A 112,381-nucleotide genomic window follows, 5' to 3' on the forward strand; every position below is an offset into this window, starting at 1 on the left:
GCGCAGCTGCGCCAGGCGTGGCTCAACAATGCCCGCGCCGGCATCGTCGCGCCGGTCGCAGGTTTCGTCGCGCGCCGCTCGGTGCAGGTCGGCCAGCGCGTGCAGCCGGGCAATGCCCTGATGGCCGTGGTGCCCGCCGAGCAGATGTGGGTGGAAGCCAACTTCAAGGAAACCCAGCTGCGCCACATGCGCCTGGGCCAGGAAGTGGAGCTGCGCTCGGACCTGTACGGCGGCGAGGTGAAATACAAGGGCCGCATCGCCAGCCTGGGCCTTGGCACCGGTTCGGCGTTCTCGCTGCTGCCGGCGCAGAACGCCAGCGGCAACTGGATCAAGATCGTGCAGCGCGTGCCGGTGCGCATCGCCATCGATGCCAAGCAGCTGGCCGAACACCCGCTGCGCATCGGCCTGTCGATGAAGGCCGAGGTGAGCCTGCGCGACCAGAAGGGCGAAGTGCTGCCGGCCAAGGCGGCCGAAGGCACCGTGTTCGACACCGATGTCTACGCCGCGCAGCTGCATGACGCCGACGAGGCGATCGCGCGGATCATCCACGACAACCTGCCGCGCCCGGCCAAGGCCGGCTGAGGTAGCCCCGCATGTCCGCTCAAGCTCCGGCCACGCCGCAGCCGGCCGCCGGTTTCGCGCCCCCCAGCGTGGCGCTGTGCACCGTCGGCCTGGCGATGGCCTCGTTCATGCAGGTGCTCGACACCACCATCGCCAACGTCTCGCTGCCGACCATCGCCGGCAACCTCGGCGCCAGTTCGCAGCAGGCGACCTGGGTGATAACCTCGTTCGCGGTCAGCACGGCCATCGCGCTGCCGCTGACCGGTTGGCTCAGCCGCCGCTTCGGCGAGCGCAGATTGTTCGTGTGGGCGACACTGGCCTTCGTCGTCACCTCGCTGCTGTGCGGCCTGGCGCAGAGCATGGGCATGCTGGTGCTGTCGCGCGCGCTGCAGGGCTTCGTCGCCGGCCCGATGTACCCGATCACCCAGTCGCTGCTGGTATCGATCTACCCGCGCGAGAAACGCGGGCAGGCGCTGGCGCTGCTGGCCATGATCACCGTGGTCGCGCCGATCTGCGGCCCCATCCTCGGCGGCTGGATCACCGACAACTACAGCTGGGAATGGATCTTCCTGATCAACGTGCCGCTGGGCATCTTCGCCGCGTCGGTGGTCGGCAGCCAGCTCAAGGGCCGGCCCGAGCAGATCGAAAGGCCGAAGATGGATTACGTCGGCCTGATCACGCTGGTGATCGGCGTCGGCGCGCTGCAGTTGGTGCTCGACCTCGGCAACGACGAGGACTGGTTCTCGTCGACGAAGATCGTGGTGCTGTCGTGCGTGGCGGTGGTGGCGCTGGCTGTGTTCCTGATCTGGGAACTGACCGACAAGGATCCCATCGTCGACCTGCGCCTGTTCCGCCACCGCAACTTCCGCGCCGGAACACTTGCGATGGTGGTGGCCTATGCGGCCTTCTTCAGCGTGGCGCTGATGATGCCGCTGTGGCTGCAGCGCGACATGGGCTACACCGCGATCTGGGCAGGCCTGGCCACCGCGCCGATCGGCGTGCTGCCGGTGATCCTTGCGCCGTTCGTCGGCAAATACGCGGCGCGCTACGACATGCGCATGCTGGCCTCCATCGCCTTCGTGTTCCTGTCCTTGACCAGCTTCCTGCGCTCGGGTTTCAACCTGCAGGTGGATTTCCAGCACGTGGCCGGCGTGCAGCTGATCATGGGCGTAGGCGTGGCGCTGTTCTTCATGCCGGTGCTGCAGATCCTGCTGTCGGACCTGGACGGGCGGGAGATCGCCGCCGGCTCCGGCCTGGCGACCTTCCTGCGCACGCTGGGCGGCAGCTTCGCCGCCTCGCTGACCACCTGGCTGTGGGCGCACCGCACCCAGCAGCACCACGCGCAGCTGACCGAACACATCTCGGCCTATACGCCGGGCATGCAGGAACAGGTGATGGCGATGGGGCACGGCGACCTGCAGCACGGGGCGGCGTTGTTGAACAACATGATCGACCACCAGGCCTCGCAGATGGGTTTCAACGACATCTTCTACCTGCTGGGCTGGACCTTCCTGGCGATCATCGCCTTCCTGTGGCTGGCCAAGCCGCCATTCGGAGCCGGCGCCGGCAGCGCGGCCAGCGCAGGCGGCCACTGAGGCACCAAGATCCCCGCCTGCAAGGCGGGGATCTTCGTATGCGCGGAGCGGATGGGGATGGATGGGCGGCCTGATCCGGCTGCTTTCTTGCGGACGACCCGGGACGATGCCCGGCGCAATGGCGACGGCAATGGAAGAATCGTCTGGGACCGTCTTGCCTTTACACGGAGAGAGCCGTGGCCGGCGCTGCTGCGCCTTCCGGAGTCGCTTGCCGATGGCTGGCGGGGGATTCGATCCCGGCCCGGGAGACGGGCATGAAAAAACCCGCTTTCGCGGGTTTGATCTGTTTGAGTCGTGGTGCCCAGGAGAGGACTCGAACCTCCACGGTTTTACCCGCTAGTACCTGAAACTAGTGCGTCTACCAATTCCGCCACCTGGGCGACTCAGGAGAGGAATTGTGCAGGCATGGACGCGGCATGTCAACGTTTCGTACAGGCGATCAGGCGCATGATGCGATCGATGGTCTTGAAGGGGAGGGCCGCGATGCATCGCCTGCGCATGCGGCGGGGGTGCGCCCGTGCATCGCCTTGTTGATGGCTTGCGGGAACTCCGCCGGGCCCTGGAACGCGGGCATGAAAAAACCCGCTTTCGCGGGTTTGATCTGCTTGAGTCATGGTGCCCAGGAGAGGACTCGAACCTCCACGGTTTTACCCGCTAGTACCTGAAACTAGTGCGTCTACCAATTCCGCCACCTGGGCGACTCAGGAGCGGAATTATGCAGGGCGTTTCCGGGAGCGTCAACAACAAAATGCATGCGTGGCGCTCATGACGTGATGGCGCCTCGGGATTGCGCATCCGGCGTTGCCGCCTGCGGCGCATCCCGCTGCCCGGCGATCTGGGTGAGAGCACCGCGTGCTGGATGGCAGGCAATAAAAAACCCGCTTGCGCGGGTTTTTTCGTTCCGAATCATGGTGCCCAGGAGAGGACTCGAACCTCCACGGTTTTACCCGCTAGTACCTGAAACTAGTGCGTCTACCAATTCCGCCACCTGGGCGATTCGGGCCGGCAATTCTGGTGGCGGCCCCGGCGTTTGTCAACGATTTTCCCGGCGCTGGTGGCAGGGAGGCGTACGCGCTGCATGCACGCCGCAGCGGGTACCATGGGGCTCGATGAAAAACAAAAAGACCACCGGAGCCGGCAAGGCTCCCAAGTCCGCCCCCGGCGCAAAGCCGGGCAAGCCCCGCAAGTCCGCCAAGCTGCCGCCCTGGATGCCGGACAGCCTGGCCACTCCCGCCAAGGGCGGCAGGGGCAAACCCAACAAGGACGGCGCGCCACCGAAGAGTTTCGTGCGCGGCCGCTCCCGGCCGGCGCCCGCCGCGGCCTATGACGATCCCTATGCCGCGCGCGAGGCCGAGCGCTATGCGCAGCCCATCGCCAGCCGCGAGGCGATCCTGCAGCTGCTCGACCGCTGCGAGGGGCCGCAGAACGCGGAGGAGATCGGCGCCCGGCTCGGCCTGGTCGAACCCGAGCGCGCCGACGCGCTGGCCAAGCGCCTGGGCGCGATGGTCCGCGACGGCCAGCTGGTGCAGAACCGCCGTGGCGGTTTCGCCCCGGTGCTGGTCACCAACCTGATCCCCGGCGTGGTCATCGCCAACCCGGAAGGCTTCGGCTTCCTGCGCCCCGACGAGGGCGGCGACGACCTGTTCCTGCCGCCATACGAGATGCGCAAGGTCATGCACGGCGACCGCGCGCTGGCCAACGTCACCGGCATCGACCGCCGCGGCCGCCGCGAGGGCAGCATCGCGCGCGTGCTGGAGCGCGGGGTCAACCGCCTGATCGGCCATTTCAGCGTCGAGATGGGCATCAACTACGTCGTGCCCGACGACAAGCGCATCCAGCGCAGCATCCAGATCCCGGCCGACGCCACCGGCGGCGCGAAGGACGGCCAGCTGGTGGTGTGCCAACTGACCCAGGCGCCGGATTCGCGGCGCCCGCCGATCGGCAAGGTCATCGCCGTGCTCGGCGACCGCCTGACCCCGTCGCTGGTGGTGGAAACCGCCATCCACGGCCACGACCTGCCGCATGAGTTCCCGCCGGAAGTGCTGGACGAGGCGACCGCGATCCCGATGACGGTGGAGCCGGCGATGATCGGTACGCGCGTGGACCTGCGCGCATTGCCGCTGGTTACGATCGACGGCGAGGACGCCAAGGATTTCGACGATGCGGTGTTCTGCGAGCCCAACCGCGACGGCTTCCGGCTGGTGGTCGCCATCGCCGACGTCTCGCACTACGTGCGCCCGGGCACGCCGCTGGACGACGAGGCGCAGAAGCGCGCCACTTCGGTGTACTTCCCCGGCTATGTGGTGCCGATGCTGCCGGAGACGCTGTCCAACGGCATCTGCTCGCTGCGGCCGAAGGAAGACCGCATGTGCTTCGCCTGCGACATGCAGGTGGACCGCAAGGGCGAGGTGACGCAGTCGCGCTTCTACGAGGCGGTGATGAGTTCGCATGCGCGCCTGACCTATACGCAGGTATGGAACGCGGTGGGCGAGGACGATGCCGACGCCAAGGCCTTCATCGGCCCGCTGCTGCCGCAGATCCAGAGCCTGCACCAGCTGTACCGCATCCTGGCCAAGGCGCGCGAACGCCGTGGCGCCATCGAGTTCGAGTCCTCGGAAGTGCGCTTCGTGCTGGACAACCGCGGTGAGGTCACCCAGGCCGGCATGCTGGTGCGCAACGACGCGCACAAGCTGATCGAGGAATGCATGATCGCCGCCAACGTGGAGGCGGCGCGTTACCTGCTGGCCACGCATATCCCGGCGCCGTTCCGCGTGCACGAGCGGCCGCCGGAATCCAAGTTCGCCGATCTGCTTGAATTCCTCAAGGAGTTCAAGCTGAGCCTGCCGGCCTGGAGCAAGGTACAGCCGGGCGATTACACGAAGCTGCTGAAGAAGGTGCGCGAGCGCCCGGACGCGGCGCTGCTGGAATCGGTGCTGCTGCGCAGCCAGTCGCTGGCGGTGTATTCGCCGGACAACAACGGCCACTTCGGCCTGGCGCTGGAGGCCTACGCGCACTTCACCTCGCCGATCCGCCGGTACCCGGACCTGCTGGTGCACCGTGCCATCAAGTACGCGCTGACCGGCGGCCCGCGCGAGAAGTACACCTATACGCCGCGCGAGATGGCGGCGCTGGCGCTGCAGTGCTCCGAGCGCGAACGCCGCGCCGACGAGGCCGAGCGCGAGGTGGACGAGCGTTTCCGGGCGGCGTGGATGGAGAAACACGTCGGCGGCCAGTTCGACGGCGTGATCAGCGGCGTGACCAGCTTCGGCCTGTTCGTCGAGCTGGACGAGTCCAAGGTCAACGGACTGGTGCACGTCACCCAGCTGCCGCACGACTATTACCAGTTCGATCCGATGCGCAAGACGCTGACCGGCGACCGCCGCGGCAACCAGTTCCGGCTCGGCGACCGGGTGCGCATCCTGGTGCTCAAGGCCAGCATGGAGGAGCGCAAGATCGACTTCCGCCTGGTCGAGCGGCTCGACGGCGAAGGTGGCGCGGTGGACGAGGACCTGCCGCCATTGCCGCCGCGCGGCAAGCCGGCCAAGCGCGCCAAGCAGAAGTACTGAAGTGAAGAACGGCCGGTGCCTCGCACCGGCCGTTCCCGTTAGGCCCCGGCCCGGGCAGGGCGGTCAGAAGAACAGCCCGTAGACGGTCTGCTCCACGCGCCCGGTGGCCAGGTTCACCAGCAGTGCGTCGTGGCCGTAACGCACCCATTCGTAGCCGACCGGCGGCGTTTCCAGGTCGAACAGCCAGTAATCGGCCAGCCGGTACTCCGGCGCGAAGAACGCCGCCGGCAGCAGGTCGCCGAAGTACCAGGTGCGTTCCACCCAGCCACGCGGCGGCAGGTAGGGGCCGATGACATAGCGGCGGTGGGCGCGGAAATTGTGGTTGAAGTGGCCCGGGTCGATCCGTTCCGGACGGCGGTCCCAGCCCGCGGGCGGGCTGATCGGGTGGTAGGCGCGGGGGCCGTGGAAGGCTTCGGGCGCATGCGCGCGCCCGGCCACCGGCGGGTGCCCGCCGCGCTCGTGTTCGTGTTCCTGGGCGGCGACGGCCGTGGCGGCGGACAGCGTGCCGGCCAGCAGCAGTACGGCCCAGGCCTTTGTCGTGGAGTTCCTGTTGCCGGTCATGATCGTGCTCCTGTTCTGTCGGGGGAGCCGGGCGGCGGTGTCCGTGGACAGGGGCGCCCCAGCGGTTCCGATGATGGGAGCGGTCTTGTTAGGCCCGCCGCAGGGGCGGATTAACGATCGTTAATCCGCGGCCGGCACGGTGAGTCCGTTCAGCCGGTACCGGTGCCGGCGGGGCCGATGCACTACCATTACGCGCCCAACTCCCCCTCGCGCGGTCGCAATGAGCAAGCAGAACCAATGGATCGTCGGCGTCAACGCCGTGGCTTCGTCGATCGAGAAGGACCCGGACAACGTCCGCGAGGTGCTGATCGAGGCCGGCAGCAAGAACGCGCGCCTGGTCGAGATCGAGGAGAACGCGCGGCGCAAGGGCATCGACGTGCGCCGCGTGGGCGCGCAGGCGCTGGGCGGCGTGGCCGGGCAGGTGCGCCACCAGGGCGTGGTCGCGCGCTATGCCGCCGCGAAGCTGTGGGGCGAGAACGAGCTGGAGGGGCTGGTCGAGGCCGCCGGAGGCAAGGCGCTGCTGCTGGTGCTGGACGAGGTGCAGGACCCGCACAACCTTGGCGCCTGCCTGCGCAGCGCCGCCGCCGCCGGCGTCACCGCGGTGGTGATCCCCAAGGACAAGAGCGCGCCGGTCAACGCTACCGTGCGCAAGACCAGCGCCGGCGCGGCCGACCGCATCCCGGTGGTGGCGGTGACCAACCTGGCGCGTTGCCTGAAAGACCTGCAGAAGCAGGGCGTGTGGCTGTACGGGCTGGCCGGCGAGGCGGAGCAGACCATCCACCAGCTGGACCTGCGCGGCAACGTCGCGCTGGTGATGGGCGGCGAGTCCGACGGCCTGCGCCGCCTGACCCGCGAGACCTGCGACGGGCTGGTGCGCATCCCGATGCCGGGCGACGTGGAAAGCCTCAACGTGTCGGTGGCCACCGGCGTGGCGCTGTTCGAGGCGGTGCGGCAGCGGCTGGGGTAAGGCGGGGCGCAACCGATACCGGAAAGAAAAGACGCCGGGCGATGCCCGGCGTCCGCGTTTTCAGGTGTGCTCGACCGTACTGGTCTCGTCGCGCTTCTCGCGCGGCGGCAGCGGCGCGTCGCCATGCACCAGGAACCAGACGTTCTCGGCGATGTTGGTGGCGTGGTCGCCGATGCGCTCCAGGTTCTTGGCCATGAACAGCAGGTGCGTGCACGGGGTGATGTTGCGCGGGTCTTCCATCATGTAGGTGAGCAGCTCGCGGAACAGCGCGGTGTACTGCGCGTCCAGCCGGGCGTCGTCCTGGCGCAGCGCCAGCGCGGCGTCGGTGTCGTTGTCGCGGTAGGCCTCCAGCGCGCGCCGCACCTGCTGCGCGGCGAGCCGGCCGAGGGCGCGCAGGCCCTGGATCTGCGGCATCGGCGGCACCGTGGCCAGGGCGATGGAACGCTTGGCGACGTTGGCGGCGTAATCGCCGATGCGCTCGATGTCGGCCGGGATGCGCAGCCCGGCGAGGATCTCGCGCAGGTCGCGCGCCATCGGGCCGCGCAGCGCCAGGCGCATCACGTCGTGGCTGATCTGCTGTTCCAGCGCGTCGATGGCCTCGTCGTTGGCGATGATGCGGCGCGCGGCGCTCTCGTCGCGGCGCTCGATCACGTCCAGTGCGGCCTCGAGCTGGGCGACGGACATCTCGCCCATGCGCACGATCTCGGCCACCAGGCGGTGCTGTTCTTCGTCGTAGCTTTTCACGATGTGGTCGTTGGGATGGGTGTTCATGGGCGTCTCTGGGCTATGACGGAAGCGGGAGTGCGGAAGGCCGCTTGTTCGAGGGATGGGGCCGTATCGGCAATGGGTTCATTGCGGCCGTGGCGCCGGCATCGTCCGATCGCGGGCGGAACGCACGCTGCGGAGCAGCCGATGGGACATCGGCCAGGCGCGACCCATCACCCGAAGCGGCCGGTGATGTAATCCTCGGTCTGCTGCCTGGACGGGTTGGAGAAGATCACGTCGGTGCGGTCGTGTTCGATCAGGTCGCCCAGGTACATGAAGGCGGTGTAGTCGGACACGCGCGCGGCCTGCTGCATGTTGTGGGTGACGATGGCGATGGTGTAGTCGTTCTTCAGCTCCTCGACCAGCTGCTCGATGCGGCTGGTGGAGATCGGGTCCAGCGCCGAGGTCGGCTCGTCCAGCAGCAGCACGTCGGGCTTGAGCGCCACCGCGCGGGCGATGCACAGGCGCTGCTGCTGGCCGCCGGACAGGCCCAGCGCGCTCTGGCCCAGCTTGTCCTTCACCTCGTCCCACAGCGCGCCCTGGCGCAACGCCTGTTCGACACGGTCGGCCATGTCGGCCTTGGACAGCTTCTCGTGGTGGCGGATGCCGTAGGCGACGTTCTCGAAGATGGTCATCGGGAACGGCACCGGCTTCTGGAACACCATGCCGACCTTGGAACGCAGCCGGTTCATCGGGTACTTCGGCGAGAGGATGTTCTCGCCGTCCAGCAGCACTTCGCCGCGTGCTTCCAGCTTCGGGTACAGCGCATAGATGCGGTTGAAGATGCGCAGCAGGGTCGACTTGCCGCAGCCGGAGGGGCCGATCAGCGCGGTGACGCGCTTTTCGGGGATCTCCAGGTTGATGTTCTTCAGCGCGTGGAACTGGCCGTAGTAGAAATCCAGGCCGCGTGCGGCGAGCTTGACCGGTGCCGGCGTCTGCAGGTCCTGGTGCGCGGTGGGCACGGCGATGCGCTGCATCGGCACGGCGTTGGTGAGGTCGTTCATGGGCAGGTCCATGGAAGGAAGTCGGTCGTCGGGTTCAGTCGTTCGAGATGCGGTTGCGCAGCAGCAGGCCGCGCGCGGAGAGGCTGACCAGCAGCACGAACAGGGTCAGCACCAGGGCGCCGGCCCAGGCCAGCACCTGCCACGATTCGTAGGGGCTGCCGGCGAACTGGTTCATCACCACCGGCACCGAGGCCATCGGCTGGAACACGTTGCTGTTCCAGTACTGGTTGCCGAAGGCGGTGAACAGCAGCGGCGCGGTCTCGCCGGAGATGCGGGCCAGCGCCAGCAGGATGCCGGTGACGATGCCGGCCATGGCGCTGCGGTACAGCACCTGCACGATCACCTTCCACTGCGGCACGCCCAGCGCCAGCGCCGCTTCGCGCATCTGCACCGGCACCAGCCGCAGCATCTCGTCGGTGGTGCGGATCACCACCGGCAGCACGATGAAGGCCAGCGACAGGGCGCCAGCGAACGCGGAGAAGTTGCCGCCGGTCTGCATCACGTACAGGGTGTAGACGAACAGGCCCAGCACGATCGACGGCGCCGACAGCAGGATGTCGTTGACGAAGCGCACCACCGTGCCGGCCTTGCGCGCGTTGCCGTACTCGGCCAGCCAGGTGCCGGCGGCCACGCCCAGCGGCGTGCCGATGGCGATGGCCAGGGCGCACATCACCGCACTGCCGAAGAAGGCGTTGAGCAGGCCGCCTTCCTGCATCGGCGGCGGCGTCATCTTGGTGAAAAGGTCCAGGTTGATGCCCGGCAGGCCCTTGGACAGCAGGGTCCACAGGATCCAGCCCAGGAACAGCAGGCCGAACGCGGCGGTGGCGCAGGCCATCAGCAGCGCCGCGCCGTTGACGAGGCGGCGACGCAGGTACAACGAATCGGCGGCGGACATCAGTTGCCCTCCTTGCGGGACAGGCGCAGCAGCATCAGGCGGGCAATGGCGAGCACCACAAAGGTGACGATGAACAGCACGAAGCCGAGCAGCAGCAGGGCCGAGCGGTAGGTTTCGGTGGCCTCGCCGAAGTCGTTGGCGATCAGCGCGGCGATGGTGGTGCCCGGCTCCAGCAGCGACGGCGTCAGGCGCACGCTGTTGCCGATCACGAAGGCCACCGCCATGGTTTCGCCGAGCGCGCGGCCGAGGCCGAGGAACACGCCGCCGATCACCGCCGAGCGGGTGTAGGGCAGGACGATGTCCCAGCTCACTTCCCACTTGGTCGAACCCAGCGCATAGGCCGATTCCTTCAGGCGGGTCGGCACGGTGAGGAACACCTCGCGCATCACCGAGGAGATGAAGGGAATCACCATGATCGCCAGCACGAAACCGGCGGTGAGCATGCCGATGCCCAGCGGCGGGCCCTGGAACAGCGGGCCGATCAGCGGCAGTTCGCCCAGATAGTCGTTGAGGAACGGGGTGACGTATTCGGTCATCACCGGCACGAGCACGAACAGGCCCCACATGCCGTAGATGATCGAGGGAATGCCGGCCAGCAGTTCGATGGCGGTGCCGACCGGGCCGCGCAGCCAGCGCGGGGCGACCTCGGTCAGGAAGAAGGCGATGCCGAAGCTGACCGGCACGGCGATCACCATCGCGATGAGGGCGGTGACGATGGTGCCGTAGATCGGCGCCAGCGCGCCGAACCGGTTCTCGACCGGATTCCAGTCGGCGGTGTAGAAGAAGCTCAGTCCCTGCTCCTGCAGGGCGTGGCGGCCGCCCCACAGCATCGACAGTGCGGCGCAGGCCAGTGCGGTGAGCACCAGTACGACGGTGACGATCAGGAACCCGCGGAACAGGCGGTCGTTGCGGGCGTCGCGCTGGTCGCGCGAGGCGGGCGGTGCGAGGGACGATGCGGTGGCATTCATGGCAGCGGCATGGCCTGTGGGGGAGGGCGGCGGGAGGCGGTGCGGAGCGCCGCGCCCGGCGGGCGCGGCGTCCTCTCACGGGGTCCCGGTCACTTGAACTCGCTGGCCCAGTAGCCTTCGATCTGTGTCACCAGCTCGGCCGGCAGCGGCACGTAGTGCAGGTCGTTGGCCTGCTGCTGGCCGTTCTCGAACGCCCACTTGAAGAAGGCCAGCGTGTCCTGGTTGCGCTTGGCGTCCTTGGGCTGCTTGTGCATCAACATGAAATTGGTGGCGGTGATCGGCCACGCCTGCTCGCCCGGGGCATTGGTGATGACCAGGTTGAAGTCCTTGGCATTGGTCCAGTCAGCACTGGCGGCCGCGGCGGCGAAGGTCTCGGCGGTGGGCTGCACCCAGTTGCCGGCGGCGTTCTGCATCGACGCGTACGGCATGTTGTTCTGCAGCGCGTAGGCCAGTTCGACGTAGCCGAGCGAACCCTTGATCTGCTGCACGTAGGAGGCGACGCCCTCGTTGCCCTTGCCGCCGACGCCGTCGGGCCACTGCACCGAGGTGCCTTCGCCGACCTTGTCCTTCCATTCGCCGCTGACCTTGGACAGGTAGTTGGAGAAGTTGAAGGTCGTGCCCGAGCCGTCGGAACGGTGCACCAGGGTGATCTTGGTGGCGGGCAGGGCCACGCCCGGATTGGCGGCGGCGATGGCCTTGTCGTTCCAGGTCTTGATCCTGCCCAGGAAGATGTCGGCGAGCAGTGCGCCGCTCAGGCGCAGCTGACCGGGCTGGATGCCTTCCAGGTTCACTACCGGCACCACGCCGCCGATGGCCGACGGGAACTGGCCCAGGCCGGCCTGGGCCAGTTCCTCGGAGGAAAGCGGCTTGTCGGAGGAACCGAAATCGACCGTGCCGGCCTTGATCTGGGCGATGCCGCCGCCCGAGCCGATCGACTGGTAGTTGATCTTGGCGCCGGTGGCGGCGTTGTAGTCGGCCGACCACTTGGAGACCAGCGGGAAAATGAACGAAGCGCCGGCACCGGAGATCTCGGCGGCGACCTTGTCCCCCGCGGCCGGTGCCGAAGCGGGGGCGGCCTCCGGGCTGGAAGCGGCGGAATCGCTCTTGCCGCCGCAGGCCGACAGGCCCAGCGCGATGGCCAGGGAAAGGACGGCAAGGCCGGTCGTGTGCAGTTTCATGCAGGGCTCCATGGCGGGAGAAGTGCCGGTATCGCCGGCGGATGCGGCTATGAAATGATGTTTTTGTTACAGCCTGATTACACGGGGTGACGGGGGCGGAACGAGGGCGCTGCGGTGGCCCGCACAAGGGGTGCGAAGAGCGGGTGACGCCCCGGTTTTCCGCGGCGCCGGGCGCTGCAGGGAAGGGGGGCTTGTCCGGTAATGCGCCAGCGGGGCGTTGCCCCGCTCGACAAGGCGGCGGTGTTCTGTAGCGCCGGGCAGCGCCCGGCGGGGCCCGGCCGGTAATGCGCCAGCAGGGCGTTGCCCCGTTCCGCGGGAAATTCTCCGCACGGAGGATCGCCGCCGGGGGCGATGGCAAAAAAAAAGGCGCGGATCACTTGATCCGCGCCCGAGGCGACGAGGGAGAGGGACCCGCCGGCTCTTTGCTTGATTACTTCAGGTTCTGCTGGTTCCAGTAGGTCTCGATCTGGCGGACCAGGGTGTCCGGCAGCGGCACGTAGTCCAGTTCCTTGGCCTGGTTCTTGCCGCTGCTGTAGACCCAGCGGAAGAAATCGGTGGTGTTCTTCAGGCTGCCTGCCTTGGAACGCTTGCGCACCAGGATGAAGTTGGTGGCGGTGATCGGCCAGGCATTGGCGCCCGGGGCGTTGGTGATCACCAGGTTGAAGTCGCGCGAATTGGCCCAGTCGGCGCTGGCGGCAGCGGCGGCGAAGGTCTCGTCGCCCGGCTGCACGAAGCGGCCGGCGGCGTTCTTCATCTGCGCATAGGCCAGGCGGTTCTGCAGCGCATAGGCCAGCTCGACATAGCCGACGCCGCCGCGGATCTGCTTGACGTACGCGGCCACGCCTTCGTTGCCCTTGCCGCCGATGCCCACCGGCCACTGGACGGTGGTGCCTTCGCCGACCTGGCTCTTCCAGTCGGCGCTGACCTTGGACAGGTAGTTGGTGTAGTTGAAGCTGGTGCCCGAGCCGTCCGAGCGGTGCACGACGGTGATCTTCAGGTCGGGCAGGGCCAGGCCGGAATTCAGCGCGACGATGGCCGGATCGTTCCACTTGCTGATCTTGCCCAGGAAGATGTTGGCCAGGGTCGGGCCGTCAAGCTTCAGCGCGCCCGGCTGCAGGCCCGGCACGTTGGCCACCGGCACCACGCCGCCGATCACCGACGGGAACTGCGCCAGGCCCGAGGACGCCAGGTCTTCGGACTTGAGCGGCGCATCGGACGAACCGAAATCGACGGTGCCGGCCTTGATCTGGGCGATGCCGCCGCCCGAACCGATGGACTGGTAGTTGACCTTGTTGCCGGTGGCGGTGGCGTAGTCGGCCGACCACTTGGACATCACCGGGAAGACGAACGACGCACCTGCGCCCGTGATATCGGCGGCCTGCGCGGCCAGGGCGAACGAGGCAATGGCGGCGCCGGTGAGCAGGCGGAGTTTGAAGGAAGACATCGCGGAGTGGCTCCTGAGGGTAATGGTGACCGGCGTTGGCCGGCAGACCGCTATTGCAGGGGCTGACCATGAATCTTTTGCGACTTTGCGATGACGGTTCGATGACAGTCGCGTCTTTGCATCGCTGTCGCCGCAACGTCATCGCGCTGTCGCATTGCTGTCATCTGGTTAACGGAATCTTCGCAAAACGCTTGCCCGGCGGTCGTGCTGGACGGGCGTCCACCTGAAGCCCTTCCACATCCCTTGGAGAGATCCCCGATGCGTTCCCATTCGCTCGCCCTGGCAGTCGCCGCCAGCCTTGGCCTGGCCTCGGCGCCGGCCTTCGCCGCCGGTCCCGCCGTGACTCCCGCGCAGATCGAACAGCTGCAGGCGCAGATCGCCGCCCTGCAGGCGCAGGTACAGCAGTTGCAGACCCAATCCGAATCGCTGCAGGCGCAGTCCGACGCGCAGTCTGAAGTGAACGTCACCCAGGCGCAGGCGCTGGAAGGCGCGCAGAAGACGCAGACCAATGTCGACAAGCTGGCCAAGCTGGTCAACGACAACAAGATCGGCGGCCGCATGTTCTTCGACGTCAGCAGCATCGACCAGAAGACCAACGGCAAGAAGACCGACGCCACCGGCACCGGCTTCGACGTCAAGCGCTTCTACCTGACGGTGGACCACAAGTTCAGCGACATCTGGTCGGCCAACCTGACCACCGACTTCCAGTACAGCTCGGCCATCGGCAACACCGAACTGTTCGTCAAGAACGCCTATGTGCAGGGCACCTTCGATCCGGCCTTCGTGCTGAAGGTCGGTGCGGCGGGCATGCCGTGGACCGGCTATGTCGAGAAGTACTACGGCATGCGCTATGTCGAGAACACCCTGACTGACCGCCTGAAGTACGCCAACTCGGCCGACTGGGGCGTGCACGCCAGCGGCGACCTGGGCCAGGGCTTCAACTATGCCGTGTCCGTGGTCAACGGCGCCGGCTACAAGAACCCGAGCCGCAGCAAGGGCGTGGACGTGGAAGGCCGCCTGGCGTGGGAAATCACCCCGGAATTCGCGGTCGCCCTGGGCGGTTACAGCGGCTACCTCGGCCAGGACAAGCAGACCAACAGCGCGGAGAAGCGTTACAGCCGCGGTGACGTGATGGTCGCCTACGCCGGCCCGATGTTCCGCGTCGGTGGCGAATATTTCACCGCCAAGAACCTGAGCCTGGTCCAGCAGACCGTCGCCTCGCCGCTCAGCGACAAGGCCACGGGCTGGTCGCTGTGGAGCAGCGTGCGCCTGGCGCAGACCGCCAATGGCGATGTCAGCGTGTTCGGCCGCTACGACAACACCGACACCAGCAAGACGCTCAATCCGTTCCGCGAGGACAAATACTGGAACGTCGGCATCGAGTACCCGGTGTTGAAGAGCTTCAAGCTGGCTGCGGTGTACAAGGACACCGACGCCACCGTCGGCTCCCTGGCCAGCCCTTCGCAGACCAAGACCAAGGAACTGGGCATCTGGGGCGACCTGAAGTTCTAAGGTCCCGCTCCCCGGTGTGATGCATGCGACGGCGGGCTTCGGCCCGCCGTCTTCGTTCCACCATCCGCCTTTGGCGGGAGTGGCTTCCGCCACGATGGGGGGCGTTGCGTGGATGTCTCCACAACAGCCCGCACCTGCATGCGCGGGGATTCAAAAGGGGAAACCCCTTCGCGGCTGAGCCGCTCCTGCAGGAGGCCGGGCGTGTGGTGATGGAGAGGTCGCGGAGCACGCATTGCGGGCAGCCCGGCCTGCGCACCGGCCAACGGCAGCGGATCGGCGCCATTGCATCCAAGCCGCGTCCGCGTCAGGCGACGGTCTTGTCCCTGTAATGGCACAGGTCGCGGATCACGCATTGCGGGCAGTCGGGCTTGCGCGCCTTGCATACGTAACGTCCGTGCAGGATCAACCAGTGATGCGCATCCTGCAGGAACTCGGCCGGGATCACCTTCAGCAGTCCGTCCTCCACCGCGCGCACGTCCTTGCCGGGCGCCAGACCGGTGCGGTTGGAGACGCGGAAGATATGCGTGTCCACGGCCATGGTCGGCTCGCCGAAAGCGGTGTTGAGCACCACGTTGGCGGTCTTGCGGCCGACGCCGGGCAGGGCTTCGAGCGCGGCGCGGTCGGCCGGCACCTCGCCGCCATGTTTTTCGACCAGGATCGCGCAGGCGGCGATCACGTTCTTCGCCTTGGCGTTGAACAGGCCGATGGTGGAGATGTAGGGCTTCAGCCCTTCCTCGCCCAGGGCGAGGATGGCCTGCGCGGTGTTGGCCACCGGGAACAGCCTGCGCGTGGCCTTGTTCACGCCCACGTCGGTGGCTTGCGCCGACAGCGTCACCGCCACCAGCAGCTCGAACGGCGTGCTGTATTCCAGCTCGGTGGTGGGGTGCGGATTCAGTTCGCGCAGGCGCGTGAACATCTCGCGCACTTCCTCGCCGGTCATGCGCCTGGAGCGGGGGGCGGGGCGGGGTGCGGGTGAAGAGCGTGTTTTCTTCGCCTTCTTCGCCGGCTCACCCCCTGCTTTCGTTTTTGCTTCTGCCCTGGCCGCCACTCGTTTCTCGTTCCTGTTCACGCGTTCCCCGCCTTCGCCCGCGCCCGCGCCAGGATCGCCGCGGCGGCCGGGGGCAGGGCGGGCTTGCGGTCGGGAGCCGGCGGCGGCGCGCGCCGCGCTTCGCGCTCGGCGGCGCGGCGGGCCAGGCGCACGGTGCGGGCACGATGGCGTTCGCGCGCTGCCCAGGCGCCGCGCAGGCGCTCCTGCGCCTGCGCCAGCAGTTGCGGCAGGCCCGGTTGCCGGGGGTCCAGCGTCGCGTCGCCGGGCTGCGGCACATAGTCCATCAGGCCGGCGTCCAGCGCGGCATCCAGATCGTCGTCCAGTACGTACTGCAGCAACTGGCGCGGAGAAACGCGGGGAGCGGGCATCGCGGCGTCGGTCAGCAGTTGCGGAATTCCGGCTTGCGGCGTTCGAGGAAGGCGCTGGTGCCTTCGCGCATGTCCTGGGTGGAGAACATCAGCCCGAACTGCGCGCTTTCATATTCCAGGCCTTCCTCGATGGCGCATTCGCCGCCGACATTGACCGCGTCGAGGATGCCGCGCAGCGCCAGCGGCGCGGCGCCGGCCAGCTGGGCGGCGATCCTGCCGGTTTCCGCCTCCAGCTCGGCGGCCGCGACCACCCGGTTGACGATGCCCAGCTGCTGGGCGCGCGCGGCGTCGACCGGCGCGCCGAGCAGGCACAGTTCCAGGGTGGCGGCGCGGCCGGCCAGGCGCAGCAGGCGCTGGGTGCCGCCGAAGCCGGGAATCAGGCCGAGGTTGATCTCCGGCTGGCCGATCCTGGCGGTGTCGGCGGCGATGCGCAGGTGGCAGGCCATGGCCAGCTCCAGGCCGCCGCCCAGGGCGAAACCGTTGACCATGGCGATCACCGGCTTGGGCAGGCGCTCGATGCGGCGCATCAGGCGCTGGCCGAGCAGGGAGAAATCGCGTCCCTGCACCGGACTGAGGCCATTCATCTCGGCGATGTCGGCCCCGGCCACGAAGGCCTTTGCGCCAGCGCCGGTAAGGACCACCACCCGCACTTCCTCGGCCTGGGCGGCCGCGGCGAAGGCGGCGTCCAGCGCTTCCAGGGTCTGGCGGTTGAGCGCATTGAGCTTCTCCGGGCGCTGCACGGTGATGGTGCGGACGCCATCGCGGGTGCTGATCGAAACCGGTGCGTCGGACATGCTGACTCCAGGGAAAAGTTAAAGAAAAGTAATCGGGGAACTCCGGCCACGACCGTTGGTCAGAAGCCCCTGTCGTCAGTGGCGGTCCGCCGTTGTGGCGGCTATCCTAACCCGTCGCCTCTAGCGGCATGGTTGCCCTGAGACATCATTTCCTGGAGAACTGTTTGATGAAGTTGCGTTCTATCGCGGTCGCCGTGGCCGCTCTGGCCCTCACCGGCACTGCAATCGCCCAGGACATCTCGTCCGAGAAGGGCAAGCTGAGCTACTACTTCGGATACGACTACGGCAACAACCTGGCGGAACTGACCGCCCGCGGCGAGCAGCTGGACATCGCGTCGGTGGTCAAGGGCCTGCAGGACGCCTATGCGAAGAAGCAGCCCGCGATCACCGGTGAGCAGCTCAAGCCTGCCGTCGAGGCATTCCAGCGCCGCGAGCAGGGTCGTGCGGAAGCCGCCAAGGCCGAGTACGAGAAGGCCGCTGCCGAGAACAAGACCCGCAGCGACCAGTTCATGGCCGCCAACAAGGCCAAGCCCGGTGTGCAGACCCTGCCCAGCGGCGTCCAGTACCGCGTGATCGAGACCGGCAATGGCGCCAAGCCGACCCAGGCCAGCACGGTGCAGCTGCAGGTCGCAGGCCCGTTCGGCTATGGCCAGCGTCCTGAGAATGTGCAGGCGCACGATGTGCCGGCGCTGAAGCTCAGCGACGTGGAGATGCAGGCCATGCGCGAGGTGTTGCTGCAGATGCCGGCCGGCTCCAAGTGGGAAATCACGCTGTCGCCGGACAAGGCCTTTGGTGCGGATCCGCGCACCGGCTTCCCGCCGAACGTGGCGGTGCAGTACGAGGTCAAGCTGGTCAGCGTCAAGTAATCGCTGTCCAGTACGGGAAGGACGAGTGCGCTGGCGACCCGTTCGCCAGCGCGGTTCTCGTAGAGGCTTCCCATAGGTACCGCATTCTTCCCGCGCCTGTGTCGATGCAGGCCGGCATGGCGGCAGCCCGGATGATCCGCGCATGGCATTCTTCGGGCCGCCCTGCCCAAGTTCGCGCTAGGCTTGCCTGATGTCGCAACCGATGGATGCCGTACGTCGTGCCATATCCAGTCCCTGCATCGGAATCTGCTCGCTGGACGGCGGCCGTTGCCGGGGCTGCCTGCGCACGGGCGAGGAGATTGCCGGCTGGGTGCGTATGAGCGAGCCGCAGCGCCAGCACCTGATGCGGGACGTGCTGCCCGCGCGCGCGTTGGAAGCCGGTTCGCTGGCTGCCGCGCTGCCCGGGCATGAGCGCCTGCTGCGTGCGTTGAACCCGCTGGCCTCCGCGCCGACCGACAAGGGCTGGAACTACAGCGAACTGGCCGACCTGCTGCCGTCCGGTGCACCGGCCGAGGCGGCGGTGCTCGCCGGGCTGGTGCCGCGCCCGCAAGGCGTGCAGGTGTTGTTGACCCGCCGCACCGAGACGCTGCGCAACCATGGCGGCCAGGTCGGCTTTCCCGGCGGGCGCATCGAGCCGGGCGACCGCAACCCGGTGGCCGCGGCCCTGCGCGAGAGCAGCGAGGAGATCGCGCTGCCCCATGAACGGGTGCAGGCGCTGGGCTATCTGGATCCGTTCGTCACCATTTCCAGTTTCCGGGTCACGCCGGTGGTGGCGGTGATCGACCCGGCATTCGTGCCGGTGCCGCAGCCATCGGAAGTGGCCGAAGTGTTCGAAGTGCCGCTGGATTTCCTGATGGATCCGGACAACCTGCGCCAGATCGAGATCGATCACCGCGGCCGCGTCCGCCACGTACTCGAATACACCTGGCCGGGCCAGCGCATCTGGGGCGCGACCGCGGCCATCCTCTACAACCTGCGTCGCCGCCTGGAGCAGACCCCATGAATGCCATCGACCCGCCGTGGACCACGCTGGTGGACGCGGTCTCGCTTGCCGCCGTGCTTGCTTCCACATCGCCGCGCCTGGTCGATGCGCGCGCCACCGCCAGCACCGCCACGCGGCTGGTGGACGCGCGCTTCTCGCTGGCCGATCCTCAGTCCGGCGCCGCGGGATACGCGGCCGGGCATCTGCCGGATGCGGTATACGCAGACCTCAACCGCGATCTTTCCGACCTGTCGCGGCAGGGCCATGGCCGGCATCCGCTGCCGGACAGCGAGGCTTTCGCCGCCACGCTGGGGCGCTGGGGCATCGGCGCGGATACGCAGGTGGTGGTCTATGACGCCGGCGACGGCAGCATGGCGGCGGCGCGGCTGTGGTGGCTGCTGCGGCTGATCGGCCACCGCAGGGTCGCGGTGCTCGATGGCGGGCTGGCGGCATGGCAGGCCGCCGGGCAGCCGGTGGTGGCCGATGAGACGCGGGTGCCGGCGCTGCCGCCGTATCCGGGGCATTTCGACCTGGCCCAGGTTGCCGCTGCCGACGAGATCGCCGCGCGCCTGGCGCAGGCGCCGGGCTGGCTGATCGACGCGCGTGCTGGCGAACGTTACCGCGGCGAGGTCGAGCCGCTGGACCGTGTTGCCGGCCATGTGCCCGGCGCGCTCAACCGCCCGTTCGCGCTGAACCTGCGCGATGGCCGTTTCCGCCCGGCGGCGGAACTGCGCGCCGAACTGGAACCGCTGCTGGGCGCGCATGCGCCGGGCGAGGCGGTGATGATGTGCGGCTCCGGCGTCACCGCCTGCCACCTGCTGCTGGCCTTCGAGATCGCCGGCCTGCCGGGGGCGCGGGTGTTCGCCGATTCGTGGAGCGGCTGGTCGTCCGATCCGGAGCGCCCGGTAGCGCGTTCGTAAACGCAGCTGCGGGAACGGTTGCGGGAGCGATGCAGGCCGCGACCGGGTTTACCATTGAATCCCCGTATATCGAGGAGTGGGCTGTCGCGGAGGGAGCCGCACGAAAGCCCGGCCGCGACTGACGTCGCTCCTGCGATTATTCCGAAAGCCGCTGCAGCGGGATTGCCGCCAGCACCTCGTCCCACGGGAACCGCGGGCCCGGGTCGCGCTTGCGCGGCACCTTCAACGCTGGATCGTCGCTGGCCGGCACCTGCTCGGTATCCAGGTCCTCGTGGCCGGCGATCCAGCGCAGTGCAGGCAGCCGCTGCGGCAGCCAGCGCAGCAGCGCGACCAGGGCCTGGATCTGGGCCTGCGCATATAGCTCGTCCATTGCCTGGTGGCGGGAATCCAGCCAGTGCGGATAGCGGCCGGTGTTGATCAGTTCGATGCCGAGCGCGCGCGGGTTGATGCCGCGCACGTGGTGCGCGCTGCGCTCGGGCGCGACGTACTGGTGGATGCTGCCGTCGCGGTCGATGTAGTAATGGCCGCTGTTGCCGGTGCCGCTGTCGTAGAGCACGCGTTCGCCATATTCGCGCGCCATCGCCAGGTCCGGCAGTTCGGTGCAGTGGATCACCACCAGGTCGATCGCTTCTGGTTCGCGCAGTGGCAGCAGCGGCTCGTAGGGCAGCGGTTCGAGATGGACGGCGGGCATGGCGTGCATCGGCGGATGCTAGCATTGCCGCCCCGTTCCGCTTCGTCTTCCGGTGTTCCATGAGCCGCGGCCACTGCATTCTTTCCCACGGTTTCGAGAGCGGTCCCGACGCGACCAAGGTCACCGCGCTGGCCGAAGTGGCGCAGCGCCTGGGCTGGACCCACGAGCGCCCGGACTACACCGACCTGGATGCCCGCCGCGAGGTCAGCGAAGTGGGCGATGTGCCCGAACGCCTGCAGCGCCTGATCCGCCTGGCCGGCGCGGCCGCCGCGCGCGGCCCGGTGGTGCTGGCCGGTTCCAGCCTGGGCGCCTACATCTCGGCCATCGCCTCGCTGCATGTGCCGGTGCGGGGGCTGTTCCTGATGGTGCCGCCGACGAAGATGGGGCCGATGCCGGCGCTGGACGCGGCGCCGGTGCCGACCAGCGTGGTCCATGCCTGGCGCGACGAACTGATTCCGCCGGCCGCGGTCATCGCCTGGGCGCAGGCGCGCGCCGCGCGCCTGCTGCTGGTCGACGACGGCCATCGCCTGGAGAACCACGTCCAGGCCTCTACCCGGGAGTTCGAGGCCCTGCTGCAGGCCCTGTAGAGCGGGGCACCGCCCCGCTGGGGCATTCACGGCCAAACCCGCCGGGCGTTGCCCGGCGCTACAGAACCCACGCCGCCGTGTAGAGCGGGGCAACGCCCCGCTGGAGCCTTCCCGGGCAAACCCCGCCGGGCGTTGCCCGGCGCTACGGAACCCACGCCGCCGCGTAGAGCGGGGCAACGCCCCGCTGGAGCCTTCCCGGCCAAACCCCGCCGGGCGTTGCCCGGCGCTACGGAACCCACGCCGCCGCGTAAAGCGGGGCAACGCCCCGCTGGAGCCTTCCCGGCCAAACCCCGCCGGTCATTGCACGGTGCTACGGAATCCACGTCGCCCTGTAGAGCGGGGCAGCGCCCCGCTGGAGCCTTCCCGGCCAAACCCCGCTGGAGCTTCACCGGCAAGCCCGCCGGGCACGGCAGGGCCGGCCACGTACAATACGCGGCCCGGCACCGCGCCCGTCTCCTGTGATCGCTACCCCGTGAAATTCTTCGTTTCCTGCGCCAAGGGCCTGGAGTACCTCCTGGCCGACGAACTGCTGGCGCTGGGCCTGCCCAGGGCCACCGCCACCATCGCCGGGGTCAATGCCGAAGGAGAGCTGTGCGACGCGCAGCGCGTGGTGCTGTGGTCGCGCCTGGCCAGCCGGGTGCTGTGGCCGCTGACCGAATTCGACTGCCCCGACGAGACCGCGCTGTACCACGGCGTGCTGGCGATGCCGTGGGAAGAGCATCTCGATGCCGAACTGACGCTGGCGGTCGACGCGCATGTCTCCGGTACCGCCATCACTCACGCGCGCTTCGCCGCGCAGCGGATCAAGGACGCGGTGGTGGACCGCCTGCGCGGAGAGGGGTTGGAGCGGCCGTCGGTGAACGTCGAGTTGCCGGACGTGCGCATCAACCTGTCGCTGCGCAAGGGCAGGGCCACGATCTCCATCGACCTGGGCGGCGGTTCGCTGCACAAGCGTGGCTGGCGGCTGGCGCAGAACGATGCGCCGCTGAAGGAAAATCTCGCCGCCGCGGTGCTGCTGCGCGCCGGCTGGCCGAAGATCCACGCCGAAGGCGGCGGCCTGCTCGACCCGATGTGCGGAGGCGGCACCTTGCTGATCGAAGGCGCGCTGATGGCGGCCGACGTCGCCCCCGGCCTGCAGCGCCACGGCAGCCTTCCGCCGAGCCGCTGGCGTGGCTTCGACCAGGCGCAGTGGCGCGAACTGACGGCCGAGGCGCGCGAGCGCGAGCGCATTGGCCGCGCCGCGCTGAAGCAGGTCATCCACGGCAGCGACCTCGACCCGCAGGCGATCCGCGCGGCCAAGCAGAATGCCGAGGAAGCCGGTGTCGGCGAGGCGATCTGGTTCGGCGTGCGCGACGTGGCCGACGTGCAGGTGCCGCCGCAGGAAACCGGTTGCGTGGTCTGCAATCCGCCCTACGACGAGCGCCTGGCCGCCGACGCGGCGCTGTACCGCCGGCTCGGCGACGCGCTCAAGCAGGCGGTGCCGCAGTGGCGCGCCAGCCTGCTGTGCGGCAACGCCGAACTGGCTTTCGCCACCGGCCTGCGCGCACGCAGGACCTACCAGCTGTTCAATGGCGCCATCGAGTGCACGCTGATCGTCTGCGACCCCATCGCGGTGGCCGGTCGCGCCGACGATGGCCAGCCGCGCGAGCTCAGCGAAGGCGCGCAGATGGTGGCCAACCGCCTGCGCAAGAACCTGAAGAAGTTCAAGAGCTGGCGCGCGCGGGAGAACGTGAGCTGCTTCCGCGCCTACGACGCCGACCTGCCGGAATACGCGGCGGCCATCGATGTCTACCCGGAAGACGGCGGCAAGCGCCGCACCTTCCTGCACGTGCAGGAATACGCCGCGCCCGCCGCCATTCCCGATGCCGACGTGCGTCGCCGCCGCAACGAACTGCTGGCCGCCGCGCGCGAGGTGTTCCAGGTGCCGGCCGAGCAGGTGGCGCTGAAGTCGCGCGAGCGCGGCAAAGGCGGCAGCAAGTACGGTCGCTTCGAGCAGCGCGGCGAGTTCGTCCTGGTGCGCGAGAACGAGGCGCTGCTGCGGGTGAACCTGTTCGACTACCTGGACACCGGCCTGTTCCTGGACCACCGCCCGCTGCGCCGGCACATGGCCGAACAGGCGCGCGGCAAGCGTTTCCTCAACCTGTTCTGCTACACCGGCGTGGCCAGCGTGGAAGCGGCGGTGGCCGGCGCGGCGTCGACCACCAGCGTCGATCTGTCCGGCACCTACCTGCAGTGGTGCGCCGACAACCTGGCCCTGAACGGCATGGGCGGCAGCCGCCACCAGCTGGTGCAGGCCGACGCGATCCAATGGCTGGAGGCCGAGCGCGGGCAGTTCGACGTGATCTTCTGCGACCCGCCGACCTTCTCAAACTCCGCGCGCGCCGAGGACTTCGACGTGCAGCGCGAACAGCTGCGCCTGCTGCGCGCGGCGGTGGCACGGCTGGCGCCGGGCGGCGTGCTGTATTTCTCCAACAACTTCCGCCGCTTCAAGCTGGAAGAGAACGCCATTGCCGAATTCGCGCGCTGCCGCGAGATCAGCGCCAAGACCATCGGCCCGGATTTCGAACGCAACGCGCGCATCCACCGCGCGTGGGAGCTGCAGCGGCTGCCATAAGCGCTGCCTGCCCCATCCGTAGGAGCGGCTTCAGCCGCGATGGGGCTTTCCCAGCAATCCCTGCCTGTAATTTGGCAAAAAAGGGAAGGCCCCTTTCGCGGCTGAAGCCGCTCCTACGGTGCCGAAGCCGTTGGGCCGGGGATGAGTTGCGCGATCTTGCGTCGCGCGCAGCCTCTGCCGGTAGTGCCGGCCGAGGGCCGCGGAGTGCCCAAGATCTCCAGGATTGCCTGGCCGGCATTACAAGGAGCGTTGGCTGTGGCCGACGTCCCGTCCCTGGCCATGCGCGGAAGCCGGCTCCAGCACGATGCAGTCCACCGGGCAAGGCGGGATGCACAGTTCGCAGCCGGTGCACAGGTCGGCCAGCACGGTGTGCATGTACTTCGCGCCGCCGACGATGGCGTCCACCGGACAGGCCTGGATGCACTTGGTGCAGCCGATGCAGTCGGCCTCGACGATGACCGCCACCTGCGCCGGCTTGTGTTCGCCGCGGCTGCGATCGAAGGGCTGCGCCGGCACGCCGAGGATGCGCGCCAGGGTGCGCGCGCCGGCATCGCCGCCGGGCGGGCAATGGTCGATGCCGGCTTCGCCGCGCGCCATCGCCTCGGCATACGGGCGGCAGCCGTCGTAGCCGCACTGCCCGCACTGGGTCTGCGGCAGCACCCGGTCCAGGCGTTCGATCAGGTCGTCCGGTGTGTCCTGCATGCGTGGCGTGGGCTGCGCGTGGCTCAGGAGACCGGCTTGCCGCGATACCAGCGCTCGTGCGCCAGGGCCAGCATCGGCTTGTCCTCGCTGCTGTCGCCGTAGGCGTGGATGCGCTGGAACCGGTCCAGGTCGAACTGCCTGCGGATGTGCTCGACCTTGCGCGGACCGCAGTCGCCGCCGGCATAGCGGCCGGTGAGGCGGCCGTCCTGTGCCTCCAGCCGGTTGCAGATCAGCTGCAGGCCCAATCCGTCGCACCACGCCTGCAGGTAGAGGTCGATGGAGGCGCTCACCACCACCACCGTATGCCCTTGTTCGCGATGCCAGTCGATCTGTTCCAGCATTTCAGGACGGATGATCCAGGGCAGGTGTTCAAGGGCGAAGTCGGCGGCCATCTGCGCGATCTCGCCGGCGTGGCGGCCGCTGAACACCTGGGCGGTGACGCGGGCGCGGATGCGCCTGGCGGAAATCAGTTTCAGGCGGTAGGCCAGCAGCCACGGGCCGACGCGCCACCATGCCTGCGCGCGCTGTTCGGGCGTGGCCACGCGCCGCAGGAAGTGCCCATAGGAATCACCGCGGGTGATGGTGTGGTCGAAGTCGAACAGGGCCAGCTGCATCGGCGTCATTGGTCATGGGTGATTCGAAAAGAGGTCGGTTCGCCGTGAGCCTGCTGTCGCGAATGCCCCATCACCAATCGCGGTTTCAGCGGACCGGCATGCCCGGCTGCGCGCCGGCGTCGGCGTCGAGCAGTGCCAGCGCGCCGCCATCGAAGCCGGCCGACAGGATCATGCCCTCGCTGAGGCCGAAACGCATCTTGCGCGGGGCCAGGTTGGCGATGAACACCACGTTGCGGCCGACCAGTGCTTCCGGCTCGGCATAGCTGCCGCGGATGCCGGAGAAGATCTGGCGCTGGCCGAGGTCGCCGGCATCGAGCAGGAAGCGCAGCAGCTTGTCCGAGCCATCGACGAAGCCGCATTCGATCACCTTGCCGATGCGCAGGTCGAGCCTGGCGAAGTCGTCGATGCCGATGTACGCGGACGCTTCACCTTCAGCCTTGGGCTCGGCCTTCACTTCGACCTTGGCGGGCTTCTCGGCCTTGGCCGGCTTGGCCTCGGCGGGCGGGGCGGCGAGGGTGTCCTTGGAGGCGTCGGTCATTGCGTCGATCATCTTCGGGTCGATACGGGTGAACAGCGCCACGTAGGCGGCGATGGTGTGGGCGGTCAGCGGCTTGGCGATGTCGCCCCAGCCATGCATCGGCGCATTGAGGAAGCCCTCTGCCTGCAGTGCGGTGGCCGGCAACACCGGCTTGAGCGCGGCGACCAGCACGCGGAACAGGTTCAGGCCCTGCGTGCACACCGCCTGCAATTCGGCGTCGGCGCCCTCTTGCTTGGCGATGACCCAGGGCTTGGTGTCGTCGATGTACTTGTTGGCTTCGTCGGCCAGCGCCATGGTCAGGCGGATCGCGGCGGCCGGGTCGTTGCGCTCGTAGGCCTCGCGCACCGGTGCCAGTGCGGCGACGAAGCGGTCGTACTGGGCCGGGTCGGGCAGGGCATCGGCGAGCTTGCCGTCGAAGCGCTTGGCGATGAAACCGGCGCAGCGGCTGGCCAGGTTGACGAACTTGCCGACCAGGTCGGCATTCACGCGGGCGGTGAAGTCGCTCAGGTTCAAATCCAGGTCATCCACGCCACCGGAGGACTTGGCGGCGAAGTAATAGCGCAGCGCTTCCGGGGCCAGGCCCACGTCCAGGTAGGTGCGGGCCATCACGAAGGTGCCGCGCGACTTGCTCATCTTGGCGCCGTCCACGGTCAGGTAGCCGTTGACGTGCAGCCTGGTCGGGGTGCGCAGGCCGCTGCCCTTCAGCACCGCCGGCCAGAACAGGCCGTGGAAGTTGACGATGTCCTTGCCGATGAAGTGGTGCAGCTCGGTGTTGCTGTCGGCGGCGAGCACGGCATCGAAGTCGTCGCCGGTCCTGGCGCACAGGTTCCTGAAGCTGGACAGGTAGCCGATGGGGGCGTCCAGCCACACGTAGAAGTACTTGCCAGGTGCACCCGGGATCTCGAAGCCGAAATACGGCGCATCGCGGGAGATGTCCCAGGCGCGCAGGCCGCCTTCGGCGTCCAGCCACTCGGCCAGCTTGGCCTTCACGCCTGGCAGGGCGACGTCACCGGCCAGCCACTGCCGCAGGAAGTCCTGGAAGCGGCCCACCTCGAAGAAGTAGTGCTCGGAGTCGCGGATTTCGGGCGTGGCGCCGGACACCACCGACTTCGGGTCGATCAGGTCGGTCGGGCCATAGGTGGCACCGCAGACCTCGCAGTTGTCGCCGTACTGGTCCGGCGACTTGCACTTCGGGCAGGTGCCCTTGATGTAGCGGTCGGGCAGGAACATGCCCTTGGCCGGGTCATAGAACTGGGCCACCGAGCGGCGGCTGATGTGGCCGGCGGCGTCCAGCCTGTTGTACAGCGCCTCGGTCAGCTCGCGGTTGGCGGCCGAGTTGGTCGAATCGTAATGGTCGAAATCCACGCCGAAGGCAGCGAAATCGCGCTCATGGCTGGCCTGGATGTTGGCGATGAAGGTTTCCGGGCTGACGCCGGCCTTCTCGGCGGCGAGCATGATCGGCGTGCCGTGGGTATCGTCGGCGCAGACGTACCAGACCTTGCCGCCCATCAACCGGCGCGCGCGTACCCAGATGTCGGCCTGGATGTAGCCCACCAGGTGGCCGAGGTGGAGCGGGCCGTTGGCATAGGGCAGGGCATTGGTGACGAGCGCGGTACGGGTCATGGCCGTTGGAGGGAACGTGGGGACCGCCGATTATGGCATGCCGTCCCGCGGCGGCCGGGAAAGCGGCCGCCGGATGCGCGAAACCCGGCCTTGGCCGGGTTTCGCGGGGTCGGCAGGCGGCGGGTGCGCCTTACATGCGTTCCCAGGTCTGCGACTTGCAGATGAACATGATGCAGCCGGAGACCTGCAGCTTGGCGCCGCCTTCGATCAGCTCCATCTTCGACTTGTAGACCTTGCCCTCGTCGGGCTTGAGGATGTTGCCGCCGCTCCACTTGTTGGCGCCGTCGGCGCGCATGTCACGGATGATCTCCATGCCGGTGATCGGCTTGTCCTTGCGGTCGTCGCTGCACTTGTCGCAGGTCGGGTTGGGACGGCTGGGGTTGAGCAGTTCGACGATGCGGCCGTGCAGGCTGCCGTTGCTGGCGCGGCTGATCTCGACGATGGACTTGGCGCGGTGGGTATCCGGGTCGATCTGGCGCCAGCGGCCTTCGGCGCTGGTGTTGTCGGCCTGCGCGGCGGTGATGCCGGCCATGGCCAGCGGCAGGGCCAGCAACAGGGTCTTGAAGGTCTTGCGCATGTGTCCCCTCCCAGGGCAGGTGTCGTGGTCCGGAGTTACCGGTTGCTGGCGAATGTATACCCATTCGCTGCGGTACGGAATCCGCACCGCAGCACTCCGGGTCAGGGTCGGGTCAGGGGTCTCATTGCAGCGTGATCCGCTTGCGGTTGTCGGCCGAGACGCGGTCGATCAGCTTGTTGTAGGGATCGAAGCCGGCCTCGTCGGGGCGCGCGTCGACGGTCACGGTGAGCTGCGGGGCCGCCTCGGTGATGTGATGGCGCTGCAGGTACAGCACCTTCTCGTCGCGCTCCTTGCCCGAGGCGCCCTTGGCGAACACGCCGACCTCGATCCAGTCGTCCAGCGTCCCGGGCGTTTCCTTGCCGATCCCGTCCGCATAGCGCTTGTCGGCGTGCAGCTTCAGGGTCACGTCGTAGCGGCCGTCGGCGCGCCGCGTGGCGGTGGCATCGACCACGCGGTTGTCGTAGAAGCTGATCTTCTCGAACAGGTCGGTGATCAGCCCCTGCTGCTCCGGTCCGGCCTCGGCGCGGATGAAGTCCAGCAGTTCGGCCGAGGTGGTGTACGGCGGCTGCTGGAAGGCCTTGGCCTGGATGAAGCGCGCGAGCGCGCGGTTCAGGGCCTGCTCGCCCATCTCCTCGCGCAGGCGGTAGAACACCATCGAGCCCTTGCGGTAGTGGATGTACTGCTGGTTCTCCACGCGGTACAGCGGCAGCTCCTGCACGTCCTCGCCGCCGCGGCCGGACAGGTAGCGGTCCAGCTCGGTCTTGAGGAACTGGCGCATGTGGGCGCGGCCGTACTCCTTCTCCATCACCATCAGCGCCGAGTACTGCGACAGCGATTCGGACAGCACCGTCGCGCCCTGCACGTTGGCGCCGATGACCTGGTGCGCCCACCACTGGTGCGCGATCTCGTGCGCGGTGACGTAGAACACGTAGTCGATGTCGTCGGGCCGGCGCAGGTCGGCGATGAAGCCGATCGATTCGGAGTAGGGGATGGTGTTGGCGAAGCTCTGCGCGAACGACTGGTACCCGGGGAACTCCAGGATGCGCACCTGCCTGTGCTGGTACGGGCTGAAGTTGGCTTCGTAGTAGGCCAGCGATTTCTGCACGCCCTCGATCATCCGGTCCACGTTGTAGGGATGCTTGGGGTCGTAATAGATCTCGATCGGGATGTCCTTGTACGCGCCCTTCTTCACCGCCCAGCGCGCCGACAGGTAGGCGTAGAAGTTCAGCATCGGCCGGTCCATGGCGTAGTCGAAGCAGCGGCGCCCGTCGCGCTCGTATTCCTTCTGCAGGTAGCCCGGTGCCAGTGCGATCTGGTCCGGCGCGGTGCAGATGGTGCTGCGGAACGCCAGCCAGTCGGCATCGTTGGAGATGTAGGTATTGGCGCGCGCGGCCTCGTCCTCCAGCCTGGGCATGCGCGTGGGCTCGCCCAGGCCGCGCTTGCGGCGCTCGTTGCGGTCCTCGATCTCGGCGCCGGCGTTGTAGCCGAAACCGGGCAGGACGCCGCTGTTGAAGAACGTACCGTTGTCGACGATGCGGGACTGCGCGCGGCCGGCGGGAATGCCGTCGGGGTGGATGTCGACGGTGAAGCGGATGTCGCGCTCCTCGCCCGGCTGCATCGGCGTGTCCAGCGTGTAGATGCGGTAGCCGACGTCGGCGTCGTTCTTGTCCAGCCTGGCCGCGCCCAGGTCCAGCGCGGTCAGGGTCTTGTCGTCGGCGATGGCGATGTGCAGCTGCGGGATCGCCACGGCATGCGTGTTGCGGATGCGGTAGCGGCCATCGATGCGCACCGACTGCGTCTCTGGATGCAGGTCGATGCGGTTGTCCACGGCGACGATGCGCGGCTGCGGCAGGTCCTTGAACCTGCGGTAGGTCTTCTCGTAGTAGGCGAGCTGGTCCAGCCTGGCGTCGGGCGAGAGGTACTCGTTGCGGATGTTGGTGTTCCAGTACAGCCAGCCGCCGCAGGCGGCGAAGGCGAGCGTGGCCGTGCCCAGCGCCACGCCCAGCCCGCCGCGCAGGCGCTGGCGGGCAAGGCGCAGCCGGGTGCGCAGGCCGCCATCCACGCCGCGCACCCACAGTGCCGCGCACAGCAGCAACAGGACGAGCAGGCACAACGCCCAGTAGCCCTGGAAGGCGAGTTGCGCGGTCAGGAAGTGGCCGTAGCCGTTCATGTCCGAATACGGGGCATTGGGCGCGCTGGCGTAGTTGTAGATGTCCTGGGCGTAGTCGAGCAGGCCCAGCACCGACTGCCCGATCAGCACCAGGATCAGCAGCGCATAGCCGAGGAACTTGTTGTTGCTCAGCACCTGCAGCACCAGCGCCATGCCGCCCATCAGCACGAACACGGTGGAGTTCAGCAGCAGGGTCTTGGCGTACAGCAGCGGTTCGATGTGGGTGTAGCCCTTGGACAGTTGCAGCAGGATCGAGGCCACGCCGCCGATGGCCTGGAAACCCAGCACCACGGCGATCAGCGCCAGGAATTTGCCCAGCAGCGGCACCCAGTTCGGCACCGGCGTGGCGTCGGTGATGCCGGCGATGCGCGCGGTACGTTCCTTCCACACCAGCTCGCCGGCGTAGAACAGCACGATCAGCACCAGCAGCCAGCTGTAGCTGCCCTGCAGGGCCTCCAGCATCTGCGAGGTGACCGGCCAGGTCGGCGTGCCGTACAGGCTCTGGCGGAACAGCGCCGAGGGGATGAAATTGGCCAGGCCCAACAGCAACAGCACGATGAAGGGGATGCTGCGGAAGATGCCGAGAGTGTCGAAACGCACCTGCCGCGCCAGCTGGCGCAGGCTGCTGGCGGCGCCAAAGTCCGGGGTCACGCGCGGTGCGGCGACGGCCGCGCGCGTACTGGAGGCCGCTGCCGGCTGCCTGCCGCGCTGGCGCCGGCTGGCGCGGCCGGCGCCGGCGCGCTCGGTGCGGAACAGGGCGAAGGTGGCGGCGAACAGCGCGGCGCTGACCGCCAGCCACAGCACGCGGTTCTGCAGCAGGAAGCCGGACAGCGCCGGCAGGCCGGTGTTGCGCTCCTCGGCCGACCAGTAGCGGGTGGCATGGCCGATCGCGCGGATGCCGAGCGGGTCGAGCAGGGCGGAGACCTGCTGGTTGTCGATGTCGGCCAGGATCGCCCGGCTGACGCCATACAGGACGAAGAAGACGATGACGCCGATGTACACCCACAGGATGTTGCGGGTGGTGGCGGCCAGCAGCGACAGCAGCGCGGTGGTGAACAGCACGTTGGGCACCACCATCACCGCGAACGCCCACAGGTAGGGACGCAGCGAGACGGGGCCCAGGCGCGCCGCATCGATCCACGGCATGAACTGGGCGATGAACAGGCCGCAGGCGATGATCACGTACATCACCAGGCAGGCCAGCAGCGCCGCGCCGAGGCGGCCGAGCAGATAGTCGCGGCGCTTGATCGGGCTGGAGAACACCAGTTCGGCGGTGCCCAGTTCGAAGTCGCGCAGCAGGGCGTTGCTGACGAACAGGGTGGTCACCAGCAGGCCCAGCAGGCTGAAGACCGTCATCAGCGCGGTGATGACCGACGGGGCATTGCGGTGCACGTTGCCGATGCCGCCGCCGATCTGGACGGCGTCGCTGGACGCCGCGGCGAAGGCCATCAGCGCCAGGAACAGGGCCAGCAGCCACAACAGCGGGGAACGCAGCTGCTCGCGCAGCTCGAAGCGCAGGAAGTTCAGTGTCATCGGCCGTCTCCGTCAGGCGGCCTGCGCCTGCAGGCGCAGGCGCTGGAAGTAGACGTCCTCGAGCCCGGGCTCGACCGGGGCGAAGCCTTCGTCCGGCTGGCTGGCGCTGAACACATGGATCACCGGATGGCCGCCGACCAGGCGCGTGGACAGCACGGTGAAGCGCGATTCGTACTCGGCCAGCGCGGCCTTGGCGACCTGTTTGCGCCAGACCTGGGCCTGCAGCGCGCCGATCGCATCGGCCGGCCTGCCGGTCAGCAGCACCTGGCCCTTGTTCATGATGGCCATGTTCGGGCACAGGTCGGTGACGTCCTCGACGATGTGCGTGGACAGGATCACCGCCACGTTCTCGCCGATCTCGGCCAGAAGGTTGAGGAAGCGGTTGCGCTCCTCCGGATCCAGGCCGGCGGTGGGCTCGTCGACGATTACCAGCTGCGGGTTGCCGAGCAGGGCCTGGGCGATGCCGAAGCGCTGGCGCATGCCGCCCGAATAGGTGCCGAGCTTGCGCTTGCGCGCATCCCACAGGTTGACCTGCTGCAGCAGGCCCTCGACCACTTCCTTGCGCTGCCGGCGCGCGGTCAGGCCCTTGAGCACGGCGAAATGATCGAGCAGGTCCAGCGCGCTGACCTTCGGGTAGACGCCGAAATCCTGCGGCAGGTAGCCGAGCCGCCGGCGCAGCGCGTCCTTGTCGCGGAGCACGTCGATGCTGGCGCCGTCGGCGGTGGTCAGCGTGGCGCTGCCGGTGTCCGCTTCCTGCAGGGTCGCCAGGGTGCGCATCAGCGAGGACTTGCCGGCGCCGTTGGGGCCGAGCAGGCCGAACATGCCGCGCGGGATGTCCAGATCGACATTCTTCAGTGCGTGCACGCCATTGGCGTAGGTTTTGGATAGACCGCGGATCTGCAGCATGGACGGACACCTCCCTGGACGATGTGGACATCATTCCGGCGGCGGCCGTGGTCGGGCAATGCGCCGGAAGTCATTGGGACCAGGGACGTGGCGGCGACGGGAATGTGACCGGGGGAGATTCAGCCGGTTTCGTACAGTTCCAGCGGCAGGTCGTCCGGATCGGCGAAGAAGGTGAAACGGCGGCCGGTGTATTCGTCCACGCGCACCGGCTCGCAGGCCACGCCTTCGGCCTGCAGGTGGGCGACGGCCGCGTCCAGCGCGGCGACGCGGAACGCCAGATGGCGCAGGCCGCGCGCTTCCGGGCGGCTGGGCCGCGGCGGCGGCGCCGGGAAGGAGAACAGTTCCAGCTGGCCGCCGTCGGGCAGGCGCAGGTCCAGCTTCCAGGACCGGCGCCCGGCGCGGTAGTGCTCGGCGACCACCTCCAGCCCGAGGATGCGGGTGTAGAAGTCGCGCGAGCGCGCGTAGTCCGAAGCGATCAGCGCGACGTGGTGGATGCCGTGCAGCAGCTTCATCGTTTCGTTTCCTGCCAGCGCCGGGCGATCTCCAGCGCCAGCGGATAGGGCTCCGGATCGTTGCGGTTGGTCAGCACGATCACCGTCAGCTTCTGCTTCGGATAGCGCAGGATCACGTTGCGGAAGCCGATGCTCTCGCCGCTGTGCCACAGCGCGTCGCCGTTGATGCGCCAGCCGAAGCCGTAGTACGGCACGTCCGGTTCCGGCGTCTTGGTGGCCGGGCTGAAGGCCAGGCGCAGCGAGGCGCGGCGCAGCAGGCGTTCGTCGTACAGCGCCGCGTCCCACCGGGCGAGGTCATCGAGGGAGGAATAGATGCCGCCGTCGCCGAGCACGGCGCTGGTGGTGCTCTGGTCGGTGCGCTGCCAATGGCCGTCGATCCCGCTGTAGCCATAGGCGCGGGAGGCCACCTCGTCCACGCCGTCCTGGTGGGCGACGGTGGCATCCATGCCCAGCGGCAGGAAGATGCGCTGGCGCAGGAAGCTGGCGAAATCGCTGCCCGAGGCCTTGCCGACGACCAGCGCCAGCAGCGCATAGCCGCTGTTGCTGTAGCGGTAGTCGCTGCCCGGCGCGAAGTAGGTGCGGTTCTCCTTCTCCAGCAGGTGCAGCACGTCGATGTCGTGCACCTGCCGCGTGTCGGCCGGGTCCATGAGGTCTTCGTAATCGAGCAGGCCGCTGGTGTGGCTGAGCAGGTGGCGCAGGGTCATCGCGTCGGCCACCGCCGGCAGGCTGGGCAGCCATTTCTTCAGCGGGTCGTCGATGGACAGCTTGCCGTCCTCGGCCAGCAGCAGGACGGCGGCGGCGGTGAACTGCTTGCTCACCGAGGCCAGACGGAAATTGGTCGCCGGCGAGACCGGTGTGCCGTCCTCGACCACCGCCAGCCCATAGCCGCGCCGGAATACCGGCTGGCCGTCCTTGAGCACCAGCACCGCGGCGCCGGGCACGCGGCCGTCGTAGCGCTGCATCAGGCCGTCGATGCCGGCGTCGGGAAGCGGGGCGGGCGCCGCAGCGGCGGCCACCGTGGAGAACGCGGACAGGCACAGCGGGGCGAGTCGGGACATCCACGGCGACATGGCGGCTCCTTGGGCGGGGTCAGTTTTTCTTGCCGGCGATCCAGCGGTCGATCTTGGCTTCCAGAATATCCAACGGCATCGAGCCGTCCTTCAAGACTTCGTTGTGGAACTCGCGCGGGTCGAAGCCTTCGCCCAGCGCGGCCTGTGCCTTCTCGCGCAGGCGCCGGATCTTGATCTCGCCCACGCGGTAGGCCAGGGTCTGCCCGGGCAGGGCCATGAAGCGCTCTACCTCCGCGGCGGCGTCGGCGGCGCTGAGGTCGGCGTTCTTCACCATGTAGTCGATCGCCTGCTGGCGGCTCCAGCCGGCCGCATGCAGGCCGGTGTCGGCGACCAGGCGCACGGTGCGCAGCAGGGTGGTCTGCAGGTAGCCGAGGCGGTCGTAGGGATCGCGGTAGATGCCCATTTCATCGCCCAGCGATTCGGCGTACAGGCCCCAGCCCTCGACGAAGGCGACGTCGCCGCCGAGCCGGCGGAAACGCGGCAGGGTGGACAGCTCCTGCTGCAGGCCCAGCTGCAGGTGGTGGCCCGGGATGCCTTCGTGCAGGTACTGCAGCGGCACCGCCCAGCGCTTGCGCGAGGGCAGGTCGCGGGTATTGACCTGCAGCACGCCGGGCTGGCTGCCATCGGCCGGGGACGGCGGCTGGTAACTGGCGGCGCTGGCGGTCAACGCGTGTTCGGCCGGGACCGGCCGGATGTCCAGCGCCGCCTTGGGGCGGGTGTCGAACAGGGCCGGCAGCGCGGCGTCCACCTGCTGGCCGACCTCGCGGTAGCGCGCCAGCAGCGCGGCCTCGTCGCGGAAGGTGAACTGGCGGTCGTTGCGCATGGCGGCGAAGGTCTTCTGCGCCGACCCGCGGATCTTGGCCTCCTTCATCACGGTGGCGATGCGCTCCTGCAGGTCCTTGACCTCCTGCTCGCCGAGTTCGTGGATTTCCGCCGGCGTGCGCGAGGAACTGGTCAGGTTGGCGATGGTGTGCGCGTACCAGGCCTGGCCGTTGGGCAGGGCGCCGAGGCCGTCGGTGACGCGCGCGGCGGGCAGGTACTGGGTGGCGATGAAGCCGCGCAGCGCGCGGTAGGCCGGCAGCAGCCGGTACTCGATCATGCGCTTGTATTCGGCGGCCAGCCGTTCCCGGTCTTCGGCGGAGAAGTCTTCCGGCATGTTGCGGACCGGCGCCCAGAAGATGCTCTCTTCGGCGCTGGGCTTGATCACCGCATCCAGCTGCGGCAGCACCTTTTCCATCAGCGCGCGCGGCTGCACGACGCCGGCGGCCATGCCTTCGCGCATGTTGGCGATGGCCTGGTCGAACAGCGCCGGCACGGCCAGCGAGCGGCGCGACCAGTTCTCGTAGTCCTTCACCGTGCGGAACGGCTGCGCGCCGGCGCCGGAGCCGAGCACCGCGATGATGCTGGCCAGGTTGTTGTAGGGGTTGATCGGCAGCATCCACGACGGCTGCTGCTCGGCGGCCAGCGAGATGTGCGCATCGCGCACGAAGATCTCGTAACTGAGCAGGTCCTGGCCCTGCAGCCCGTCCTTGCCCACCGCCTCGGCCTTGCCGAGCCATTCGACCATGAAGTCGTGCGCCTGCTGGCGCGAGGCCGGCGACAGGAAGTTGGGCAACTGGTCGTTGAAGCGCGGGTCGCCCTGGAAGGTGGCCTGCAGCGGGTTCAGCCGCATCGAGGCGTCCCAGTATTCATCGTAGATCCGGTTCAGGCGGCTGGCGTTGTCCTGGATGATGGGCAGCGGCGCGCGGGCCGGTCTTGCCGCCGGTCGCGCCACCGCCTTGCCGCTGCGCGCCTTGGGTTTGGCGCTGCGGGACTGCGTCGCGGTCGGGCGCTGGCTCTTCTTCTTCGCTGCATCGGCGGGCGCGGCGGCGGAGAAGATCAGGAGGGAGGCTACGGCAAGCGCGAGAAAGCGAAGCGGGCTGGAGGACATCGGTGATTCCGGAAACGCACAAGCCCGGGAGCTTGCCCGATATCGCCGGATACGGCCAGACAGCGCGGCGCGGCGGAACGGCACCGTACAGCCATGGTCGATGCCACGGCCGTGGATGAAGCGCTACGCCGCCGCCGGTTTCAGCGTTCCCCGGCGCGGGTGAACGGAACGCTCTCGGGGGCGACCGCGCCGCCGGAGATGATGAAGCTCATGGCCTGGTCCACCGTCCAGTCGGTGGGCGTGAGCAGTTCCACCGGGACGATTTCCAGATAGCCCGACGTCGGGTTGGGCGTGGTCGGCACATACACCGCTGCCAGCTCGCGGTTGGTGCCGTGTTCGCGGATGACCCGCGTCACCAGGCCTACCGACTTCATGTCGCGGTGCGGGAAGTCGATCAGCACCACGCGCTGGGTGCTGCCCGGCTGGGTCTGCAGGATATCCAGCAGCTTCTTGGCGCTGTCGTAGATGACGCTGGCCAGCGGGATGCGGCGGATCACCGCGCCGAACCAGCGCAGCAGGCGCTGGCCGATCACGCGGCGGCTGAGCGCGCCGACCAGCAGGATCACCAGCAGCGTGGCGAGCAGGGCGAACACGTCCTGCATCCATTCCACCCGCACCCAGCCCAGGTAATGGGGGAAGGAGGCGGCGATGCGCTCGGACAGCGGCACCACCAGCGGACTGCTGATGCCGGACAGGAGCACGAACACGAACTTGATCACCACCCAGGTCAGCCAGATCGGCAACAGGGTCAGCAATCCGGTCAGGAACAGGCGCTGCAGGGAGGGACGGTGGGGCGTGGGGGAAGCTTCGGGCGACATGTGCGGATTGTAGCGTCGCCGGCTGTTGCGGAGCATGGCGATTGCGTGCCGCTGTGTTGCCGTATATGTAACAGTTCCGGTCCGCGCGCCCGTTGGCGGATGGCGGCGCGATTCCAAGGGAGAGGACGATGGGCAAGGCATTGCAGCGGGCGCTTGGTGGACTGGCCGGAGGGGGGCTGCTGGTCGCGGTGGTTCTGCTGGCCTCCTGGCTGTGGCCATTGTCGGCGGCGCAGGAACGCAGGTTGGCTGCGCTGGAAGCGCCGCGTGCCCTGCCGGGCAGCAACGCCTACGTCACCCTGGCCTCGCTGGGGGTGGAAGGCCCGCTGGCGCAGCGGCAGGCGCGGGTGGACGAACACACCCGCCAGTTCGAGACGTGGTACGCCGACCGATACGTCCCCGGCTTCATCCGCGGCGACGCCGAAGACAAGGCGGGCACGCCGCCGCGGTTGCCGGGCGAAGATACGCCATCGCCTGCCGTGGATACGGTGCTGTGCGGCTTCGGGGGGGCGGCCGGCTGCCTGGACGCGGTGCGGAGTCAGCCACAGGCCGTCGCCGCCGCACTGGCGCCGCATGCCACGTTGCTGGCGCACATGGACGAGCTGGCGCTCCATGGGCATTACCACTCGCCATTGACGCAGGCGGCGGCGACGCCGTGGCCGGATATGCGCCAACTGACGGTGCCGTTGAGCGCGCACGCGCTGGCCCACGTGCAGGGTGACAGCGCGCGTGCCCTGGCCGGCCTGTGCCGCGATGCCGGGAGCGGGCGCATGCTGATGGCGCAGGGCGACAACCTGCTCACGACGATGACGGGAAGCGCGATGCTGGCGGCCAACGCGAAGATGTTCGCCGCGGTGCTGGCCGAACTGCCGCTGGACGCACCGTTGCCCGCAAGCTGCGGCAAGGCTTTCCTGCCGTTGTCTGCGGACGAGGCCAGCGTGTGCAACGGCATGCGCGGCGAGTTCGCCATGCAGCGCGGGCTTGCGGCGCTGATGGACCAGAAGATCGAGCACGGCCAGCGCTACACCCGGCTGTTCTACAGCAGCGGGAAGACCCTCGCCCGGCAGGCCGAGACACTGGGGCAGTCCTGTCTTCCGGAAACCCGGCAGGCCATCGCCGAGGATCGCAAGCTGCCGGTTCCGTCCGTGGCGGCATCGGCGTGGTGGCAGCCGCAATGCCTGACCAATGCCATCGGCTGCATCGTCGGCGACATCGCCAGACCCGCCTACCAGGGATACGCGCATCGTCAGCAGGACATGGCCGCGCAGCTGCGATTGCTGCAGGCCGCGTTGTGGCTGCGCGGACAGGCGGTGCAGGGGACGGCTGCGCCCCTGGCGGAGCGCCTGGGCAACCTGCCTGCCGGACTGCGCAGCGCGCACCGCCCCATTACCCTCTCCGCCGACGGCATGGCGTTGGAGACGCCGGCCTATGGCAAGGATAGGCAGATGCTGCGGATACCGTTGCCGCAGGCCGTATCCGGCCAATGACACCCGACCGCCGCAGGAGCGGCTTCGGTCGCGATCGAGCGGTATCGGTAAATTCCCCGGTCGCGACTGGAGTCGTTTCTATGCGGCAGGCTGGCGCGCTTCCGGCTTGAGCCGCACGTAGACCTGCTTGCGCACGCGCGCGACCACCTCGCCCTGCGCGTCGAGGATGTCGTTGGCGAACCAGCGCAGGTATTTGCCGCCATCGGCGGTGGCCGCGCGTACCTCGTCGAGCGTGGCCTCCTCGAGCCGGAACTCGGTGGCGACCGTGCCCTTGCCGGGTTTGACGAACTCGATTTCGCCGGCCTTGTCCCATACGTAGTAATCGCGGCCGAGGTTCTGCAGCAGGCACAGCATCCAGAACGGATCGGTCATCGCGAACAGGCTGCCGCCGAAATGGGTGCCCACGTAGTTGACGTTCCACGGGCGCTGGCGCAGTTCGACGCGCACGTGGCGGTAGTCGGCGCGGATGTCGGTGACATGGATGCCGGTGAACAGGAACGGCGGCCAGAGGTTGATGCCCAGGCGGAACGTGCTGGCTTTCATGGCGTGGCGGTGTGCAAGGGGGAGTCGAGTCTAGCATTCGCCCCCGTATGGAATGGCGCGCAGCGCCTCAGCCGGCCGGCGCCACCTGGTAGCCGTCCCGGCCGGCGGCCTTGGCCTGGTAGAGCGCGGCGTCGGTGGCACGGAACAACTGCGACGGCAGGCTGTCGGCGTCGGGCACCACGGTCCCCAGGCCGGCGGTGACGCTGATCCTGGCCTGGCGTCCCTTGCCCACGGCGATGCCGGCCTGGCGGACGCGGACCAGGAGGGCTTCGATCAGCTGGATCGCGCCTTCGCTGCTGGTATCGGGCAGCACCAGCGCGAACTCGTCGCCGCCGAAGCGCGCGGCCAGGTCGCGTGGCCGCCGCGCCAGTTCGCCGATCATGCGCGCGGTCTGCTGCAGCACGAGGTCGCCGACATGGTGGCCGAAGGTGTCGTTGTAGTGCTTGAAGTTGTCCAGATCGATCAGGACCAGGCTCAACGGCCGCCCGCTGCGCCGTGCCGCTTCGTATTCCAGGCGCAGCGCTTCCTCGAAGCGCATGCGGTTGGCCAGGCCGGTCAGCGGATCGCGGTTGGCCTGGCGACGCCAGTAGCGCATCTGCCACAGCCCCCATGCCAGCAGCATCAGCATGACGCCGGCGACGGCCGCCACCGGCGCGAACCACAGGTCGAATCCGCGCAGCAGGACCAGGCTGAGCAGCAGGGGGAGCGCCAGCGCCGCCGCCGTGACCCGCAATGGCGACAGCCGTCGCTGGGTCATGCCCAGCGGGCACAACGCCACCAGCGCGATGACCATTCCCGATTGGACGCGCGGAGGCAAGGGCAGGATCACGCGTCCGCCCAGCAGCATGGAGGCGACGTTGGCCTGGTACTCGGTGCCGCTCATCCAGCTCTCGCGCGAGGTCGGCGTGAGCAGGCGCGGGGCGATGCCGCTGGCGGTCATGCCGACGATCACCCGCCGGTCGCGCAGCAGTCCCGGTGGCAGGCGGCCCTCAAGCACGTCGATGTAGGACACCTGCGGGAAAGTGCCCGGCCGCCCGGCATAGCGCAGCCGCACGTAGTTGTCGCGCCGCCACTGGTAGGGCGAGGCGGTTTCCGGGGCCGGATCGCCGAGTCCCGGGACCGGGCCGTCCTTGCCGCTCAGCGCCAGGCCCAGCGCCGGCCAGTAGGCCGAGCCCACGCCCGCCTTCAGGTACAGGCCGCGGGCCACGCCGTCGCCATCGACTTCGATGTCGGTGTGGGCCAGCGTCCTGGCCGCCGAGGCCAGGACCGGCACCGGCAGCAGTTCCTCGGGCACCGCCGCGTCGCTGGCCGATGCCGCCAGCACCGGCAGCACCACATTGCCGCTGCGTTTGATCGCGGCGGCCAGCTCCTCGTCCTGGGTGGCGTCCTTGCGGTCGGGCTCGGGAAACATCAGGTCCAGCGCGACGCGGCGGGCGCCGGCCTCGTGCAGGCGGTCCAGCAGGCGCGCATGCGTGCCGCGCGGCCATGGCCACTGCCCGAGCTGCTGCAGGCTGCGCTCGTCGATGGCGACGATGGCCAGGCTGTCATCCGGGGTGTAGTCCCAGCCACCCACCAGCTGGTCGTAGACATGTTCGTCCTGCTGCCAGAACAGGTGCGCCTGGCTGGCCCATCCGGCCAGGCCCCCGAGCACGCCGGCCAGCAGCAGCCGCTGGGGCCAGGGCAGCAGGATTGCCCTCATAGCGCCAACAGCAGCAGCGCGCCGGCCCCGGCGCCATAGCAGAGCTTGCAGGGCAGCCGGATCTGCTGGGCGGTGGAGAACGGCCCCGCATAGCCGTCGTCGTCGATGTACTGCACGCGCACATGCAGGGTGCCGCCGCGCCAGGGCTGCTTCATCGTGATCTCGGGCGCTGCGGTTTCGCGGTCGAGCAGCGGCATGCTGAAATCGCCGCGGCGGTCCATCTGCACGCGATAGCGCTGGCCTTCGGCGCCGGCCTGCCAGCGCAGCGTCAGCTGGCCTTTGCCCGCCTGCGCCGGCTGCAGGCCGGGATCGGACGGGGCGTCGCTGATCCGCAGCGGCAGGGCCTGCCCATAACGACCGCCCTGGCCCAGCGCGTCAACCGACGCGACCCGCCAGTAATAGTCGCCGGGCGCGAGCGCGACGGGCGAGCGCAGGCGCGTGGCATCGGTCCGGCTTTCGGCCAGCGGTTGCCGGAAGTCGGGCTCGCGCGCGATCTGCAGCAGGCTGCCGGCGGCGCCGGCCACCTGCGCCCACGCGAACCGCGGATGCGCCTGGTTGAGGGTCTGGGCGTGCAGCGGGGCGGTGGTCAGCGGCGGCGGCAGGCCGTCGGGAACCCGGAAGTCGCGGGCGCTGTCATGGCCCTCGACACCGTCGGCATCGACCGCGCGCACCAGCAGGCGCAGTTGCCCGGGCGGCAGGTCGTCGATGCGGATGCTGGAATCGGGCGTGTCGCGCGCGAACAGCAGGACGTCGGGCGCATCGGCGCGTACCACCTCGATGCGGTAGCCACGCGCCTGCGGCAGGGCCTGCCAGGCGGCCAGCAGCGGCAGCGGCTCGAGCCGCAGGCGCGCCGTGTCGATCTCCGGCGCGGCGAGCAGCGGCTGGGCCGGTGCGGGCGCCCGTGCGGCGGACGCGCTCAGGCTGGCCTGGCCGGGATCGACCATCTGCCGGCCATGGCGGTTGCCCACCTGCACCCGGCCTTCGACCACCTCGGTGGCGCCCGGGTCGCCGCCATCCTGCGCCGCGCTGACGCGGAACACGGTACCGCGCACGCTGCTGGTGGCGGTGGGCGCGGTGATCATGTAGCGCGACGCCGGACCCTGCGCCGGGGTCACCCGGTTGCTGCTGCGGCCGCGCTGCAGGCGCAGGCGGGTATCCACCATGCCAGTGGCGCCATAGCTGCTGAGCTGGTCCAGGCGCAGTTCCGAGTTCTCGCGCAGCAGCAGGCGCGAGTCGTCGGCGAAGGCCAGGGTGATGCTGGCATCGGCGCTGGTGCGGATATGGCTGCCGATGGGCAACTGCATGCCTTCGCGGGCGGCGGTGGCGGCACGGTCGCCGCCGCCGATCTCGACCTCGCCGCGCACGGCCACGACGCGCGCTGGGGCCGGTTCCACCCTCAGCCAGGCGATGGGGAAACGCAGCACCTGGCCCGGCGGCAGGCGGTAGGGATTGGAAACCGCGTTGTGGCCCTGGAGTTCTTCCCAGGACACGGTCGGCTTCAGATAGCGTGTCCCCAGGTCCCACAGGGTGTCACCCGGGCGCACGCGATAGGTCCAGTCCTGTGCGCTGGCCGCCGCCGAGCACGACAACGGCAGTGTCGCCAGTGCGATCTGCAGCAGAAGGGTCAGGCGCAGCGCACGCGGGTTGGACAGCATCATGGGCATCTCGGTCCTTGCAGGCGCGGGAGCCGGATGCCCGGATACTGTGCGCCCGGCACCCTCCATCCCCAGATGGCGCGGCGGAAACCGCCACGCGGTCATCACTATGATGAACGGTGCATTATCGGGCAGGCAGTGTTTCGCCTGCCTGAACGCGCAACGACACTCAGAACAGCAGCGACGACATGCGGCGGCGGTAACGGCCGACGAGGTCTTCGTCCTCGACGACCCGGAACGCGTCGATCAGCGCCTTGCGCGGCAGCCCTTCGCTGTAGTTGCGGTCGATCCGGAGCATTTCCAGGAACTGCTCCAGCGCCGCCTCGTCCTGGCCGCCCAGCAGGCTGTGGATGCCGAGCAGGTGGCGGGCCTGCAGGTCGTTGCCATCGGCCTGCACGCGCGCGGCCAGCGCATCGGCCGACGGCGCTCCGGCCAGCGCGGCGTGGAAGTCCAGCCTCGCGCGGGCGCGGATGGCGCGGTCGTCGGTGGCGAGGTTGGCGGGCAGGGCGTCGAGCAGCTGGCTGGCCTCTTGTACGTCGCCGGTCTTGATCAGGGCCAGCGCCAGGTCCAGCTTCAGCTCGGCCTTGTCCGGCTCGGTGGCGATGGCTTCGCGCAACGCGGCGACCTGCGACAGCGGATCCAGCGGCGCGGCCTCGGTTTCGATCTCGACGGGCGCTTCGGCCGGGGTGACGCCGTGCTGGGCCAGGAATTCGCGCAGCTGTCCTTCCGGCAGCGCGCCGGGGAAGCCGTCGACGATCTGCCCGCCCTTGACCAGGAATACCGTGGGCACCGAGCGGATCTGGAACGCCGCGGCGATCTGCTGTTCCTTGTCCACGTCGACCTTGGCCAGTTCGAAGGCGCCGTGGTATTCGCCGGCCAGCTTCTCCAGGATCGGCCCCAGCGTCTTGCACGGCCCGCACCAGGTCGCCCAGAAGTCCACCAGCACCGGCGTCTGCAGCGATTTCTGCAGGACTTCGGTCTCGAAGGTTTCGGTCGTGGCGTCGAAAACGTGGGGCAGGTCGGACATCGCGGTGCTCGCAGGAAAGTTCACGCCCGAGATGGTGGCAGAGCGCGCGGATGCAAGTCGATGTAAAGAATGTTTGACATCGCCCGAAGTGGATGTAATGTCCACTTTACATTTCGTACGCCATGGGTGACATCGTGGGCAAGGGGAAGATCGCGGGGGTGATGGTCGTCGCGGCGCTGGCGATGTGGTTGCTGCTGGCCGGGCCGGAGCGGGTGCTTGGCCTTGACGGCGGCAACGTCGGCATCCTGCTGCTGATGGGCGCGATGTGGGCGGGCGTGCACGGCGTAGGCCGGGCCACGCGTGAGGAACTGGAAGGCGCGGGTTCGCCGGGCGAGTGGAAGGCGTGGCTGGGCCTGGGCTTCATGTCGCTGGCCGTCGTCTATGGCCTGGCCAAGGCGCCGCTGTTCCTGCACATGGCGCGCTGGAACGATCCCGATGCCGGCGCGGTCGCGCGCAACCTGGTGATGCTGCTGGTCGCGTGGACCGTGTTGTCGCGGTTGCTGGATTCGCGCTGGAAGGGCGCCGTGCGCGGCGACGAACGCGATCGGGGCATCGAACAGGCTGCGGCGGCGTGGGGGCGTGGCGCGCTGGTCGCCGGCGTAGTCGGCATCGCCCTGATGCTGGGGCTGTCGCCGGCGGAAAAACTGCATTGGGCCAGGCCTTTCGTCGTCGCCAACCTGCTGGTGGGCACGCTGATGGGGAGCTGCCTGGTCGAGTATGCGGCGACGGCGCTCCAGTACTGGCGCGACCGGCGCGGGGTCGGGGCATGAAGCGAGCGCAGGACACCGGACAGGTCATGGAGGAAGAACGGGTGAACGGCAGGGAGATGTTCGCGGCGATGAGCCGGCAGGAGAAGACGGCATGGCTGCTGCTGGCCGCCTTCGGCCTGTCGGCGGGCCTGGTGGGGTGGCGGCTGTTCTTTTCCGACGCCGCACTGGGAAAGAATGTCGTCTATCCGGCCTGGTACCTGTTCTGGGTCGGATACTTCTTCTTCATCCGCAAGGACCGGACGGTGGCGGCGGACGAGCGCGACAGGATCATCCAGGCGCATGGCGTGCGGGCCGGCTATGCCGCGTTGGCGTTGATGCTGGTGGTCGTTTCGGTGCTGGCCGAAGGCTACGGGGAGTTCGTCGCTTCGCGCACCGGCTATTGGCTGGCGAACTTCCTGGTCTGGCTGGTCTGCCTCTCCGTGAGCCTGCATGCGGCGGTCATGGTCTGGCATTACTGGCGCGACCGCCGATGAGCGGCACGCCGATCGGCAACGACATCCGCCGGCTGCGCTTCGAGCGCGGCGAAATGACCCAGCAGGCGCTGGCCGACGCCTGCGGCGTGACCCGGCAGACCATCATCGCGCTGGAAGCGGGGCGGTACGCGCCGTCGCTGGAACTGGCGTTCCGCATCGCGCGCGCGTTCGGCGTCGGCGTGGAGGAGGTGTTCCGCTGGCAGCACTGACCTGCGCGGATGCGCCGCGCCGGCTTTCCGGACGGCGCACAGGGAAAGGCCCGCCGTGTGGCGGGCCGTTCTTATGCGCGATGCAGCCGATCAATGATGCGCGGGCTGTTCCTGCACCACGGTGGCGGGCGCGGTGACCGCCGGGGGCGCCGCCGCGGCGCTGGCAGGCAGCGACAGTTCCGGGTTGACCTGCTGTGCCTGCAGCGCCTTGATCTGCTGGTTCAGCGCTTCCAGCTGGGTGTTGGTGGCGCGCAGGTCCGAGCTGAGCGCCACCGCCTGCTGCTTGCGTTCCTGGATGGCGTTGCTGACCTGCAGCGATTGCTGGCGCTGCTGCTCGACTTCCTGCTGCAGGCCGCGCAGGCGCCGCTCGTTGAGCGCGACAAGTTTCTCGCTGTAGGCCTTGCCGGCCTGCAGGCGGACGGTGTCCAGGTAGACCTGGGCCAGTTCCTTGGTCTGTTCGGCGAAGGTCTGGTACAGCGTCTCGGCGCTCTCGGCCGATTCGGTGCGGATCACGCGCCAGAATTCCTTTTCATGGAACAGGGCGACGTAGTAGTTCAGCGACTCGGCATGGAACAGCAGGCTGGCGCCGTAGTTGCCGTTGTAGGTGGTGCGCATCTCGGTGAGTTCGCGGTTGCCCATCAGCCGCTGCAGGTCGCTCACCGTATTGCCGATGGCGCTGTCTTCGCTGCGGGCGGGCGCCGCGGGAACTTCGGCCTCGCCGCGCTGCCAGCGCCCGGCATGCGCATCGGGTGTGGCGGCCAGGCCGGCCAGTGCGAGCAGCGCGCAGCACAGCCACGCGGACAACGTATCCATCGTTCTCATAGTCCTCGAATCCCCCGGATCGCGACAACCACCGGACTGTCCATGCCGGCGGTGATTGGCGCCGAGTCTAGCATGTGGAAAACGGCCGGAAATCCATCGCCGGTCGCTGTCTTTCGTACGCCTGCCGCCATCAGTAGACCAGCTGCGCCGGGGCGCACTGGATCGACTGCACGTGTACGTCGGTGCGCCCCAGTTCCAGCCCGAGCACTTCGGTCAAGGTGCGGGAGAGTAGGGTGCCGACGCTGTTGAGGATGGGTTTGAGAGCGGCCAGGGCCGGCTTGAGAAGCAGGCACAGCATGCCGCTGCAGTTCACCGTGTCCCCCGGAGCCGTTATCCCGCTGCCGCCATATTGGTCCAGCAGGCCGGCGGGTGCGGTCTGGATGTAGGAGGTGAGGTTGCCTTTCACGCAGGTGTTGTAGCTCAGCAGCTCGCTGATCAGACTGCTGCAGCGGTTGACGACCAGACCACCGAGCAGGGTGCCGAGCAGACCATCGAGGGCACCCAGACCCTGCCCCGTGACCGTGGCGCGGAACCCATCCCAGACCGATCCATCATTGAAGCAGGTCAGCAATCCCAGACCACAGGCCGAGGGCACACCCTTGGGGACGTTCCAATCGCCTAGTGGTTCGATTCCCAACTGCTTATTGCCATCGCGTATCAGCTTGATGGTGCGGTCCACATCGTAGCGGCCGCCGCCGGGGTTGGCGGCTTTCAGGAATTGATCGGCAAGATGGCCGGCGGTGGAGGCTTGGTTCATTCCCTGATTGCCCGGGGTGAGCGTCCCCGCCAAGACGCGGAGCAGTTCGTCCACCACGTGCTCGATGGCATTGCCTACCGCCAAGGGATTGACCTGCGTCGAACCGGTCTGCCCGGCGGCCAGCGTCAGCGACTGGCGGTCGGTCAGGGCATCGATGCTGATTCTGTTGGTGATCAAGGGGGCGCCGAGCAGGGTCAACAACTGCTCGTCCTGCAGATGGGTGTCGCAGACATCGCGCCTGGAGAACACATCGGCCGCCGCTACCTTGCCCACACAGGTGCGCAGTACCGAGGCGTCGACGCGGATGGTCGCCGTTGGCGGCGTCTGGTCGCATTGCAGCGAGGTCAGCGTTCCCATCGCGTTGGTGACATCGGCATAGATGGGCAGTTTCAAGCGTGTTCCGAGCGTGGAGAGGAGGGGGCCGGCAATCGGCACCTTGTCGCTGTCGATGTTGATCGCCAGGCGCACTTGGGCGTTGTAGGCGCTTGGGCCGACACCATTAACGATGCCGCCGATGGCGATCGACGGCGGCTCGATGATGCCGGCGCGCACCTCGACCCCGCCGGCGATGACGAGATTGTCCACGGCCACGCCGCGGCCGCGGGAGGCGATGGCGATGGCCGTGGTCACCAGGTCCATCGCGTTGATGTCGGCCTGCAGCGCGCTGCCGATGGTGCCGTCGGGCGCGACCACCGCGGCGAACAGGCCGCCTGCCTGGCCTGCGCTCCCGAGCTGGATGTCGAGTCTGTCCAGGTCCAGCTGCGTGCCGATCCGGCTGGCCAGAGCATCCAGGCGCAGCCCGGCCATGCCGTTGCGGTCCAGCACGGTCGTGGTGGCGCTCAGCAGCCGGCCCAGCGAGACCTTGTTCGCCGCCAGGAACCGGTTGAAATCGGCCACACTCATGTCGACGTCGACCGGAAGGCCCAGGGCTTCCAGCAGGCCGGCCGGCGTGACCTTGGCCTGGGCCAGTCCGTCGTAGGCGAGCACGGTGGCGGTATCGACGTTGACCCCGGCCAGGCGCAGGACATTGCCCAGCGGCGAGTTGCCGTTGACCCGAAGCAGCTGCGAGCCGACGCTGAACACCGCGCTGGGCGGCGTGAGCTTGGCCACGGCCTCGGCCTGGACGGTCGGAAGGCCGGCGTTCTGGCCGAAGAACGGCAAGGCGGCACGGCGCGTGATGACCTTGACCGCGTTGAGCGGATGGTCGCTGTCGACGGCTTCGCGGAAATGGTCCGCCGCCGGATTGGCGATACCCCAGTTGCCGCAGCGGATCGTGATGCTGCCCGCGAACCGGTTCTGTTCCATCGCGTTCTGGCGTGCGGCGCGGTTGTCCTGGTTGTCGGCGCTGCACAAGCCCAGCCGCTGCGCGCCGGCGAGCGCGGCCAGATCGGCGACCTTCTGCGCCTCGCGCTTGGCCCAATAGAGATGGCCGATCTCCACCAGGCCGAGGATCGCCACCAGGCCCAGCAGCAGCAACATCATCATCACCGAGCCGCCGCCGCGCTGGACCTGGGAGGAACGCGCACCGCCCGCGTGGGCCGGTGGTCGGGGACGTGGCGTGGTCATGGCGGCCTCAGCGGCTGGACCGGCCACTTCCCGACGTGGGCAGCGCGGCGTCGAAGTATTCGGGAACCGGATGCTTGAAGCTGTCGAGATAGCGCTGGTAGCTGCGGCTCGCCGCTTCGCCCAGCATCGGCAGCGCGTTGCCGGCCTGCGTGCCTTCGGCCTGCAACCGGAGCAGGCTGCGGGTGGTCTCGCCGATCCCCGCGGGCGCAAACCCGGGTGCTTCCGCGGCCGGCAAGGGCGCAGTGTCCCGCCGCATCGCCGGTTCCGTCGCGGCGACCGGCGTGGCCGGCATGTCGGTACGCGCGGTGAGTGGAAGGTGCTGGGCACGCGCGGGCGACCACGGCATCGCCAGCAGCAGGCACAGCGTGAAGAGGGAACGTGTCATGGCATCACCTCATCGGAGCGGTCGGACGACGGAGCGAAGCGTTCGAGCATGGAGCCGGGCGGGCGCTGGACGGTATCGCCTGCGGCTACCGGCGGTGCCGGGGATGCCTGCGCCCGCACCGGGGCGGCCGGCGGCGAACGCAGCGTGGCGTACAGGCGGGCGACCTCATCGCGCACCGGCCCGGAAAGGCGGGCGCCGCGCATGATCGTCTCGGCCAGGCTGGATTGGCCTGACAGCAGCGCCCAGAGCGCCAGGTTGGCGGCCGCACGCGAACTGTCGGGGGCCAGCTCGGCGGCCTTGGCCAAGGGCGCGCGCGCGTCGGCGATGCGCCCGGACTGCAGCAGGGCGAAGCCGAGATCGCCGAGGTAGCGCGGCTCCAGCGGCTCCAGGCGCACGGCATTGGCAAGCGCCAGCTGCGCATTGTCGCGGTCGCCGGCGGCGGCGGCGACCAGGCCGAGTCCATGCCAGGCCGGGGCGGCCTGCGGGCTGCGCACCAGGCCGCGATAGAGCGCGGCGGCGGCATCGCCATTGCCGGTCTCGCGCTGGGCATCGGCTTCCAGGATGCGCAGGTCGGGAGTGTCGCCGAAGCGTTTTTTGAAGGCGTCCACATGCGCCAGCGATGCGTAATAGGCGCCCTGGTCCTGCATCTGCCGGATCAGCGCCAGATACATGCCGCGATCGTCCTGCGGCGCCGGCTCCAGCGTCGGTTCAAGTGGCGGTTGGCGGTAGGCCACTCCGCCGTGCGCGCAGGCCGCCAGCAGCAGGACGAGCAGCGGGGGCAGCGCCGCGCGGTTCACGACTTGCCCATCCCGGCGAGCGCGCTCGCCAGGGCAAGAATGGCCGGGCCGGACAGCACCAGCATCAGTGCCGGCAGCAGGGTCAGCATCATCACCACGGTCATTTTCACGGACAGTTTCCCCACCTTTTCCTTCATCTTCATCCGCCGCTGCTCGCGCAGCCGCATGCCGAACTGCTTGAGCGGCTCCTGTACCGCGCCGCCGTGCTGGTGCACCTGCAGCACCATCTGCATCAGGCTGCGCAGGTCGTCGTTGCCGAAATCCTCGGAAAGGCGGCGCAGCGACTGCGCGCGGCTGCGGCCACGGGTGTAGGCGGCGTTGGCCTTGCGGATCTCGCCTCCCAGCGTCGGGATCGCCATGCGCAGCTTGTCGCCGATCATCTGCAGGCTCTGGTCGATGCTGAAGCCCACGCCCTGCAGCAGGCGCAGCAGGTCGATCAGCAACGGCAGTTCCTCGTCGACCCTGCGCCGCAGGCGGCCGGCCCAACTGCGCAACGCCAGCTTCGGCAGCAGGATGCCGAGCGCGAAACCGCTGACCACCAGGGCCGCGGCGCGGAGGCCATGCGGCTGCATCAGCAGCAGGCCGAGCACCGGCAGCAGCACGGCCAGCAGCACGCGCAGCGCCAGGAAGGCGGTAGCGCCGGCGCGGTGGTTCCAGCCGACCTGTTCGAGCAGCAGCCGGTCTTCGGGCGCCAGCAGCATCTTCTGCAGCTGACTGCCCTCGAAGTGTTCGCCGATGGCGCTGAGTTCGGCCAGCAGCGCCTGCCAGCGGCCACGCGGCGGTGATGCCTGCTCGGGCGCCTTCTGCGCATTATCCAGCGCATGCTGCAGCGTCGCCTTGACCTGCTGCGCACGCCGGTCCTGGAACAGCAGGCCGGCGGCGGCCAGCAGCAGGGCCAGCGCCACGCAGGCAACGGCGAGGGCGAAGAGCAGGTTCATGCGCCGGTCTCGCGGCTGGGGGGCGGCGCCGGCGGGGACGGATATCGGCTCATATCGATTTCGCCAACCGGTACAGGACGAACGCGCCGCCCGCTTCCAGCGCGACCGCCAGCAGCAGGAGCTTGCGCCCCAGCGGCTCATGGAACATGGGCTGGAAGAAATCGGGGTTGAGCAGGGCCATGAACAGCGCCGAGACCACCGGCAGCAGGCCCAGTACCCAGGCCGACATGCGCGTCTCGGAGGTCGTTGCCTGCAGTTCGCGCTGGACTTCCTCCAGGTCGCGCATGAAATCGCTCATGCGCTGCAGGATCTGGTCGCTGCGGCCGCCGATGCGGATGCTGGTGCCGAGGATCACCGACAGCATTTCCAGCGGTTGCAGCCGATACGCCTGCGCTGCCTGCAGCAGGGCGCGGTCCAAGTCCATGCCGGCGCGGGTATAGCCCAGCGCGTTGTCGAGGATGGGGCGCAGCGGTGGGGTGACGTTCTGCGTCGCGCTCTGGAACGCCATCGACAGGCTGTTGCCGATGCCGGCCATGCGCACCATGTTTTCCAGGAAGTCCGGCATCTGCGCGATCAGCCGCTGGCGGATCTTCTCGATGCGCCGCTGCAGCCACAGGCCCAGGCCCAGGGCATACAGCGCCATCGTGACCGCGCCGAACCACGCGGAGCCCATGCGGATGCCGGCGCCGACCGGCAGGATGAGGGCGGGCAGGCACAGCAGGGCGAGCATGCGGCGGCTGTCGTCCAGGCCCGCGCGGCGCAGCAGTTCGGCCCAGCGCTGCCGTGGCGGTTGTGCGATGGTGGCATTGCCGGGCGCGGCGGCCGGTGCCGGCGCCAGCCGGGTCTCGGCGTGCAGCGCAGCGGCGCGCTGCTGCTGGCGCGCGGCAACGCCCCACCACAGGTGGATGGCGCCAACCGCCAGCAGCAGGGCGATGCTGGCCACCAGCAGTGCCCCGCTCACGGCAGTTCTCCAAGCGAGGCCTGGCGCAGCTCCATGCGGAACGGCTCGAGCTTGTGGCAATGCGGGTGGAAGCCGAGGCCGAGCCAGCGGTCGCGCTCGCGGCTGTCGTTGTCGATCCAGCTTTCGTGCTTGAACAGTTCCTGGCTGCTGATGATGTTGTCGCTGACGCCGGTGATTTCGGTGACGGACATGATCACGCGGCGGCCGCTGCCCAGGCGCGAGATCTGCACGATGAAGTCGATGGCGCTGGCGATCTGCCGGCGCAGGCTTTCCTCGCTGCCCTGGAAGCCGGCGAAGCCGGCCAGCATCTCCAGCCGGTACAGGCAGTCGCGCGGCGAATTGGCGTGGATGGTGGCCATCGAGCCGTCGTGGCCGGTGTTCATCGCCTGCAGCATTTCCAGCACTTCGGCGCCGCGTACCTCGCCCACCACGATCCGGTCCGGACGCATGCGCAGGCTGTTGCGGACCAGGTCGCGGATGTTGACCGCGCCGCTGCCGTCGAAACCGCCCAGCCGGCTTTCCAGTCGCACCACGTGCGGATGGTTGAGCGAGAGCTCGGCGGTGTCCTCGATGGTGATGACGCGTTCGTTGTGCGGGATGAAGGTGGCCAGCGCGTTGAGCAGCGAGGTCTTGCCGGAGCTGGTGCCGCCGGAGATCAGGATGTTGCAGCGCCCGCGCACCATCGCGTTGAGCAGCGCGTAGATGGGCTTGTCGAACGCGCCGCGACCGAGCAGTTCGTCCGGCGTGAACGGGTCCTTGCGGAACTTGCGGATCGAGACCATCGGCCCGTCGACCGCCAGTGGCGAGATGATCGCGTTGAGGCGGCCGCCGTTGGGCAGGCGCGCGTCGACCATCGGGTTCGAGTCGTCCAGGCGCCGGCCGAGCGGGGCGATGATCCGGCGCAGGATGCGCAGCAGGTGGCGGTCGTCGCTGAAGCGCTGCGGCGCGCGCTGCAGCACGCCGCCGCTGGAGACGTGTACGTCCTTGTAGCCGTTGATCAGGATGTCCTCGATCTCCGGATCGTGCAGCAGGTCGTCCAGCGGGCCGAAGCCGATCAGTTCCTTCTGCAGCGCGATGGCGACGGTCTCCATCTCCTGCGCGTTGACCGGGATCTTCCATTCCTTGACGAAGGCCGCGGTCTGCGCCTGCACGAACCGGGCGATGGTCGATGGCGCCCAGGCGTCGATATCGACCCGCTCGTCCTCGATGTGGTTGAGCAGGTACTCGTGCGCGGCCGAAAGCATGCTCTGGAACTGCTCGGTCTGGTCGAACGGCACGCCCGGCGGCGCGTCCGCCTCGGCGGCGGAGGGCGCCATGCGCTGCGGCAGCGGAGTGACTTTGTCTTCCATGGTTAGCGACCCAGGAGAGAAACGAGGCGGGCGATGGGGGAGGTGATCGGCGCCGCGTCGCGGCCGCCGGCCAGGTGTTGCAGCAGCGGTTGCAGGGCGCGCACGTAGGGATCGCGCGGCGCGCTTTCGGTGAGCAGGCGGCCGAGCCCGGTGCTGGCGCGCAGCGCCCGGCTGCGCTCGGGGAGCGTCGCCAGCAGCGGAAGGGCGAAACGCTCGGCGATCTGCCGGTCGCTCAGGCCGCCGTCCGGGTCGTAGCGATTGACCAGCAGGTGCAGGCGTTCGTCGCGCAGTTCGCGGTGGTCCAAGTCGCGCAGGGCCTGGTCCAGCGAAACCAGCGAGCCGATGCCCTGGTCGGCGACCAGCCAGATTTCATGCGCCTGCTTCAGCAGCGCGGGAGGAACCTGGGACATCGGCATGCCGCCCGTGTCGGCGACGACCAGCGGGAAGATGCCGCGCAGCTGGCGCAGCAGGGCCGCCGGCTCGTGCACGGGCGGCAGGGCGGTGCCGGCCATGCCCAGCAGCGCCAGGCCGCTGCCGTGGTGGGCCAGGGCGGTGGTGGCGAAGGTGGGGTCGATGCGCTCGACGTTGCGCAGCGCCTCCTCGTAACCGAAGTGGCTTTCCACGCCCAGATAGAGTGCGCCATCGCCGTTGGGCTGGCCGAGATCCAGCAGCAGGACCGGGTTGGCCGCCTGCCCGCCGCTGCCGGGATGGCCCAGGCGCGCGGCCAGCTGCGCCGCCAGATGGACGGAGAGCATGCTGGTGCCGACGCCGGCGCGCACCCCATGGAGCAGGACCAGGCGCCCGGCGGGCGCCGCCACAGGTGCCGGTGCCGCCGCCGTGGGGGAAGGCAGCGGCAGGCGGGTGATGCGCTCGAACACCTCGAGCATCTGCGGGGCGTTGTTGTCGATGTCGATGAAGTCGCGCACGCCCGCGCGCACCGCCACCAGCAGGTGATGGGCCTGTTCCGGCCCCTCGGTTCCGACCCCGACCATCGGCAGCGGGCAGGCCGCGGCGGCCAGCTGCCGCGCCAGATCCGACGAATAGCCGGCGTTGCCGCCGCAGTAGTCGAGCAGGACCAGCGGCGCGCCCGCGGCAACCTTGGCCAGCTGCTGCGGGGACACCTCGCGGCTGTCCACCCAGGTGAGCTGCGCATGCCCGGACAAGGTCGAGCCCAACCGCGCCATGTGGCGGTTGTCGGGGGCATAGAGCACCAGTTGCAGGTTCGGGGTCTGGTGCATGAGCGGCAGTGGCATGACCGACGGCATGGCGGGCGTCAGCGCGAGAAGCCCGGCAGCTGGTCGGGCGATGCCGGGTGCAGCAGCCACGAGCCCCAGACCGGCAGGCGAGGACTGGCCTCGCGCTGGCCCGGCAACGGGATGTCAGTGCCCTTGGCCAGTGGCCGCACCAGGCGCGGGGTGACCACGATCACCAGTTCCTTGTCCTCGCGCTTGTAGTCCAGGTTGCGGAAGAACGAGCCGATCACCGGGATGTCGCCCAGCAGCGGGATCTTGTTGACCATCGACGACAACTGGCTGCTAACCAGCCCGCCGATGACGAAGCTCTCGCCGTCGCCCAGTTCGACGGTGGTGTCCGCGCGCCGGGTGGAGATGGCCGGGATCTGCACGCCGTCGAGGCTGATGCCGCGGGTGTAGTCCAGGTCGCTGGCCTCGGGGGCCACCTTCAGTGCGATGCGGTCCGGCGACAGCACCGTGGGAGTTACCGTCAGGCCGATGCCGAAGGGCTTGAACGTCACCGTGGTGGTGCCCAGTCCCTGCGGTTCGAGGATCGGCAGTTCGCCGCCGGCCAGGAAGCTCGCGCTCTGGCCGGACAAGGCCACCAGCGTGGGCTCGGCCAGCACGCGCGCCATGCCGTTGCTCTGCAGCAGGTCGATGCTGGCGTTCCAGCTGTGGGGGAGGGAGCTGGCGACCAGTTTGAAGGCCGAGGACAGGGCGCCGCCGTTGCTGCTGGCGCCGGACGGCGACGTGAAGCCGTAACTGAAGCCGCCATTGGTGTTCCTGAAGTTCACGCCGATCTGGCGCAGCACGCTGCGGTTGAATTCCACCACCTTCACTTCCACCTGCACCACGCCGCCGCCGGCGATGGTGGATACGTCGTTGATGACGCCCTTCTCGCCGACCACGCTGGCGACCGCCTTGCGCGCCGCCTCGTGCGACAGCAGGGTGGGTGTCTCTCCCTGCAGCAGCCCTTGTCCGTCCTGCACGGCCACGGCGGGGGAACGGGCATCGAGCAGGCCGCGCTGCACCGCGCTGCGGACATCGACGCGGATGCGGGTCGGCGCGGGCTGCTGGCGCTGCCACAGCATCAAGGTGGTGCTGCCGGCGTTCCTGCCGATCAGCAGCACGTGGCGCTTGTCGCGCAGGGACGTGACATCGGCGATCTCCGGGTCGGCGATGGCGATCCGTTCCACGTCCGCGGGCAAGGTCCACGGACGCTGTTCGTGGAGTTCCAGCTGCACCGACTCGCCGGCCGCCATCTGGGCCTGGGCGATGGCCGGAAGAACCGCGGCCAGCGCCCCGGTGGTCAGGGACAACCGGAGCAGGACGTGTGGCAGGCGATGGGCAGGCTTTGCCATGGTCGAACTCCCTTTCACGGCGATGACAGCGGGGTGGCGGGACTGGAGCCGCGCACGATCTCGATGCCGCCCCCAGCCGGAGCGCGGCGCGGTAGCGTCCTTTGCGGGGCAGCGGCGGGCGGCGCGCTCCTCGCGCCGGCCAATCCGTCCAGATCGACGCCCGCGAACGCCTGGTTTTCCGGGCGCTGCGCCTCTTCGGCCGCCATGCCATCCAGCCCGCGGCGCAAGGCCAGCACCGGCGCGGGTGCGGCGAACAGCGTGTTGTCGGCCATCGCGGTATCGATCGGGTTGCGCAGGGCCAGGAACAGCTTTCCGCTCTGGGCGCCGAGCAGCAGGCGTCCGATCATTTCCACCGGAACGGCGAGCACCGCGGTCCTCGCCGGCGGCGTCGCGGCACTTCCGCCGCTGGAACCGCCGCCGTTTCCGATGATGGAAGCGGCGCGGCTGTCCGTTTCCGGCGCCCTGGTTTCTTCAGGCGCTGCAGTGGCCGCGGGCGGTGCGGCGGACTGCATGTCGCGTTCGCCGTAACCCAGCACGCGCAGGCGCGACAACAACAGGCGCGCCTGCATGCCACCCTGGCGGGAGCCCGCGGTCGCGTTCATGCCGGGCAGGCTCATGAACACGTCCACATGGTCGCCCGGCGCGACCCGGTTGCCGGCGCCGGCCAGTTCGTCCACCGGTATCGCCACCGCCCGTTCGCCGGGATTCAGGGCCAGGGCGATGCCGCGCGACACCCCGCTGCGCGGTATCGGCTGCCCGGCGTCGATGTCCTGCAGCAGGACGCCGCCGGTCACCTCGCCCACGTAGAAAAAGGCGCCCGGAGGCTGCTGGGCAAGAGCGGCGACCGTGAGGTCGTTGGCGGTCAACGGCATGCCCGCCGTCAGCGGCCTCGCCGCCACGACCACGTCGTAGCGCGGCGCCTGCGCGACAGCCGGCGAAGCGGCCTGCACCGCCTGCGATGAACGGCGCCCGATGCCGATGGCGATGATCGCCAGCAGCACGGCGATCGCCAGAAGCAGTATTGCCGTGATTCTTATGGCCCTGGGCATGGTTGTTCCCCTTTGCAGACGTGTGGCGTCAGTTGCTGCCGGTATCCAGTTGCACGATGGCACTGCTGCGCATCCGCTCGCCCATCACCCAGCCCAGCAGTCGCCCGGTTCCGGGAATGAAGGGGTGGCGGTCGTAGTCGTAAGAGACGCTGACCTGCATGCAGCGCGTCGTGCCGTCGCCCGCGCAGAGGTAGGCGTCGGATACGACGATGGGCTCGGCCGCGGCCCCCTGGCAGTCGGCAGCCTGGCCGGAAAAATTCAGCAGCCACTGCATCGAGCGCGCCGAGGCCCGGCAGGCGTTGCTGCGGCGCGCCGGGACGTCGCCATGGCGCAGGGCGGCGCGCGCGCCTTCCCCCGCGGCGAGGGTCAACGACTGCTGAGCGGCGAAGATCATTACCCCGGTGAAGGTAACCAGCAGCAGCGGCACTATCCCCAGCATCAGCAGGAGCGCATATTCGATGCTGACCACCCCGCGCTGCCTTTTTATATTGAACCCATGGCTCGGTTGTTTATCCATGTGAAACCCCGGTGAAAACAATAAGCAGGGTCGCGGCGCCAAGATAGGCGGCATAGGGAATTCCCCTGCGTCCCTTGCGCGATGCTTTCATTTTCCTGGACAGCTCGCTTTCATTCACGAATCTATATGCGCGGATCGCCGGTGGGTAATTGGCGATGAAATCCGGGAAAACCCCGTTCTTCGCGGCGATCCAGGTCGTCGCGTGTACCCCTGCAAGCAGGCTGGCGATTATCCAGAGCGGTAGGAGGGCGCTGCCGCCCAACAGCAGCCCCAGTACCGAAAACAGTTTCACGTCGCCGGCGCCCATCCAGCCGATCAGGTGGAACGGAAGCAGGAGCACCAGGCCGAGCAGCAGTCCAGCCATCGCGTCGGCGAGGCCGGTCGAAGCCGATGGCAGCACCAGCATCGCCAGGATGCCGGCCATTGCCGCCGCCAGCAGCCCGCGGTTGGGGACGCGCCGGGCATACAGGTCGGTATATATGACCTGTAGGCCCAGAATCACCGCGATGCTTGCCGACAGCGGAGGCACGGCCGCGTGCCCGTCAGGCGAACGCGGCGGTGACGGCTGCCGTCAGCTGGGCGAACAGCGCCGTGAAGAAATCGCGTAACGCGGGACCGGCGACAACCACCAGCGCGCCGGCGACCACGGCGGCCAGTAGGCCGTATTCCAGCGCGGTGACACCGTCTTCTTCTGCGAAAAACCTGCGGATCTTGGCGTTCATGATGCTCTCCATGAAAGCCCGGTGCCGGCAACGCGCCGGAATGCGCCGGGCGAACGCGGGTGGGCTGCACCCGCCGGGATTGTCCCGGGCATGTGGCCTGGCCGGAGGGGATGAACGCACCTGCTCCGGGACCGCCGGATAATAGTCGGCGATATTCCCGTAATCCCCCTTTGGCATGGCAGGCATGCCCGGGAAGGATCATTCCAATCTGGGCGCGGTGTGCATACACATATTCGGCAAGATATTGCGGATGTGTATATATGTGATGTATTTCTCTGTTTGTGCGGCCGGCGTATACATGGTCGTCCCGGCATATTGGTTATGTATTGCTGGCGGAACTGGAGTGGGTGGGGTGGTTTTCCAGGCGGTTTCCAGTCCGCAGCTCAATCAAGGGGGATGCGCCGGGGCGCCGGCCGTATCCGGAGGTCAGGCTTACGACGGGATACCCGTCCGGGCATGGGCGTTCACATGGATGCGATGATCTGCGATCGGCATTTGAAGTCGTTCGATCTTTCCACGTTGGGAGGCGTCCTGCGCGTCTGCCACGTCGAACTGGTATTGCTCGATGGCCAGCCGCCGATGGCCTCGGTGACCTCGTTCGTCCACGACCAGGCGCTGCTGTGCACCTTCGAGATCGCCGCACGCACGCGCGGGCGTTTCATGCTGCCGGTGGACTGGTGCCTGCTTGGCTGGATGGAAACGGTGGATCCGGAAACCAGCTGGTGCCATGGCGTGCCGTTGTCGCCCGGCGGGATCATTTCGGTGATGCCGGAAGGCATCACCGAATTCGCGCTGGGGGCGAACAGTCGGGTGACTTTCGTACTGGTGCCGTTGCGGCGTTTCCAGGAGCGTGCCGCCAGCCGTCATCTGGGCAGCCTTGAGGCCGGCGGCCTCGACGTGCCGCTGGTCAGCGGGCGCGAGCTGCCGCCGCTGCAGGATCATTACCTGGGCCTGCAGCAGCGCATCCGCTGCGGCGAGGTGACTTCGAACGAGATCGACGCACTGCTCGATGCGCATGCAGGCGAACTGTTCGCCAATGGACCGGTGGAGCGCCGCGTCAGCAGCCGCGCGCGTCGCGTGCGCTACCTGATCCTGCGGCGCGCGGAGGACATGATGCGCGCCAACATCCGCAGGCACATCTACATGCAGGAGCTGTGCGATGCGGCGGGCGTCAGCGAACGTGCGTTGCGCTACGCCTTCGAGGAGCTGGTCGGCATATCGCCGGTGCGCTACCTGTCGATGCTGCGCCTGTGCGAGGCATGCCGCACGCTGTCTTCCGCCGATGCCGGGCGCAAGTCGGTCAAGTCGATCGCGCTGAGCTGCGGCCTGTGGGACCTTTCGCGGTTTGCCGACAATTACCGGCGGGTATTCGGCGAGCTGCCGAGCGAGACCCTGATGCGGGGCACCTTCTCCGACCCTTGAAGCCGGCGCGATCGGCCCTGTTTGCCGATTCCGTGCATGGGCTTGCCGGGAGTGCGCACAGGTTTGCCGGATAGCCATAGCGATGTGCCGGATACAGGCAAAGCGTGCCGCTGGTTCCTGATGTAGTGCGATCCAAGCGATGAAGCCAGCCATCGGGGCGGGACAGTCGCATTGCACGGGGACTCATCATGAATCGCATCTACAGACTGGTATGGAACCGCACCCTGAATGCTTTCGTCGTGGGCTCGGAGCTGGCGAGCGCGGCGGGCAAGCACGCCGGCGCGCGCCGCCTGCAGGCGGGCCGGACGGGCGTGTCGCTGGGCATGGGAAGCCTGCTGATGCTCGCGATGGCCTCGCCGGCGCAGGCAGGCGACGCGCGCCTGGACGATCTGCAGGCGCTGGTCGCCAAGTACGCCGCGCAGGATGCCTCGATGCCGGCGGTCCCCATGCCGGGCGCGTCCGTTGCCGGCGTACCGGCGGCGTCCACCGCCCATGCGCCACTGCAGGTTGCCGGCCATCTCGGGCAGGCGGTGCCGGCACTTTCGCAGACGGTTGCGGTGGTGACGGCGCCGGTGGCGGCTGTTGCTGCCTCCACGCCCCCGCTGCAGGTCACGGCTGCGGCCAAGGCCACCCTGGTCAAGCCCGTGGCGCACGTCGTCACCGGCGCGACCAAGGCCGTGGCGACGCTGCCGGGCATCGCCGGCAAACTGCCGCAGGCGCTGGTCCTCAAGGAGGATGGCGTGGCGGGCGGCATCGCCGGTACCGCGCAGGCGGGCCTGCAGGCGCTGGGCAGCGTGCTGTCGCCGGGCAGGGACGACAATGGCGGCAATCCCCTGCGCAATACGCTGGTCTCGACCGCGACCGCGGTAGAGGAGCTGACCGGTGGGCTGGTCAAGGGAAGCCACGCCGGCGCGCTGCTCGACGGCGTGGTCGAAGGCAGTGCACCGGTCCTCGAGGGCGTCGGCGACAAGGCCGGCACCCTGGTCGGCCAGCTCACCGGTTCGGCCGTGCTCGGCAACGGCCTGTCGCAGACCGTCGTCACCGCCACGCAGGGCCTGCAGGCGACGACCGGCGCGCTGGGCCAGGGCAATGTCGGCGGAGCCGTGCAATCGCTGCTGGGCGCCGTCGGCGGGACGGTATCCGCCGCGACCGGAGCCGTCACCGGCACGTTGTCGGGTCTTGCCGGCTCCGCGTCGGGGCTGGGTGGACTGCAGCAGGTGATCGATGGCGTCGCCGGCGGCCTGACCGGCGGCGCGTCCAACGTGGTCGGCCAGCTGACCGGGCAACCGGCTGCGGCCGCGGGTGGCGGCGCGGCGACCGGTGCGCGCCCGACCGGCCTGGTGGTCGGCAACGGCGGGCTGGTCGGTACCGTCGGCCAGTTGGCCGGGCCCACGCTGTCGACTCTGTTCGGTGGCGACGGTTACGTGCGCAACGGCGGGCTGGCGATGAGCAACGCCAACATCGCGCAGGCGTACTCGGTGACCACGGTGGCGGGCCTGCCCATGGTCAATCTCAGCCCGGTCGGACAGGTGCTCGATGGCCTGGGCGGCCTGGCCACCGGCGGCAATTCGCATATGACGCTGATCGGCGGCGTCACGTCGGGCAACTACATCTACAACATCAACAACGGCAAGCCCAACGGACTGCTGGGGCTGGTGCTGCCGGACGGCGCGCCGGCATGGGCGGCCAAGTGCGCGGACCCGCTGGGGCTGGGGCTGGTCAAGGTCGACTGCTGGGGCGTCAACGCCGCGCAGGACTACCAGGTGCTGATCGGCGATGGCGCCTACGCCAACGGCTCAAAGGAAGTGGTGATCGGCACCAACGCCGAGCACCGCCTGGCGCAGCAGGATGCCAATACGGTCTTCCCCGGCGCGGGCGGCGGCGCCAATGGCGTGCCGACGGCCGATTACGACGCACGCCTGGGTCATTCGGTGGTGATCGGCGACAGCGCTTCGGGCTCGGCCAATGGCCAGACCCTGATCGGCGCGGGCGCCACGTCGGACAAGGCCAACAGCGTGGCGCTGGGCTACAAGTCCAATGCCGACCGTGGCGGAAGGGATGGCTACACCGCCTTCGGCCTGGCGGCGCCGCAGAACTCCATCGGCGAGGTCGCGGTTGGCTCGGCCGGGCGCGAGCGGCAGATCACCCATGTTGCTGCCGGCCTGGAGCTGACCGATGCGGTGAACGTGGCCCAGCTCAAGGGTGCGTTGTCGCTGATCGCCGGGGTCAGCCAGTCCGCGGTCACCTATGACGACGATGCGCAGGGCAATCCCGACTATGGCCGGGTGACGCTTGGCGGCGGCAACGCGCCGCAGGGCACGGTGGTGGGCAACCTCGCCGCCGGTACGGTGGCGGCCGGCAGCATGCAGGCGATCAACGGCGGGCAACTGCATGGCCTGGGCATGTCGCTGGCGGCCCTGGTCGGCGGTGGCGCGACGCTCGATGCCAATGGCGCGCTGTCGATGCCGACCTATGGGCTCAACGCCATCGGCGCCAACGGGCAGCTGAGCCTGAACCCGTATGCGGGCCTCGGTGCGGCCTTCGGCTCGATCAGCGATTCGCTGGCGAACCTGCGTGGCCTGGTCATCACCACGACGCCCGCCAACGGCAACCCCGATCCGCTGGCGGTACGCTATACCGCCGACGCCAACGGCCAGCCGACCAACGAAGTCGTCCTGGGCGGCGACGGTGCGGCCGTGGCACTGCGCAACGTCGCCGCGGGCAATGTCGCCGCGGATAGCACCGATGCGGTCAACGGTTCTCAGCTGGCGACCACCAACAGTGCGGTGGCGGCGGCGATGGGCGGGTCGATGGCTTACGACAGCGCGTCGGGGCAATGGACCGGGCCGAGCTTCAGCATCACCGCGATCGGTGCGACAGGCGGCACCCAGCAGCAGGTGCTCGACAACGTGGGCGACGCGCTGGCGGCGCTGGATGGTTCGATCGTCAACGTCAACCAGCGCATCGACAACATCCAGTCCGGCGGCGCCGGCAACGCGTATTTCGCGGTGAATTCAAGCAAGGCCGCGGCATCGGCCAGCGGCCAGGACAGCATGGCCGCCGGTCCGCAGTCCTCGGCCTCGGGCGCGCAGTCCGTCGCCCTGGGCGATGGCGCCACGGCCACGGCCGACGGCAGCGTCGCGTTGGGTGCCGGCTCGGTGGCCGACCGCGCCAACTCGGTATCGGTCGGCAGCACCGGCCACGAGCGCCAGGTCACGCACGTGGCCGATGGCAGCGAGGCCACGGACGCGGTGAACCTGCGCCAGTTGCAGACCTCGCAGCAGGGCACGGTGCGCTACGACCAGAACGGCGATGGCAGCACCGACTACGGCAGCGTGACCCTGGGCCAGCCGGGGAAGGCCGTGGTGATGCACAACGTCGGTACCGGCGTGGCCGGCACCGACGCGGTGAACGTGGCACAACTCAACAAGGGGCTAGGGGACGTCATGGACTGGTCGAAGAACTACACCGATCAACGTTTCGGCGACATCGGCCGCGACATCAACCGGGTCGACAACCGCGCCTCGGCCGGCATCGCCTCGGCGATGGCGATGGCCGGTCTGCCGCAGCCGACCGAAGCGGGCCGGCGCATGGCCTCGTTCGCGGCCAGTACCTTCCATGGCGAATCCAGCATGGCGGTGGGCATCTCCGGCGTCACCGAAGGCGGGCGCTGGATCTACAAGCTGAGCGGCTCGGCCAACACCCGCGGCGATGGCGGAGTGACCGTGGGTGCGGGCATCCAGTGGTGAGCGGACCCCGGGGCCGGCCGGTCCGGCCCCGTGGACATGGCGCATTTGAATGGCGCATTTGAACGGAGCGGGGGGAGCATCGATGAACACGAAGTGGATGACGATGGCGGCAGCGGTGATGCTGGCCGGTTGTGGCAGCGCCCAGGTGCGCGGGGACTTTCCCGACCCGGCCCGCGCCTATCCGGCCGGAGGCACCTACGTGAGCCTGGACGGATTGCGTCAGTACGCGCCGGGCATGAACAAGCAGCAGTTGTACGCCCTGCTGGGTACGCCGCATTTCGGCGAAGGCATGTGGGGGGTGCGCGAATGGAACTACCTGTTCAACTTCCGGCGGACGGTAGGCGCGCCGCCGATCCAGTGCCAGTTCCAGATCCATTTCGACGGCAAGGGCGTGGCGGTGGGGCAGTCGTGGAAGCCGGCCACGTGTGCGGCCCTGCTTGAACCAGCGCCGGTCGCCGCGGCACCGGCGCCGCCGCCGGCTGCGCCACCGCCGCCGCCGTTGCGGATTTCTGCCGATGCGCTCTTCGCATTCGACAGCGCCGAGCTCTCCGGCAAGGGACGGGCGCGGCTGGACGAGGTGGTCGCCAGCCTGGGCGCGCGGATGGGCGCCGTGTCGTTGACCGTGGTCGGCTTCACCGACCGCATCGGCAGCGACGCCTACAACCTGCGGTTGTCGCAGCGCCGCGCCAACGCGGTGCGCGATTACCTGGTGGCGCGCGGTGTTCCCGCCGGCTCCGTGCGCGCCGAGGGACAGGGCAGCGCGCAGCCGCTGGTCGAATGCGGCAAGGCGCCGCATGCCGAGCTGGTGCGTTGTCTGGCGCCCAATCGCCGCGTGGAGATCGCGGGAATCGGCGGTTGAACCGGCCACGGTCTGCGCAGGCGTGCGTGGCGTCGGCGCAGGCCTCACAATCGCCGGCGTTGGCGGGCGCGCGCATGCGCCGGCGTCGAAGAGGTCGGATGCGGATGGTGTGGAAACAGATGCTGCGCTGGGCGGGACCGGCGTCGGTGGTGGTGTGGCTGGTGGCGCTGGCGGTTTTCGGCGCGCGCCTGCCGTTCTACGACCAGATGCGTCATCCGGTTTCGCTGCTGGGCGCGACCGGCGTTCCCGGCGCCGGGATGTTCAATGCGATGGGCTTCGTGCTGCCGGGGGTGCTGGCGGCGCTGGCCGCGCTGGGGCTGGTGCTGCGGATGCCGGCTACCGCTTCGCGCCCGCTGCGCGTGGCCGGGCAGATGCTGCTGCTGGCCGGGCTGGCCTTCGCTGCGATGGGGGCTTTCCCGCTGGACGTGGACGACATCGGGAATCGCGCCAGCCAGGCGCATGCCAGCGTCTGGCTGTTGTGGCTGGTGGCGTTCTGCGCCGGCGCGGTGATGCTGCGCGTGGGCGCCGCGCGGGATGCGGCATGGCGCCCGGTGGCGACGCTGGCCGTGGCCTGCGCGGTGTGGATGCTGTGCAGCGCCTTCGTGTTCGGCAGCGTCATGCCGGTGGCGATGGCGCAGCGGCTGGCGTTCCTGGGCTGGGCGCTGTGGCTGGCGCTGCTGGCGCGGCGCGCGCCGCGCTGAACGGGCGCGGCGCGCACTCCCTGCGGCGACGTGCGCAGGGCCGTCACTGCTTGTAGATCACCCCGTCCTTCATCACGAAGCGCACGTCCATCACCGCGTTGATGTCCTCCAGCGGGTTGGCGGCCAGGGCGATCACGTCGGCGCGCTTGCCCGCTTCCAGCACGCCCTGGTCGTCCACGCCAAGCACCTGGGCGGCGTGCACGGTGGCGGCCTGTAGCGCGTACGCGGCGGGGATGCCGGCTTCGACCATGTAGATGAACTCGCGTGCGTTGTCGCCATGCGGGCCTACGCCCTGGTCGGTACCGAAGGCGATTTTTACCCCGTTGCGGTAGGCCTTCGCCGCGGTCTGGCTGATCAGTGCGCCGATGCGCGCGGCCTTGGGCCGCACCACCTCGGGGAAATAGCCGTCGATCGCCGCCTTGTCGGTGACGAAGCGCCCGGCGTAGAAGGTGGGCACATACCAGGTGCCGTGCTGCTTCATCAGCCGCATGACCTCGTCGTCCATGTAGGTGCCGTGCTCGATGCTGGTGACTCCGCCCAGCACCGCGCGCTTCATGCCCTCGGTGCCATGGGCGTGGGCGGCCACGCGGAAGCCGTAGTCGTGCGCGGTATCGACGATGGCCTTGATCTCGTCCACGGTGAACTGCGGCGCGTCGCCGGAGCGCGCATAGCTGAGCACGCCGCCGGTGGCGGTGATCTTGATGACGTCGCTGCCTTCCTTGTAGCGCTGGCGTACCGCCTGCCGCGCATCGTCCACCGAATTGACCACGCCCTCGGTGGGGCCGGGCGGGCCGATCAGGTGCGAGAGCTGGTCGTTCCAGCCGTTGGTCGGGTCGGCGTGGCCGCCGGTGGTGGCGATGGACTTGCCGGCGGCGAAGATGCGCGGCCCCTTCAGCAGCCCCTGGCTGATCGCGTCGCGCAGGTGCGGGCTGACCTCGCCGCCGAGGTCGCGCACGCTGGTGAAGCCGGCCATCAGCGTCTTCTCGGCGTAGCCGACCGCGCGGAAGGCATAGTCGACCGGGTCCAGGCGGAAGCCTTCGGAGTAGCTCTGCGGGCTGGACTGGCTGCCCAGGTGCACGTGCAGGTCGGTCCAGCCGGGCAGGCAGACCTTGTCGCGCAGGTCGACGGAACGCACGCCGCCGCCATCGGCATCGGCACCACTGAGCACCTGCTGGATGCGGCCGTGGGCAACCACCAGCGTATGCGGCCCCTTGAGCTGGCCGCTGCGCGCGTCGAACAGGCGGCCGCAGTGCACGGCGACGGGTTCGGCACAGGCCGGCGCGCAGGCCAGCAGCAGGAGAACGGCGAGGTGGCGGCGGATCGGCATCGGCATCATTCCCCAGGGATGGAGAGGGCAGCATAGCGGCCCGGCGCAGGAAACCGGTGCGGCATCCGGGAGTGTCGCCGGCGATACCGGGTGGAGCTGCGCAAGCGATTGATATTGAAGGGAACGGCTTTTTCCGGGAGGTGTCGGGGCGGACCGGATTGGAGCACTCTGGTGCACTGCGGTACGCTGTCCCGCTTTGCCGCCGTCCCAACGCGTTCATGTCCAGCGTCGAAACCAACATCTACGATCCCCAGCAGGTCGAAACCGCTGCCCAGAAGTACTGGGAAACCACCCGCGCCTTCGAGGTCGACGAAACCTCGGACAAGCCCAAGTACTACTGCCTGTCGATGCTGCCGTATCCGTCCGGCGCGCTGCACATGGGCCACGTGCGCAACTACACCATCGGCGACGTCATCAGCCGCTACAAGCGCATGACCGGCCACAACGTGCTGCAGCCGATGGGCTGGGACGCCTTCGGCCTGCCGGCCGAGAACGCCGCGATCAAGAACAAGACCGCGCCGGCCAAGTGGACCTACGCCAACATCGAGCACATGCGTGGCCAGTTCAAGGCGATGGGTTATGCGATCGACTGGTCGCGCGAGTTCGCCACCTGCACGCCGGACTACTACGTCCACGAGCAGCGCATGTTCACCCGGCTGATGCGCAAGGGCCTGGCCTACCGCCGCAACTCGGTGGTGAACTGGGACCCGGTCGACAACACCGTGCTGGCCAACGAGCAGGTCATCGACGGCCGCGGCTGGCGTTCGGGCGCGCTGGTCGAGAAGCGCGAGATCCCGCAGTGGTTCCTGCGCATCACCGACTACGCTCAGGAACTGCTGGACGGCCTGGACGAACTGCCGGGCTGGCCGGATTCGGTCAAGACCATGCAGCGCAACTGGATCGGCCGCTCCGAAGGCCTGGAAATCCAGTTCGACGTGCGCGACGTGGACGGCGCCGCGCTGGACCCGCTGCGCGTGTTCACCACCCGCCCGGACACGGTGATGGGCGTGAGCTTCGTTTCCATTGCCGGCGAACACCCGCTGGCGGTGCACGCGGCGAAGAGCAACCCGGCGCTGGCGGCGATGCTGGCCGAGCTGAAGCAGGGCGGCGTCTCCGAGGCCGAACTGGAAACCCAGGAAAAGCGCGGCATGGACACCGGCCTGAAGGCCATCCATCCGGTCAGCGGCGAGCAGGTGCCGATCTGGGTCGCCAACTTCGTGCTGATGGGTTACGGCACCGGCGCGGTGATGGCGGTGCCGGGCCATGACCAGCGCGATTTCGAGTTCGCCAGCAAGTATGGCCTGCCGAAGAAGCAGGTCATCGCGCTGAAGCACCCGAAGAACGACGACGAACGCAGCTACGATCCGGACCGCTGGCAGGACTGGTACGGCGACAAGTCCCGCGAAACCGAACTGGTCAATTCGGCCGAGTTCGACGGGCTGGATTTCCAGGGCGCCTTCGAGGCGCTGGCCGAGCGCTTCGAGCGCAAGGCCCAGGGCCAGCGCCGGGTCAACTACCGCCTGCGCGACTGGGGCGTCAGCCGCCAGCGCTACTGGGGCTGCCCGATCCCGGTGATCTACTGCGACAAGTGCGGCGCGGTGCCGGTGCCGGAAGACCAGCTGCCGGTGATCCTGCCCGAGGACGTGACGCTCAACGGCACCGGTTCGCCGCTCAAGGCCGACCTGGAATGGCGCAAGACCACCTGCCCGGACTGCGGCGGCGCGGCCGAGCGCGAGACCGACACCTTCGACACCTTCATGGAGTCGAGCTGGTACTACGCCCGCTACACCTCGCCGGGCGCGCGCGAGGCCGTGGACAAGCGCGGCAACTACTGGCTGCCGGTGGACCAGTACATCGGCGGCATCGAGCACGCGATCCTGCACCTGATGTACTTCCGCTTCTTCCACAAACTGCTGCGCGATGCGCGCATGGTGGAAAGCAACGAGCCGGCGCAGAACCTGCTGTGCCAGGGCATGGTCATCGCCGAGACCTTCTACCGCCAGAACAGCGACGGCTCCAAGGACTGGTTCAACCCGGCCGACGTGGACGTGGTGCGCGACGAGCGCGGCCGCATTACCGGCGCCACCCTGCGCACGGACGGCCAGCCGGTAGTGATCGGCGGCACCGAGAAGATGTCCAAGTCCAAGAACAACGGCGTGGACCCGCAGGCGATGGTGGCCAAGTACGGTGCCGACACCGTGCGCCTGTTCTCGATGTTCGCCGCGCCGCCGGAACAGTCGCTGGAGTGGAACGAGGCCGGCGTGGACGGCATGGCGCGCTTCCTGCGCCGCTTGTGGGCCATGGTGCACAAGCATGCCGCCGACGGCAGCGCCCCGGCGCTGGATGTCGCCGCGCTGGACGCCGGGCAGAAGGCCATCCGCCGCAAGACCCACGAGACCATCGGCAAGGTCGGCGACGACTACGGCCGCCGCCACGCCTTCAACACCGCCATCGCCGCGGTGATGGAGCTGCTCAACGTGCTGGGCAAGTTCGACGACGCCAGCGCGCAGGGCAGGGCCGTGCGCCAGGAAGCGCTGCAGGCCGCGGTGCTGCTGCTCAACCCGATCACCCCGCATGCCTGCCATGCGATGTGGCAGGAACTCGGCCACGGCGAGACGCTGCTGGAAGACCAGCCGTTCCCGCAGGTCGATGCCGGCGCACTGGTCAAGGACGCGCTGACCCTGGCGGTGCAGATCAACGGCAAGCTGCGCGGCACCATCGACGTCGCCGCCGACGCCAGCCGCGAGCTGATCGAGGCCGCCGCCAAGGAAGAGCCCAACGCGGCCAAGTTCCTGGAAGGCCTCACCGTGCGCAAGGTCATCATCGTTCCGGGCAAGATCGTCAATATCGTGGCGGGTTGATCCGCCTGCGGCGCGCTCGGGTGGTTCGCCATCCGGGCGCGCGGCGGCGCGTTAGGCATCCGATGCGGCTTGCGGTCTATTGCGGCGCCCCCCATCCGCGCCGCGCGCGGATCGCCCCCCAACTTGGGGGGCATGGAAGTGGCAACCAGCTTCCGCAAATGCTTTCCCGGCCGCATGAGCGCATGCTCCGGCTCTGTCTTGCTTGTCTTACGCATGGTGTCCGCTCCAGAACAGCTGGGACTGCGATGTGGTTTCATCCCCGCTCACACCCGATGGGCGATGATGCGGGCCGTTTTCTGTTGCCGCTCCCGGCCGGCTCCGCCAGACTGTGTCCATGACCCGATACCTGACCGCCCTCGTCCTTGCCGTGAGCCTGACCGGTTGCGGTTTCCACCTGCGCAACAAGCTCACCCTTCCGGACGATACGCCGGCGGTGAAGGTCGAATCGACGGTGCGCTACAGCGAGCTGGTCAAGCTGCTGGGACGCGGGTTGCACGCCTCCGGCGCGGTCGTCGTCGGCGAGGATGAGCCCGGCAAGGGCGCGGCCCGGCTGCAGATCCGCTCCGAGCGCTGGGGCGACCTGCCCATCGCCATCGACGCGCAGGGCCGCACGCAGGAGTTCAGCCTGCGTTACGCGGTCATCTTCGCCTTTCATCGTCCCGATGGCAGCGTGCTGGTGCCGGAGCAGGTGATCGAGCTGTCGCGCGACTACGTGTCCGAGCCGACCGACGCCACCGGCACCACCACCGAGCGCGAGATCCTCGCCGATGAACTGCGCCGCGAAATGTCCGCCTCGATCCTGCGGCGCATCGACAGCGTGGTCCGCGCGCAGATGGAGAAGGAGCGCGCTGCCGCTCCGGCGGCCGGCAAGGGCGACTGACCCATGCCGACCCTGGCTGCCCCGGCGTACGGGCGCTGAATCGATGGAGCTTCGTCCCGAACAGCTCGCCAGCCAGGCCGGCGCGCAGCCGTTGGCCCCGGCCTACCTGATCGCCGGCCCGGAACTGCTGCGCGTGCTGGAAGCGGCCGATGCGGTACGCGCCAGGGCGCGCGCCGAAGGCATCGGCGAGCGCGAGGTGTTCGACGCCGATGGGCGCGATTTCGATTGGGGCCAGCTGGCGTCCAGCTTCAATGCACCGAGCCTGTTCAGCGCGCGCCGGCTGGTCGAGCTGCGCCTGCCCAGCGGCAAGCCGGGCAAGGAAGGCGCGGAGGTCATCAGCCAATTCTGCGCGCAGCCGCCGGACGACGTGGTGCTGCTCATCACCGCTGGCGAGTGGAGCAAATCGCATCACGGCAAATGGGCCGACGCGGTGGCGCGCATCGGCGTGCTGTCGGTGGCCTGGGCGATCAAGCCGCACGAACTGGGCGACTGGATCGAACGCCGCCTGCGGGCCAGGGGGCTGCGCGCCGAGCCGGCCGCTGTGCAGCGCCTGAGCGAGCGGGTGGAAGGCAACCTGCTGGCCGCCGCGCAGGAAATCGACAAGCTCGCGCTGCTGGCCGAGGGCCAGACCCTGGATGTGGCGAAGATGGAGGCGCTGGTCGCCGACGCCGCGCGCTACGACGTGTTCCGGCTGGTCGAGGCGGCATTCTCCGGGCAGCCGCCGGCGGTCATCCGCATGCTTGCCGGGCTGCGCGCCGAGGGCGAGGCGGTGGCCGCGCTGACGCCGATCCTGATCCGCGAACTGCTGATCACCGCCGGACTGGCGCGGGTGCAGGCCAGCGGCGGCAACCTCGCCGGCGAGATGAAGGCGCGCGGCATCTGGGAATCGCGGCAGGCGCCGTTCAAGCGCGCGCTGCAACGGTATCCCGCGCCGCAGCGCTGGGAGCGCCTGGTGGCCGAGGCCGGGCAGGTCGACCGCATGGCCAAGGGCCGTGCCGAGGGCGATCCGTGGCTGGCGCTGGAACGCCTGCTGCTGGCCGTGGCCGAAGCGCAGGCGGTGCGCCTGCTGGCCCGCGGGACGCGATGACCGTGGCGTCCATTCCGGAGCCGGGCGCAAGTCGGCCGGATACCGGCCTGCTGCTGATCTACGGCGGCACCTTCGACCCGGTCCACAACGGTCACCTGGCCATCGCCCGCCGCGCGCGCGATGAACTGAACGCGCCGGTGCGGCTGATGCCGGCCGCCGACCCGCCGCATCGCCCGCCGCCGGGCGCCGATGCGCGGCAGCGCACGCATATGCTGGAACTGGCGACTGCCGGCGAACCGGGGCTGCAGGTCGATCGCCGCGAGCTGCGGCGCGCCGCGCGCCAGCCGGGCGTGCCTTCGTGGACCGTGGACACGCTGCGCGAAATCCGTGCCGAGATCGGCACTACAGCCCCGGTGGCCCTGTTGATGGGGGCCGACAGCCTGTTGGGCCTGCCGACCTGGCATGCGTGGGAACACCTGCTCGACCTTGCGCACCTCGTGATTGCCGACCGCCCCGGCAATGCGCTGGACGGGCAATTGCCGGAAGTGCTTGCCGCCCGGCTGCGCGATGCCTGGGCGGTCGATGCCGCGTGCCTGCGCGAGCGGCCGGCCGGATGGGTCTGGCGCCTGCACCAGCCGCTGCAGGCCGAATCGGCCACTGCCGTACGCGGCCTGATCGCGGCCGGCGGCGACTGGCGTGGCCTCGTGCCTGGGGCCGTGGCCACTTACATCGCCGCCCACGGCCTGTACGGCTGCGCTACGGCGTGAATGCCGGGCGCGGCCGGGTTCTCTATAATCGTCCCTTCATTCATCGAGTTCCGCAGCTTTGACCACCGAAGCCCAAGTCATCAAGACCCAGTTGCCCAATCCGCCGCCGTCCGTTCCGGCCCTGCTGGCCTCCGTCCATGCCGGACTGGAAGAACTCAAGGCCAGGGATGTCGTGGAGATCGACGTCCGCGGCAGATCCAGCGTCGCGGATTTCATGGTCATTGCTTCGGGTACCTCGACCCGCCACGTCAAATCCATCGGCGACGAAGTGGTGCGTTTCGCCAAGAACCTGGGCGTGATGCCGCTGGGCGTGGAAGGCGAGCGCGAGGCCGAGTGGGTGCTGGTGGACCTGGGCGACGTGATCGTCCACGTGATGCTGCCGCGCGTGCGCGAGTTCTACGCGCTCGAGCGCCTGTGGACGGTGGGCGACCAGCCGCCCTCGTCCGCCGAGGGAGAAGAGCAGGAAGCCGGCTGATCCGCCCGGCCAATGCCTCGCGACGGCGCCGCAGGGCGCCGTCTTCGTTTTCGACGCCGTGCCGGGAGCCGCGCCATGAAAGCCAGACTGATCGCCACCGGGGAACGCGCACCGTCATGGGTGGCGCAGGGTTTTGCCGAGTACCAGAAGCGCCTGTCGCATTGGCTGCCGCTGGAACTGGTGGAGATCGAACCCGGCCTGCGCGGCAAGGGCCGCGACCCGAAGCGCGCCATCGAGGACGAGGGCAGGCGCGTGCTGGCGGCATTGCCGAAGAATCCGTACGTGGTGGCGCTGGACGTGCCCGGCCGCCAGCTCAGCTCCGAACAGCTCGCGCAGCGCCTTGAATACTGGCGCGCGCAGGGCCGCGATCTCGCGTTCCTGATCGGTGGCCCGGAAGGGCATTCGCCGGAAGTGTCGGCGATCGCCGACGAGAAATGGTCGATCGGACCGCTGACCCTGCCGCACATGCTGGTGCGGCTGGTGGTGGCCGAACAGCTGTACCGCGCGGCGGCGATGCTGGCCAACCACCCCTACCATCGCGCGTGACAAGCGTATAGAATGCGCGTCCCCGCCCGAATAGCTCAGCCGGTTAGAGCACTTGACTGTTAATCAGGGGGTCGTTGGTTCGAGTCCAACTTCGGGCGCCAGATTCGAAAGGCCTGCATCGCAAGATGCAGGCCTTTTTCGTTGCGGCGGGCCCCGCGCAAACCCGGGCCCCGGGCGTTGCCGGGGCCTGGGCCGTCGGGGGCTGCGGCGGGATTACTTGAAGGTGTACTTCGCCCCGACGGTGAAATAGCGGCCGATGGCGCCGCTGTAGTGCAGCGGGTTGTAGTTGACCGCGCCATAGGTGACCGGGTCGAGCGGGGCGATCCGGTCAAATAGGTTTTGCACCGAGGCGCTCAGCTCGAAGGCATCGTTGACCGCCCAGCGACCGGAGAGGTCGAAGGTGGTGAAGGAGGAAATCTTCTTGACCGGCGTGCCGTCCTCGTACTTGGCGAGATAGGCGCCGCCCTGTTCGCCGACGTTGTCCATCTTGCCGATGAAGTTGGCGAGGCCGCTGATCGACCACGCCTGGTAGTTCCAGGTGGCGCCGAAGTTGACCTTGTCCTTGGGCGTGCCGATGCAGTTGGTCACATCGCAGTTGCCGTGGGTGCCGGCGTACTTGCTGACCTGGCCGTCCTCGGTGAGGTCGAACTTGCTGATGTGGCTCCATTGCAGGTCCAGCCGCAGATCGCCGGCGTTGCCCAGCGGAATATCCTGGCGGATGTCGGTATCGATGCCCTGGACCTTGGTGGAACTTGCATTCACATAGGCCGTGTTGACCGCCAGGATCGAGCCGGTACCCGGTACGCCGTTGAGCAGGTTGGAATCGCGCAGCACGTCGCCGGCGGCGATGGCCGAGTCGGTGCTGCTGGGCGTGATCTCGTTGGTGCGCTTGATCTGCCAGGCATCCACGGTGACCGAGGTGGTACGGGTGGGCTGCAGCACGATGCCGAGCGAATAGCTCTTGGACTCCTCGGGTTTCAGCGCTGGGTTGGGCTTGGTGATGATGGCGATCTGGCGCGCATTGCAGTCGTCGGCGGTGCCGCCCGGCGCCGGGTGCTGGCCATCGGGGCAGCGCACCGGGTCCAGCGCGGAGGAGAAGGCCGCCAGTCCGCCGTTGCCGTTCTCGGCGGGATTCGGCGCGCGGAAGCCTTCGGCGTAGGTGCCGCGCAGGGCGAACCACTGCACCGGCGTCCACTTGAAACCGACTTTCGGTTTCAGCGCGTCGTCGCCGCCCTCGTACTTGTCGTAGCGCACGGCGGCGTTGAGTTCCAGCGATTTCAGCACCGGCGCGGACAATTCGGCATAACCGGCATAGACGGTCTGGGTGCCGTCGTAGGCCGAGTAGCCCAGGCCGATGATGTCGCCCTGGTCGGTGTAGGTCTGCGGGGTCAGCGAGTTGCTGGTCTTGCGCCATTCGGTGCCCAGGGCCAGCCCCAGCGGACCGCCCGGCAGGTCGAGCAGGGAGCGCGACACCTTGATGTCGAACATGTCCAGCTTGCTCTTGGCGCGGGCGTCGATGGTCGGCGAAATATAGGCGTAAAGGCTCTGCGGGTTGGCTTCCGCGCCCTGACCGATGTTCCAGACGCCGCCGGCGCAGTTCGGGTCACCCAGGGCGCAGAGCACCGCGCTGTAGCGCAGGAACCCGGTGCGGGTGCTGGTCAGGTCGGTGCTGGAGTGCAGGTAGGCGGTGTCGTAATCCCAATCACCCCAGCTGCCCTTGACGCCGACCAGGAAGCGCATGAACTCGTTGTTGGTTTCGGTCACGCGCGGGCCGACGTCGAATGCGCTGTAGCGCACGCGTACCGGTACGCCGTAGGGATTGTCCGGATGGGTCGGGCCGAGCACGGTGGCGCCATCGCCGCTGCTGGCGTTGACCGGGCCCCCGGGGTAGCCCCAGCCGCCGGAGACGCCCGAGGGCGTGTTGCGGAATGTGGTGTCCTTCTTCGAATAGCCGATCTCGGTGTAGACCTCGCCGTTGTCGCCGAAGGCGAAGGAGGCGCGGCCGAAGACATTGACGTATTTCTCTTCCGGCACCAGGTCGCGGAACTTGCCCGCGTCCCAGAGGCAGCCGCCGTTGGGGTCCTGCGGGGTTATGTTGGAGAACTGGCTGCAGCCGGGCAGGGACACCAGTTGCCCCGTGGCCGGATCGAACAGGCTGCCGGTCGGCGAACTGCCGCCGCCGTTGAGATTGGCGCCGGTGATCGCGCCGCCCAGGAACTGGCTGTTGCCGATGGTGAAACCCCAGGGGCGCAGGTCGCCGGTACCTATCCACTTGCGGTTGAGGCGGTCGCTGACGCGGACCGCATCGCTCTTGCCCACGTCCAGGCTGAAGAACGCATTCCAGCCGTTGTCGGCAAGGCTGCCGGTGCCGGCGGTGAGGGTAGCCTTGCGCTGGCTGCCGTCGCTGTCGCCGGACAGGCCGTAGGAACCGCGCAGGATCACACCGGTGAAATCCGAACGCAGGATGATGTTGACCACGCCGGCGATGGCGTCCGAGCCATAGATGGCCGAGGCGCCATCCTTCAGCACGTCGATGCGTTCGACCGCATCCAGCGGGATGGTGCTCAGGTCGGTGAACACCTTCTGGCCGTCGTCGGCCAGGCCATAGGTGGCCATGCGGCGGCCGTTCAACAGGATCAGGGTGGAGCCGGCGCCAAGGCCGCGCAGCGAGATGCCGGCGCCGCCGCCGGCGAAGCCGTTGCCGAAGGTCTTGGGAATGGAGCCGGAGCCGTCGGCGGTCAGGGTCTGCAGGTACTCGGCGACATTGTTCTTGCCGGTGCGGTCGATTTCCTGGCGGGTGATGACCTGGACCGGTGAGGGTGTCTCGGTGTTGGTGCGTGGAATATTGGAGCCGGTGACGGTGATGCGGTCCAGGGTGGTCGTCTTTTCCTGCTGTTCCTGCGCCATGGCCGCCGGGACGGCGACCACAAGCGCGGCGGGAACCAGCAGCAGGCGGGCCAGGCTGGTGGAGATGGAATCGCAGAGGCGATTCTGGCGGCAGCACGGCTGCCTATGGGTCGGATGTTTCACAGTCTTCTCTCCAGGGAACCTGCGGCAAGAGACCGCCGGAAAGGCGGCCGGGGGACATCGACGGCCGCGAATCTAGGTTTTTCCCGGGTGAGATGACGGTGAAAAATCGATTAATAGGCGCGCTTCCGGAGACGGCCCGCAAGGAAGCGTTCAGCTGCGCTTTCCTGCGGGCCGGAAGGGCCTCAATTCAGCTTGAAATCGACCGGTACCAGGCCGTAGGCCTGCACGGGGCGGCCGTTGTCGGTGGCCGGCTGGAACTTCCACTGCCGCAGCACCTGGGTGCGCGCGGCGGTGTCGAGGCTGCGGTTGCCGCTGCTGCGCTCGACGCTCACTTCCAGTGGCGAGCCGTCAACACCGACCAGCACGCGCAGGGTCACCGTGCCTTGCGCGCCGACGCGCAGGGCGTCGCGCGGATAAGCGGGCGCGGGGGCATGCAGGTAACGCAGCTGCACGCCTGCCAGCGGTGCTGGCGGCGCGATCGAATCGGCGACCGGGCCGGTGGTGTCGGTGGGCGAGCCGGGAGCGGCCGATTGCGGAATGACCGCCTCGGTGGCGAAGACCGGCATCGGCGCATTGTCGACCGGCGCGGGCAGCGCAGGCCGCGCCGGTGGCGGCGTCTGCGTGACGACCGGAACCGGTAGCGGCGGCGGGGGCGTCGGCACCACGGGCACGATTTCCGGCAACTGCCAGCGCGGTTCCTGGCGGACGGCGTCGCTGCGGATGGGGACCTGCGACAGCGGAATCAGCAGCAGTCCTGCCGCCAGCGCGTGCAGGGCGATGGCCGTGCTGTAGGCGAGGATGCGGGAGGTGTCGAAACGGATCGGGGAAATGCCGGAATGCGTGCGGACCATGTGCCACCTCCATGCGAGGGCGTGTGATGGAGAACAACGCTCGGTGACGCGGGACGGGGTTGCAGCGGCAAGGCCGGTTCCGGTCCGCGTGGAGCCAGTGCGCCTGCAAACCGGCGATCCGGCAAGCGGGGATGGAATTTCCGCTCAGCTGGCAGACAGGAAAACGGCGCCCGCAGGCGCCGTTTCCATGGACAGGATGTACCGCGGGATCAACGGCCCAGTTCGAACACCACGTCCAGGCTGACCGACAGCGTGGTCTCGCCCGGCGCCACTGCCGTGTCCATTTCGGCCTTGGCCGAACGCGCCATCGCCATCATCGGCATGGGCGGGCGGAAGCCGCCGCTGTTGCCTTCGGAAATGCTGACGATGCGGCGCACGCGCAGGCCCAGCGACTTGGCGTAGGTCTCGGCGCGGGCCTGGGCCTTCTTCAGCGCGGCCAAGCGGGCTTCGTCGTAGACCGGCTCGGGCTGGTCGATCTCGAAGCTCGGGCCGTTGATCTGGTTGGCGCCCTGTGCGGCCAGGCTGTCGAGCACCTTGCCGAGCTTGGCGATGTCGCGCACCTTCAGGCTGACGGTGTTGCTGGCCTGGTAGCCGGTGATCTTCGGCGCCTCGTTGTCGGCGTAGCGATACTGCGGGCTCAGGTTGATGCCGCTGGTCTGGATGTCGCGCTCGGCGATGCCGGCGGCCTTGATCGCGGCCATCACCTTGTCCATCTGCACGGCGTTCTCGCGCATGGCCGTATTGCCATCGGCGGCCTGGGTGACCACGCCGGCCGACAGCATGGCCACATCCGGCACGCGCCGCGCCTCGGCCTGGGCGGAGATGTTGAGCAGGGTGGCATCGCTGGCCACGACGGCCGGGGTGTTCTGGGCGTGGGCGGTCATCGGGGCTCCCGAAGCGAAGGACAGGGCGAGCAGCAGCGGGGCGAGGGCGGAATGGCGCATGTGGATCCTCCTTGGATGGGTGCGAGGGTGGTGCGGTGGCGATGAACGGGTAGTGAGGCCGGACGGGGTCGCGGTGCGGGGGGCGGCTTTGCCGCTCGTTCAGCCTGGCCCGGAACGAAGCGAAGCGTAGGCGGGAACGGCCATGCGTGGCGAGCGGCGCAGGCGGGCCGGTCGGCAGGCGCGGCCGCAACGTGCGCAGGTTATGCTTCGCCGATGCTCTATCTCGCTTCCCGCTCTCCCCGCCGCAACGAACTGCTCGCACGCCTGGACATCCCGTTCCGCGCGCTGGACCTGGACGTACCGGAAATCCGCGGCGCCGACGAACCGCCGGCGGCCTATGTGCGCCGCGTCGCGCTGGACAAGGCGCGCGCCGGCCTGGCGCTGGTCGCCGACGATCCGCTGGCGGTGGTGCTCGGTTCGGATACCGAAGTGGTCCTGGGCGACCGGGTCTACGGCAAGCCCGTCGATGCCGCGGACGCCGCGGCCATGCTGCGCTCGCTGGCCGGGCGCAGCCACCAGGTCGTCACCGCGGTGGCGCTGGTGGCGCAGGGGCGCGAGGAACTGATCGTCGTCGAATCGGAGGTGACGTTCGCGGCGATGGCCGAGGACGAGATCGCCGCCTATGTCGCCAGCGGCGAACCGATGGGCAAGGCCGGCGCGTACGCCATACAGGGCGGCGCCGAACGCTGGATCAGCCGGCTCGCCGGCAGCTATTCGGGCGTGATGGGGCTGCCGTTGCAGCAGACCGCCGCGCTGCTGCGCGGTTTCGGCGCAGGGAAGGATTGAACGGATGTCCGAAGAAATACTGGTGAACGTCACCCCGCGCGAAACCCGCGTGGCGGTGATCGAGAACGGCATGCTGCAGGAACTGCACATCGAGCGCGGCTGGCGCCGCGGCGTGGTCGGCAACATCTACAAGGGCCGGGTGCAGCGGGTGATGCCAGGCATGCAGGCCGCCTTCGTCGAGGTCGGGCTGGAGCGCGCCGCGTTCCTGCACGCCAACGACGTGGTGCGGCCGGCGCCGGTGGCTGCCGATACCGAGGAGACCGCGCCGAGCCTGCCGCTGCCGTCGTCGGTGCCGATCGTGGAGCTGCTGCGCGACGGCCAGGACGTGGTGGTGCAGGTGGTCAAGGACCCGATCGGCAGCAAGGGCGCGCGCCTGACCACCCAGGTCAGCATCCCCTCGCGCTACCTGGTGCTGCTGCCGCAGTCGAAGATGGTCGGGGTCTCGGCGCGGATCGAGGACGAGGCCGAGCGCGCCCGGCTCAAGACCCTGGTGACGGAGATCTCCGCCCAGCACGGCGGCTACGGCTACATCGTGCGCACCAATGCCGAAGGCCAGCCGGCCGAGGCGCTGGCCGAGGACATCTCCTACCTGTCGCGGGTGTGGAACGTGGTCGAGCGCCGCGGCCGCGAGGCGCCGCCGCGCAGCATCATCTACGAGGACCTGAGCCTGCCGCTGCGCTCGGTGCGCGACCTGATCCGCAAGGACGTGGAGAAGGTGAAGGTCGACTCGAAGGAGACCTTCGCCCAGCTGCAGGCCTTCGTCGCCAAGTACATGCCGGTGCTGGGCGAGAAGCTGGAGCTGTACACCGGCGACCGCCCGATCTTCGACCTGTACGGCGTGGAGGACGAGATCGGCCGCGCGCTGGACAAGCAGGTGCCGCTCAAGTCCGGCGGCTACCTGGTCATCGACCAGACCGAGGCGATGACCACCATCGACGTCAACACCGGTTCCTTCCTCGGCCAGCGCAATCTGGAAGAGACCGTGTTCCGCACCAATCTGGAAGCGGCGCAGGCGGTGGCGCGGCAGCTGCGGCTGCGCAACCTCGGCGGCATCATCATCATCGACTTCATCGACATGGTCGATCCCGAGCACCGCCGCCAGGTGCTGCGCACGCTGGAGAAATCGCTGGCGCGCGACCACGCCAAGACCACGGTCTACGATTTCTCGCCGCTGGGCCTGGTGGAAATGACCCGCAAGCGCACGGTCGAGAGCCTGGAGCGGCAGCTGTCCGAACCCTGCCCGGAGTGCAGCGGGCGCGGCAGCATCAAGACCACCGAGACCGTCACCTACGAGATCTTCCGCGAGATCACCCGCGCGGTGCGCCAGTTCGACGCCGCGCGGCTGCTGGTGATCGCTTCGAGCAAGGTGGTGGCGCGCATCACCGACGAGGAGTCGGCGGCGGTGGCCGAACTGGAGGAGTTCCTCGGCAAGAGCATCCGCTTCCAGGCCGACGACCAGTACCTGCAGGAGCAGTTCGACGTGGTCCTGCTGTAGCGGGGCACCGGGAGCCGCTGCCCGGCAGCGGCGGGCAGGGACGGCGGGAAGGCCGTTGCATTGCGATTCCGGCTGCGACAGGCATTCTTTCCCACTTACCTCCCGTTCTCCGCCCCTCCGGTCCCGTTCCTGATGCCCGTGCTGTCGCGCTACCGCTTCCGCCACCTGCGCCGCCATGCGATCTACGCGCTGGCCGTGGTGCTGGTGGTCGTGGCCGTGCTGGTGGGCAGTCTCAGCCAGCTGCTGCCGCTGGTCGAACGGCATCCGCAGAAAGTAGCCGCCTGGCTGAGCGCGCGCGCCGGCCAGCCGGTGGCGTTCGATCGCCTGGATACCGCCTGGACCCGGCGCGGCCCTTTGCTGCGGCTCGATGGCCTGCGCATCGGCCAGGGCGAAGGCGTGCGCATCGGCCAGGCCGAAGTGCTGGTATCGCTGTATTCCGGCCTGCTGCCGGGCGCGCCGCTGACCGAGCTGCGCCTGCGCGGGCTGGCGCTGACCCTGCAGCGGGCCGATGACGGCCGCTGGTCGGTGCGCGGCCTGCCCAGTGCCGGCGATGCCGGTGATCCGCTGGAAACCCTGCGCCGGCTCGGCGAGCTGCAGGTGATCGGCGGCCGCCTGCGGCTGGATGCGCCCTCGCTGGGTCTGGACGCGGAACTGCCGCGGATCGACCTGCGCCTGCGCGTGGACGGCACGCGCCTGCGCGCCGGCGCCCGCGCCTGGATCGCCGCCGACGCCGCGCCGGTGACTGCTGTGCTCGACTTCCAGCGCCAGCGCGGCGACGGCACCGCCTGGATCGCCGCGGCGCCGGCCGACCTGTCCGCGTGGAGCGCGCTGCTGCATTTCGGCGGCATCGACGTGCGCCAGGGCACCGGCACGATCCGCAGCTGGGTGGCGCTGAGCGACCACCGGGTGGCTTCGGTCATCGCCGACGCCACCTTGGAAAAGGTGGAACTGGCCGGCGCGCCGTTCGCCGCCGGCAGCCAGGCGCCGACCACCCGCTTCGACAGCCTGCAACTGCGCGCGCGCTGGCGCCATGACGGCGACGATTGGCGGGTGGACGCGCCGCAGCTGCGGGTCGCCACCGGGAAGGGCGGCACGCAGGTGCTCGACGGCCTGCACCTGGGCGGCGGACACGATTTCGCGCTGCGCGGCCGGCGCATCGACGCGACGCCGCTGCTGCGGGTCGCCGCGCTCAGCACCGCGCTGGAGCCGGGGCTGCGCCAATGGCTGTACCAGGCCGCGCCGGTCCTGCGCTTCGCCGACGTGGACATCGCCGGCCGCGTCGGCGGCGCCATGCACGGTGCCGGTGAACTGGAAGAAGCCGCGTTCGCCGCGGTCGGCGACAGCCCCGGGCTGAGCGGGCTGCGCGGCCGCTTCGAGGGCGATGGCCAGGCGCTGGCGCTGCAGCTTCGGCCGGCCCATGCCATGCATTTCGACTGGCCGACCGGTTTCGGCGTCGTCCACGACCTGAAGCTGGACGGGCAGGCGGTGGTCTGGCGCGAGGGCGCCGGCTGGCGCGTGGCCACGCCGGCGATGCGCGTGCAGGGCAACGACTATGCCGCCAACGTGCGCGGTGGCCTGTGGTTCCAGGGCGATGGCACGCGGCCGTGGATCAACGTGGCGGCGGAACTGGACGATGTGCCGATCACCGCCGCCAAGGGCTTCTGGGTGCGCTCGCACATGAGCCAGGAGGCGGTGGACTGGCTGGACGGCGCGCTGGTGGACGGACAACTGCGTGGCGGCATCGGCCTGGCGGTGGGCGACCTCGACGACTGGCCGTTCGATGGCAACGACGGCCGCTTCGAGGCGGGCGGGCGCATCGACAACGGCACCCTTCGTTTCTCGCACGACTGGCCGGCCATGACCGGCGTCGATGCCGACATCGCCTTCATCGCCAACGGGTTCGCGCTGCAGGGCAAGGGCAACCTCGGCGGGGTCAAGGTGGATGCTTTCCGCGCCGGCATCGCCGATTTCCACGAATCGCTGCTGAAGGTGGACGCGCGCACCCTCGACGACAGCGGGCACCTGCTGGCACTGCTGCGGCGCAGCCCGCTGCATGCCGTCTATGGCGAAACGCTGGACGCGCTGAGCGCCAATGGGCCGGCCGCGGTCAACTTCGGCCTGTCGCTGCCGCTGCACGAGGGCGAGGGCCGGGTCAGCGGCGAGGTGGAACTGCGCGGCGCGACCCTGGCCGACCGCCGCTGGGACCTGCGCTTCGACAATGTGCGCGGCAAGGCCGAATACGGCAGCGACGGCTTCCGCGCGCCGGCGCTGCAGGTCCGCCACAAGGAGCACGACGGCGTGCTGTCGCTCGCCGCCGGCACGCCGGTGAGCGATCCGGACAATGCGTTCGAGGCGGAACTGAGCGCCTCGCTGGGCGCCACCGACCTGCTGGAGCGCGCGCCGGAACTGAAATGGCTGCAGCCCTATGTGCACGGCACCTCGCGCTGGACCATCGGCGTGACCCTGCCGAAGGTGCCCGAAGGCAGCCGCAGCGAGCCGCCGACCACGCTCAGCCTGCGCTCGGACCTGCAGGGCACGCGGCTGCAGCTGCCGGCGCCGCTGGACAAGCCGGCCGCCGATGCACTGCCGACCCGGGTGACCGCCAGCCTGCCGCTGGGCAGCGGCACCACCGAGGTCGCTTTCGGCCGGCGCATGGCGCTGGCCGCGCGCACCCACGACGGCAGGACCGGCGTGCAGGTGACCATGGGCAGCGACCGGCCGAGCCGCGAGCCGCCGGCGGACGGCCTGGTGGTGGATGGACGCACGCCGTCGCTGGACGCGCTGGAGTGGATCACGCTGGCGCGCGGGCAGGGCGGCGAAGGCGGCAATGCCGATGGCGTCGCGCTGAAGCAGGTGGATGTGCTGGCCGACCAGTTGCTGCTGGTCGGCGGCCGTTTCGACCAGACCCGGCTGCGCCTGCGCCCGGGTAATGGCGCCGTCGCGGTGCAGCTGGAAGGGCCGTCGTTGGCCGGCGACCTGCTGGTCCCCGAGGCAGATGGCGGCACGGTCAGCGGCACGCTGGCGCGGGTGCATTGGCAGGCGGCAACGGCCGCGGCCGGCGAGGCGGGCGACCATCCGGCCGACCCGGTGAACCCGGCGAAGATTCCGCCGTTGTCGCTGGACATCGGCGACCTGTCCTTCGGCAAGGCCGAGCTGGGGCAGACCACGCTGCGCACCCGTCCGCTGGCCGACGGCCTGCAGGTGTCGCAGCTGCAGTTCCGCTCGCCGAAACAGGCCATCGACGTGACCGGGCAGTGGCGCGGCACCGGCGCGCAGGCGCGGACCCGTTTCGAAGCGGCCGTGCACAGCGAGAACCTAGGCGGGCTGCTGGACAACCTGGGCTATGGCGGGCAGCTGCGCGGCGGCCAGGGCCAGCTGCAGTTCAACGCCGGCTGGGACGGCGCACCGGCCACGTTCAACCTGGCCGGGCTGGAAGGCACGCTCGACATCAACATCCGCAACGGCCAGATCCTGGAGGTCGAACCGGGTGCGGGGCGGGTGTTGGGCCTGCTCAGCGTCGCCCAGCTGCCGCGCCGGCTGATGCTGGATTTCCGCGATTTCTTCTCCAAGGGCCTGGCGTTCAACCAGGCCGAGGGCCGGGTCGCCTTCGGCGACGGGCTGGCCCGCACCGACCGCCTCGGCATGCAGGGCCCGGCGGCGGACATCGCCATCCGCGGCCAGGCCGACCTCCGCGCGCAGCAGTTCGACCAGACCATCGAGGTCAACCCGCGCTCGGGCAACCTGCTCACCGTGGTCGGCGCCGTCGCCGGCGGTCCGGTCGGCGCGGCGGTGGGTGCGGCCGCCAATGCGGTACTGGGCAAGCCGCTGGGCGAGATCGGCGCCAAGACCTACCGTGTCACCGGCCCATGGTCCGACCCGAAGGTGGAAGTGGTCGACCGCGATGCCCCGCGCCTGCCGCCGCCGGCGGTGAGCCCGGCCAGCGCCGGCGCGCTTTGACCGCTTCTGCCGCATGCTTGCGAACCGCAGGCCTGCCCCCATCTGGAACACCATGACCGACAACGCCCTGATGCTTGCCGAATCCCGCCTGCTGCTGCCGGCCGGGCTGGACGCCAACCGCCTCGAACGCACCTTCGGCACCCTGCTGGGGCCGGGCGTCGATTTCGGCGACCTGTATTTCCAGCACTCGCGGCGCGAGAGCTGGAGCGTGGAAGACGGCATCGTCAAGGATGGCGCGCATTCCATCGAGCAGGGCGTGGGCGTGCGCGCCATCGCCGGCGAGAAGACCGGCTTTGCGTACTCCGACGACATCCAGCCGGCAGCGCTGCTGGCCGCCGCGCAGTCGGCGCGGGCGATCTCGCGCGACGGCGGCACCTGCAACGCCAGCGCGCTGGTGCGTGGCGGCAGCCGCGCGCTGTACCCGGCGCTGGATCCGGTGGACAGCCTCGGCAACGAGGCCAAGGTGGAAGTGCTCAAGCGCCTGGACCGCTACCTGCGCGCCGCCGACCCGCGCGTGCTGCAGGTGATGGTGAGCCTGTCCGGCGGCGTGGACACGGTGCTGATCGCGCGCAGCGACGGCGTGCTCGGCGCCGACGTGCGCCCGCTGGTGCGCTTGAACGTGCAGGTGATCGTCGAGCAGGATGGCCGCCGCGAGTCCGGCTATGCCGGCGGCGGCGGGCGCTACGGCTACGGGGAACTGTTCGCCGACGGGCGTCCGGAAGCCTTCGCCCGCGAGGCGCTGCGGCAGGCGCTGGTGAACCTGGAGGCGATCCCGGCGCCAGCCGGGGTGATGCCGGTGGTGCTGGGCCCGGGCTGGCCCGGCGTGCTGCTGCACGAGGCGGTCGGCCACGGCCTGGAAGGCGACTTCAACCGCAAGGGCACCAGCGTCTACGCCGGCCGCATCGGCGAGCGGGTGGCCTCGCCGGGAGTGACCATTGTCGATGACGGCACCCTGGATGGCCGTCGTGGCTCCTTGAACATCGATGACGAAGGCACCCCGACCCAGTGCACCACGCTGATCGAGGACGGCATCCTGGTCGGCTACATGCAGGACACGCTCAACGCGCGGCTGATGGGCGTGGCGCCGACCGGCAACGGCCGCCGCGAATCCTTCGCGCACATGACCATGCCGCGCATGACCAACACCTACATGCGCGCCGGCAACCATGACCCGCAGGAAATGATCCGCTCGGTGAAGAAGGGCCTGTACGCGGTCAACTTCGGCGGCGGCCAGGTCGACATCACCAGCGGCAAATACGTGTTCTCGGCGACCGAGGCCTACCTGATCGAAGACGGCCGGATCACCGCGCCGGTCAAGGGCGCCACGCTGATCGGCAACGGCCCGGAAACCATGCAGAAGGTGCGCATGATCGGCAACGATCTGGCGCTGGACGAAGGCGTGGGCATCTGCGGCAAGGACGGGCAGAGCGTGCCGGTCGGCGTCGGCCAGCCCTCGTTGCTGATCGATGGCCTCACCGTGGGCGGCACGCAGGCCTGAGCCGCACGCGACCGGCAAGCAGGCGCCCCGGGGCTCAATCCTCGCCTGCCGCCAGCGCGGCCAGTTCGCGGGCCAGCCGGCCGCGCAGCGCCGCGCCCTGCAGCCTGGGCAGCTGTGCCAACGGCAGGTCGCGGCCGATCCGGCGCGCGACTTCCAGGCCGACGAGGTAGGCGCCGCGCGCCGGCCACGGCCCGGTAGCGCCTGCGCTGAAGAAACGCAGCGCATCGGCTTCCCGGGTGGAATCCAGCACGGCCAGGATCGCCGCGGCCAGTTCGCGGCGGGTGGCGGCGTTGGCGCCGGCCAGGTGGACGTCGTCGAGCAGGACGTGCAGCAGCGCCGCGTCGGGGTTGAGCCGCTCGCTCACGTAGCTCGCCGCGCCTTCGGTCCACAGCATGGCGTACACCGGCGGCGCCGGATCCAGCATCACCTCCGGTGCGATCTGGGATTGGTAGAGATGGAAGGATTCGTGATCCAGGAATACCGCCAGATCCGGCGAGGTGCCGTGGTAGCGCACCAGCCCATCGGCGCCGATGAACAGCGGCAGCTGCCCGTCGCCGGGTTCGAGGTGGCCGTCGAAGGCGAACAGCGACGGCAGCAGGTAGATCGGGGCGCGCGTACGGTCGAAATCCGGGAAGGCCTCGGCGAAGCGTCGGGTGTGCGCCGCATGGATGGCAGGAAAGTCGGCGACGATCCGCCGGACATCGGCGGCCATCACGTCGAAGTCGGGCAGCCAGCGGGCGATGCGTTCGGTGCGGGGCTTCAGACCGGCCGCAGCATAGATCTCGTGGTGTGGCGCGAAGAAGCTGTCCTGCAGGGCCTGCGCGCGGTCGGCGGCGCCTTCGGCCTGGGTGTAGGCATTCCAGAAATCGGGCATCAGATCGATGTAGCCGGCCGCCATCGGCGGGTTGCCGCTGGAGGCGCCGGCGCGGAGGGCCGGCAGCTGCAGGACGGTACCGGCAAGGGCGGCCAGCAGGAGGGATCGTCGTGTGGGCATGCTGCCTCCGGGCTGCGGGGATGGGAGCGGCGGCATGCTCCCATGCGTCGGCGCCCGGCCGGAACAGCGCCTGCCGGAGCGCGGGTCAATCGCGCGCGTCGGTCTCGTCGTCGAGGTCGTCGAATTCATGTTCGACGTCTTCCTCGTCCTGCCCAGCGGCGGCCTGCGCCGGCAGCATCAGGTCGCGCAGCACCTGGTAGATCTCGCGGAATGCGCGCGGCGGCTTGTTCTTCGCCTTTTCCGCCAGCGCGTTGCGTACCAGGGTGCGCAGCTCCTGGCGGTCGGCGCCGGGGTATTCGTCCAGTAGTTCGGCCAGCGCGGCATCACCCTGGCCCAGCAGGCGTTCGCGCCAGTGCTCGATGCGGTGCATCAGCGCCACCGCGCGCTTGGAGGTCTCGCTGTTGGCTTCCAGCGCATCGCGGATCGCGTCGAGCGTGGCGTCGTCCTCGCGGCGCATCTGCTTGGCCAGGAACGCCAGCTGGCGCTTGCGCGCGCCGTGCGAGGTGATGCGCTTGCTGTACTCGATGTGCTCGAGCAGGTCTTCGGGGATGGGCAGCCGCGCCAGCTGCGCGGCCGTCAGTTCCACCAGTTTCTCGCCCAGCGCCAGTACTTCCAGCGCCTCGCGCCGGTTCTGGCTGCGGCTCTCGCTGAAAAATTCGCCGGTGTCTTCGTCGCGTCCGCGCATTGCCTTGTTACTCGATTAAAGTTCACGTGTTACCCGGATGCCGCCGCCGAATGCCCTTCTCCCTTCGGGAGAGGGGGCAAGAGGGGACGGGCGAAGCCTCGCACTGTCTGGCTGCATGAGACTTCGCCCGTCCCCTCATCCGCCCCCTGGGGGCACCTTCTCCCGATGGGAGGAGGAAAAGCCGGCTGCGGCTGGATTCTTCAAAGGATAAAGCATTGAACAGCATCACCACCGGAACCTTCGCCGCCGACGACAGCCTGCAGCGGCTGGAACAGCTGGCCGGCATCTCCCAGCGGCTGCTCGAAAAGGCCCGCGCGCTGGGCGCCAGCCAGGCCGAGGTCAGCTGCAGCGAGGACCGCGGCATGGACGTGAACGTGCGCCTGGGCGAGGTGGAGACGGTCGAATCCACCCATGACCGCGGCATCGCCGTCACCGTGTATTTCGGCCAGCGCAAGGGCAGCGCCAGCACCGCCGACCTGCAGGAAAGCAGCCTGGAGGCGACCGTGGCCCAGGCCTGCGCCATCGCCCGCCATACCGAGGACGACGAAGCCGCCGGCCTGGCCGACGCGGCGCTGATGGCGCGCGATTTCCCCGACCTGGACACCTGGCACCCGTGGACGCTGGAAGCCCGCCATGCGGTGGACCTGGCCCTGGCCTGCGAAGCGGCCGGGCGCGACGCCGACGCCCGCATCGCCAATTCCGATGGCGCCTCGGTGGCGACCGCGCAGAGCCTGTCGGTCTACGCCAACTCGCATGGTTTCATCGGCCGCGAGCGCAGCAGCCATCACTCCATCGGCTGCGCGCTGATCGCCGGGCAGGGCGATGGCATGCAGCGCGACGGCTGGTACAGCAGCGCGATCGCCCGGGCCGACCTGCAGGACCCGGAGGCCATCGGCCGGCGCGCGGCCGAGCGTACCGTCGCCCGCCTGCAGCCGCGCTCGCTGCCGACCGGACAGGTGCCGGTACTGTTCGCCGCCGAGGTGGCGCGTTCGCTGGTCGGCCATCTGCTGTCGGCCGTGTCCGGCGGCGCGCTGTACCGGCGCGCCAGCTTCCTGCTCGACAGCGCAGGCACGCAGCTGTTCCCGGACTGGTTCCACATGCACGAGCAACCGCTGCTGCGCCATGGCCTGCGTTCGTGCGCGTTCGACGGCGAGGGCGTGGCCACGCGCGATTCGGCGCTGGTGAGCGGCGGCGTGCTGCAGCGTTACGTCCTGGGCAGTTACTCGGCGCGCCGGCTGGGCCTGCAGACCACCGCCAACGCAGGCGGCGTGCACAACCTGAAGGTCGCGGCCAACGCAGGCGACCTGCCGTCCATGCTGTCGGGTATGGGAACCGGACTGCTGGTCACCGAGCTGATGGGCCAGGGGGTCAACGGCGTGACCGGCGATTACTCGCGCGGCGCCGGCGGCTTCTGGATCGAGAACGGCCAGATCGCCTGGCCGGTGGATGGCGTCACCATCGCAGGCAATCTGAAACAGATGTTCGCCGGGATCGAAGCGGTGGGCAGCGACGTGGACCCGCGTTCGCATGTCTCGACAGGATCGATCCTTGTCGGGAGAATGACGGTCGCAGGCGACGATTGACGTATTCTTCTGCGGCCGGCGCTGCGGGGCGATCCAGGGGACCGCGGATGACAGCCACCCCCCACATTCCACAAGACCAACGGTAAAGGGAAACACCATGAGCGATTACGAGAACACCACGGGCAACGGCATCAATGCCGAAGAAAAGCAGTGGGGAATGTTTGCGCACCTGGCCGCACTGGCCGGCATCGTCATCCCCCTGGGCAATCTGCTGGGGCCGCTGATCGTGTGGCTGGTCAAGAAGGACACGATGCCGTTCGTGGCCGATCAGGGCAGGGAAGCATTGAATTTCAACATCACCGTGTTCATTGCCGCTTTCGTCTCGGGCATCCTGACCCTGGTGCTGATCGGCTTCCTGCTGCTGATTTTCGTGGGTATCGCCTGGCTGGTGCTGACCATCCTCGCAGCGCTTGCCGCGAACAAGGGCGAAGCCTACCGCTATCCGTTCACCCTGCGCCTGATCAAGTAATCCGGCGCAAGCGCGACGAAAAAAGGCCCGGGATTCCCGGGCCTTTTTTGTGGTCCATCGCCGTTGGCCCGGAGATCGGCCAGCGCGCGAATCTCCCTTTGCAGAGCGGGGCAAGGCCCTGCGGGAGTTCCATCGGCGAAGGCCCCCGGCGCCATGGAACGCCGTATTTCCGCGCGCCGGCTGTCCGTGGGCGAGGGCCCGGCAGGCAGCGATGAGCTCTTGCTGCGTCGTCGGGAAGCCGCCGGAGCGCAGCAAGGTGCGCTCCGGCGGAAACAAGGCATCAATGCGAGCGGCGGATCGCCAGTTCGGCCAGCGCCGACAGCGCACCGGCGCGCGGGCCGAACGGGGCCAGCGCATCGCCCATGTCGATGGCCAGCGCTTCCAGCCGCGCTTTTGCCCCGTCCATGCCCAGCAGCGCCGGGAAGGTGGATTTGTCCTGCGCCGCGTCCTTGCCGGCGGTCTTGCCCAGCTGCTCGGAACTGGCCTCGACATCGAGGATGTCGTCGCGCACCTGGAAGGCCAGGCCGAGCGCGTCGGCGAAGCCGTCCAGCCGCGCCAGGTCGTCGCTGCCGGCGCCACCGCACAGCGCGCCCATGCGCACCGCGGCGCGGATCAGCGCGCCGGTCTTGAGCGCGTGCATGCGCTGCAGGTCGGACAGCGGCTGCTGGCGGCCGGTGGCGTCGATGTCCAGCGCCTGCCCGCCGCACATGCCGGCCGCGCCCGAAGCCGTTGCCAGGGTGCGCAGGCAGGCCACCGCCAACGCGGGCGGCAGCGGGGCGTCGGCGAGGAGTTCGAAGGCGCGGGTCTGCAGCGCGTCGCCGGCCAGGATCGCGGTGGCCTCGTCGAAGGCGACATGCGTGGTGGGGCGGCCGCGGCGCAGGTCGTCGTCGTCCATCGCCGGCAGGTCGTCGTGCACCAGCGAATAGGCGTGGATCAGCTCTACCACGCTGGCCGGCGCGTCGAGCAGGGCCGGGTCGGCGTCGAACAGGTGGCCAGCGGCGCGCACCAGCAGCGGCCGCATGCGCTTGCCGCCGCCCAGCGCGGCGTAGCGCATGGCCTGGTGCAGGCGCTGCGGCGCGGTGTCGGGGTCGGGCAAGGCGGCGTGCAGGTGCTGTTCGGTGCGTTCGATCCAGCCGGCGAACAGGGCCTCAGTCGACATCGCCGGCCTGTTGGAAGGGTTCGGATTTCTCCGGCTGCGCCGGATCGGTGAGCAGGCGCACGCGCAGTTCGGCCTGTTCCAGCGCCTGCTGGCACTGGCGGTACAGGCCGACGCCACGTTCGTAGGCGGTCAGCGACTGCTCCAGGCTCAGTTCGCCGGTTTCCATCTTCTCCACCAGTTGCTCCAGTTCTTCCAGCGACTGCTCGAAGTGGGCAACCGGCGAGGTCTCGTTGGGGGACTTCTTGGGCATGGGGGAAGTGTGAGCGGCAGGCGGGAAAGGGTCAATTCGGCTCCAGCGCGGGAGCGGAGCCGGCGCCGGCTCCGTGCCGGGCGGCGGCGAACCCGGGCGGTTGCCAGTGCAGCTGCGCACCGCGGGTGCGCAGCCAGTCCTGCAGGGACGAGGAGACGATCCGGTCGCCGGCGGCAAGCACCTGCGCGCCATCGCACAGCAGCGGCAGGTGCGGACGCAGCCAGGGCGGCACGTCGGAGGCCTGCAGCCGGTGTTTGAGCAGGTGGGAGTGCGCGCGGCCGGGCAGGTGGATGCGCTCTCCTCCCCGGCGCTGCCGCACGTACAGCGGCGCATCGAAGCCGGAAGCGCCATGCAGCGCCAGCGCCCCGCCATCGGGCAGCGCCAGTGGCGCGCGGCCGTCCCAGTCGACCTGCCAGCCGGCTGGCCAGGCGCGCAGTGTGCCGACGGCATGCAGGCGGTCGCGCCAGCGGACGATGCGCGCGTCCTGCCAGCGGAACTCCGGCAGCCGGTCTGGGGCCGCGCCGAGCAGTTCCTGCTGGATGCGGGCCACGCCATTGCCCGGCAGCGGCGGCAGGCCGCGCCGGCGCGACCACAGGCGCAGCACGCGCGCGCAGGCGCCCGCCGGCAATGCCGCCAGTGCCGGGATCGCCAGCGCGCCGTCGTCCTCGCCATCCAGACAGGCATGCAGCAGCTGCTCGTCCTGTGCCTGCAGCAGCGTCGCGGCCTCGGCGGCGAGGGTGGCGCTGCGGGCGAACATGGCGCCGGCCTCGGGCCAGCGTCCGGCCAGCAGCGGCATCACCGTGCTGCGCAGGAAATTGCGGTCGAAAGCGTCGTCGCCGTTGCTGGGATCGTCGATCCAGTGCAGGCCGTGCCGGCGGGCATGGGCTTCCAGCGCGGCGCGCGGGATGTGCAGCAGGGGCCGCCACAGCTGGCCGGCGCCGAAGTCGCGGCGCCCGCGCATCGCCGCCAGGCCATCCACCCCGGAACCGCGCAGGGCGCGCAGCAGGAAGGTCTCGGCCTGGTCGTCGCGATGATGCGCCAGCGCCAGCCATTCGCCGGGCCGCAGCAGCCCGGCGAACGCGGCATGGCGGGCGCGCCGCGCCGCCGCCTCGGGGCCTTCGCCGGCCGCAGCGTCCACCTGCACGCGCACGACCTGCAGCGGCACCTGCCACTGATCGCAGACGCGCTGGCAATGCGCGGCCCAGTCATCGGCGGCGGGCTGCAGCCCGTGGTGCACGTGCACGGCGCGCAGGCCGCGTTCGCGCGCCGCCGGGGCGTTCGCCAGCAGGTGCAGCAGCACGCTCGAGTCCAGCCCGCCGCTGAAACCGGCCAGCACCGGCGCGGCGATGTCAGTCAGCGGTGACAGGCACGATTCCATCGCGCCATTGTAGGAGCGGCTTCAGCGGCGAGGGACATGTACGGAAATCCCCTCCCGCGCATCGGCGGGCGTGGATCGGATGCCAACGCTCCGAGCGCGGTGGGACCCAGCGCCAAGGCAGGTCCGGCAGCGCGTTGCCCTGCCGGTCGATGTGGAAATGCGTGCCGCCAACGATGCCGGCATGGTCATCGGCGTCGGGCGTGCCTTGGCGGCAACCATTGCAGGCCTCGGCACTGCCGTTGTCGGCCGGAAGACCCCGGTCGAAGCGTGCCGCGACGGCCGGCCGCAGGCGCGTGCCGTGAGCCGATCCGGCCGCACCCGGGTCGGGCCTTCGATGAAGTGGTCCGGGCCGTTGTCGTGGGTGGTGACCGGACAGGTGGGCGCCATCGCGGCGGACGCAGCCGGACTGCCGGCCGGCAGCGCGGCCGGTCCGTTCTCATCAGAACCGCCGCCGTGCCAATGCCCCGGCGCTGATGGCGGGGCATTGGCGCCATCTGCCGGCAGTCCCGGTCAGCAGCCCGAAGCGGCTGGTGTCGCGGTGATGGCAGCTTTGCCCGGCACAGACCAAGGCTGGCAGCAGGGCCAGCGGCAGGAGTACCGCCGCCGGCCCAAAGCCGCGCGTCGCGCGTGGTTTACGGCGCCTTGCGTTCGAACGACGCCGGTTGCGGCAGGTCCACCGGCACCCCCTGCGCGTTGCAGGTGCCCTGTGCGCACAGGCGCTCGCGCAGGCGCGGAGTGGCCTGCACGATCAGGTGGTAGATCGCGTTCTGCTCCATCGTGCCGCGCACTGCCACGCTGCCGGGGCCGCGCGCCCAGATGCCGACATCTTCGCCGCCATGCGATTCGGCCTTGGCCGGAACCAGGGCTTCCTGCATGTAGTCCAGGTGCTCGGTGTCGACGTGGGTCAGGTCCGGGCGGCCCTGCGCCGGTTCATAGCTGCTGGGCGTGTGCGGGAAGGTCTTGGGGCCGGCCGGCTGGCGATTGCTGGCGCCGGTGTAGCCCGGGCCGTTGGCGTAGCTGAGCGTGGTGTAGGGCAGGCCGGTGGCGTCGCGTGCCAGGTCGAGTCCGCCGGCGCCGTCTTCGCCGCCCTTGTCCTTGACCTTGCCCAGGATCGCGTTGCCGCGCGCCGGGTAGCCTACGAAGTTGAGCGTGTGCGAATGGTCGGCGGTGACGATGATCAGGGTGTCCTCTGCCGAGGACGCCTCGACGGCCGCGCGCACCGCGTCGGACATGGCGATGGTGTCGCCCAGCGCGCGCGCGGCGTTGCCGCTGTGGTTGGCGTGGTCGATGCGCGCGCCTTCCACCATCAGCACATAGCCTTCCTGGTGGCGGGACAGGGTGGCGATCGCGGCGCGGGTCAGCTCGGCCAGCGAGGGCTCGCCGGCCGGGTCCTTCGGGCGGTCCAGTTCGTACTGCATGTGGTCCGGCTCGAACAGGCCCAGCAGCGCCGGCGCGCCGGCCGCGGCCTTGAGCTGCTCGGCGTTCCACACGTAGGCGCCCTGCGGGTGCGCGGCCTGCCATTCGGCCACCAAGTTGCGGCCATCCAGGCGCAGGCCGACCTTGTCGGCGTATTCCGGGTCCTGCTCGTTGACGGTGGTGAACTGGCCACGGCCGCCGCCCAGTGCGACCAGCGGGCCGCGGCCGTAGCGCGAGGTCGACAGCAGTTGCTGGGCGATGTCCTGGCAGCCGGCGGCGCGGGCATTTTCCGGCAGGTCGGTGTCGTTTTCCCAGTTGCGGTCCGGCGAATGGGCGTAGGTCGCGGCCGGGGTGGCGTGGGTCAGGCGGGCGGTGGAGACCACGCCGGTGGCCATGCCGGCGCTGTCGGCCAGCTGCAGCCAGGTCAGGGCGTGCTTGTTCAGGCTGTCGGCGCAGTCACTGCGGTCGCCAGCGCTGACGCCGATGGCGCCCATGTGGGTCTTCACGCCGGTGGTGATGGCGGTCATGGTGCCGGCCGAATCCGGCGTCTGCGAGTCGGTGTTGTAGGTCTTGCTGAAAGCGGTGGCCGGGAAGCGCTCCCAGGACAACAGGTTTTCCTCGCCCGGGTTGCCGTGGCGCTGGCCTTCGAGGATGCGCGCGGCGGCCACGGTGGTCAGGCTCATGCCGTCGCCCAGGAACAGGATCACGTTCTTCGCCTTGCCGGACATCGCGCCGTTGGCGGCGGCCTGCGCGGCGCCGTTGCGGTACCACCATTGCGGCGTCTCGCCCTGCGGGTGGCTGACGGCCGGCACTTCGACGGCGAAGGCCTGCGGCGCCCTGGGCGCGGCGGTGCTGGCGCAGGCGCCGAGCAGCAGGGTGGACAGGGCGGCGAGCAGGGGTGTGGCGTGGCGCATGCGGTCGACCATCGATCATGAACAGACGGCCATTATGACAAGCCCGAAAAGGCGTGCCGATGACACGCAGCTTTTCCGCACGGGGATCGTGCCGCCACCGGGCTTGCGCTATCGTGCCGGTCCCTGAAAACGTTCCCGGATCACCCCTATGAAGCTGGTTTCTGCCTGGTTGCGGATCCCGTTCTGGCAGCGCGTGGCCGGCGGCTTCGTGCTCGGCGCGCTCGCCGGCTGGGTGCTGGGCCCGGTCGCCGACACCTGGTTCGGCCCGCTCGGCGAGCTGTACGTCACCCTGATCAAGATGATCGCCGTGCCGCTGGTGTTCTTCGCGGTGATCAGCGCCATCGGCTCGCTGCACGGGCAGAAGTCGGTGGCCGCGCTGGGCGGGCGTACCTTCCTGTGGTTCATCGTCACCGCCGTGCTGGCGGTGTGCGTCGGCCTGGGCGTGGGCACGCTGATGCAGCCGGGCACCGGCGGCCTCAGCCTGGCGATGGACAGTGCCTACACCCCGCGCGACGTGCCGTCGGTGGCCAAGGTGCTGATGGACGTGGTGCCGTCCAACGTGTTCTACGCGCTGTCGGGCATCGGCACCCGGATCAATGCCGCCGGCGATACCGTGCTGGCGGCCGGGCGCGGTTCGATCCTGCCGGTGATCTTCTTCGCCGGCCTGCTCGGCTTTGCCATGGTCAAGCTCGGCGACAAGGTGGGCGAGGCGCGCAAGCTGGCCGGGCAGATGAGCGAGGTCATGATCCAGGTCACGCGCTTCGTGCTGGAAATGACCCCGCTGGGCACCTTCGGCCTGATCGCCGGCCTGGTCGGCAGCTACGGCTTCGAGAAGCTGCTGCCGCTGGGCAGCTTCGTGCTGGCGCTGTACGTGGCCTGCGCGCTGCACATCGTGGTGGTCTACAGCGGCCTGCTGCTGGCGCACGGGCTGAACCCGATCAAGTTCTTCCGCGGCGCCGCGCCGGGCATGCAGGTGGCGTTCGTGGCCTCCTCGAGCTTCGCGGCGATGCCGGTGGCGATGCGTTCGATCACCGCCAACCTCGGCGTCAACAAGGACTATGCCTCCTTCGCCGTGCCGCTGGGCGCCAGCATCAAGATGGACGGCTGCGGCGCGATCTACCCGGCGCTGTGCGCGGTGTTCATCGCCCAGTACACCGGCGTGCCGCTGACCCCGGAACAGTACGTGGTGGTGCTGATCGCCTCGGTGCTGGGCAGCTTCGGCACCGCCGGCGTGCCGGGCACGGCGGTGGTGATGGCCACCGTGGTGCTGAGCGCGGCCAACCTGCCGCTGGAGACCATCGGCTACCTGTACGCCATCGACCGCGTGCTGGACATGATGCGCACCATGACCAACGTCACCGGGCAGATGGTGGTGCCGGTGATCGTGGCCAAGGAGACCGGGCTGCTGGACCAGCAGGTCTACGACGCCCCGGTCCGCGCCGGCGTCGGGGTGGACTGACCGCCCGTCGGGGCGTGACCTCCGGCGGATTCCGCGCCCGGCGGAGCGGCATTATGGTGGCGGCGGCCGTCCGGCCTGCCCATGACAACGAAAGGAGTCGCACCATGTTGCTGCAACGAATGCTCCTGCTGGCCGGCTGCGCGCTGGCCGGCACGGCGGCTGCCGCCAACGCCGACCAGTGGCGGGTGCCGGTGGCGGTCGAGAAACTCGACAACGGCCTGACCGTGGTGGTGTCCGAGGACCACAGTGCGCCGGTGGTCGGGATCAGCGTGGTCTACCACGTCGGCATGCGCCTGGAACCGCGCAACCGCACCGGCTTCGCGCACCTGTTCGAGCACCTGATGTTCCAGGGCACGCCGCAGGCGCGCAAGGGCGTGTTCGACAGCGTGATCACCGGCGGCGGCGGCCGCAACAACGGTTCCACCCGCGCCGATTTCACCAACTACATCGAGACCGCGCCGGTATCGGCGCTGGAGCCGATGCTGTGGCTGGAGGCGGACCGCATGCGCACGCTGGACTTCAACCCGGAGACGCTGAAGAACCAGCAGGACGTGGTCAAGGAGGAGATCCGCAACAACGTGCAGAACCAGCCCTATGGCGGCTTCATGTGGATCGACATCGGCCAGCACGCGTTCTCCAAGTGGGAGAACAACCACGACGGCTACGGCAGCTTCAAGGACCTGGAGAACGCCAGCCTCGACGACGTGCGCGGCTTCCACCGCGATTTCTACGGCCCCAACAACGCGGTGCTGTCCATCGCCGGCGACGTCACCCCGGAACAGGGCTTCGCCCTGGCCAGGCGTTATTTCGGCGACATCCCGGCACGGCCGACGCCGCCGCGCCCGGACTACCGGGAAGGGCTGAACACCAAGGAGATCCGCCTGCAGCAGTCCGACGCGCTGGCGCAGGTGCCGGCGCTGGCGGTGGGCTGGAAGATGCCCGACCGCGGCAGCCGCGACCAGGCGCCGATGGCGGTGCTGGGCGCGCTGCTGGCCGAAGGCGAGGCCTCGCGCCTGCACCAGGGGCTGGTCAAGGGCCGCCAGCTGGCGTTGAACGTCGAGTCGCTCTATGGCCTGACCAGCGCCTGGGAGTACGACGGCCCGACCCTGTTCGTGGTGTTCGCGATGTACAAGCCCGACCACGACGCCGATGCGGTGCTGTCCGGGATCGATGCGGAGATCGCCAGGGTCGCCACCGAAGGCGTGGACGCGGCGACCCTGGCGCGGGTCAAGACCCAGCTGCTGGCGCAGTGGTACGACGGCCTGGAAATGTTCCTGGACCGTGCCGATGCCCTGGCCAAGCTGCAGACCCTGTGGGGCGATGCCGGCGTGGTCAACCAGATCCCCGGATGGATCGAGAAGGTGAGCGCCGCCGACGTGCAGCGTGCCGCGCGCACCTACCTGACCACCGCCAACCGCACCGTCATCGACCGCAAGCCGGCGGCGATGCTGGCCCCCGCCGAGCAGAAGTGAGGACACCGCCATGATCAAGCCAATGCCGTGCCTGCTCGCGATGGGCCTGGCCCTTTCGCTCGCCTCCGCTGGCGCCCACGCCGCCACCCCGGAACTGCCCGCCGGCCTGCCGGGCTATGCCGCCGACAAACCGCTGCCAGTGCCGGACATCTCGCGCAGAACCCTGGGTAACGGCCTGGAGGTCTGGGTCGTGCCACGCGACGGGCTGCCGCGCGTGGACTACGTGCTGGCCATGCGCGACGCCGGGCTGGCCGCCGATGCCGCGGCCACGCCCGGTTTCGCCACCGTGCTGGCGCAGCTGCTGACCGCGGGCACCCAGGCGCACGATGCGCGCCAGATCGCCGAACTGGCCCAGGGCATGGGCGGCAGCATCGGCGCCAACGCCAGCGTCGATGGCCTGCTGGTCCGCGGCCAGGCACTGGCCTCGCAGGCCAAGCCGATGCTGGCGCTGCTCGCCGAGGTCGCGCGCACGCCGTCCTTCGCCGACGACGAAGTGGAGCTGGCCCGCGCCAACGCCGCCCAGGAATTGAAGGCGGCCGAAGCGCAGCCGGGTTTCCGCGCCTCGCGCGCGCTGCTCAAGGCGGTCTATGGCGACCACCCGTATGCGCGCACGCAGCTCGACCATGCGACCCTGCCGGCGCTGACTCCTGCGGCGCTGAAGCAGGAACACGCGCGCCGTTTCCGGCCGGGGCATGGCCTGCTGGTGATCACCGGCAGGATCGATGCGGCCACCGCATTCGCCGAGGCCGAACGCGCCTTCGGCGACTGGAACGGACAGGGCGAGGCCGTGGCGGACACGGTGCCGGCACCGCGGCAGGCGCCGGCGAAGCGCGCGATATTGCCGCGGTCGGGCAGCGTGCAGTCCACGTTCCGGATCGGCCGCCCGGCCATCGCCGCCACCGACCCGGACTACGTGCCGCTGCAGCTGGCCAGCACCGTGCTGGGCAGCGGCATCAGCAGCCGCCTCAACCAGAACCTGCGCGAGGAAAAGGGCTACACCTATGGCGCCGGCGCGAGGCTGGCGGCCCTGCGTGCCGGTGGCAACCTGGCGGCGTCGGCCGACGTGCGCAACGAGGTCACCGGCGCATCCTTGAAGGAGTTCTTCAGGGAATTCGATCGGCTGGGCAAGGAGCCGGTACCGGCCGCGGAACTGGAGTCGACCAAGCGCTATGTCGCCGGCGGCTACCTGATCAGCAACCAGCTGCAGGGCGCGGTGGCCGGCACCCTGGCCAACAACTGGCTGGCCGGGCTGCCGGCCGAGTTCCTCGGCCAGTACGTGGGCCGGATCCGCGCGGTCGATGCCGCGAAGCTGCAGGCGGTGGCCGCGCGCTACTACGCGCCGGACTCGCAGTCGGTGATCGTGGTCGGCGACCGCGACGCGGTAGCGGCGCAGCTGGAACCGTTCGGCAGTTTCAGCGTCGAGGAACGCTGAGGCGACCGCATCCGGGCCGGATCGCTTCCGGCCCGGACCGCGGTGATACCGCGCCCGCATGACGGGCGGGCGCGCATGACCAAGCTGCGCGCCGACTGCCGCGAGGTCGCCGCCGAAGAACTCTGGCCGCCTCGCCGATGCGGCAACTGGAACGGGTGTGTAACCCCCTGTAACACCAGACTGTAACCCTGCTGATACACCGCGTTGCAGTGCCCAGGCGCCATGCCTGGATGCGCCCGGACCTTCTGCGCGGAGGATCTGGGGTGTAAAGGCCGATACAGGCGAGTCATCCGATATTTTGTTTCAAGCCTTTGTTTTTAAAAGAAAACAGGGCTTGGCACGGATGCTGCTCCGCCTCCCGCGTTGATCGGGGAGGCAAGGCGATGGCAGGCAGGAACCCATATCTGTTTCCGATCCTGATCGGATGCCTGCTGGCGATGGGCGCCAGCGGCACCGCCCAGGCTTCGGGCGCGCGCCAGGGCGTGAAGGCGCAACCCGGCGAGATCGTGCTGCTGCGCGATGTTCCGACCCGGCCGGCCTACCGGATGCAGCCGCCGGGAATGGCGCTGATCGTCGACCCCTCGCCGCGCCGGGAACTGGCTGCCGCGCTGGGCACCGGCGGCGGCATCGACGAACTGGATGAAGACGGCTATGCATCCATCGATTCGGCGACGGACCGGCCCTCGTCCGCGCATGCCGGAGGGACCACGGTCGAACGGGTGACCGGCAGCATGGTCGGCACCACGCTGGGCCATGCCATGGGCGAGGGCGGGATGCTTTCCGGCTCCCAGCTCGCGCGCACCATCGGTGGGCCGATGGGCGCGGTCGGCGGTGCCACCCGCGGCATCGGCGACCAGGTGCGCGGCGCGCTGGCGCAGTTCCCGATGGGGCAGACCGCCGGGCCGGGAGGGCGCTGAAATGGCGATGCGCGCGCTCCCTGGTCGTATGCCGGTCCTGTTGCTTCCGGTCCTGCTGTTGTCGGGCAGCGCCGAGGCCTGGGCGCAGCAGGCCGACCCCTATGCGCCGATGCTCGCCTACCTGCAGGAGAGCAGCCGCATCGACGGCAATGCACTGGCCGGCAGCCAGGGCGCGATCCGCATCAACCAGGCCGCGGGCGATCTCAACCTGCAGGCCAACCTGCACAGCGTGGCGGTCGGTCGCCAGGCCGATGCGGGCATCCGGGCGCGCCAGTCGCAGTCGGACGGGCATGCCACCGCGCCGTTGATGGCCTCGGCCAGCATCGGCGGCAATGCGCTGGCCGGCGCCGGCGGCATCGTTTCGATCAATCAGGCCAGTGGCGGCGGCAATGCGGAGCTCAACTCCGTGGCCGTTGCGCTGGCCGCACAGGGCATACGCGAAGCGGGGGACGAAGCGATGGCTTCGCCGTCCGCTTTCGCGTCGGCAGGGGAGCGGTTCGTTGCCGGCGATCCACGCGCCATCCGCAAGGTGGCGGTGGAGGCATCCGCGTTGCGCGGCTTCGGTGGTGTGCTGCAACTCAATCAGATAGCGGGATCAGGCAATGCCGTGGAAAACAGGATCGGCATTTCCGTGCAAGGCGTCCCGTGAACAAGGTTCCATCCACCCGATGCATCAGAAAACCTGAAGAGGGCACCATGAAAGCGAATCTCAAATGGACGGTACTCGCCATGGCCGTCGCCGCGCTGGTCGCCAGCACGGCGGCGAATGCGGCGGACGACCAGAACGCCAGCGCCGACATCAACCACAAGCACAACGTGACCGAAACGCGCACCAATACAAACACCAACACCAACACCAACACGAATACCAACACCACTACCAACGACACGAAGAACAGCACCCAGAACACCACGGTCGACACCGACGTCGACCTGAAGCTGGATGCCGCCGCGACGCTGCGCTACTGGGATTCGCGTTCCAACACCGAGGTGCGCGAGGACGTGCAGAAGACCTCCAACGTCAGTTCCGACGAGCACAAGGAAAAGAACAACCACGGCGTGGACGTGAACCTGGAGAAGGACCTGCGCCTGGGGTCGAACATCCAGTTCTCCGGCGATCCGACCATCACCGGCGACATCAACATCGACTCGGCCGCGATCGCGGTAGTCGACAACCGCCAGTCGGTTTCCGGCAACACCGCCGAGAACGGGCTTCTGGAAAACTCGGCGTCCATCGCCGACGACGTCGGCTCCACCGCCTCGGGCAACCTGGGCTTCAACGCCGCCGCGGGCGACAACAACACCCAAGACAACGCGGCTTCGCTGTCGGCGGCCGATGCGTCATTCAGCTTCGGCATGGCCGACGCCGAGGTGTTCGTCAACCAGAGCGGCATGAACAACGTGACGATGAACCACGGCGTGACCAACAGCGCGGGCATCGGCGGCAACGCCTTCGCCAACGCCGCCGGCAATATCGGCGTCAACGTCACCTCGGGCAACAACAACGAGCAGAAGAACGCGCTCGCCGCCTCCGTGGCCACCTCCGCCTACGCGCAGTCGAGCATCAGTTCCAACCAGGTCTCCACCGGCAACCATGTGGAGAACAACGGGTACTACGACTACGTGGTGGACAGCTATACGCTCAACCTGAGCGGCCGCGTGGCGGGCAACACCAGCAGCAGCGGCAGGGGTACCTACAGCGGCACCGGCGATTCCTACCAGAAGACCAACTTCTACCCGGACAACTGGACCGGCGATACGCATCCGGGCGGAAGCCAGACCGGGCACAGCGACTGGGATTACCAGACCCAGGGAGCGGTCGCCAATCCCAACCGCCCGGGCGTGGGCGGCATGGCCTGGGATACGGATGAGCACGGCAACCTGTCGTTCTCGGAAATGGGCACGGCCGACCTGGTGGCCAGCCTCAGCGGGCAGGTGATCGACGTCGACTGGATCGCGGTCAATGCCACCAACACCGCCAGCCTGTCCGGCAGCGCCTTCACCGGGGCGTCGGGCAACATCGGCGTGAACGTCTCCTCCGGCACCGGCAACCTGCAGGCCAACAGCCTGGCGCTGGCGGTGGCGCAGCCGTCCACCACGGGCGGCGGCGGTGGTGGAGGCGGCGGCGAAGGCGGCGGCCAGTGACAGTCGTGGCCCGCCATTGAGCGGCGGGCCATGGCGCGAGCGATCCGCCCGGCCATCCGCCAATGGCCGGGCGATCCCGGGAGCCCTTGTTCCGTCCCCCCCTGCGGGCAAGGGCTCCCACCTGCCCAATACGCACCGGAGATTCTCCATGTACCGCAGGATGTTGCTGCTGGCCTGGGCCGTGTCCGCGGCATGGCCGTGCGCCGCCGGCGACGTCGCCTTCAGCGGCGTGCTGCCCAACGGCGCGGTCTACCGGCAGCCGGTGGAGAGCATGCAGGAGCGGCGCTTCCGCAACCTGGTCCGGCAGCACACCGACTACAGCTGCGGAGCGGCGGCGCTGGCCACGGTGCTGCGCTACGCCTACCACCTGGAAGCCGACGAATCGACGGTGATCGAGGGAATGATGGGCGTGTCGGATCCGGCGCTGGTCCGCCAGCGCGGCTTCTCGCTGCTGGACATCAAACGCTATGTCGAATCGCTGGGCATGCGCGGCCGCGGTTACCGGATCAGCGAAGAGCGGCTGCGCTCGCTGCGCGTGCCCGGGCTGGTGCTGATGGACGTGCGCGGCTTCCGCCATTTCGTCGTGCTCAAGCAGGTGCGCGGGGATATGGCCGAGCTGGCCGATCCGATCCTGGGCAACCGGCTGCTGCCGCTGCAGGACTTCCTCGCCGCATGGCCCTCGCGGGCGGTGTTCATCGTGATCGGCAGCGATTTCGACCGCAACACCGTGTTGCTGCTGCCCAGCGAAAAGCCCAGTGCCCGCGCGCTGTACGCGCGCCAGGGAGCGGCAGCGATCACCGATGCCGAACTGGTGGATTTCGGCTTCACCCATGCCGATCTGTTTTGAAGGAACCGGATCATGAACATCGCGATGTACGCCGGCCTGATGCTGGCACTGGCAACGGCCTGTCCCGTACATGCTGCCGAGGCCGGCAGTGCGCCGGGCAGGAAGCTGCAGGAAATCCCGGACGCGGAGCTGGGCCTGATGCGCGGCCGCTACACGGTGGGCGGCAATGCAGTGGCGTGGTTCGGGGTGACCATGACCTCCACCTGGCAGGCGGCTTCCGGCCAGCAGCTGCAGGGCGCGCTGACGCTGGCGATGGATTTCAGCAAGGGCAAGGTCCCGAAGGTCAGTTTCACGCCCAGCGTGAGCATCACCGCGGCCGACGCGCCGTTGCCGGATACCGGCGGGCGCAGCGTGGACGGCAGCGGACTGCGCAACGTGGCCGGGCTGGTGCAGAGCGTGCAGGTGGCCGGCGACGGCAACCGGGCCAGCAACGCCATGCACCTGACCGTGCGTGACGGTAGCGCGCCGGCCGACGGCGGTGGCTCCGGCGGGCAGGCGCTGCAGCAGGTGCAAGGCGCCAGCGCCGTGGCTGCATTCGACGGCGACGCGGCGCACGTGCTGCTGCAGATCGATGGCCAGGGCGCGGTCGAACAGTGGCTGCGCAGCGGCAGCGTGGGCCAGCGCATCGCGCTGACCGGCGATGGGCAACAGGCCGCCAACCGCCTGCAGATCGACCTGGTCAGGCAAGGCCTGGCCGACAACCTGCCGTTGGCGCAGAACGTGGCGCAGGCCATCGCGCTGACCCGCGGCGGCGGCATCGCGGCAGGGTACTGAGCCGGCGTCGCCGGCACCGGCAACTGGACATTGATCGAGGAATCCGAAAATGAAACAGCTGGCGATGGCGGCGCTGGTAGGCCTTGCGGTGTGCTCGTCGAAAGTCGAGGCGCAAGCGCAGGCCGCCGATGACGAAGCGGGTGTCAGGGCCCTGATGGCGCAACTGGAGGCCCTCAAGGCCAGCTATGCGCAGGAAGTGCGCAGGCTGCGTGAACTGGACATGCAGGTGCAGGCGATGCAGGCGCGCATCAACGGCAAGACCGCGACGGCGACGCCGGCGGCCCCTGCCGCGTTACCCGCGGCGCCGCCTGCCGAAAGCGAGGGCTATGCCAGCAGCGCGAGCGAGGCGCGTGCCGCGAAGGAGTCGGCGCGGCGCAGCGTGGACGACGTGAAACAGCAGCAGTCGGCCCTTTTCAACCGCCGCCTGACGCTGGAAAACAGCCTCACCTACGCGCGCTACGACCGCAAGCAGCTCACCCTCAACGGATTCCTGGCGCTGGATGCGATCTTCCTCGGCAACATCGCCATCGAGAACGTGGAGTCGGATTCGCTGACCTACAACTTCGCCGCGCGCTGGGGCGTCAATCCGAAGCTGACGCTCAACCTCGACGTGCCGTACATCGCGCGCAAGACGATCTACCAGAAGGGCGGCGCCGGCGGTTCGGCCGCGGCCGTGGCGCAGGAGGAAACCCATGGCGCCGGCATCGGCGATGTCACCGCCAGCGCGAACTACCGCCTGTTCCAGGAAGGGCCGCGGCGCCCGGAGACGGTGATGACGGTGGGCATCACCGCGCCCACCGGCCGCGAACCCTATGGACTGGACTGGAAGGTGATCGAACGCGACGACGACGACTTCATCCGGTTCGCGGTGCCGGCCGAACAGCCCACCGGCAACGGGCTGTGGCAGGCCAGCGTCGGCCTGTCGGCGGTGAAGACGGCGGACCCGGCCATCCTGTTCGGCAACATCGGCTACATCCGTTCGTTCAAGCGCAGCTTCGCCGACATCGACTCCAATCCGGATACGGTCAACCCGGGCCAGGTCGAACTGGGCGACTCGTACTACTTCGGCGCCGGTGTCGCGTTCGCCTTCAACGAGCGCACCAGCCTGAGCATTTCCTTCAGCGACAAGCTCAGCGCCCGCGCCTCGACCCGCTACAAGGGCGGGGAGTGGGTCAAGGTGATCGGCAGCGATGCCAACGCCGGCACCTTGAACCTCGGCGTGACCTACGCGCTGACCTCGAGGACCACGCTGGTGAGCATGCTGGGCATCGGCCTCACCCCCGACGCGCCCGATTTCAGCCTGGCGTTCAAGGTGCCCTCCACGTTCTAGCCGGAGGCGTGCGGCTGGGTCAGCGCAGGCTCTGCAGCTGCAGGCGGTGCTTGCGGCACAGCCGGTAGACGGTGACGCGCGAGACCTTCATCAGCCGCGCGCACGCGCTGATGTTGTAGTGGCTGCGTGCCAGGCAGGCCACCAGCGTCTCGCGCTCGTCGCGCAGGTGGGCGTCGTGCAGGCGCGTGCGGGTTTCGGCCGGCGCGGACAGTTCCAGGTCCGCGCAGTCGATCAGTTCGTTGTCGGTGGTGATGGCCGCCCGCAGCACGCGGTTGAGCAGTTCGCGGACATTGCCGGGCCAGTGGAAGTCCGCCAGTGCCTGGCGCGCGGCCGGGGTATACCCGCGTGCGCGGATGAGGTGTCGCGCGCGGAATTCGTGCAGGAAGTGCATGGCGAGCAACTCGATATCACCCTCGCGCCGGCGCAGGGCCGGCATGGTCAGGCGCAGCACGTTCAAGCGGTAATACAGGTCGCTGCGGAAGCGGCCCTGTTCCATCGCCTGTTCCAGGTCCACGTGGGTCGCGGCCAGCACGCGCACGTCGACGTGGATCGACTGGTTGTTGCCGATACGCTCTATCGTGCCTTCCTGCAGCACCCGCAGCAGGCTGGTCTGCGCCTCCATCGGCAGGTCGCCGATTTCGTCCAGGAACACGGTGCCGCGGTGCGCGCTCTCGAACAGCCCGGCGCGGCGCGCGGTGGCGCCGGTGAAGGCGCCGCGCTCGTGGCCGAACAACTCGGACTGCAGCAGGGTCGGCGCGATCGCCCCGCAGTTGACCGCGTGGAAGGGGTGCCCGTTGCGCGGCGACAGGCGGTGCAGCGCATGGGCGGCGGCCTCCTTGCCGGTGCCGGTCTCGCCGGTGACCAGGACCGGCAGGTCGACCGGCGCGAACTTGCGCAGGGTCGCGCGCATGGCGAGCATCGCGCCGCTCTCGCCGATCAGGCAGGCAAGCGCATCGTCGGATCCGCCCGGCGTGGATGCCTGCTGCAGCGATGCCAGTTGCCGCAGTAGTTCGGCAGGGTCCAGCGGGTGCGACAACCGGTGCCGGCAACTCGACAGGGCGTGCCGGAGCGGGATGTCGCTCTCGTCCAGTGCCGGCGGCAGCAGCGCGAGTAGGGGGAGGTGACGGTACGTGGTGGCCACTTCGGCGGCGGCCGCCAGCTCGCTGCCGGAGCACGTCCTGAAATCCAGCACGCCGATCACGATGTCCTCGCTGCGCATTCCCACGCCGCCGGCCTGCGACGGCGACACCGCGCGTATGTGCCATCCGCTGGAAGCCAGCAGCGCCCGTTCCGTCGAATGGGGCGTCCCGAACCAGATGACGCAGCGGCGGGAGGGAGCAGGTGTTGCGGACATGACGGTCACCTTGCTGCAGGCGACTAACTTATACCTTTCATGAATGATGCGGAATGTGCAGGAAACCCGGATATGTGCCTGAATAGGCTGGGGAAACCGCGTGGTGGGCATTCATCCAGCCGGCGGCCTGCCGGCAACGAAAAAGCCGCGGCGGTGCCGCGGCTTGTCGGGGATCGGGTCGGGAGCCGGTCCGAGGTTACAGGTCCAGGCGGCGCGCCTGCATGAACTTGTCGCCCCAGTAACCGCTGAGCAGGGTGTCGGTGCGCACGTCCTTGCCGGTGCTCGGGGCATGCAGGAAACGGCCTTCGCCTACATAGATGCCGACGTGGTCGACGCGGCCCTTGCGGCCGAAGAACACCAGGTCGCCGGCGACCAGCGCCGAGCGGTCCTTGATCAGTTCGTTGCTGGCCTGGCTGGCCATCTCGCGCGAGACGCGCGGCAGCTCGACGCCCAGGGCGGTACGGAACACGTAGCCGACCAGGCCGCTGCAGTCGAAGCCGGCATCCGGCGAGGTGCCGCCCCAGCGGTACGGGGTGCCCAGCAGGGTCATGGCGCGGCGCAGGATCGACTGCACCTTGCCGTCGTTGTCGTTGGCCAGCGCCGCATCGGTCGCATTGGCGACGCTCTTGGACGCGTCGTAGGCCGAGAGCAGGCGGCTGAGGTCGCCGGCGAACATGGCCGAGCGGTCCATCAGCGGAATGGTGTCGTTGGCGGCCAGGTGCGGGAGCAGGGCGGCCAGGGTAGCGGTAGCGGCGGCGTCGGCCTTGCTGCGCTGGGTTTCGGGCTTTGCCGCTGCCGGCTTCGCGGCGGGGTCGGCTTCCGGGACGCTCTGGGCGAAGGCCGGAACGGCGGCGATGGTCAGTGCCGCGGCGCAAAGCAGCCGGCGGAACGCGGGAAATCGGTGACCGGGTTGACCCGGATGGGACGGATTTTCGTTCGTCACGCGGCAGTCACGGAAAAAATCGATGGGCGATCATGCCCTGTGAACGGCTTGTATAGGTACAAATTTCGTTAAATTTTCATTATTCCCCATGACTTATTTCACACTTCAACGCAGCACGCGCTTGGCGCCGGTGTAATGGTCGCGCCAATAGGCGCCATCCAGATAATCCAGCCGGACCGTGCCGCCGGTGCTCGGCGCGTGTACGAAACGGCCCTCGCCGACATAGATGCCGACGTGCCAGACGTTGCCCTTGTCGCCGAAGAACACCAGGTCGCCGGCGGCCAGTTGGCGCGGTTCGATGCGCGGTCCCTGCACGGCGGCCAGTTCCCGAGAGGTGCGCGGCAGGTTCAGCGCCAGCATGTCGCGGTAGACATAGCTGACCAGCCCGCTGCAGTCGAAGCCGGACTCGGGCGTGTTGCCGCCATAGCGGTAAGGGGTGCCGACCAGGCCCAGCGCCCGCATCAATACCGACGAGGCGGCGGCCGGGTCGGCCGGCGTCACCTGCGGCCAGGAATGCGTGGCCGGGGGCGGCGGGGTGCGCTTGGCGGGAGCATGGCCGCAAGCGGCCAGGACCGCGGCCGCGGCGAGCAGGGCCGGCAGCCGCCAGCGGCGGTACCGGAAAACTGGCGTGATGTGCATGGAGCCCGGATAATGCGCCACCTCAAGACGGCTGCCATGATGGCCGCCTCCCCGTCGGCCGGCAAGGCCGTCCCTACGTCTGCCAGCGGGCAGCCACCTGAAAGAGTTGCGCATGAAGATCGAAAAAGACCGCGTCGTCCGTTTCCACTACACCGTTTCCGAAGTCGGCCAGGAGCCGATCGAGAGCTCGAAAGACCGTGAGCCGCTGGCGATCCTGATCGGCCACGGCAACATCATCCCGGGCCTGGAGACGGCGATGATGGACAAGGAAGCCGGCGAGAGCTTCGGCGTGGACGTGAAGTCGGCCGACGCCTACGGCGAGCGCCGCGAGGGCCTGACCCAGCGCGTGCCGAAGAAGCACTTCGGCGAGACCCGCCTGGTCCCGGGCCAGCAGGTGATCCTGCAGACCAACTTCGGCCCGCGTGCCGTCACCGTCGAGAAGGTCGGCATGACCGTGGTCGACGTCGATCTGAACCACCCGATGGCCGGCAAGGACCTGCATTTCGACGTGGAGATCGTCGAGGTCCGCGAGGCCAGCGAGGAAGAAGTGCAGCACGGCCACGTGCATGGCGACGGCGGCCACCACCACTGATCGCCGACCGGCAGCACGACAGCGAACGGCCCGCCCTGTGCGGGCCGTTTCGTTTCCGGAAGGCGGACGGTGGCGATGGGCGCATGCTCTAATCGCCGGTCCATCCACGGGGGAACCACGGACGTGTCCATCGCCACCTTCCAGCCCATCGCGCCGGACGAGCGCATCGCCACGCTCGACGTGCTGCGCGGACTGGCGCTGCTGGGCATCCTGCTGATGAACATGGAGGGCTTCGCCGGCCCGCTGGACCTGTCCACCACCGGCATCGACCCGCACTGGCAGGGCCTGGACCGCTGGGCGGACGCCTTCGTCTACATCTTCGTGCAGGGCAAGTTCTTCACCCTGTTCTCGCTGCTGTTCGGCGCCGGCTTCGCGGTGATGGCGCAGCGCGCCGAGGCCGCCGGGCACGACTTCACCCGCTTCTACCTGCGCCGCAGCCTGGGCCTGCTGGGCATCGGCCTGGCGCACGCGCTGCTGCTGTGGTCCGGTGACATCCTGGTCGCCTATGCCCTGCTGTCCTTCCTGTTGCTGGCCTTCCGCGAGGCACCGCGCGCCTGGCTGCCGGCGATGGGCGTGCTCGCATACCTGGCCGCGGTTGGATTGATGCTGCTGCTGGGCGCGCTGATGATGCTGGTGCCGGCCGAGACCACGGCCGCGCAGGCGGCGCACGCGCAGGCCGCGATCGAGGCGCAGCGGCAGGCCTATGGGCACGGCACCTATCCGCAGGCGGTGCTGCAGCGGCTGCGCGATTTCGGCACGGCGCTGGGCGCATTGCTGGTGGTGGGGCCGCAGGTGCTGGGCATGTTCCTGATCGGCAGCTGGTTCGCGCGCAGTGGCGCCATCGCCAGGCCCGAAGGATACCGGCGCCTGTTCGCCTGGCTGCGCTGGGGCGCCCTGCCGCTGGGCCTGGCCCTGATGCTGGCCAGCGCGTGGTACCAGCCAGGGCTGGCGCCGGGGCGGTTCGACCTGCGCTCGGCCGCGGCCTATGCCGCCACCTCCGTCGCCGGCCTGTTGATGTGCCTGGGCTATCTGGCCTGGGGCGTGCGCTGGAGTCATGCGCTGCGCGGGCTGGCGCCGGCCGGGCGGATGGCGTTGAGCAACTACCTAGGGCAGTCGCTGGTCTGCACGCTGCTGTTCTACGGCTACGGGCTGGGGTGGTTCGAACAGATGGGGCGCGCCTGGCAGTTGTTGTTCGCGGTGGCGCTGTTCGCCGCGCAGGTCGGGTTCAGCCGGGCCTGGCTGCGCCGTTTCCGTTTCGGGCCGATGGAATGGCTGTGGCGGGCGATCACTTATTGGCGCCTGCCGCCGTTGCGCCGCGGCGAAGCGGGAGCGAAGTAACCGCAGCGTGGGGGCGGGGCATGGCATGCTCGGCCTCGGCATGAGCAGCCGGGTGGACAATCGATGGCCGACTGCACCGCAGGGCGCGCCGATGATCGCCCTTTCCCCACGCAGCAAGGAGTTACAGCAGTGAATACGCGATCGTTCGATGTGGTCGTGCTCGGCGGCGGTTCCGGCGGCCTGGCGGCTTCGTTCCGCGCCGCGTCGCATGGCGCGAAGGTGGCGATGCTGGAGCCCGCGCCGCTGGGCGGCACCTGCGTCAACGTCGGCTGCGTGCCGAAGAAGGCGATGTGGCTGGCGGCCGACCTTGCCGAACGCATCGCGCTGGCCTCGCAACTGGGGTTCGACGTGCCGGCGGCGCCGCAGGTGGCATGGCCGCGGCTGCTGCAGCGCCGGCAGCGGTATATCGATGGCATCCACGCCAGTTACCGCCAGCGGTTGCAGGACACCGGCGTGGCGCACATCGCGCAGCGCGGCCGCCTGCTTGACGCGCGGACGGTGGAGTGCGACGACGGCACCCGGCTGCACGCCTGGCACATCGTCATCGCCACCGGCTCGCATGCGCTGAAGCCGGACCTGCCGGGTGCGGCGCTGGGCGGCGTATCGGACGATTTCTTCGCCCTGCAGGCCGCGCCGGCGCGTGTTGCCATCGTCGGCGGCGGCTATATCGCGGTCGAACTGGCCGGCGTGCTGCATGGGCTGGGCAGCGAGGTGACGCTGCTGGTGCGCGGGCAGCAGCTGCTGTCCGGGTTCGACAGTGAGATGACCGCACAGATGGCGGAAAACCTGCGCCAGCAGGGCATCGACGTGCGCTTCGGGTGCCGGGTGCAGGCGCTGGAGCGGCATGGCGGCGGCATCCGCGCGCTGTTGCAGGGCGGTCCGGCCGATGCCGTGTTCGATACCGTGCTGTTCGCCACCGGGCGTGCGCCAAGCACGCATGGACTGGGGCTGGAAACGGCGGGCGTGGCGCTGGATGGACAGGGCGCCATTGCCGTCGATGCCTTCCAGAACACCTCGGTGCCCGGTGTCTTCGCCGTGGGCGACGTGACCGCGCAGGCGATGCTGACGCCAGTGGCGATCGCCGCTGCGCGCCGGCTGATGGATCGCCTGTACGGCGGCCAGCCGGACGCGCGGCTGGACTACGACAACGTACCCAGCGTGGTGTTCTCGCACCCGCCGCTGGGCAGCGTCGGCCTGAGCGAGGAGCAGGCGCGCGCGCGTTTCGATACGGTCAATACGTATCACAGCCGCTTCCGGCCGATGCTGCAGGCGCTCGGCGACGGGCAGGTGCGCACGCTGTTCAAGATGGTCTGCGCCGGCGTGGACGAGAAGGTCGTCGGCATCCACCTGCTGGGCGAGGGTGCCGACGAGATCCTGCAGGGCTTCGCGGTGGCGTTGAAGGCCGGGGTGACCCGCCGGCAGATGGAGGACACGGTCGCGATCCACCCGACCTCGGCCGAGGAAGTGGTGCTGATGCGCTGAGCGCGCCACAGGCCGGATAATACCGGGGCCATCTCCCCCGGATGCCGTCATCACGTGAATGCTTCTTCCAGGCGCGCTGCTGCGCCGGCGCCTGTTTCTTCCCCACTGCCCACCACCTCGCGCCGCCTGCTCGGCAGCGGTCTGCTGTTGGCTGCGGTCGGCGCCATCGCCGCCTCCGGCAAGGCGGTGATCGTCAAGCTCGCCTACCGCCATGGCGCCGACGCCACCACGCTGCTGGCGCTGCGGATGCTGGTCGCGCTGCCGTTCTTCGTGGCGATGGGTGCATGGGCTGCGCGCCGGGCGCAGCCGCTGTCGCGCGGCGACCTGTGGCGGGTGGCGGTGCTGGGCTTCAGCGGCTACTACCTGTCCAGCTACCTGGATTTCCTCGGGCTGCAGTACATCAGCGCCACGCTGGAACGGTTGATCCTCTACCTCAGCCCGACCCTGGTGGTGCTGATCGCGCTGGTGGTATTGCGGCAGCGGCCGACGCGGCTGCAGGTCGCGGCGCTGCTGGTCAGCTACCTCGGCGTATTGCTGGCGTTCGGCCACGACATCCAGCTCGAGGGCCGGCGCACGTTGATCGGCTCGGCGCTGGTGTTCGCCAGCGCGCTTAGCTACGCGGTCTATCTGTTCGGCAGCGGGCAGGCGGTGGCGCGGATCGGCGCGGTGCGCCTCACCGCCTATGCCAGCACCGTGGCCTGCGCGCTGTGCATCGGCCAGTACCTGCTGCTGCAGCCGCTGGCGGCGCTCGGTCAGCAGCCGGCGCCGGTGTACTGGCTGTCGCTGCTCAACGGCACGGTATGTACGGTGCTGCCGGTGCTGGCGATCATGGTCGGGGTCAAGCGCATCGGTTCTTCGCTGGCCGCGCAGGTGAGTATGCTGGGTCCGGTATCCACGATTGTGCTGAGCGTATGGCTGCTCGACGAACCGATGGGCCCATGGCAGAGCGCCGGCACCGTGCTGGTACTGCTGGGCGTGCTGCTGGTGGGCAGCGGCGTGGCCAGGAAGCGGTGAGCCGCACCGACGACGCCGGCGCGGGGCACGCACGCATCCTCGCGGTGATCCGCGCCATTCCGCGCGGTCAGGTGATGGGGTATGGCGAAGTCGCGGCCAAGGCCGGCCTGCCGGGCCGCGCGCGGTTGGTGGCGAAACTGCTCGGTGCCAACGAGGACCGGAGCCTGCCGTGGCACCGCGTGCTGCGTTCGGACGGGCGCATCGCCCTGCCCGAGGGCTCGGCCGGCTGGCGTGAACAAGGCCAGCGGTTGCGCGCCGAGGGCGTCCAGGTCGAGAACGGCCGGGTCCGGCGCGAGCGGCCGGCACGCGACCTGGATGCGGAGATCTGGGCGCCGAGGTAGTGCCGGAGGGCGTCCTCGCCTTCGCGCCGGCGTCGCATGGGGTGCTTGCAGACCGCAGGCCCGTCCCGCCATCGCTCTTGCCTCCGCCGCTTTGCGGCCTGCGCCTGGCAATCCCGCGCGATTCTGGCCTGGTGAGGAGGCCGGCCAGCGGCCGGCGCTTGCCCGATAGCGCTCGACCCTTGGTTCGGTGATCGCACGAAGCAGCGAGGGCATGGAGCGCGGAACGGGACCGGCGGTTGGCCCCCGCAAACCGTGGGGCGTCAGCGCGAAGACGATGACGCAGCCGCGAAGGCTACGCCGCATCCGCGGCTATCATGGCGGCAGTTCCCAAGGATGCCGCCATGTTTCCCCGACTGCCCACCGTCACCAAGGCGCTGCTGATCGCCAACGTCGTCCTGTTCGTCCTGCAGCAGCCTTTCCTGCTGGGGATGCAGACGTTCGAGCCGTTCGTGTTGTGGCCGATCAGCTCCGGCGGTTTCGATCCATTCTCGCCGGGGCAGAACTTCCAACCCTGGCAGCTGCTCACCTATGGCTTCCTGCACGGGAGCTTCGGTCACCTGTTCTTCAACATGCTGGCGTTGTTCATGTTTGGTGCGCCGCTGGAACTGACCTGGGGCGAGAAGCGCTTCGCGACCTATTACCTGGTATGCGTGGCCGGCGCCGGCCTGTGCCAGCTGCTGGTGGCGGCGCTGGTGGGCGAGGGAGGAGCTGTGCTGGGCGCATCGGGCGGCGTGTTCGGCCTGCTGCTGGCCTACGGCATGCTGTTCCCGAACCAGCGGGTGATGCTGCTGTTCCCGCCGATTCCGATGAAGGCGCGTACCTTCGTCATCGTGTTCGGCGCCATCGAACTGATGCTGGGCTTCACCGGCTGGCAGCCGGGCGTGGCCCACTTCGCGCACCTGGGCGGCATGCTGTTCGGCTGGCTGCTGATCCGCTACTGGCGCGGGCAGCCGCCGTTCAACAGGCGTGGCGGTGGTGGGCGGCCGAACCATCTGCGCCGGGTGAAGTGAAGCGCGTCCCGTAGCGCCGGGTAGGGCCCGGCGGGCTTTATCGGTGATGCCCCAGCGGGGCGTTGGCCCGCTCT

The 112,381-nt window shown here is 69.1% G+C and carries 95 protein-coding genes, 4 tRNA genes and 1 pseudogene; 46 read left to right on the forward strand and 54 right to left on the reverse strand.

Translation table 11 applies throughout. The features are described 5' to 3' along the window. Together emrA and ABB22_RS08965 are read left to right on the forward strand one after the other, a co-directional pair. A pseudogene (gene emrA, locus ABB22_RS08960) lies at positions 1–582 on the forward strand (multidrug efflux MFS transporter periplasmic adaptor subunit EmrA); the annotation flags it as partial. An 11-nt stretch (positions 583–593) separates the two neighbouring features. Further along, entirely contained in the window at positions 594–2,156 is a 1,563-nt protein-coding gene (locus tag ABB22_RS08965) for a DHA2 family efflux MFS transporter permease subunit (RefSeq protein WP_055764546.1), read from the forward strand. A 295-nt stretch (positions 2,157–2,451) separates the two neighbouring features. Here the strand turns inward: ABB22_RS08965 and ABB22_RS08970 are convergent. From ABB22_RS08970 to ABB22_RS08980, 3 genes are all read right to left on the reverse strand, one after another. Beyond that, a tRNA-Leu gene (locus ABB22_RS08970) sits at positions 2,452–2,536 on the reverse strand. A 233-nt stretch (positions 2,537–2,769) separates the two neighbouring features. After that, a tRNA-Leu gene (locus tag ABB22_RS08975) sits at positions 2,770–2,854 on the reverse strand. A 211-nt stretch (positions 2,855–3,065) separates the two neighbouring features. Further along, positions 3,066–3,150, reverse strand: a tRNA-Leu gene (locus ABB22_RS08980). A 115-nt stretch (positions 3,151–3,265) separates the two neighbouring features. Between ABB22_RS08980 and rnr the strand changes: the two genes are divergently transcribed. Next, on the forward strand, positions 3,266–5,722 hold the full coding sequence (rnr, locus tag ABB22_RS08985; protein ID WP_055764548.1) for a ribonuclease R: 2,457 nt from the start codon (positions 3,266–3,268) through the stop codon (positions 5,720–5,722). Positions 5,723–5,785: 63 nt separating this feature from the next. On the opposite strand, the gene ABB22_RS08990 is transcribed toward rnr, so the two are convergent. After that, positions 5,786–6,283, reverse strand: coding sequence for an RcnB family protein (locus tag ABB22_RS08990; RefSeq protein WP_055764550.1), 498 nt, complete (start codon positions 6,281–6,283; stop codon positions 5,786–5,788). 220 nt (positions 6,284–6,503) lie between these two features. Here ABB22_RS08990 and rlmB point away from each other — a divergent pair, with 220 nt between their 5' ends. Next, positions 6,504–7,250: a 23S rRNA (guanosine(2251)-2'-O)-methyltransferase RlmB gene (gene rlmB / locus ABB22_RS08995; protein WP_055764552.1), complete on the forward strand. Its 747-nt coding sequence runs from the start codon at positions 6,504–6,506 to the stop codon at positions 7,248–7,250. Positions 7,251–7,310: 60 nt separating this feature from the next. Here rlmB and phoU read toward each other — a convergent pair whose 3' ends face one another. From phoU to pstS (ABB22_RS09025), 6 genes are all read right to left on the reverse strand, one after another. After that, the gene (gene phoU, locus ABB22_RS09000; RefSeq protein WP_055764554.1) at positions 7,311–8,021 is read right to left on the reverse strand and encodes a phosphate signaling complex protein PhoU; all 711 of its coding nucleotides are present in this window, start codon (positions 8,019–8,021) and stop codon (positions 7,311–7,313) included. 167 nt (positions 8,022–8,188) lie between these two features. Further along, positions 8,189–9,019: a phosphate ABC transporter ATP-binding protein PstB gene (gene pstB, locus ABB22_RS09005; RefSeq protein WP_055765360.1), complete on the reverse strand. Its 831-nt coding sequence runs from the start codon at positions 9,017–9,019 to the stop codon at positions 8,189–8,191. A 34-nt stretch (positions 9,020–9,053) separates the two neighbouring features. Further along, a complete protein-coding gene (gene pstA / locus ABB22_RS09010; protein ID WP_055764556.1) occupies positions 9,054–9,914 on the reverse strand; it encodes a phosphate ABC transporter permease PstA in 861 nt (286 codons plus the stop codon). After that, positions 9,914–10,882 (reverse strand): phosphate ABC transporter permease subunit PstC, encoded by a 969-nt coding sequence (gene pstC / locus ABB22_RS09015; protein WP_055764558.1) that lies wholly within the window; start codon positions 10,880–10,882, stop codon positions 9,914–9,916. Before pstC ends, pstA begins: the two co-directional genes overlap by 1 nt. Positions 10,883–10,971: 89 nt before the next feature. Further along, positions 10,972–12,060: a phosphate ABC transporter substrate-binding protein PstS gene (gene pstS, locus ABB22_RS09020; RefSeq protein WP_055764560.1), complete on the reverse strand. Its 1,089-nt coding sequence runs from the start codon at positions 12,058–12,060 to the stop codon at positions 10,972–10,974. A gap of 430 nt (positions 12,061–12,490) precedes the next feature. Next, positions 12,491–13,504, reverse strand: coding sequence for a phosphate ABC transporter substrate-binding protein PstS (gene pstS / locus ABB22_RS09025; protein WP_055764561.1), 1,014 nt, complete (start codon positions 13,502–13,504; stop codon positions 12,491–12,493). Between the two features lie 258 nt (positions 13,505–13,762). Between pstS (ABB22_RS09025) and ABB22_RS09030 the strand changes: the two genes are divergently transcribed. Next, positions 13,763–15,016, forward strand: a complete 1,254-nt coding sequence (locus ABB22_RS09030; RefSeq protein ID WP_055764563.1) for a porin family protein — start codon at positions 13,763–13,765, stop codon at positions 15,014–15,016. 304 nt (positions 15,017–15,320) lie between these two features. Here ABB22_RS09030 and nth read toward each other — a convergent pair whose 3' ends face one another. The 3 genes from nth to ABB22_RS09045 form a co-directional block, all read right to left on the reverse strand. Beyond that, entirely contained in the window at positions 15,321–15,956 is a 636-nt protein-coding gene (nth, locus tag ABB22_RS09035) for an endonuclease III (protein ID WP_055764565.1), read from the reverse strand. Between the two features lie 125 nt (positions 15,957–16,081). Then, the gene (locus tag ABB22_RS09040; protein ID WP_055764567.1) at positions 16,082–16,447 is read right to left on the reverse strand and encodes a hypothetical protein; all 366 of its coding nucleotides are present in this window, start codon (positions 16,445–16,447) and stop codon (positions 16,082–16,084) included. Further along, positions 16,444–17,226, reverse strand: a complete 783-nt coding sequence (locus ABB22_RS09045; protein ID WP_055764568.1) for an enoyl-CoA hydratase/isomerase family protein — start codon at positions 17,224–17,226, stop codon at positions 16,444–16,446. The genes ABB22_RS09040 and ABB22_RS09045 overlap by 4 nt, the downstream gene beginning before the upstream one ends. A 167-nt stretch (positions 17,227–17,393) precedes the next feature. Between ABB22_RS09045 and ABB22_RS09050 the strand changes: the two genes are divergently transcribed. The 3 genes from ABB22_RS09050 to ABB22_RS09060 all read left to right on the forward strand — a co-directional run bounded on the left by ABB22_RS09050 (position 17,394) and on the right by ABB22_RS09060 (position 19,994). After that, entirely contained in the window at positions 17,394–18,092 is a 699-nt protein-coding gene (locus ABB22_RS09050) for an FKBP-type peptidyl-prolyl cis-trans isomerase N-terminal domain-containing protein (RefSeq protein WP_055764570.1), read from the forward strand. Positions 18,093–18,294: 202 nt separating this feature from the next. After that, the gene (locus ABB22_RS09055) at positions 18,295–19,095 is read left to right on the forward strand and encodes a CoA pyrophosphatase (protein WP_055764572.1); all 801 of its coding nucleotides are present in this window, start codon (positions 18,295–18,297) and stop codon (positions 19,093–19,095) included. After that, positions 19,092–19,994: a sulfurtransferase gene (locus tag ABB22_RS09060; RefSeq protein ID WP_055764574.1), complete on the forward strand. Its 903-nt coding sequence runs from the start codon at positions 19,092–19,094 to the stop codon at positions 19,992–19,994. Before ABB22_RS09055 ends, ABB22_RS09060 begins: the two co-directional genes overlap by 4 nt. A 136-nt stretch (positions 19,995–20,130) precedes the next feature. Here the strand turns inward: ABB22_RS09060 and ABB22_RS09065 are convergent, their stop codons facing one another. Then, entirely contained in the window at positions 20,131–20,685 is a 555-nt protein-coding gene (locus tag ABB22_RS09065; RefSeq protein ID WP_425477798.1) for an N-acetylmuramoyl-L-alanine amidase, read from the reverse strand. 59 nt (positions 20,686–20,744) lie between these two features. Between ABB22_RS09065 and ABB22_RS09070 the strand changes: the two genes are divergently transcribed. Then, a complete protein-coding gene (locus ABB22_RS09070; protein ID WP_055764578.1) occupies positions 20,745–21,272 on the forward strand; it encodes an alpha/beta fold hydrolase in 528 nt (175 codons plus the stop codon). 472 nt (positions 21,273–21,744) lie between these two features. Further along, positions 21,745–23,886, forward strand: coding sequence for a bifunctional 23S rRNA (guanine(2069)-N(7))-methyltransferase RlmK/23S rRNA (guanine(2445)-N(2))-methyltransferase RlmL (gene rlmKL / locus ABB22_RS09075; protein ID WP_055764580.1), 2,142 nt, complete (start codon positions 21,745–21,747; stop codon positions 23,884–23,886). A gap of 237 nt (positions 23,887–24,123) precedes the next feature. Here the strand turns inward: rlmKL and rnfB are convergent, their stop codons facing one another. From rnfB to ABB22_RS09125, 10 genes are all read right to left on the reverse strand, one after another. Beyond that, positions 24,124–24,588, reverse strand: a complete 465-nt coding sequence (gene rnfB / locus ABB22_RS09080) for an Rnf electron transport complex subunit RnfB (protein WP_082443460.1) — start codon at positions 24,586–24,588, stop codon at positions 24,124–24,126. A 23-nt stretch (positions 24,589–24,611) separates the two neighbouring features. Continuing rightward, positions 24,612–25,202, reverse strand: a complete 591-nt coding sequence (locus ABB22_RS09085; RefSeq protein ID WP_055765362.1) for an HAD family hydrolase — start codon at positions 25,200–25,202, stop codon at positions 24,612–24,614. Positions 25,203–25,287: 85 nt separating this feature from the next. Continuing rightward, a complete protein-coding gene (gene metG / locus ABB22_RS09090) occupies positions 25,288–27,363 on the reverse strand; it encodes a methionine--tRNA ligase (protein WP_055764582.1) in 2,076 nt (691 codons plus the stop codon). 130 nt (positions 27,364–27,493) lie between these two features. Beyond that, on the reverse strand, positions 27,494–27,940 hold the full coding sequence (locus ABB22_RS09095) for a DUF2147 domain-containing protein (protein ID WP_055764584.1): 447 nt from the start codon (positions 27,938–27,940) through the stop codon (positions 27,494–27,496). Between the two features lie 121 nt (positions 27,941–28,061). Next, positions 28,062–31,643 (reverse strand): ABC transporter permease/M1 family aminopeptidase, encoded by a 3,582-nt coding sequence (locus ABB22_RS09100; protein WP_055764586.1) that lies wholly within the window; start codon positions 31,641–31,643, stop codon positions 28,062–28,064. Positions 31,644–31,655: 12 nt separating this feature from the next. Beyond that, positions 31,656–32,549, reverse strand: a complete 894-nt coding sequence (locus ABB22_RS09105; RefSeq protein ID WP_055764588.1) for an ABC transporter ATP-binding protein — start codon at positions 32,547–32,549, stop codon at positions 31,656–31,658. 119 nt (positions 32,550–32,668) lie between these two features. After that, a complete protein-coding gene (gene gloA2 / locus ABB22_RS09110; protein ID WP_055764591.1) occupies positions 32,669–33,061 on the reverse strand; it encodes an SMU1112c/YaeR family gloxylase I-like metalloprotein in 393 nt (130 codons plus the stop codon). Continuing rightward, entirely contained in the window at positions 33,058–34,119 is a 1,062-nt protein-coding gene (locus ABB22_RS09115) for a serine hydrolase domain-containing protein (RefSeq protein ID WP_152984099.1), read from the reverse strand. The genes gloA2 and ABB22_RS09115 overlap by 4 nt, the downstream gene beginning before the upstream one ends. Positions 34,120–34,150: 31 nt before the next feature. Continuing rightward, positions 34,151–36,061: a DUF885 domain-containing protein gene (locus ABB22_RS09120; RefSeq protein ID WP_055764594.1), complete on the reverse strand. Its 1,911-nt coding sequence runs from the start codon at positions 36,059–36,061 to the stop codon at positions 34,151–34,153. Positions 36,062–36,201: 140 nt separating this feature from the next. Continuing rightward, entirely contained in the window at positions 36,202–36,879 is a 678-nt protein-coding gene (locus ABB22_RS09125; protein ID WP_055765366.1) for a DUF502 domain-containing protein, read from the reverse strand. A gap of 128 nt (positions 36,880–37,007) precedes the next feature. Here ABB22_RS09125 and ABB22_RS09130 point away from each other — a divergent pair, with 128 nt between their 5' ends. Continuing rightward, positions 37,008–38,363, forward strand: a complete 1,356-nt coding sequence (locus ABB22_RS09130) for a hypothetical protein (protein WP_055764596.1) — start codon at positions 37,008–37,010, stop codon at positions 38,361–38,363. Positions 38,364–38,441: 78 nt separating this feature from the next. Here the strand turns inward: ABB22_RS09130 and ABB22_RS09135 are convergent, their stop codons facing one another. The 4 genes from ABB22_RS09135 to trxA all read right to left on the reverse strand — a co-directional run bounded on the left by ABB22_RS09135 (position 38,442) and on the right by trxA (position 43,287). Then, the gene (locus tag ABB22_RS09135; RefSeq protein ID WP_055764598.1) at positions 38,442–38,906 is read right to left on the reverse strand and encodes a DUF4442 domain-containing protein; all 465 of its coding nucleotides are present in this window, start codon (positions 38,904–38,906) and stop codon (positions 38,442–38,444) included. A 67-nt stretch (positions 38,907–38,973) separates the two neighbouring features. Beyond that, positions 38,974–40,605 carry a CHASE2 domain-containing protein gene (locus ABB22_RS09140; protein ID WP_055764600.1) on the reverse strand — a complete coding sequence of 544 codons (1,632 nt, stop codon included), beginning with the start codon at positions 40,603–40,605 and terminating at the stop codon, positions 38,974–38,976. Next, complete coding sequence (locus ABB22_RS09145) at positions 40,602–42,263, reverse strand: FecR family protein (RefSeq protein WP_235504198.1); 1,662 nt, start codon at positions 42,261–42,263, stop codon at positions 40,602–40,604. The genes ABB22_RS09140 and ABB22_RS09145 overlap by 4 nt, the downstream gene beginning before the upstream one ends. Positions 42,264–42,429: 166 nt before the next feature. Beyond that, positions 42,430–43,287, reverse strand: a complete 858-nt coding sequence (gene trxA, locus ABB22_RS09150) for a thioredoxin (RefSeq protein WP_055764604.1) — start codon at positions 43,285–43,287, stop codon at positions 42,430–42,432. Positions 43,288–43,409: 122 nt separating this feature from the next. On the opposite strand from trxA, the gene ABB22_RS09155 reads away from it, so the two are divergent. The 3 genes from ABB22_RS09155 to ABB22_RS09165 are packed head-to-tail and all read left to right on the forward strand — an operon-like array spanning position 43,410 to position 44,739. Next, positions 43,410–44,057, forward strand: a complete 648-nt coding sequence (locus ABB22_RS09155) for a hypothetical protein (RefSeq protein ID WP_055764606.1) — start codon at positions 43,410–43,412, stop codon at positions 44,055–44,057. Next, a complete protein-coding gene (locus ABB22_RS09160; protein WP_152984100.1) occupies positions 44,054–44,530 on the forward strand; it encodes a hypothetical protein in 477 nt (158 codons plus the stop codon). The genes ABB22_RS09155 and ABB22_RS09160 overlap by 4 nt, the downstream gene beginning before the upstream one ends. Beyond that, positions 44,527–44,739, forward strand: coding sequence for a helix-turn-helix transcriptional regulator (locus ABB22_RS09165; protein WP_055764610.1), 213 nt, complete (start codon positions 44,527–44,529; stop codon positions 44,737–44,739). The genes ABB22_RS09160 and ABB22_RS09165 overlap by 4 nt, the downstream gene beginning before the upstream one ends. A gap of 90 nt (positions 44,740–44,829) precedes the next feature. On the opposite strand, the gene ABB22_RS09170 is transcribed toward ABB22_RS09165, so the two are convergent. The 13 genes from ABB22_RS09170 to ABB22_RS09230 form a co-directional block, all read right to left on the reverse strand. Next, on the reverse strand, positions 44,830–45,552 hold the full coding sequence (locus ABB22_RS09170; protein ID WP_235504199.1) for a DUF2968 domain-containing protein: 723 nt from the start codon (positions 45,550–45,552) through the stop codon (positions 44,830–44,832). A gap of 139 nt (positions 45,553–45,691) precedes the next feature. After that, complete coding sequence (locus ABB22_RS09175) at positions 45,692–47,884, reverse strand: TadG family pilus assembly protein (protein WP_082443482.1); 2,193 nt, start codon at positions 47,882–47,884, stop codon at positions 45,692–45,694. Between the two features lie 7 nt (positions 47,885–47,891). Then, a complete protein-coding gene (locus ABB22_RS09180; RefSeq protein ID WP_057505185.1) occupies positions 47,892–48,269 on the reverse strand; it encodes a DUF3613 domain-containing protein in 378 nt (125 codons plus the stop codon). Then, positions 48,266–49,066 (reverse strand): hypothetical protein, encoded by an 801-nt coding sequence (locus tag ABB22_RS09185; RefSeq protein ID WP_057505186.1) that lies wholly within the window; start codon positions 49,064–49,066, stop codon positions 48,266–48,268. Before ABB22_RS09185 ends, ABB22_RS09180 begins: the two co-directional genes overlap by 4 nt. Further along, positions 49,063–50,004, reverse strand: coding sequence for a type II secretion system F family protein (locus tag ABB22_RS09190; RefSeq protein WP_057505187.1), 942 nt, complete (start codon positions 50,002–50,004; stop codon positions 49,063–49,065). The genes ABB22_RS09185 and ABB22_RS09190 overlap by 4 nt, the downstream gene beginning before the upstream one ends. A gap of 49 nt (positions 50,005–50,053) precedes the next feature. Continuing rightward, positions 50,054–50,965 carry a type II secretion system F family protein gene (locus ABB22_RS09195; RefSeq protein ID WP_057505188.1) on the reverse strand — a complete coding sequence of 304 codons (912 nt, stop codon included), beginning with the start codon at positions 50,963–50,965 and terminating at the stop codon, positions 50,054–50,056. After that, positions 50,962–52,314: a TadA family conjugal transfer-associated ATPase gene (locus ABB22_RS09200; RefSeq protein WP_057505189.1), complete on the reverse strand. Its 1,353-nt coding sequence runs from the start codon at positions 52,312–52,314 to the stop codon at positions 50,962–50,964. The genes ABB22_RS09195 and ABB22_RS09200 overlap by 4 nt, the downstream gene beginning before the upstream one ends. A 2-nt stretch (positions 52,315–52,316) precedes the next feature. Next, positions 52,317–53,567, reverse strand: coding sequence for a CpaE/TadZ family protein (locus tag ABB22_RS09205; RefSeq protein WP_057505190.1), 1,251 nt, complete (start codon positions 53,565–53,567; stop codon positions 52,317–52,319). A 20-nt stretch (positions 53,568–53,587) separates the two neighbouring features. Next, positions 53,588–54,907: a type II and III secretion system protein family protein gene (locus ABB22_RS09210; protein WP_057505191.1), complete on the reverse strand. Its 1,320-nt coding sequence runs from the start codon at positions 54,905–54,907 to the stop codon at positions 53,588–53,590. 14 nt (positions 54,908–54,921) lie between these two features. Beyond that, entirely contained in the window at positions 54,922–55,956 is a 1,035-nt protein-coding gene (cpaB, locus tag ABB22_RS09215; RefSeq protein ID WP_057505192.1) for a Flp pilus assembly protein CpaB, read from the reverse strand. A 28-nt stretch (positions 55,957–55,984) separates the two neighbouring features. After that, positions 55,985–56,473 carry a TadE/TadG family type IV pilus assembly protein gene (locus ABB22_RS09220; protein WP_057505193.1) on the reverse strand — a complete coding sequence of 163 codons (489 nt, stop codon included), beginning with the start codon at positions 56,471–56,473 and terminating at the stop codon, positions 55,985–55,987. Continuing rightward, entirely contained in the window at positions 56,466–57,002 is a 537-nt protein-coding gene (locus tag ABB22_RS09225; RefSeq protein ID WP_244481337.1) for a prepilin peptidase, read from the reverse strand. Before ABB22_RS09225 ends, ABB22_RS09220 begins: the two co-directional genes overlap by 8 nt. A gap of 13 nt (positions 57,003–57,015) precedes the next feature. Continuing rightward, on the reverse strand, positions 57,016–57,195 hold the full coding sequence (locus tag ABB22_RS09230; protein ID WP_057505198.1) for a Flp family type IVb pilin: 180 nt from the start codon (positions 57,193–57,195) through the stop codon (positions 57,016–57,018). 468 nt (positions 57,196–57,663) lie between these two features. Here ABB22_RS09230 and ABB22_RS09235 point away from each other — a divergent pair, with 468 nt between their 5' ends. The 4 genes from ABB22_RS09235 to ABB22_RS09250 all read left to right on the forward strand — a co-directional run bounded on the left by ABB22_RS09235 (position 57,664) and on the right by ABB22_RS09250 (position 63,926). After that, complete coding sequence (locus tag ABB22_RS09235; RefSeq protein WP_235504200.1) at positions 57,664–58,617, forward strand: AraC family transcriptional regulator; 954 nt, start codon at positions 57,664–57,666, stop codon at positions 58,615–58,617. 188 nt (positions 58,618–58,805) lie between these two features. Beyond that, positions 58,806–62,366, forward strand: coding sequence for an ESPR-type extended signal peptide-containing protein (locus ABB22_RS09240; RefSeq protein WP_057505195.1), 3,561 nt, complete (start codon positions 58,806–58,808; stop codon positions 62,364–62,366). 82 nt (positions 62,367–62,448) lie between these two features. After that, positions 62,449–63,225, forward strand: coding sequence for an OmpA family protein (locus ABB22_RS09245; protein WP_055764638.1), 777 nt, complete (start codon positions 62,449–62,451; stop codon positions 63,223–63,225). Between the two features lie 119 nt (positions 63,226–63,344). Further along, positions 63,345–63,926, forward strand: coding sequence for a DUF998 domain-containing protein (locus tag ABB22_RS09250; RefSeq protein WP_244481338.1), 582 nt, complete (start codon positions 63,345–63,347; stop codon positions 63,924–63,926). Between the two features lie 43 nt (positions 63,927–63,969). On the opposite strand, the gene ABB22_RS09255 is transcribed toward ABB22_RS09250, so the two are convergent. Next, on the reverse strand, positions 63,970–65,253 hold the full coding sequence (locus ABB22_RS09255; RefSeq protein WP_152984101.1) for a metal-dependent hydrolase family protein: 1,284 nt from the start codon (positions 65,251–65,253) through the stop codon (positions 63,970–63,972). A gap of 218 nt (positions 65,254–65,471) precedes the next feature. Here ABB22_RS09255 and leuS point away from each other — a divergent pair, with 218 nt between their 5' ends. The 7 genes from leuS (at position 65,472) to ABB22_RS09290 (ending at position 71,910) form a co-directional block, all read left to right on the forward strand. Then, the gene (gene leuS / locus ABB22_RS09260; protein WP_055764643.1) at positions 65,472–68,114 is read left to right on the forward strand and encodes a leucine--tRNA ligase; all 2,643 of its coding nucleotides are present in this window, start codon (positions 65,472–65,474) and stop codon (positions 68,112–68,114) included. Positions 68,115–68,448: 334 nt separating this feature from the next. After that, complete coding sequence (locus ABB22_RS09265) at positions 68,449–68,994, forward strand: LPS-assembly lipoprotein LptE (protein ID WP_057505197.1); 546 nt, start codon at positions 68,449–68,451, stop codon at positions 68,992–68,994. Positions 68,995–69,037: 43 nt separating this feature from the next. Then, on the forward strand, positions 69,038–70,081 hold the full coding sequence (gene holA / locus ABB22_RS18170; protein WP_055764647.1) for a DNA polymerase III subunit delta: 1,044 nt from the start codon (positions 69,038–69,040) through the stop codon (positions 70,079–70,081). Further along, positions 70,078–70,788, forward strand: a complete 711-nt coding sequence (gene nadD, locus ABB22_RS18175; RefSeq protein ID WP_055764649.1) for a nicotinate-nucleotide adenylyltransferase — start codon at positions 70,078–70,080, stop codon at positions 70,786–70,788. Before holA ends, nadD begins: the two co-directional genes overlap by 4 nt. Before the next feature lie 58 nt (positions 70,789–70,846). Beyond that, complete coding sequence (gene rsfS / locus ABB22_RS09280) at positions 70,847–71,263, forward strand: ribosome silencing factor (RefSeq protein WP_055764651.1); 417 nt, start codon at positions 70,847–70,849, stop codon at positions 71,261–71,263. A gap of 75 nt (positions 71,264–71,338) precedes the next feature. Continuing rightward, a complete protein-coding gene (gene rlmH, locus ABB22_RS09285) occupies positions 71,339–71,809 on the forward strand; it encodes a 23S rRNA (pseudouridine(1915)-N(3))-methyltransferase RlmH (protein ID WP_055764652.1) in 471 nt (156 codons plus the stop codon). 24 nt (positions 71,810–71,833) lie between these two features. Next, a tRNA-Asn gene (locus tag ABB22_RS09290) sits at positions 71,834–71,910 on the forward strand. A gap of 112 nt (positions 71,911–72,022) precedes the next feature. Here the strand turns inward: ABB22_RS09290 and ABB22_RS09295 are convergent. The 3 genes from ABB22_RS09295 to ABB22_RS09305 all read right to left on the reverse strand — a co-directional run bounded on the left by ABB22_RS09295 (position 72,023) and on the right by ABB22_RS09305 (position 76,634). Next, on the reverse strand, positions 72,023–74,839 hold the full coding sequence (locus ABB22_RS09295) for a TonB-dependent receptor (protein ID WP_055764653.1): 2,817 nt from the start codon (positions 74,837–74,839) through the stop codon (positions 72,023–72,025). Between the two features lie 182 nt (positions 74,840–75,021). Further along, complete coding sequence (locus tag ABB22_RS09300) at positions 75,022–75,690, reverse strand: energy transducer TonB (protein ID WP_055764655.1); 669 nt, start codon at positions 75,688–75,690, stop codon at positions 75,022–75,024. 209 nt (positions 75,691–75,899) lie between these two features. Beyond that, positions 75,900–76,634: an SIMPL domain-containing protein gene (locus tag ABB22_RS09305; protein WP_055764657.1), complete on the reverse strand. Its 735-nt coding sequence runs from the start codon at positions 76,632–76,634 to the stop codon at positions 75,900–75,902. A gap of 213 nt (positions 76,635–76,847) precedes the next feature. Here ABB22_RS09305 and ABB22_RS09310 point away from each other — a divergent pair, with 213 nt between their 5' ends. The 4 genes from ABB22_RS09310 (at position 76,848) to tldD (ending at position 84,370) form a co-directional block, all read left to right on the forward strand. Further along, positions 76,848–77,420 (forward strand): Maf family nucleotide pyrophosphatase, encoded by a 573-nt coding sequence (locus ABB22_RS09310; protein ID WP_055764659.1) that lies wholly within the window; start codon positions 76,848–76,850, stop codon positions 77,418–77,420. 4 nt (positions 77,421–77,424) lie between these two features. Further along, the gene (gene rng / locus ABB22_RS09315; RefSeq protein ID WP_055764661.1) at positions 77,425–78,915 is read left to right on the forward strand and encodes a ribonuclease G; all 1,491 of its coding nucleotides are present in this window, start codon (positions 77,425–77,427) and stop codon (positions 78,913–78,915) included. Between the two features lie 132 nt (positions 78,916–79,047). Further along, positions 79,048–82,872, forward strand: coding sequence for a YhdP family protein (locus ABB22_RS09320; RefSeq protein ID WP_055764663.1), 3,825 nt, complete (start codon positions 79,048–79,050; stop codon positions 82,870–82,872). A 52-nt stretch (positions 82,873–82,924) separates the two neighbouring features. Next, positions 82,925–84,370, forward strand: coding sequence for a metalloprotease TldD (gene tldD / locus ABB22_RS09325; protein ID WP_055764665.1), 1,446 nt, complete (start codon positions 82,925–82,927; stop codon positions 84,368–84,370). A gap of 34 nt (positions 84,371–84,404) precedes the next feature. Here the strand turns inward: tldD and ABB22_RS09330 are convergent, their stop codons facing one another. Then, a complete protein-coding gene (locus ABB22_RS09330; protein WP_055764668.1) occupies positions 84,405–85,364 on the reverse strand; it encodes a hypothetical protein in 960 nt (319 codons plus the stop codon). An 85-nt stretch (positions 85,365–85,449) separates the two neighbouring features. Continuing rightward, a complete protein-coding gene (yjgA, locus tag ABB22_RS09335; RefSeq protein ID WP_055764670.1) occupies positions 85,450–86,049 on the reverse strand; it encodes a ribosome biogenesis factor YjgA in 600 nt (199 codons plus the stop codon). A gap of 215 nt (positions 86,050–86,264) precedes the next feature. On the opposite strand from yjgA, the gene pmbA reads away from it, so the two are divergent. Both pmbA and ABB22_RS09345 read left to right on the forward strand, forming a co-directional pair. Next, positions 86,265–87,632, forward strand: coding sequence for a metalloprotease PmbA (gene pmbA, locus ABB22_RS09340; RefSeq protein WP_055764672.1), 1,368 nt, complete (start codon positions 86,265–86,267; stop codon positions 87,630–87,632). A 97-nt stretch (positions 87,633–87,729) separates the two neighbouring features. Continuing rightward, entirely contained in the window at positions 87,730–88,101 is a 372-nt protein-coding gene (locus ABB22_RS09345; protein ID WP_055764674.1) for a DUF4870 domain-containing protein, read from the forward strand. A 280-nt stretch (positions 88,102–88,381) separates the two neighbouring features. Here the strand turns inward: ABB22_RS09345 and ABB22_RS09350 are convergent, their stop codons facing one another. The 4 genes from ABB22_RS09350 to ABB22_RS09365 form a co-directional block, all read right to left on the reverse strand. Further along, positions 88,382–89,260 (reverse strand): polyprenyl synthetase family protein, encoded by an 879-nt coding sequence (locus ABB22_RS09350; protein WP_055764676.1) that lies wholly within the window; start codon positions 89,258–89,260, stop codon positions 88,382–88,384. Continuing rightward, positions 89,250–89,510: an exodeoxyribonuclease VII small subunit gene (locus ABB22_RS09355; RefSeq protein WP_055764677.1), complete on the reverse strand. Its 261-nt coding sequence runs from the start codon at positions 89,508–89,510 to the stop codon at positions 89,250–89,252. Before ABB22_RS09355 ends, ABB22_RS09350 begins: the two co-directional genes overlap by 11 nt. Positions 89,511–89,541: 31 nt before the next feature. Next, positions 89,542–90,888 (reverse strand): tRNA lysidine(34) synthetase TilS, encoded by a 1,347-nt coding sequence (gene tilS / locus ABB22_RS09360; RefSeq protein WP_055764679.1) that lies wholly within the window; start codon positions 90,886–90,888, stop codon positions 89,542–89,544. Positions 90,889–91,520: 632 nt separating this feature from the next. After that, positions 91,521–93,218: an alkaline phosphatase gene (locus ABB22_RS09365; RefSeq protein WP_055765375.1), complete on the reverse strand. Its 1,698-nt coding sequence runs from the start codon at positions 93,216–93,218 to the stop codon at positions 91,521–91,523. A 148-nt stretch (positions 93,219–93,366) separates the two neighbouring features. Between ABB22_RS09365 and ABB22_RS09370 the strand changes: the two genes are divergently transcribed. The 9 genes from ABB22_RS09370 to ABB22_RS09410 all read left to right on the forward strand — a co-directional run bounded on the left by ABB22_RS09370 (position 93,367) and on the right by ABB22_RS09410 (position 103,594). After that, positions 93,367–94,677 carry a dicarboxylate/amino acid:cation symporter gene (locus tag ABB22_RS09370; RefSeq protein WP_055764681.1) on the forward strand — a complete coding sequence of 437 codons (1,311 nt, stop codon included), beginning with the start codon at positions 93,367–93,369 and terminating at the stop codon, positions 94,675–94,677. A 104-nt stretch (positions 94,678–94,781) separates the two neighbouring features. Then, positions 94,782–96,149 (forward strand): M16 family metallopeptidase, encoded by a 1,368-nt coding sequence (locus ABB22_RS09375; RefSeq protein WP_055764684.1) that lies wholly within the window; start codon positions 94,782–94,784, stop codon positions 96,147–96,149. 10 nt (positions 96,150–96,159) lie between these two features. Then, positions 96,160–97,581, forward strand: a complete 1,422-nt coding sequence (locus ABB22_RS09380) for a M16 family metallopeptidase (protein ID WP_055764686.1) — start codon at positions 96,160–96,162, stop codon at positions 97,579–97,581. Positions 97,582–97,964: 383 nt separating this feature from the next. Further along, entirely contained in the window at positions 97,965–98,498 is a 534-nt protein-coding gene (locus ABB22_RS09385; RefSeq protein ID WP_055764688.1) for a hypothetical protein, read from the forward strand. Between the two features lies 1 nt (position 98,499). After that, a complete protein-coding gene (locus ABB22_RS09390) occupies positions 98,500–99,147 on the forward strand; it encodes a hypothetical protein (protein WP_235504202.1) in 648 nt (215 codons plus the stop codon). A gap of 47 nt (positions 99,148–99,194) precedes the next feature. Then, positions 99,195–100,643: a hypothetical protein gene (locus ABB22_RS09395; RefSeq protein ID WP_055764691.1), complete on the forward strand. Its 1,449-nt coding sequence runs from the start codon at positions 99,195–99,197 to the stop codon at positions 100,641–100,643. Positions 100,644–100,791: 148 nt separating this feature from the next. Further along, positions 100,792–101,490, forward strand: a complete 699-nt coding sequence (locus tag ABB22_RS09400) for a C39 family peptidase (protein ID WP_055764693.1) — start codon at positions 100,792–100,794, stop codon at positions 101,488–101,490. A 12-nt stretch (positions 101,491–101,502) separates the two neighbouring features. Next, entirely contained in the window at positions 101,503–102,264 is a 762-nt protein-coding gene (locus ABB22_RS09405) for a hypothetical protein (RefSeq protein WP_235504203.1), read from the forward strand. A 49-nt stretch (positions 102,265–102,313) separates the two neighbouring features. Continuing rightward, positions 102,314–103,594 (forward strand): transporter family protein, encoded by a 1,281-nt coding sequence (locus ABB22_RS09410; protein ID WP_235504204.1) that lies wholly within the window; start codon positions 102,314–102,316, stop codon positions 103,592–103,594. A gap of 19 nt (positions 103,595–103,613) precedes the next feature. Here the strand turns inward: ABB22_RS09410 and ABB22_RS09415 are convergent, their stop codons facing one another. The 3 genes from ABB22_RS09415 to ABB22_RS09425 form a co-directional block, all read right to left on the reverse strand. Beyond that, positions 103,614–104,948: a sigma-54 interaction domain-containing protein gene (locus ABB22_RS09415; RefSeq protein ID WP_055765387.1), complete on the reverse strand. Its 1,335-nt coding sequence runs from the start codon at positions 104,946–104,948 to the stop codon at positions 103,614–103,616. 196 nt (positions 104,949–105,144) lie between these two features. Next, positions 105,145–105,891 (reverse strand): C40 family peptidase, encoded by a 747-nt coding sequence (locus ABB22_RS09420; RefSeq protein WP_055764695.1) that lies wholly within the window; start codon positions 105,889–105,891, stop codon positions 105,145–105,147. Positions 105,892–105,996: 105 nt separating this feature from the next. Further along, a complete protein-coding gene (locus tag ABB22_RS09425) occupies positions 105,997–106,530 on the reverse strand; it encodes a C40 family peptidase (RefSeq protein ID WP_055764697.1) in 534 nt (177 codons plus the stop codon). 112 nt (positions 106,531–106,642) lie between these two features. Between ABB22_RS09425 and ABB22_RS09430 the strand changes: the two genes are divergently transcribed. The 6 genes from ABB22_RS09430 (at position 106,643) to ABB22_RS09455 (ending at position 112,307) form a co-directional block, all read left to right on the forward strand. Next, positions 106,643–107,122, forward strand: a complete 480-nt coding sequence (locus ABB22_RS09430) for an FKBP-type peptidyl-prolyl cis-trans isomerase (protein ID WP_055764699.1) — start codon at positions 106,643–106,645, stop codon at positions 107,120–107,122. 75 nt (positions 107,123–107,197) lie between these two features. Beyond that, positions 107,198–108,460 (forward strand): DUF418 domain-containing protein, encoded by a 1,263-nt coding sequence (locus ABB22_RS09435; RefSeq protein ID WP_055764701.1) that lies wholly within the window; start codon positions 107,198–107,200, stop codon positions 108,458–108,460. A 129-nt stretch (positions 108,461–108,589) separates the two neighbouring features. After that, positions 108,590–109,942, forward strand: coding sequence for a glutathione-disulfide reductase (gene gorA / locus ABB22_RS09440; RefSeq protein WP_055764703.1), 1,353 nt, complete (start codon positions 108,590–108,592; stop codon positions 109,940–109,942). A 105-nt stretch (positions 109,943–110,047) separates the two neighbouring features. Next, the gene (locus ABB22_RS09445) at positions 110,048–110,956 is read left to right on the forward strand and encodes a DMT family transporter (RefSeq protein WP_055765390.1); all 909 of its coding nucleotides are present in this window, start codon (positions 110,048–110,050) and stop codon (positions 110,954–110,956) included. Beyond that, positions 110,881–111,297 (forward strand): MGMT family protein, encoded by a 417-nt coding sequence (locus tag ABB22_RS09450; protein WP_082443463.1) that lies wholly within the window; start codon positions 110,881–110,883, stop codon positions 111,295–111,297. Before ABB22_RS09445 ends, ABB22_RS09450 begins: the two co-directional genes overlap by 76 nt. Before the next feature lie 341 nt (positions 111,298–111,638). Beyond that, complete coding sequence (locus tag ABB22_RS09455; protein ID WP_055764704.1) at positions 111,639–112,307, forward strand: rhomboid family intramembrane serine protease; 669 nt, start codon at positions 111,639–111,641, stop codon at positions 112,305–112,307. The last annotated feature ends 74 nt before the right edge of the window (positions 112,308–112,381 follow it).

It is taken from the genome of Stenotrophomonas nitritireducens, assembly GCF_001431425.1.
GTDB lineage: Bacteria > Pseudomonadota > Gammaproteobacteria > Xanthomonadales > Xanthomonadaceae > Stenotrophomonas > Stenotrophomonas nitritireducens.

Excerpts from the sequence above, each read along its gene's own strand:
- rlmH (WP_055764652.1), top strand. The coding sequence starts at position 71,339 with ATGAAAGCCAGACTGATCGCCACCGGGGAACGCGCACCGTCATGGGTG.
- ABB22_RS09120 (WP_055764594.1), bottom strand. The coding sequence starts at position 36,061 with ATGTCCTCCAGCCCGCTTCGCTTTCTCGCGCTTGCCGTAGCCTCCCTC.
- tilS (WP_055764679.1), bottom strand. The coding sequence starts at position 90,888 with ATGGAATCGTGCCTGTCACCGCTGACTGACATCGCCGCGCCGGTGCTG.
- ABB22_RS09095 (WP_055764584.1), bottom strand. The coding sequence starts at position 27,940 with ATGCGCAAGACCTTCAAGACCCTGTTGCTGGCCCTGCCGCTGGCCATG.
- pstS (WP_055764561.1), bottom strand. The coding sequence starts at position 13,504 with ATGTCTTCCTTCAAACTCCGCCTGCTCACCGGCGCCGCCATTGCCTCG.
- yjgA (WP_055764670.1), bottom strand. The coding sequence starts at position 86,049 with ATGCGCGGACGCGACGAAGACACCGGCGAATTTTTCAGCGAGAGCCGC.
- ABB22_RS09405 (WP_235504203.1), top strand. The coding sequence starts at position 101,503 with ATGAACATCGCGATGTACGCCGGCCTGATGCTGGCACTGGCAACGGCC.
- pstA (WP_055764556.1), bottom strand. The coding sequence starts at position 9,914 with ATGTCCGCCGCCGATTCGTTGTACCTGCGTCGCCGCCTCGTCAACGGC.
- ABB22_RS08990 (WP_055764550.1), bottom strand. The coding sequence starts at position 6,283 with ATGACCGGCAACAGGAACTCCACGACAAAGGCCTGGGCCGTACTGCTG.
- ABB22_RS09375 (WP_055764684.1), top strand. The coding sequence starts at position 94,782 with ATGTTGCTGCAACGAATGCTCCTGCTGGCCGGCTGCGCGCTGGCCGGC.
- ABB22_RS09155 (WP_055764606.1), top strand. The coding sequence starts at position 43,410 with ATGGGTGACATCGTGGGCAAGGGGAAGATCGCGGGGGTGATGGTCGTC.
- rnfB (WP_082443460.1), bottom strand. The coding sequence starts at position 24,588 with ATGCAGGACACACCGGACGACCTGATCGAACGCCTGGACCGGGTGCTG.
- ABB22_RS09030 (WP_055764563.1), top strand. The coding sequence starts at position 13,763 with ATGCGTTCCCATTCGCTCGCCCTGGCAGTCGCCGCCAGCCTTGGCCTG.
- ABB22_RS09390 (WP_235504202.1), top strand. The coding sequence starts at position 98,500 with ATGGCGATGCGCGCGCTCCCTGGTCGTATGCCGGTCCTGTTGCTTCCG.
- ABB22_RS08965 (WP_055764546.1), top strand. The coding sequence starts at position 594 with ATGTCCGCTCAAGCTCCGGCCACGCCGCAGCCGGCCGCCGGTTTCGCG.
- nth (WP_055764565.1), bottom strand. The coding sequence starts at position 15,956 with ATGACCGGCGAGGAAGTGCGCGAGATGTTCACGCGCCTGCGCGAACTG.
- pstC (WP_055764558.1), bottom strand. The coding sequence starts at position 10,882 with ATGAATGCCACCGCATCGTCCCTCGCACCGCCCGCCTCGCGCGACCAG.
- cpaB (WP_057505192.1), bottom strand. The coding sequence starts at position 55,956 with ATGCCCAGGGCCATAAGAATCACGGCAATACTGCTTCTGGCGATCGCC.
- ABB22_RS09230 (WP_057505198.1), bottom strand. The coding sequence starts at position 57,195 with ATGAACGCCAAGATCCGCAGGTTTTTCGCAGAAGAAGACGGTGTCACC.
- metG (WP_055764582.1), bottom strand. The coding sequence starts at position 27,363 with ATGACCCGTACCGCGCTCGTCACCAATGCCCTGCCCTATGCCAACGGC.
- rnr (WP_055764548.1), top strand. The coding sequence starts at position 3,266 with ATGAAAAACAAAAAGACCACCGGAGCCGGCAAGGCTCCCAAGTCCGCC.
- ABB22_RS09240 (WP_057505195.1), top strand. The coding sequence starts at position 58,806 with ATGAATCGCATCTACAGACTGGTATGGAACCGCACCCTGAATGCTTTC.
- ABB22_RS09245 (WP_055764638.1), top strand. The coding sequence starts at position 62,449 with ATGAACACGAAGTGGATGACGATGGCGGCAGCGGTGATGCTGGCCGGT.
- ABB22_RS09100 (WP_055764586.1), bottom strand. The coding sequence starts at position 31,643 with ATGACACTGAACTTCCTGCGCTTCGAGCTGCGCGAGCAGCTGCGTTCC.
- nadD (WP_055764649.1), top strand. The coding sequence starts at position 70,078 with ATGACCGTGGCGTCCATTCCGGAGCCGGGCGCAAGTCGGCCGGATACC.
- ABB22_RS09200 (WP_057505189.1), bottom strand. The coding sequence starts at position 52,314 with ATGGAAGACAAAGTCACTCCGCTGCCGCAGCGCATGGCGCCCTCCGCC.
- ABB22_RS09250 (WP_244481338.1), top strand. The coding sequence starts at position 63,345 with ATGCTGCGCTGGGCGGGACCGGCGTCGGTGGTGGTGTGGCTGGTGGCG.
- ABB22_RS09115 (WP_152984099.1), bottom strand. The coding sequence starts at position 34,119 with ATGTCCCGACTCGCCCCGCTGTGCCTGTCCGCGTTCTCCACGGTGGCC.
- ABB22_RS09070 (WP_055764578.1), top strand. The coding sequence starts at position 20,745 with ATGAGCCGCGGCCACTGCATTCTTTCCCACGGTTTCGAGAGCGGTCCC.
- ABB22_RS09165 (WP_055764610.1), top strand. The coding sequence starts at position 44,527 with ATGAGCGGCACGCCGATCGGCAACGACATCCGCCGGCTGCGCTTCGAG.
- ABB22_RS09235 (WP_235504200.1), top strand. The coding sequence starts at position 57,664 with ATGGATGCGATGATCTGCGATCGGCATTTGAAGTCGTTCGATCTTTCC.
- tldD (WP_055764665.1), top strand. The coding sequence starts at position 82,925 with ATGACCGACAACGCCCTGATGCTTGCCGAATCCCGCCTGCTGCTGCCG.
- ABB22_RS09140 (WP_055764600.1), bottom strand. The coding sequence starts at position 40,605 with ATGAGGGCAATCCTGCTGCCCTGGCCCCAGCGGCTGCTGCTGGCCGGC.
- ABB22_RS09450 (WP_082443463.1), top strand. The coding sequence starts at position 110,881 with ATGGCAGAGCGCCGGCACCGTGCTGGTACTGCTGGGCGTGCTGCTGGT.
- ABB22_RS09400 (WP_055764693.1), top strand. The coding sequence starts at position 100,792 with ATGTACCGCAGGATGTTGCTGCTGGCCTGGGCCGTGTCCGCGGCATGG.
- ABB22_RS09045 (WP_055764568.1), bottom strand. The coding sequence starts at position 17,226 with ATGTCCGACGCACCGGTTTCGATCAGCACCCGCGATGGCGTCCGCACC.
- pstB (WP_055765360.1), bottom strand. The coding sequence starts at position 9,019 with ATGAACGACCTCACCAACGCCGTGCCGATGCAGCGCATCGCCGTGCCC.
- pstS (WP_055764560.1), bottom strand. The coding sequence starts at position 12,060 with ATGAAACTGCACACGACCGGCCTTGCCGTCCTTTCCCTGGCCATCGCG.
- ABB22_RS09430 (WP_055764699.1), top strand. The coding sequence starts at position 106,643 with ATGAAGATCGAAAAAGACCGCGTCGTCCGTTTCCACTACACCGTTTCC.
- ABB22_RS09130 (WP_055764596.1), top strand. The coding sequence starts at position 37,008 with ATGGGCAAGGCATTGCAGCGGGCGCTTGGTGGACTGGCCGGAGGGGGG.
- ABB22_RS09170 (WP_235504199.1), bottom strand. The coding sequence starts at position 45,552 with ATGGATACGTTGTCCGCGTGGCTGTGCTGCGCGCTGCTCGCACTGGCC.
- holA (WP_055764647.1), top strand. The coding sequence starts at position 69,038 with ATGGAGCTTCGTCCCGAACAGCTCGCCAGCCAGGCCGGCGCGCAGCCG.
- ABB22_RS09330 (WP_055764668.1), bottom strand. The coding sequence starts at position 85,364 with ATGCCCACACGACGATCCCTCCTGCTGGCCGCCCTTGCCGGTACCGTC.
- ABB22_RS09305 (WP_055764657.1), bottom strand. The coding sequence starts at position 76,634 with ATGCGCCATTCCGCCCTCGCCCCGCTGCTGCTCGCCCTGTCCTTCGCT.
- ABB22_RS09145 (WP_235504198.1), bottom strand. The coding sequence starts at position 42,263 with ATGATGCTGTCCAACCCGCGTGCGCTGCGCCTGACCCTTCTGCTGCAG.
- ABB22_RS09300 (WP_055764655.1), bottom strand. The coding sequence starts at position 75,690 with ATGGTCCGCACGCATTCCGGCATTTCCCCGATCCGTTTCGACACCTCC.
- ABB22_RS09455 (WP_055764704.1), top strand. The coding sequence starts at position 111,639 with ATGTTTCCCCGACTGCCCACCGTCACCAAGGCGCTGCTGATCGCCAAC.
- ABB22_RS09190 (WP_057505187.1), bottom strand. The coding sequence starts at position 50,004 with ATGAACCTGCTCTTCGCCCTCGCCGTTGCCTGCGTGGCGCTGGCCCTG.
- ABB22_RS09380 (WP_055764686.1), top strand. The coding sequence starts at position 96,160 with ATGATCAAGCCAATGCCGTGCCTGCTCGCGATGGGCCTGGCCCTTTCG.
- ABB22_RS09345 (WP_055764674.1), top strand. The coding sequence starts at position 87,730 with ATGAGCGATTACGAGAACACCACGGGCAACGGCATCAATGCCGAAGAA.
- ABB22_RS09435 (WP_055764701.1), top strand. The coding sequence starts at position 107,198 with ATGGGCGCATGCTCTAATCGCCGGTCCATCCACGGGGGAACCACGGAC.
- phoU (WP_055764554.1), bottom strand. The coding sequence starts at position 8,021 with ATGAACACCCATCCCAACGACCACATCGTGAAAAGCTACGACGAAGAA.
- ABB22_RS09255 (WP_152984101.1), bottom strand. The coding sequence starts at position 65,253 with ATGCCGATCCGCCGCCACCTCGCCGTTCTCCTGCTGCTGGCCTGCGCG.
- ABB22_RS09210 (WP_057505191.1), bottom strand. The coding sequence starts at position 54,907 with ATGGCAAAGCCTGCCCATCGCCTGCCACACGTCCTGCTCCGGTTGTCC.
- ABB22_RS09365 (WP_055765375.1), bottom strand. The coding sequence starts at position 93,218 with ATGCGCCACGCCACACCCCTGCTCGCCGCCCTGTCCACCCTGCTGCTC.
- ABB22_RS09205 (WP_057505190.1), bottom strand. The coding sequence starts at position 53,567 with ATGCCACTGCCGCTCATGCACCAGACCCCGAACCTGCAACTGGTGCTC.
- rng (WP_055764661.1), top strand. The coding sequence starts at position 77,425 with ATGTCCGAAGAAATACTGGTGAACGTCACCCCGCGCGAAACCCGCGTG.
- ABB22_RS09355 (WP_055764677.1), bottom strand. The coding sequence starts at position 89,510 with ATGCCCAAGAAGTCCCCCAACGAGACCTCGCCGGTTGCCCACTTCGAG.
- trxA (WP_055764604.1), bottom strand. The coding sequence starts at position 43,287 with ATGTCCGACCTGCCCCACGTTTTCGACGCCACGACCGAAACCTTCGAG.
- ABB22_RS09060 (WP_055764574.1), top strand. The coding sequence starts at position 19,092 with ATGAATGCCATCGACCCGCCGTGGACCACGCTGGTGGACGCGGTCTCG.
- ABB22_RS09055 (WP_055764572.1), top strand. The coding sequence starts at position 18,295 with ATGGATGCCGTACGTCGTGCCATATCCAGTCCCTGCATCGGAATCTGC.
- ABB22_RS09395 (WP_055764691.1), top strand. The coding sequence starts at position 99,195 with ATGAAAGCGAATCTCAAATGGACGGTACTCGCCATGGCCGTCGCCGCG.
- ABB22_RS09085 (WP_055765362.1), bottom strand. The coding sequence starts at position 25,202 with ATGCAGCTGGCCCTGTTCGACTTCGACCACACCATCACCCGCGGTGAT.
- ABB22_RS09125 (WP_055765366.1), bottom strand. The coding sequence starts at position 36,879 with ATGTCGCCCGAAGCTTCCCCCACGCCCCACCGTCCCTCCCTGCAGCGC.
- ABB22_RS09105 (WP_055764588.1), bottom strand. The coding sequence starts at position 32,549 with ATGCTGCAGATCCGCGGTCTATCCAAAACCTACGCCAATGGCGTGCAC.
- ABB22_RS09220 (WP_057505193.1), bottom strand. The coding sequence starts at position 56,473 with ATGGATAAACAACCGAGCCATGGGTTCAATATAAAAAGGCAGCGCGGG.
- ABB22_RS09050 (WP_055764570.1), top strand. The coding sequence starts at position 17,394 with ATGAAGTTGCGTTCTATCGCGGTCGCCGTGGCCGCTCTGGCCCTCACC.
- ABB22_RS09265 (WP_057505197.1), top strand. The coding sequence starts at position 68,449 with ATGACCCGATACCTGACCGCCCTCGTCCTTGCCGTGAGCCTGACCGGT.
- ABB22_RS09415 (WP_055765387.1), bottom strand. The coding sequence starts at position 104,948 with ATGTCCGCAACACCTGCTCCCTCCCGCCGCTGCGTCATCTGGTTCGGG.
- ABB22_RS09135 (WP_055764598.1), bottom strand. The coding sequence starts at position 38,906 with ATGAAAGCCAGCACGTTCCGCCTGGGCATCAACCTCTGGCCGCCGTTC.
- ABB22_RS09175 (WP_082443482.1), bottom strand. The coding sequence starts at position 47,884 with ATGACCACGCCACGTCCCCGACCACCGGCCCACGCGGGCGGTGCGCGT.
- ABB22_RS09180 (WP_057505185.1), bottom strand. The coding sequence starts at position 48,269 with ATGACACGTTCCCTCTTCACGCTGTGCCTGCTGCTGGCGATGCCGTGG.
- ABB22_RS09320 (WP_055764663.1), top strand. The coding sequence starts at position 79,048 with ATGCCCGTGCTGTCGCGCTACCGCTTCCGCCACCTGCGCCGCCATGCG.
- ABB22_RS09410 (WP_235504204.1), top strand. The coding sequence starts at position 102,314 with ATGAAACAGCTGGCGATGGCGGCGCTGGTAGGCCTTGCGGTGTGCTCG.
- rlmB (WP_055764552.1), top strand. The coding sequence starts at position 6,504 with ATGAGCAAGCAGAACCAATGGATCGTCGGCGTCAACGCCGTGGCTTCG.
- ABB22_RS09370 (WP_055764681.1), top strand. The coding sequence starts at position 93,367 with ATGAAGCTGGTTTCTGCCTGGTTGCGGATCCCGTTCTGGCAGCGCGTG.
- leuS (WP_055764643.1), top strand. The coding sequence starts at position 65,472 with ATGTCCAGCGTCGAAACCAACATCTACGATCCCCAGCAGGTCGAAACC.
- ABB22_RS09350 (WP_055764676.1), bottom strand. The coding sequence starts at position 89,260 with ATGTCGACTGAGGCCCTGTTCGCCGGCTGGATCGAACGCACCGAACAG.
- ABB22_RS09065 (WP_425477798.1), bottom strand. The coding sequence starts at position 20,685 with ATGCCCGCCGTCCATCTCGAACCGCTGCCCTACGAGCCGCTGCTGCCA.
- ABB22_RS09160 (WP_152984100.1), top strand. The coding sequence starts at position 44,054 with ATGAAGCGAGCGCAGGACACCGGACAGGTCATGGAGGAAGAACGGGTG.
- ABB22_RS09425 (WP_055764697.1), bottom strand. The coding sequence starts at position 106,530 with ATGCACATCACGCCAGTTTTCCGGTACCGCCGCTGGCGGCTGCCGGCC.
- ABB22_RS09310 (WP_055764659.1), top strand. The coding sequence starts at position 76,848 with ATGCTCTATCTCGCTTCCCGCTCTCCCCGCCGCAACGAACTGCTCGCA.
- ABB22_RS09385 (WP_055764688.1), top strand. The coding sequence starts at position 97,965 with ATGGCAGGCAGGAACCCATATCTGTTTCCGATCCTGATCGGATGCCTG.
- gloA2 (WP_055764591.1), bottom strand. The coding sequence starts at position 33,061 with ATGAAGCTGCTGCACGGCATCCACCACGTCGCGCTGATCGCTTCGGAC.